Genomic DNA, 115343 nt, shown 5'->3' on the forward strand with positions numbered 1-115343 from the left:
CTGGGGTACGACGCATTACGACAGCATACTTACGCACTACCCATCTGCAGGTGTTCACGAACAAGGACTGGCTTATGCGAGAAATGCCGGTAGCTGGAGCTGGACGACAACACCGCAGCCCGACCGAGCCAACCTGATAACACTGCCAATCGAACCGGTGACGGAATGTCCGGCAAGTAAGTACCGAAATCCCGATACGGGCCGCTGTCGCTCCGTCGAGGAAGCGGTGAACGAGCTTGCGACCTGCCCTGAAGGTCAAATGCGTAACCCCGATACCAATCGCTGTCGCGCTACGGCGAGCGCAAAGCTAAGCGTGACACCATGTGGTGAAGGGCAAGAACGTAACCCGCTCACCAATCGCTGTCGCAGTATCGCCAGTGCCGTCGCCGAGCTGCTACCCTGCGATGAAGGCTATGAGCGAAATCCGGCCACTAATCGCTGCCGCAAACAGCAGACGTCGGCCATGCCACTCGCACCTTTCCCAGTTCAGCCGGTTGCAACTAGCAGTTCGTCATCGACAATGTGGTGGACAGCAGGTGCAGTTGCGGCGGTGGCACTAGGCTATGCGGCGTGGGAGTGGCGTCGAGAATTTCAGGCGATGGGCTTAAAGGCCATCCGCGTGGTGACACGCCGCTGGTAACTCGCTATACTGATAGCATGAAGCTGCACCCCGCTACCGTCGACTCGCTTTGTGTAAAAGCAAAGCCATACTACAACCCATCACAGCCGTATCACAACTGGTCGCATGCCGAAGCAGTCATGCGTGATAGCCTTGTTTTGCTCAATAGCGGCGGTCGCTGGACGCGACACGTCAATCGCGGGCTTCTGCAGATTGCGGCCGCTTGGCATGATGCCGGGCACGACCATCAAGACGCGGCCCATTTTGAAACGAAAGAGCACTATGCAGTACACCTCACCATGGAAGCGCTAAAGCGCGATCTACCTTTACGCCAGCGTAAAGAAATAGCCGGAATGATTTTAGGTACCCGCTACAAGGCTCACCGTGCAAGTATGGGTGCAATTGCGCTACACTATGGTGACGTCTACAACATGGGGTTGCCGTATGATAAATTTTGTTCCCATACCGATAGGCTTTGGCAGGAATACGGTTCACCACCTTGGCATGAGTTTTGGCAATCGGCAGCTGCCGTGATCACCCAGACGATTACAGAAGGCGATAGGGAGTTGCCGCGGATTGGGGTTGATGACGGAAAATGGCTCTCGCAGGCCCAGCAGAACCTTATTCGTATGCAGCAAGAAAGAGCAGGTGAAGGCAGGTGAGAATTATTGGCATAGATCCAGGTACCGGCATATTGGGCTTTGGCGTGATAGACGCGGTGAAGGGGAGAACGACGCTTGTAACCGCAGGAGTCATCCGAACACCGGCGCATACTCCCCTGCCCGTTCGACTTGAGGAAATCTACCAGGGTCTTAGCGAAATTATCAGTGAAACTAAGCCGACTGTTATGGCGATTGAAAAACTATTTTTTAATCAAAATATCACAACTGCCATGAGTGTCTCACATGCTCGTGGCGTCGCAATGCTGACTGGCCAACAGGCGGGACTACACATTGAAGAATATACACCGCTTCAAATTAAACAAACGATGACGGGTTACGGGCGCGCCGATAAAAAGCAGATGCAAGAAATGGTGCGCATGCAGCTTGGCCTCAAGGAAGTTCCGAAGCCCGATGACTGTGCCGATGCTTTGGCGGCGGCGATTATGTGTGCGTTCTCACTCCGTGGCGCACAGGGAGTATAATAAAGAGGTATGAAAAAGCATCAACCGGCTCGGATGAACCGTTATAGCAATCTGGCCAGCAAGTCGAAACCTCACAGTTCATCGCGTCGTCACCGTACTCGCCAACCAAGAATGATTGCATGGTTTGTGGAGCTAAGTCTGAAGCGCAAGGTATTGGTGTTGGCGATGCCAATATTACTTTTTCTGATTGTCACGCCCGTTATCACCTATCTACTGCTTGCCAATGACATTCGTGACCAAGAGCGCTTGATGAACCGTAATAATACCGGACTCGTATTGCTCGATAAAGACGGTAAATCATTTTACAGCATAGGTAAGGCCGAACATCGCACGCTCGTACAGCTCGACCAAATGGCTCCTGACGCAAAGAACGCCCTGATAGCAACCGAAGATAAGGATTTTTATAAGCACGCTGGCTTTAACTTAGGCAGTATTATCCGTTCATTATGGACTAATCTCGTTTTGCGACGCGCAGCCTATGGCGGCTCGACAATTACACAGCAACTAGTGAAGAATACCTTGCTGACTGATGACAAAAACGTCTTGCGCAAGTATCAGGAACTGGTAATGGCAATCGCAATTGAGCAGAATTATACAAAAGACCAGATACTCATGATGTATCTAAACTCAGTCTATTATGGGGAAAACGCCTTTGGGATTGAAGAAGCGGCCAAAACCTACTACGGAAAAACACCGAAGGATCTGACATTGGCTGAAAGTGCAATGCTTATCGGCATACTCCCCGCCCCGAGCGCCTACTCGCCAATTAGTGGCAATGCGGACTATGCTAAGCAGCGTCAAGAAAAAGTGTTAACCAGAATGGTGGCTGAAAAATATATTACCGAAGATCAAAAAGCAGCTGCACTCGCTGAACAACTGACGTACGCAAAATCGGCCGATACACCTGACTCAATTGCACCGCATTTTGTTGAAATGGTGATTGGTGAGCTGAGCGAAAAGTATGGCTATGAGCAGGTAATGCGCTCAGGGTTTCAAGTGACCACAACGCTTGATACTAATGCGCAGGGCATCCTCAACCAAAGTGTTGCCGGTCAACTTGGCTATGTGAACCGCAATGGTGGGAGCAACATCAGCGCAGTAATTATCGACCCAAAGTCTGGCGAAATTAGGAGCCTTGTTGGTAGTGCCGACTACAACAATGACAAATGGGGCAAGGTGAATATGGTAACGACTGCAAGGCAGCCGGGCAGTAGCTTCAAGCCAATCTACTACTCGCAGGCGCTCGCCGACGGTGTTATTACGCCGGCTACAATCTACCATGATGAGCTAACCGACTTTGGTGGTGGCTACAAACCAATGAACGCTAGTCGTCAGTGGTATGGCGATGTCACTGTTCGCAAGGCACTAAACTGGTCACTCAACATACCGAGTATCAAAGTGATGCAGGATTACACGATTGATAAATCAGTGGCTGGCGCGAAGAAGCTCGGCATACAGCTCGATCAAAATCGTGATCACAACTTGACTCTTGCACTTGGCTCCGAAGAAGTGCCGCTACTTACTATGACCAATGCCTATGCCGCGTTTGCCAACCAGGGTCAGCAGTATAAGACCGCTGTCATTAAGAAAGTTGACGATAAGTTTGGGAAGCGTATCTTGATGAACAGCCAGACAAGGAACCAGGCAATTAACAAAGAAGGCGCGTACCTTATATCGAATATTTTGTCTGATAATCAAGCGAGGTCGGGTATTTTTGGAAGCTCATTAAATATACCGGGACACACAGCTGCAGTAAAAACGGGCACTACCAACGATAGTCGTGACGCCTGGACGATCGGATACACGCCCGACTATGTAATTGGAGTTTGGGTTGGCAATAACGACAATTCACCGATGAACAACGGTGGTTCTGGAATGGCGGGGCCAGTGTGGCGTAACACACTTATCAAGTTGCTTGTCGGTGTGCCAGATAAAAAGTTTGATATGCCTAGCGGCATAGTTCAGCGAAATATCTGTACGGCAAATGGCGGCCTGGCAAGCAAAACTGGCAGTGGAACGTACAGTGAGTATTTTATGGCCGGTGCGCTACCGACAAAATCCTGTACACCAGATCCGGTGATTATCACAGTGTGTAATCTTGATACGAAGAAGACTGAGTCAATTGACGAAGAGACGTTTGATTCCGTACGTTACTCAAAAAATCTTGACGACTGTAAACCAGTTACTATCGCTGTTTGCGATCTTGCCACTGGCCAGATAAAGATAATAGAAGAGATTGACTATGACACTGACCTACAATCGAAAGATACTGGAGACTGCGTTGCTCATGTCAAGGCATGTGACACGACAAACGGCACTGTTGTTTGGGTGAGGACAGCCGAGTTTGTGCTACCTCGCTATACCAATGACATTGAAAATTGTGTCGCATCGCCTTAATCGACAAACATCGGCATTGCAACTGACGATAAGTGGTATGAATTTTCGTAAAGCCATGCGGCGACGTCGTCGGGTGCTCGTAGACGTACGAGCCCTCCGTGTTGTATAGCATGGGCTATTGCGTCAACACTTACGAATAATTCTGTGCCAAAGTGAAGTATCGGATACCGCGTATGCCACTGCTTTTCTAATTTGCCTATAGGAGAAATTTCGACACAGTATTGAAGTGTGAGCCGGCCATGGGGGAGGACTGTCACGGGGTACTGTAGGTCGGGAGCATCAATTGGCGAACTGATGATTTTGCCAGCTAACGGTGCATTGCCTACATAGAGCTCAATCGCAGCCTCTTTGTATGCATTGGCGGCATCCTCTGCCGGTACAGTTAGCATACTAAGCAGTGTTGCGCTACGTGCCATATCAATGAAGTAGCGAGGGGTGGGCATGTCGAACAAATCTTCGTTGATGTATCTCACCATTTGCTCTAGTTGCTCTTGGTGTGTAATGCCGCTCATGACGTCATTGTACGGTTCGCACAGTATTCGTGCAACAGCCCGAGGTGTGACATAATAGTAAGTATGATTGCGCATGTTGACGGCACGGTTGCAGAAAAATTCGCAGGGGCGCTCATTGTTGATGTAGCAGGTATTGGCTACGAAGTAGCGGTTGCGGCTGGTGAGTATGATGCTGCGCAGCTAGGACAGGGTATTAAACTGTATACCTATCATCATATTCGCGAACAGAGCCAGGAGCTATTTGGCTTTAGTAGTTTGGCTGCGAAGAAACTATTTGAATTACTTATTACAGTGCAAGGTGTAGGGCCCAAGGCTGCGCTGGCAATTCTCAGCATTGGTGAGGCTGAGCATGTGCGTAATGCGATTGCCAATGCCGATAGTGCGTTCATCGTGCAGGCGAGCGGCGTGGGCAAAAAGACCGCCGAAAGTGTCATCGTGAAATTATTTGACAAAGTCGGCATGCCGATTATTTACAAAAAACAGAGCGGCGTGCAGACAGAATTAAATACCAGCGATGAAGCACTCGAGGCGCTGATTGCCCTTGGGTACACATTGAGTGACGCCACGAAGGCACTCGAAACAGTCGATCCAAAGCTTTCGACAAGCGAGCGCGTGCGCGAGGCACTGAGGGGCTAACTATGGCAATTGAGCGCATTGTTGATACCAGCACGCATAATGATGATGCGGATGAGCAGCAGATTGAAGTGACGCTGCGGCCGCAGAGTTTTAAAGAATATGTCGGGCAGGAAAGGCTAAAGAAAAACCTAAAACTTAGTATTGATGCCGCCAAAAAACGCAGCGAACCAATCGACCACGTGCTCTTATACGGCCCGCCAGGCCTCGGCAAAACTACCATGGCGACTGTGATTGCGAACGAAATGAGTGCGAGTATTCGTGTCACAGCGGGGCCAGCCATTGAGCGGGCAGGCGATCTAGCTTCAATTCTGACGAATCTCCAAGACGGCGACATACTATTTATCGATGAGATCCATCGTCTGAGCCGCACAGTTGAAGAGGTGTTGTATGCGGCGATGGAGGACTACAAACTAGACATTGTCATCGGCAAGGGTCCGGCAGCTCGCAGCGTTCGGCTCGATCTTCCTCGTTTCACAGTTATCGGTGCCACTACTCGTACCGGTGCACTTGCGGCACCATTGCGAGACCGTTTCGGTCATATCTACCGACTTGAATTCTATACGCCCGATGAAATTGCGCGTATTATCACGCGCTCGGCGGGGATTCTTGGAAGTAAGCTTGAACAATCGGCAGCCGGTATGTTGTCCACGCGCGCTCGGTTGACACCGCGTATTGCGAATCGTTTACTAAAACGCGTACGTGATTACGCTGATGTTAATGGCGATGGGATTATTGACACAACAACGACTGCTAAGGCGCTCGAGATGCTCGAAATCGATAGTATGGGGCTTGATCCGGCCGATCGCAACATGCTTAGCCTCATGATCGATACGTATGGAGACAATCCGGTAGGGCTAGCGACTATTGCCGCACTGACTGGAGATGAAGCAACAACTATTGAAGACTTTTATGAACCATTTTTGCTACAAATTGGTTTCATTGAGCGAACACCTAGGGGTCGCCGAGCGACGACGCGCGCCTACTTACATTTAGGTAAAAATCCTTCGCAACAACCCTAAGCCATAGCGTATAATAATAGCATGGGCCACATGATGGAACGATGGGTTCACCGGGACACATTAAAAGAAGATAATATCGAGTCGAGTTTGATGTCAAACGAGCAAGAATCTGAACTAATACAAAAGCCAGTTGCCTACGATGTTGATGGTAGGCCTCTGTATGCTGCACCGGTCATGCCGTCACCACAGCCTCGAGTAGTACATGTTGCACGCTCGACCGAGCCAATACCGGTTGAAGTTTCTGAGACAACAAAGCAACGACACCAAGAATCAATGCGTGCATTTCCTTGGCTTAATCTTAGTGATCACGAGTATATTATTAGCGCTGTGCGCCGTCACCCCATAGGCATGTGGGGTCCATTGCTCGCAACCTCTATCGCGGTCTCGACAGTGTTTATTATGCTTATGAACTATCCGTATATCAGTGAATTACTCGGCTTGCCAGTGGCATCGTATGGCACTGTACTGCTAATAGGTGTGCTGATGGCGATACTATTTCTTATTGGTGGCTACCTGGCGATATGGGTATACACCAATAATCGTTTTTTTCTTACCAACGAAAGTGTTATTCAGGAAATACAAGCCAGTATATTTTCTAAGAAGGAACAAACTGTCAGCTTGATGAATATAGAAGACGCCAGTTTTAGTCAGCGCGGACCAATGCAAACGTTACTCAACTATGGCTCAATTCGTCTCAGTACCGAGGGCGAAGAGACAACCTATCGGTTTGATTATGTGTCGAACCCAAAAGTTCAAATCGCTATTTTGAATAACGCTGTCGAGGCATTCAAAAACGGTCGTCCCGTTGAGGGTCCCGCTAGCACGAACGAAAACGACTAGTTACTTATTGCGATTGGTTTTTATAAAGTCGTCTTCGCGCTCCATGGCGCTCCGTAGACTGTAGCCGCTGCACTTTCCAGCGGTGTCACAACCGGTGCCTTCATAGCGATAATCGCTTGCTGAGTCACCCAGCTTGACGCCATCTGGGTCGGTAAAGAGCGCTGGGTCGACGGATCGGAGCACCTTACTATCAATGCTTGCAGGGTAGCTTTTGTTTTTTTCGTAGTACACCTCTTCAAGACTATAGTACATAGCATTGATAGCGACCTTACGCTGTGAGTCGCGAACGACCGCGCTGACCGTGCCTTTTTCGCTGTAGAACACCCAACCACCAACGACGAGGATGACAATAACGACCATGAGCTCAAGAACAGTAAAGCCGCGATGTTTCATGGTGCTTATTATAGCAAAACAACGCTCTGCTGCGATATACTAAATACAGTAATAAAGTGAGGAATGTATGGCAAAGAAGTCTGAAAGCAAAACACTGGCCGAGAAACCGACTGCCGACGAAGGTAAACTAAAGGCACTTGGTCTCGCGATGGACCAGATTACCAAGCAGTTTGGTGATGGTTCAATTATGAAGCTCGGTGAGTCGAAGAAAGTTGATGTTGAGCTATTGTCCAGCGGCAGTTTGAGTCTTGATATAGCATTGGGCGGCGGGTACCCGAAAGGACGCATTATCGAAATTTATGGTCCAGAGAGCTCGGGTAAAACCACGCTGACGCTCCATGCTATCGCCGAAATTCAAAAACAAGGCGGCACCGCAGCGTTTATTGATGCCGAGCATGCGCTTGATCCGGCCTACGCTAAGCGGCTCGGTGTCGATACAGAGAATCTTTTGGTTAGCCAGCCCGATAACGGCGAACAGGCGCTTGAAATTGTCGAAACGCTGGTACGCAGCAACGCCGTCGACCTGATTGTTATTGACAGTGTTGCGGCACTCGTCCCACAAGCTGAAATAGATGGTGACATGGGCGATAGCCATATGGGTCTCCAGGCACGACTGATGAGTCAGGCACTCCGCAAGCTCACGGGTATCATCAACAAAAGTCACGCTACTGTGGTCTTCATCAACCAAATTCGCATGAAAATCGGCGTCATGTTTGGTAACCCTGAAACCACCACTGGTGGTAATGCATTGAAATTCTATGCTAGTGTACGCGCTGACATTCGCCGTATCGGTCAGATCAAAGAGGGCGAAGAAATCATCGGCAACCGTACCAAGGTAAAAATTGTCAAAAACAAGATCGCGCCGCCATTCAGAACTGCTGAATTCGACATCATGTATAACGAAGGTATCAGCAAGACAGGCGATGTACTCGACCTCGGTGTACAGCACGGTATTGTCGGTAAGAGCGGTGCATGGTTTGACTATAATGATGCAAAGATCGGCCAGGGCCGTGAAGCCACCAAGAAGTACCTCAAGGAGAACCCTAAGGTGTTGGCTGAAATCGAGCAAAAGGTCCGAGCAAAAGTAGCTGCCGAAGTGGAATAGTGAAAAAACGCGCTGTTATTTTACACGGCACCGACGGCAGCCCAACTCAGCTTGCCTGGCAAGTATGGCTGAAGGAACAGCTTGAAGCTAATGGCTACGAAGTTTATTTTCCGCAGCTTCCCGAGTGCCATACGCCGAACTTGGCTACGTATGATAGGTTCTTAAAAGATTCGGGGTGGGATTTCGCTGACAATATTGTCATTAGCCACTCATCTGGGGCAACGACTGCACTCCATCTCTTGCAGCAGGACTGGTTCCCTCACGTGAGGGCTACGGTGCTCGTCGGTACATTCTTAAATGAGAGGCTCTTGGACGCAGCTAGCTGGTATGTAAAAGGCCAATTCGATCATCTGTTTGTTGACGAGCTTAGCGTTGACACCATCAAGGCGCGCTCTACATCATTTTATTTTGTTCACGGGGATGATGATCCGTATTGCGACTATGGCGAGGCGGGGCAGTTATGTAAGCGGCTTGGTGGGGAATTCATTACTCTTCACGGAGCTGGCCATATTGGTAAATATGCTAATATCCAATCTATCCCATCTCTTATGAAGGCGCTAAAAGATAGTAGAGTGTTATAGCGTATTTGAAACTACTATGAAAATTACCAGCATCTCAGCGCAAGTTCGTAACCCCGATCGGGTGAATATTAGTATCGACGGCATGTATCGTTTGAGTTTGGATATCTTACAGGTCACTGATCTAGGAGTGAGGGTTGGCAGGGAACTGGGGGAGCAGGAATTGGCCGAACTCGAAACTGAGAGTCAGTTTGGCAAGCTCTATACTCGTGCTCTGGAATATTGTCTGATGCGGCCACATTCAGTACGCGAGGTTCGCGACTATTTGTATAAAAAAACGCTTGCAAAAAAGTATAAAGACAGGCAAGGCCAGCTTCATGAAAAAAATGGCTACCTCCCCGCTCTCACCGAGCGTGTATTGACAACATTACAACAAAAGAAATACGTTGACGACGAGCAATTTGCACGCTGGTGGGTTGAAAACAGGAATCTTACAAAAGGTACTTCCCTGCGCAAACTAACCGCTGAGCTGAGGGCAAAAGGAGTGAGTGGTGAAATAATCGATCAGGTGATGCGGCAATCAGATCGCGATGATAAAAGTGAGCTAGCAAAAATCATTGCGAAGAAACGATCAAAATACCCTGATGATCAAAAAATGCTTCAATACTTAGCGCGCCAGGGTTTTTCATATGATCAAGCGAAAGAAGCATTGGCCGAGTAATAACGATACTATTCTTGCGGTTGTATAGAATCCGCCGCTGGTTCAGATTTGCGGAATGGATTAACATAGCTTGCTGCGGCTTGGTTGCGCTCAGGCTCGGGCGCTTTCGCTTCGGAATGAACAACAATTGCATCATTGTTGATTTCGATAATTTGGCTGCGATGAATAAGTAGTTCAGTATCAGTAAAGCTTTTTAGAAATGGCCGCTTAACGGTCAACTGTTGTACAAAAAATCCATTTGTCTCAAGTGTGAAGTCGGTTACCTTACCGAGTCGCTGTCGTTTTTCATCCGCTATAGTCATTCCGACAAGATTAAACTTAAGTTTGTAAATCTCATGTAATTTAATGACATCCCCGGGCGCAACAAATTCGTCACTCGAGTCGACTATCATACCAACATCACTGAGCTCGCGCACGTCAGCGATGCGTACTAATGTTGGATGGCTTTCTAACATAGCACCATCTAGTTCATAGGCGACGATTGATAAGTTGCCAGGATCGATAATAGGGCGGCCGAGCTTTGCTAGTTCACTACCGGTTTGTAGTCCCATAACGGGCATATGAAGCAGTGTTGAGCCAATAAGTATCATGAGCCGGTAAACGGGTTTGTCCTTCCTGCCGGTACCTCAAGCGGCTTAGCTTCACTCGTCGTTTTGCTGAGTTTTTTAACACGTTCCATTGTTTTCTGGTCAAAGACTGCAGTTGATTGGGAGTTGGGGATATCGGTGTTTGAGCTAAGCGTTTGATTAAGCATAAAGGTGGCGACCGATAAACCACCGACGACAGTGAGCACAAACACTAGTACATGGAAGCGATGTAGAAAATGTGTGAGCAGAGCGCCAATTTGACTGATAGAAATAGATGATTTCATTAGCGGATATAGACCTCTATTGTTAGAATGTCGCTTGAAACGAGAGCGCCATCTTTTGCATCGGCAGTTTTCGATAACCCTACCTGTTTAATATGCATGATGAAGAGACTTTGTTCAATATAGTGCAGGAAATTAAGCATACGAGTGTATTCCACGGGGTTCTTTAGGGCGACGGTGATCGTCATTGATTTAACTCCTGATGGAGCTGTCATAACAGCGGCTGTGGTGGCTGTTCCAGACGGTGTAGTCGCCGATGTTTGTTGTGAGTTTGTAAAACTGATACTTGTAATGGTCAGGCCGGCCTGGGCGGCATACGATGGCAAGATGGTATTGGCAATATCTTGATACTCATAGCTTCGACTTTGCGCTACAATGCGCGAAGCACGATCAACGACGTCGGCGTTCTCCTCGAGTTCTTTCTTTGTCGTTATTAGGTCTTGTAAGCTTGAGTTACTTGCCTGTGCCTGTGACGCAAGTGAGCGTGATGACTGTGAAAAATCTGTTAATATGCCGTAGCCAATTGTAAACACTCCAACTCCAGCTCCTGTCAGCATAACCAGTAGGATGGCGAGGATTAGCCGTAGTTTTGTGGGGGTAAGGCTCGCCGGCTTCATGACTTTAGTAGGTCCTTAGAAAAGATAACATTATAAATGACGGAAAAGTTATAGCCTCCGTTGCCGTTTTCGACTTGCGTAGTTGACTGAATACTCACATCGGAAAATGCCCCTGATTCTTGTAGTTTTTGTTTGCCTTTCGTTGCACCGACAAACGACGTGGTGTGGGCGTTAAGCGTTGATGCGGTACCAAATGTGTCTGGGTTGATTGTGAGCGAGTCAAGGACGACATCGGCGGGAAGTGTCGTGGCGATCTTCATAAAAATTGAAGTGTAAGGCACTTGTTTATCGAGGATATATTTTGCCGTTGCGAGGTCAGACTGGAACTGAGAAGCGCTCACTTTTATTGGCGCATAGTCAGATGTCTTTGCGGCGTTTTCGGCGATGATCTGATTGTTACGATCATTTTCGGCGCTGATTGCAGCATGGAATGCTGTCATTTCAAGCACAATGATAACGATAAAGACGATTAGTAGAAAAATGTATCGCCGTAGAATAGTGTTAGTGCGAGCTGCGGCCAATTGCCTACGGTCATTTGGAGGAAGTAGATTGATCATTTCCAGATTTTCTCCCTGGGTATGTTTGCGAGCCCAGCGACAGCGATGTAGCGCGGACGGAACTGTTTGTTTGGTTCTTGGAGTGCGCCAAAATCTAATTTTTGCCATGGACTACCAACGCGCGCAGGCATGACCAGCTCATTGGTGAAGTACTCGCCTATACCTGGTACATTGGCTCCTCCGCCAACTACGAGCACTTGTTCAATTTTGCGATCGTCGTTTAGTCGTTCATTGTAATACCGAATCACCTTACGCACTTCGGTCGTAATGCGCTGTAGGCTTGGGCGAAGTGCGGCGGTGATATTCGCCTGCTTTGGTCCTGCGCTAAGACCATTTAGCACCTTTAGCTGGTGGGCATTTTCGAGTGCGACGTCGAGTTTCTTGGCGATATCCAGAGTAAAGGTGTTGCCACCTATACCAACCCCGCCCGATACACGGATTGCGCCTTTATCAAGGACGGCGATATCGGTGTTTGCGGGACCAATATCGACGATCAACGTTGATAAATGGCCTTCTTCGGTTGCCTCAATTACGCGCGCAACGGCATTGATACTCGGCTCAGCCATGACAGGAGTCAATCCAACGGCACGGACGGCGCTGAGACAGGCATCAACTAACGTCGCTGGTACTGCCGCCATAACAACAGTGAGGGTATCTTTCGTGCGTTCGATAATCTCGTAATCAAGATAGAGTGAACCAAGGGGGATGGGGATGTATTGATCCACTTCGACCTCTACTGCTCCTGCTAGCTGCCTTTCTTGGGAGGCTGGCAGGGTAAACGTACGAGAGAAAGTGCGTCCGGTCGGTAGTCCTACAACTACATGGTCGGAGTCAAGTGACCCAACAATATTTTCTTTGAGTAGAGTAGCAATACTCTCCTTGAGGTAGGCGTCTTCTTGGTTATCCATTGATACCTGAACTTTTGCAGGGTCGAGATCGAGTGACCCATAACCAAGAACCAACCACTTTTTTGGGTCGATAGACATGACTTTAATGCCAGTTTGGCTGATGTCAAGTCCGATGACTGGTTTGTCTTTGTAGAAAAGTTTTGACATTGGTGCCCACTAATAGAATTTCTCTCCTGTATAGTATAGCATGAGCAGGATAGAAATACTCTAGCTTTTGATGCTTTGTGCCAAGCCGGCAATCGGCCCCATAACACTCGCAGCAATCAGTCCAACCATTGACCCCATAACGACAATCATGACCGGTTCAATAATGGAGCTAAGACCATCAATTGCAACGTCAACCTCTTCTTCATAAAAATCAGCAACTTTTACTAATACAGTATCAGTTTGACCCGTTTCTTCTCCTACGGCTAACATTTGCGAAACAATGGGCGGGAAGAGGTCGCCTTGCGCCATCACCGCAGAGAGCTGTTTGCCATTTTTGACCTGATCGGCCGCATCAATAAGTGCTTTTTCGTAAACAACATTTCCTACCGCATGAGCGGTGACATTGAGTGCCTCGAGTACCGCCACTCCCGCTCCCATGAGTGCAGAAAAAGTGCGGGCGAATCGCGCGACGGCAACTTTCTTAATAAGACTTTTGATAACCGGGACTTTTAAAACGAACCTATGGAATATCGCGCGCCCATTGGGTGATTTTAAGTAACGAATGAAAAGGATGATTAGGACGACAAAAACCGGTAAGAGAAAAAGTCCATATTTGATGAGAAAATCACTAATGCCAAGCATAAACTGGGTGAGCGGCGGCAGCTGCGCGTCGGGACCGCCCAGGTCTTTTAATATGCCACCAATTTTCGGAATAACAAAAAGCATCAGTCCAAAGAAGGCACCAATAGTGATGACAATCAGTACAGCCGGGTATGTCATAGCACTTTTGATTTTTTTACGCATCGTGGCGTTTTTTTCTTGCTGAATGGCTAGGCGTTTTAAAATGTCATCAAGAATACCTGCCGCCTCACCAGCGCGCACCATATTGACATAGACGTCATTAAAGGTGTTCGGATATTTTGCTAACGCATCGGCAAGAGTTGAACCCCCTTCGACATTTTTAACGATACCCTCGACAACAGTTTTCAGTGCTTTGCTATCGGTGTGATCATGAAGTGAGGTAAGGGCACGGAGGATCGGTACCCCGGCACTCACCATTGCGCTGAGCTGTCTGGTAAACATAACGAGATCATCATTTTTGACTCGATTTGCGCCAAGAAAATCAAAAAAACTGAATGACGATTTATGCGTCGAACCCTCTTTAAGACTGATTGGTTTTAGGTCCTGTTTTGCAAGCATAGCAAGCGCACTTGTGCGATCCTGTGCATCGAAAGCTCCTGTGGCTACTTTGCCCTGTGAATTTGTCGCCGTATATAGGTAGTTGGGCATGGTGGGCTATTCCCTTGTCACTCTCAGGACTTCTTCAAGTGTTGTATTGCCACGTAGTGACTTCACAAGCCCATCAGTTTGCATTGTGATCATACCTTCAGAAATTGCTTGGTCTTGCAGCTGATTGCTTGTGGCATTGGCTACGATCATTTGTTGTACCGGTATGCTGACGCCTAATACCTCATAAATTCCGATGCGCCCCTTATAGCCCGTGTGGCTACATTCATCACACCCTTCAGGGTTGGCCTTCCAGAGGGCAACTACTGTTTGTTCACTGGTACCCATGGGGGTGTCGCCACCCACTTTTTGATCAACAGCTTGCTGTTCAAGCTCATGAATATGAGCGAACGTTTCACCTTGGCGGAGATTGAATAGCTTGACTAGTTCATCGATTTCTGTTTGCGTAGGCGTGTGCTGCTGGCGACATACCATGCATAGTCGGCGCACTAAGCGCTGACCAACGACTGCTTTTACGGTACTGGCAATTAGGAAAGGTTCGACGCCCATATCGAGGAGGCGCGGCAAGCATGTTGCGGCATTGTTGGTGTGAAGGGTGCTAAAAACCAAGTGACCAGTGAGCGCTGCCTGTACACCAAGATTAGCCGTTTCGCCATCGCGGATCTCTCCCACCATGATAATATTTGGGTCTTGGCGTAAGAGGGCACGTAGACCGTTTGCAAAAGTCATACCAGCTTTGGGGTTGGTCTGTGTCTGGTTCACACCGGGAATTTTATATTCAACTGGGTCCTCGATGGTCGATATATTCACATTGGGACGATTGAGCATCGTTAAGATACTAAAGAGTGAAGTCGATTTACCACTTCCGGTCGGTCCAGTAACGAGTACCATACCATTTGGTTCGGAGATAGCTTCCGAAACTATTGCCAGCGAGTGTCCCCAATAACCGAGGTCGCTTAGCGTTACTGCTTGGTTGGATTCATCGAGAATACGCAGCACAACTTTTTCACCATCCGCGATAGGGAGTGTACTGACGCGAAGCGCGTACTGTTTGCCCGCGACTTTAATTTTGAAGCGACCATCCTGTGGTACGCGGCGTTCGTCAATTTTTAGATTGGACAAGATTTTAATGCGGCTGACGAGCGCACCCAGCACATTGCGCGGTAGCTGGTTGACTTCGTTTAATACACCGTCAATACGGTAGCGGATCTGTACAAAGCTTTCGCGTGGCTCGATATGAATGTCGGATGCCTGAGAGCGTATAGCATATTCGAGCAGTAGGTTGACTGTCTGTGCGATAGGCGAATCCTCTGCGACTTCAGCTTCAGTAACCTGTTGAGCTGTACCGTCATCTTCGCGTTGAATATCGATAACTTCGTTAAGTTCTTCGTTGACATCACCACGGTAATTCTCAAGACACTGCAAAATATTCTCTTGAGATGCGATGTAGATGCGAGTATTTTCACCGATTTCCTTCTGGATGAAGCTTACTGCTTGTACATCATCTGGGTCGTCCATGGCCAGATGAATAAGTCCATCATCATCGATCTGAAAAATAATGGCGTTGTATTGCCTGGCGATGCGCTCAGGAATGCGGTTAAGAACATCTTGAGGAATGTCACGGGGGTCAATTTCGACGTAGGGGATATCGGCATAATTTGCGAATAGCTTTTTTAGGGCGGGTTCATCGATGATTTGCTTCTCGATGACCTCGTCTTGCAAAGCTTTATTCAAACGAGTGCTCTCTTGCTTGAGAGCATCTAATTGCTCATTGGTTGCGATGCCACCGTTTTTGAGCAGCTTCACTAATGTATCATCTGAAATGCGCATACTGCTTGTGCCTATTGTATCTGATTATTGGTTACCGCACCAGCCCTTAGATTTTCCCGACTTCTAACGCTTGACACCAACCGTCTTGGATTATGTTATACTGATACCGTATGGAATTCGTGATATCATCAGTCGAAGCAATGATGACCTTCGGCAACAAACTTGGTGCAGTCTTAAGGGGTGGCGAAGTAATCGAACTGATTGGTGATATCGGCGCTGGCAAAACGACTCTCACAAAAGGAATAGCGCAAGGACTGGGTGTAAAAGACGACGTACAAAGCCCGACGTTTACAATCAGTCGTACGTATACCGCCGGGAATGATCTCGTACTTGCTCATTATGACTTCTATCGTCTTGTCGATGCGGGAATTATGACGATGGAGCTGCACGAATCAGTTAGTGATCCGCATATTGTCACAGTGCTTGAGTGGGCCGGCATTGTCGCAGGGGTCCTGCCTAAAGACACGCTTACGATCCGGATTGAATCCATGACCGAATTGTCACGACGTGTCACGCTGACAGCAGGCGGCGCCAAGGCACGACGTCTCATGGAGGTAGTTAAATGATTGTGTTATGGAATAGTGCTGCCGCCGCAGTGCACTGTACACTTGTTGACGGACAAAATCATCATGACTATGTATGGCAGGCCGATCGAACGTTGGCGCGAGACATCTTCAGTTTGCTGGAGGATGCATTGAAGGATCAAGGTAAAAAGCTCGGTGACATTGATTATATTGCCGTTTTTCGCGGGCCAGGGAGTTACACGGGTTTACGAATTGGTTTGACGGTCATGAACACTCTTGCTACTACACTGGGCGTGCCAATTGTGGGAGAAACCGGTGATAATTGGCAAGCTCGCTGTAGAGAGCGTTTGGCCAGCGGTGATAATGATCAGATTGTTCTGCCCGACTATGGCGGTGATGCGCATATTACAAAACCGCGAAAATAAGCTTGCGACACACACCGTAAGAGCGCTACAATAGATACATCTGACAGTTGTCAGTTTCCCAATCATCTTAAACTATTGAAATTTCCGATTCAGCCTGCATCATTACCACTTTGATCACATTTCCCAGTCGGTAGCTGTACGCATGAGTCAGAAGAAAGGACAGATATGATAGAGTATATTGCCGCTGCAGTGGGCCTTCTTGCTGGCGTAGGGGGAAAAGTTGTCTACGATAAACAACGAGTTACGAGTAGTAAGCATACTGCTGAGAAAGAAATTGCCCGAGCTGAACGAAAAGCTAGCGACATCGTCTTAAAAGCAAAGGACGATGCTTTGCGTATTGAGCAAGAACGCCGGAAAGAAATGCAGAAGGTTGAAGCCCGGCTTGCAGATCGCGAAACCGCGCTCGACAAGAAGCTTGACGAGCTTGACCGGCGGAGCGAAAAGCTTAGAAGTGCTGAAGATGAAGTCGAGGTTCTCAAGAATGATGTCCGTGACATTCGCACCAAGCAACAAGAGAAGCTTGAAAAGATTGCGGGGCTGAAGAAAAAAGAAGCGGCCGAGAAACTCATGCAAATGACTGAACGCGACATTAAAGAAGATCTGCTCGGACTTGTTGCCAAGCTGCAAAAAGATGCTGTCGACGACGCTGAAGAAAAGGCTCAGCTGGTGATTGTCAGTGCGATGGAACGCATGGCAAGTGAGGTGACAGCTGAGAGAACCGTCACCGCCATCAAGCTAGCCGATGAAGAAATGAAGGGGCGTATTATCGGCAAAGAGGGTCGCAATATTCAGACCTTACAGCGCGCAACTGGTGTAGACATATTGGTTGACGACACACCGGGAATGATTGTACTTTCGAGTTTTGATCCCATTCGTCGTCAGGTTGCGCGAATTGCACTGGAAATGCTGATGAAAGACGGCAGAATTCATCCGGGTCGAATCGAAGAGGTAGTTGCGAAAGCTGAGAAGCAAATTGAAAAAGAAGTCGTAATGGCCGGTGAGGATGCGGCACGCGAAGTTGGCGTTACTGGTATTCCAAAAGAACTGCTACGCCTTGTTGGTGAGCTTAAATTTCGTACAAGCTATGGTCAAAATGTCTTGATGCATAGTGTCGAGATGGCACACATGGCGGGGCTGATTGCTGAAGAGATTGGTGCTAATGTCCGCGTAACAAAGGTAGCCGCGCTACTACACGACATGGGCAAAGCAGTTACACACAAGGTTGAAGGCAAGCATCATCATATTGGTGCAGAACTTGCCCAAAAGGCCGGTCTTGCTCCCGAGATATGTCATGCAATCGAAGCACATCACGATGATATCGATGCAACCACGCCTGAAGCTATGGTGATCCGAGTTGTCGACGCCGTCAGTGCCGCTCGGCCGGGTGCACGCAACATTAGCGCCGAAAACTTTGCTGAGCGTATGCGTGATCTCGAAAATATTGCACTTGGCTTTAAGGGTATCGATAAGGCCTATGCGATTAGTGCTGGTCGCGAAGTGCGTGTCATGGTGCGCCCTGAATCAATTGATGACCTGAGCGCTATTAAAATCGCCCGCGACATCGCCAACAAGATCGAAAGTACTATGCAGTATCCTGGGACGATCAAAGTGAATGTGATTCGCGAAACTCGTGCGATCGAATTTGCGAAATAGCATGCAGGAGTTTAGTAAAGAAGAAACACTCAACTGGATGAGTGGAGTTGAAAAACGTATGTCCAGTGGGGCTGTCGCCTTGGTAACGAGCGACAATAAGGTGGTTGTTGTTAAGGCGCACTATAAAAAATACTGGTCATTTCCAGGAGGTGTCGTGGATGCGGGTGAAACACCGCGTGTGGCTGCAGCACGGGAAGTCGATGAAGAAGTGGGTATCGTTCTTGATCCTGGCCAGCTTGAATATAAATTTGTTGTCGATCGTGTCAGTGACATAGCTCAGACGTATCAATTTGTGTTTGAGGCGACTATCGATGCGGCCCAATTCGGTCATCTGCGACCAGCGGAAGATGAAATCGAAGAAATAGCGGTTGTATCACGGCAACAAATACAACATAATGACCGCTACTACTCGCAGTCCGCTCGCTTCTGGGCTTCGGGAGGTTCGGGATATATAGAGCAGCAGTTTGGAGCTGGAGCGCAGAGCGACATCTAGGTTCTATTAAGGGCAACCTGGCCAAGTGGTTTTGCAACCACAACTACTCTCCCCGCTTCGGGACCGCTAAGCTCGCAGCTATAAAGTGTCAACTTGGCGTCTGATGTGCGTGCTTCTATCTCGGTGTGCTCTGGAGTAACTGTAAACAACTGATCGATTTCGTAACCAAAGCGCGTACCGTTGTAGTCGACAACGATTTTGTCACCAACCACTAGTTTATCAATTGAAAAAAATGGCGACTTCGTAACTGTTTCTCCAGGCGTTGGGGCGAGGGTGAAACGGTGAGCGGCAATGATAAAATTTCCACCCGATTCAGGATCCCCACGTTCAGGGTATCGCCACTGAGCGCCATGTTCAAGTGCTGATATGCCTTTTCCATAGACAACATTCACGCCAATTTTTGGGATAATAATCCTGTTTTCTGTCTTTTTTGGTGACGGCAGTGTATTGACGTCGATAGGCTTCGTGAATACAAGTGGCGCGATTGCGGGTGCGCCAACTAGCGATAGTAAGTAGCCACCTCCGCATAGTAATACAACAGCCAGAAGTGTTGCTATGCGTCGAACCACGATTAAGTTACGTTCTCTCTTTATTTTAAGCATATTACCCCTATGGTTACCCATAGTATATCCGATTACAAGATAGCTGGCAACTTTATTTCGAAAACAATATATATGAAGGTGATAGTCGAGAGCCCTGCATAGCACGTACCGACCACTCACCATTCTGCAGCAGAGAACCCGACCACTGCCATCCTGTCATTCCGCCGCTGTCGCTAAGCGAATAGGGGAGGAAGCGTTCGAAACCCTGGCTGTTTGTAAAGCGTATCGTACAGTAGCTGCTAGCAGTCACAGTGCAGCCACTACTCATTGCGGCACCAGTCGAGAAGCTATGTTCAGAACGGTAGTCTCCGGTTTGCAGCAGTGTTGGTGAGATACCGGCCGTACTGTTAAGTGACGCGGCAATCGTCATACCGGTATTGCCATTGACTAGACCGTGGCCATACTCATTGGTATATGTAGCACTATTCATTCCAGCTACTTTTACGGCGCTTCCATCGATAAGTGCGGTAATTTCGTCAGCTGTTGCAGAAGGGCGAAACGACAGAATTAGTGATGCCAGACTAGCCACAAGTGGTGTCGAGAATGAAGTACCATAAAGGCTACCGGAGTAAGCGCTCGTGTAGTTGAAGGTTGCGGGATCATTTGGCGTTGCTCCTCGACTAATGAGGGGTGAAACAATAGCCCCAGAACCTGGAGCAACAACATCAAGTCCGGGGCCATAACTACTGAATGTTGCTCGTACATCATTGGCATCTGATGCGCCTACTGCGATAACGTGACTATAAAGGGCAGGATAGCTCATTGCACCGGGCTTCGAAGGGTTGCAGCCGTTTTCACTACCAGTGCCGCAATTACCGGCTGCGGCGACAATGACAACTCCGTGGCTATAGGCATAATTAATGGCCGCTTCCATTGCGCTATCTTTCGTATCTCCGCCAAGACTCATACTAATAATCTTTGCACCATTATCGACCGCATAGTAAATTGCTGCCACGATGGTACTTGTCCAGCCGCTGCCGTCATCGCCAAGTACTTGCAGTGGCATAATTTTAGTGTTCCAGTTGAGACTAGCAATTCCCTTGCCGTTGTTGGTGGTAGCCCCAACGAGTCCTGCAGTAGAAGTCCCATGAGAAACAGCGACGAATGGATCTCCAAGGTTACTCCCAGAACAGGTCTGCTGTTCTTGATAGTAGATGTCATCACCAGACTGTCCGGCTTGGGGATTATTATTTGTAGCATAGCTACCCACACCATCTGGGGCACATGGATTGCCGGTGGTCTGGTACCGACCATAGAAGTTCCAGCCTCTCCAATCATCACTATAGCCATTATTGTCATCATCACAGCTGTTCGATGATTTGCTGACACTCACGCCAGTCCAGCAGTGATCACTAATTTGTGTCATGCCCGATTCGCCAGGGTTAATGTACCACTGTGAAGCCAGGTCCTCATGCTGCAACGCAAACCCGGTATCAATAACCGCTACTACAACGGGCTCTCCAGTTGTGTTTGACCAAACACCCGGGGAACCCATATGGGTCAAGGCCCATGGTGGGTAGAGAGTGCTAGTATAAAAAGGATCGTTTGGGGTTGTAAGTGCTCTATAGGGGTATTCAGTAGTAATATCAGATACAATGGCAGCTTGCTTTGGCGCTTCAGCGTAAGTGGTGTCAGGTGAGCTGTATCGTGTGGATGTAGCAGGCTCTGTAGTATGAGAAGAAGGCGAAGCGGGTAAGTCTGGTGTGGCCTGTCCACTGGTTGTACCTACAACACCACCGATGCGTTGCGAAACACTGATGGGAGATGTTGGAATAACCGGTGACTCTGACTTACTGGTATGTACCAAAGTAGTATAAATAACAAGTCCCGCCATAAGTGCGATACAGAACGACGTTATTACTATGAGCGAAGTGTTGGTTTTCATGACAGATGTCAGCTACTAGTATAGTATGTCGCAAGCTGAGAGGCAAGAGATGTCTACCAGACACTATCAAGATCAACACGCAGCAGTTTTACCGCCAGCAGTTGCGTCCCAAACCAGACGATAGTCCAAATGAGGCAAAACCATGCGACTGCCCAAATAGCAGCTGGGTCAAGTTGGGGTATTGATGGGGCTGCAACTAGCACAATACATCCCGCTACTGCCACAATGAGCTTAATAATTGTCATCGATTTATACGTGAGTCGGACGAGTTGTCTACGAGGAGTTTTCTTACTATGGGCCAGGGAGAGTGCAACTACTTGCGCTGTGGCGCGAGTGATTCTTGCGCCGCCCCTGCCGATTTGCCGTGGAAGACGTATCACGTATATGGCGGTAAAACCCAGGATGATAAGGCTAATCGCGGTAGCAATGACAAACACAATCGGAGAGAAGGCACCAAAACCAATCGTCTGTGTTTGTGGTACGGCACGGGGTGCATCGGTAGGAAATAATATTGAATGATCACCACTAATAAATGGGTAGCCTAGAACGACGAGCGCCCAGCCCCATTGCGAGAGCAAAGATAAATAGCCGAGAGTTCCAAGTGAGTTCACGACCCAAAGGCGTCTTGAAGCGGTTTTCATACTTCTATCATAGCAAATTAAAATAACCACCATAAAGGTGGATAAATTAATTGGTCGGGGTGAAAGGACTTAAACCTTCGACCTCTCGGTCCCAAACCGAGCGCGCTATCAACTGCGCCACACCCCGATATATTGGTATCAATCTACCCCAGTATTATACCTTAGTTGGACAAAATGTCTATATGCGACCTTCGTTGGTAGTAAAATTTAGTACAATAATGACATGAAGCGATTTCTCAAACGAACTATGCGCCATGTGAATACAAAGAACCTTCCTTACATGATCGGTTGCGTTGCGGCGGTTGCGATGGTAGCGAGCTTGTTTATTGGAATGAAGCAAAGTGTTTGGTTCGACGAAGCATATTCAATACTCGTGGCCCGCCACTCGCCATCGGAAATCATCTCACTCACTGCCGTTGATACTCATCCCCCTGCTTACTACTTACTCCTTCATGTATGGGGTGCTATGGTGGGATGGAACGAATTTGCACTGCGCAGTCTGAGTGTTCTCGCTTACGGAGGCTCAATCTTTGTCGCTGGGCTCTTGGCGAAACGACTGTTTGGTACGCGCGCAGCAGTGATAACAAGCATCTTTCTGCTCATGGCGCCCCTGTTGATGCGCTATGGATTCGAAATAAGAATGTACGCACTTGCGTCGCTAATAGGGGTACTCGCAACGCTATGTCTAGTTGCAGCTCACGAGTCGCCAAGGAAGTGGTGGCTCTGGGTACTATATGGCGTTCTAGTTGCAGTGGGAGTTTATACACTCTACTACCTCGCCCTACTCTGGATTGCCCATCTCGTATGGCTGCTATATATTGACCGCAAGCAACGTCAAACATTTTGGCGACAGTCTTGGTTGTGGTCCTACGCAATAGGAATCGTGCTCTTTCTTCCTTGGCTGCCAACATTCCTTAAGCAGGTCAATAACGGTGCTCTTGCGAGCATTGGCCAACCGATGAATTTCGAACAGCTTATCGGTATCGTATCGTTTAACGCACTTTATAAGCCATTATGGCAGATCTCGGTGCTTGAAACACCGCTAATGCTATACGTACTGGTGGTAGGGTGTTGGTTTGTTGCTCGTGCTTACAAAATGCAGCGTAGTACGAAGTATCTAACGCTTCTTTTGCTTTATATCGGTGTTCCCGTGCTTGTGCTGGGTGTTGTATCGCTGTTTCGACCGATGTATGTTGAACGCTATTTGTCGCATGTTGCCGTAGGTCTTGTCATGTTGGTAGCGTGTTCGGTTGCAATTGTGTGGTCATATGATCAATCGCGACGTGTCGCTGCCATGAGCGTGTCTTTCTTTCTGATTATGGCACTTGGCACACTTCAGCTTATGAATGTCGGCAACTTCAATTTTCAGCGCATGGAGCACCCGAAGGTAGACGAAGTCACTGTTTCGATACCGTCATGTCGGTCTACCGATACCGTGGTTGCTGCTGATCCCTATGTAGCAACCGAGCTGTCATACTATTTACCGGCATCATGTCGTATGTTGTTCTATAGCGATACCGCCGAACTTGGCGGTGGTTACGCACCCTTTTCTTATAGTGATAGGCGGCTGGCTTCGAAAAACTTGCCTTTAGTAGGGCAAAACATGTGGTATGTGTACTATGGACAGCCGCAACTGGTGCCAGACACTTCGTATCGACGCACAAACATTAGTACTCTTGGCACACTGACGGTCACTCGCTATGAAAAATAATCGGCGCTCATTGACAAAGCTTGATATTGCTCTACTAGGTTCTGGACTCGCGGTGACATCGGTGCTCAGCATTGGTAACATGACGCGCTGGTCAGTATGGTTCGATGAAGCATTTAGTGCGATGATTGTTCGCCATAGCTTCATCGATATCGCTCGCTACACGGCAAATGATGTTCATCCGCCACTTTACTACTGGTTACTAAAGCTTTGGACGATGGTGTGGGGTCATTCACCACTAGCACTTCGGTCGCTTAGCCTCGTGTTACTGTTGGTTGCAATGACAGTCGTTTTTGTGTTTGTTCGGCGTGTATTTGGGCGCCTGGCTGCAGTGGTTAGCTTGCTGCTCATTTCTATCGCACCCATGCTTATTCGCTATAGCGAAGAGGCGCGCATGTATACGATGACGTTGGCAATCGTTGTTGCCGCAACATCTGTTCTTTACGAAGCCACTCGTCGTCCTACTCGACGCAAATGGTTGCTCTACGGGATACTGGTCGGGGTGGGGACTGTCACTCATTATATGACGCTTATCATGTGGGCATCACATTGGTTGTGGCGTTGGTATGAGGTACGGCAGGTGAGCTTACGCGGTCAACTAAAAGCGTTCTTTTCGCCCGAGTGGCGCCGGGCGCTGCTCGTCACACTAGGGGTGGTTGCACTTTGGTTACCACTGCTACTGTGGCAGGTTATCAACATACAGGGTGGAGGATTTTGGATTGGTCCGGTATCGGTGGATACGCTGTCGAACTATTTGACGAATCTTTACCTGTACTACGATCACCACCAGGTCTTTAGTTGGCTGGCTGTTGTGCTACTGGCGCTCATTGCGCTGACTGGCGCGCTTGCTCCTGTCGCCTACCGTCAACTCGCCAGTGAGGAGCAGCGAGGCTATCGACTGATTATCTCTATGGCATTTTTGCCACCAGTCATTCTGATGTTAGGCTCTCTCCCTCCTCTTAGGCCCGCATTTGTTGATCGCTACATTCTCGCAGCAATCTTATTCTGGTCGGTATGGGTTGGTATAACCTATGCTATATTGCTACGCAAAAGTGGCCGACAACAAAAACTAGTTGCGGGTATGCTAGCCGCAACAATGGTGATGAGTGTTATGGGTATTGAGCATGTCTATGCGATTGGCAACTATAACAAAGATAACAATAGTCCGCACACTGTCCGAACGATTATGGAGCTGGTAGATCGCGAGACAATGGGCGTAGAGCCGGTCGTTGCAGAGTCCTCCTGGCTGTTCTTTGAGGTGGCATACTATGAAACGGCAAAGAATCCAACATTCTTCCGCTCTGAAGACAGCACGAAAATTGGTGCATATGCAATGCTTCGTGATGATGCCAAACGTAAGATTGTGAACACTGAATTATTCACCAAGGATTACGATAAATTGTGGCTTGTCGTCCGTAAAGACTCTATTCCGACGATGTCGGCAAGTTTCAATGGCTGGCGCATCACGAGAATATTGCAGACTAACACAAAATCATCAGAACTACGCGCGGTAGAAATGCGACGCTCTGGTGTTTAGCGGGGAATGATTTTTCTTATAAGCGGCAGTCGGATGACTCCACAGGTAAGCAAGACGGTTGCGAGCCCGAGCACAGTATTGAGCAGCCAATCATTCGACTTCACAAACAAAATGGTTGCTATGCAAAGGATAAGCCCATGGACAATATACGCAGTGAGCGAGTGCGTACCGAAATACTCTACAATGCCGAACGTATAGCGCGACAAGTAGGATGTAATACGGTTAAAAAGTAGGATCAGAGAAGTAAACCAAATACCAGTTAGCAGTAACCGAGCTGGCATAAACGGTTCGGCCGAGAAGATGCCGTTGACTTCTGATGAATGGGGGACGATTGTCGGAAAAAATATATAGATTACGGAACAGACTAGAAAAAACGCGCCAATGACGAGGGTGCCTATTTCGGCGAACTGGCGCCTCTGCACTGTAAGGTTGGCCCACCAGTGCCGTATCTTATCGAGGTAAAAACCAGCGATAGCCGGTATGAAGAAGAGAATTTGCCACTGCATCCACTCGCTACCAAGCCCAAAGCCACAAATGTAGAGTAGTACCGATATGACACCAAGGAGCCGTACGTAGTTATTGCGTAGCAACCATACGGCGCCAATGGCAACAAATAGGAAGATGGCATAGAGCGCTAAAAAGTGGATCCACACGTGGGGCATTTGGAGTGTAATAAGTCGATGCCACATATACGGCCAGTTACCGACTGGACTGTCAAACCATGGCAGCGGACCAATGCCAGAGTACCAGGTGATAGTGGCATAGACAAGCGTCATAATGACTGTCCATATATAGAGAACTGCTGAGCGTGCAAGTAGTTTTTTCGCGATGACAGGGAATGGGGTTGCCAGACCCTTATATCCCCGTACATAGCCGACGAGTAGGCCAGATATCATGACGAAGCCTTCGGCAGCGGTCACCCATAGACGACCGGTGCCAGTAATCAGCGCCCAAAAACTCGGGAACCGGTCGAGATGATCAATAATAATAACCAGTACAAAATATCCACGCAAGTAATCGAGTGCTAGGAGGCGACTGGCGCTGGAATGGGCCTTCTGAAGCATGGTGTCCATTATAGCAAAGGATACTTGTAGCAGCGGGAGAGTATAATAGTACTATGAACAACACCCCTCCATACCCAGCACCATCCTTTACTCTTAAAGACGTAGATGGCAGACTTCACTCACTCGAAGATTATCGTGGCCAGTGGATCGTGCTATATTTTTACCCCAAGGATGATACCCCGGGCTGTACTATCGAGGCCTGTGGTTTCCGTGATATGAGCAAAGCGCTTCTTGCAAAGAAAGCGTCTATAATCGGCGTGTCACGTGATGAACCGGCGTCTCATGCAAAGTTCCAAGCTAAGTACTCGCTCGGCTTCACACTCCTTTCTGATCCGGATCATAGCGTGATGGATCGATATGGCGCTTGGGGGAAGAAGATGTTTGGGCAAGATGGTGTATTACGCAAGACGTTTATCATTAATCCTTTAGGCGAGGTCGTAAAAGTCTATGGGCGCGTTACCCCAGTCGGTCATGCCGAAAAAGTTGTGGCTGAGCTCGAGCGTCTCCAGTCTATTTAGCGAGGTCGTTTTGCTGCAGCTTGTCGAGCCGCTTCTGCCAAGTGATCATCGATAACTTGGGGGTGATAGGTGCCAAACTTCCTTAAAATAGCTTTTTCGATCAGATAATCAGCCACTGCTGGGTTTTTGGGTAGTAGTGAACCATGCAAGTAAGTTCCAATTACGTTTCTATACCACGCCCCCTCAGTCCCATCGCTGCCGTTATTGCCTGCTCCTTTCACTACTCGGCCGAATGGTTTGGCACGCGCGCCAAGTGTTGTTTTGCCGCTATGGTTTTCGTAGCCTATGATTGACCCAAAGATTTCGTTTTCAGTGACAATATTGCCGATCATACGCTCGTCGCTCCCATGCGTTTCAACATCGAGCAGACCGATACCCCGTAGTGTGACGCCGTCTTTGGTTTTGAAAAAGTGTCCGAACTGCTGGTAAAGGCCGCAGATGACGAGTATTGGTACATCATCTTCGGCAAGATCAACTAGCTTTGGGCCAATTTTCAGTAAGTCTTCACTAATCTTTGTCTGGCCGCTGTCCTGCCCGCCACCACCAATCACCAGGTCAACTACTTCAGGAAATTCATCACCGGGATTGTAGGTCATTACGTTTACGTTATAGCCGTGCCATTCGAGCCGGCGCCTAAGTGTGAGGGTATTGCCCCAATCGCCATAGATATTCATATCACGCGGGTAGAGCTGTAGAAGGTTGATGGTATTGTCGCTACTCATAGCACCGCCTCAACTTTTGTGCGCTTTCCGAGCTCGCGCCGGATAGCAAGCATTGCCGTGTACGTACAGTAAATTCGTTTCGGTTTGTCCATGTAACTATCGATCAAAAAGGCTAGTCCAGTGGCCAAATTCTCATCGACCTGGCGAAAATCCACCTCATCATATTGGAGCCGAAGGGCCATGTCGTAGGCGCGCACTCCACTAACCACACTGACACCTGTTTCTTTCAAGCTCGTGAAGTCAACATCCCACAGCCAGCTCATGTCACGGCCATCAGCATAGTTGTCGTTAATTGCGATCATTGTTGCGTACCCATCTGGGTCAAATGATTTGAGGCTAAGACGAAAGCCAGCAGGGTTTTTTACGAGTACTAGTTCACAAGCATTGCCGTTTATCGTCACTGATTCTCCACGACCAAATGCTGGCGTGACTGACTTTAGGGCAGCCAGCATGGCTGGTTCATCAAGATTATCAGCCATAATCATTCGGGTAAGAGCCACGGCGCCGACGGCGTTTTGGACATTATATATTCCATTGAGCGCTAAGTCGATCGCATGATGTTTGCCATCGTAACTAATAACTGCATGAGTGCCGTCTATCGAGTCAAGGTTGACATCATCAATTTTTGAGCCTGTCATGCCGGTTGGGGAAGACGCCTCGTGAAGTTGATCGTCAGAAGGGAAATGTGTGAGCAGGTCGGCGTGTACTCCATATGTACGCACTGGGACAGAGATCGCTTTTGTAAATGACGGATTACCGAGCCGGGGGTCATCACGATTAATTACTACGCCGCCCTTTGTATGCAAGGCGACGGTGCGTAAGAGCTCTGCTGTCTTGTCAATTTCTCCAAAGCGATCGAGTTGGTCGCGCATGACATTGAGGAAGAGGCAGTAGGTTGGAGCTATCGACTGAGCAAAAAGTACGGCATAGGCTTCGTCAAGCTCGAGAACGGCAATATCAGCATGGAGTTTGCCTCCTGCGTCGACTTCACCAAGCAGGGCTGCTGCAACGCCTCGGGTAAAGTTGCTACCAGTTCGGTTGGTGAATACGCAGAGGCCTTGGCTTTCGAGAAGTTCAACAACCATTTTAGTTGTTGTCGTTTTGCCATTGGTACCGCTAATGACGATAATACCACGAGGGAGTTGCATGAGTGTGCGGCGAATATAGCCTGGGTCAATTTTTTCAACGAAAAGCCCAGGTAGCGCTGAGCCCCCACCGCGCAGCTGCGCCAGTGAGCGTACCCCTTTGCCGAGAACAGTCGTAAATGCTTGCTGCATATACTTAGTATAGCGCACCCATGGTGTATTGAAGCAGGCTAGCGTACAATAGGGCTATGGTTATTGTGGGCCTGGTCTGTTGGTGGTATAGCGCAGGATGGAAGCGTCGTATTGAGGTAGCCAAGGAGCAATTTGTTAGTCTGTACGATTACTTCTCAATTGATTTACTGGTGCGCACGTGGTTTTCGCCCTTTCGTCAAATTTCAGCTGGTACGGTGCGGGGTCCGCTCGGCATTCAGTTGAGAGCATGGTTTGACCGACTGATCTCACGGGCTGTTGGTGGTGTTATACGTACTATCGTCATCATTTTTGGCGTTGTTACACTAGCACTCTCATTTCTGGTTGGTATTCTGACGGTTATTATATGGGCGCTTATACCCATGTGCCCTATTATTGGTGTTGGTCTGATGTTGGCGGGATGGATTCCATGGCACATTTAGACTACGATTATCACTTGCTAAGGGCTCAAAAGGCTAGGCTTTTGATAAGGCTTGGCGCTGGCATGGTTACCATGCTCGCCTGGTTGTGTGGGGTAATGGTAGTTGGCGGCATAGGCCTGCTAGTCATAGCACAGCCTGTTGGTTGGCTCGTACTCGGGTTTGCCGCACTGCCATATATGGTGGTTACATGGTTTTATCATGACCTCCGTCATTTACCAACCGGGAAGGGCGATACAGTGACAGACATTTTGTCTGGCGATATTCTTGGACAACTGCCAGCAAAGCCAACACCGCTTGATATCGCCAATGCGACGGGGCGTACGGTGAGTGGTCAGTTTATGACGATACGATTTGGTATTACACCAACAATGCTCCAGTCACTCGCTAGTAATGATCCGGCCGCTATGCAACAATTTTGGCAGGTGGCTGATCTGGTGCGAGCGAAAAATGGTTTGCAACATATCACGGGTAGCGTGCTCGCGGTTGCCCTAATGCGAAGCTTTGCGGACTATGAAAGTCTGATCGCTCAAATTCATCTTGACGACAACGACCTAGACAGGGGTATACAGTGGCAGGATCACCTTCGTCAGCTAATTGCAAAACATACTTCCCCAAGGCGTACGGGCGGAATTGCACGAGACTGGTCATTTGGCTACATCCCGCTCTTGACACGATTTGGTCATAATATCAGCGAACAGATCGGTCGAGGGAGTGGCATTTTAACGGTTGACGTGGCTTCTCACACGCAAGCGATCGATCTGCTGATCGACACTTTTAGTACAGGGGGGCGCCAGAACGCAGTACTTGTCGGTAGCGAAGGCGCTGGTAAAACAACAATCATCCATGCCTTTGCTGAGCGCTTGCTCGATGCGAATGCTGATCTACCCGACACACTCAAGTTTCGCCAAGTGTTCATTCTTGATTCAGCGGCTCTTATTGGCGCGGCACCTGGGCGTGGTGAATTGGAAGAGTTGGTGATGCGCGTGCTAGGCGAGGCTTATAGCGCAAAAAATATTATCATTTGTCTCGACAATGCTCAGTTGTTTTTTGAAGAAGGTATTGGAGCGGTAGATCTATCAAATGTATTGCAGCCGATCCTGGATGCTGGTAACCTGAGGGTCATTTTATCCATGGATGAACAGCGCTATCTACAGATTAGTCAGCGAAATGCTACGCTTGTTAATTCGCTTAATCGTATCAATGTGGCACCCGCCGATCAGACCGAAACGATGGTCGTGATGCAGGAGCAGTTGATTTACACTGAAATCCAAAGACACGTTACCTACATGTACCAAGCGCTCAAAGAAGCTTACCGGCTTGGTGAGCGTTATGTTTATGATCTTGCGATGCCCGGTCGAGCGATTCGTCTACTTGAAAGTGCGGCTGCGTACCACGAAAATGGGATCGTCACTATGAACTCGGTGCAGCAAGCAATCGAAAAAACACTTGACGTAAAGGTGAGTGTGGCAAGTGCGGCCGAAGATCGTGAGAAGTTACTTAATTTGGAAGAGCTAATTCATAAACGCATGGTCAATCAGTCGCGAGCGGTTAGTGTAGTTAGTGATGCACTGCGACGAGCGAGAGCGGGTGTGCGTAATCAAGATCGCCCAATAGGCACCTTTCTTTTTCTAGGTCCAACGGGTGTTGGTAAGACGGAACTTTCAAAAGCACTCGCCGATGTCTATTTTGGCGGTGAAAATCGCATTGTACGGCTTGATCTCAACGAATTTGTGCGTGCCAGCGATGTGGCGAGGCTAATCGCTGATGGCGCAACAGATGCATCTAGCCTAACGGCACAAATGATGAAGCAACCATTTAGTGTTGTTTTGCTCGATGAAATCGAAAAAGCGGCGCCAGAAGTTCTAGCCACGCTACTACAGATGCTCGACGAGGGCATACTTCGTGACGAGAAAAACCGTGAGATCAGCTTTAGAGATGCAATCGTTATTGCTACTAGTAATGCGGGTGCGGATCGAATTCGTGAGTATATTGAACGGGGCTATGAGGTTGCGCAATTTGAGACAGATTTTGTGAATGAGCTTATTTCTACCAACCAGTTCCGTCCTGAATTTCTTAATCGCTTCGACGAGATTGTTGTGTTTCGACCCTTCACCAAGGAGGAGCTGGTGCAAGTGCTCGATCTTATCCTCGCCGGTGTTAATAAAACACTGGCCGCACAAAAAGTCTCGGTCAGTGTAGCGGCTGAAGCCAAGCAATTGCTTGTTGAAAAAGGATATGATCCACGATTGGGTGCTAGGCCTATGCGCAGGGTTGTGCAAAAGGCGGTTGAGAATACTGTTGCAAAGCAAATGCTCAGCGGTCAGGTAAAGCCTGGAGATACTGTCAACGTTACTTTGGCGCAGGTGAAGGAAATCTTTGACAAAGACAAAACCATAAAGCAGATAGTAGAGTCATCGAAGAATACATAGCTCACGCAAACGTTGTAGTACCAATGTTATAATCAGTGTACATAAGGAGCGGATAATATGGCGAATTGGGATACGATTTCAGGTAATGGGGATGTTGAAGATAGGCGCGGTACAACGCCAGCTATTGCTTTTGCGGGTGGCGGTGGGCTAGTCGTGCTACTTTTGACACTTGGATTAAATTTTCTTGGCCTCAATATCCCTCAATCAACAGTAGAGGATGTTTTAAGCGGCGTACAAGCACTTGGCACTACTCAAGCTACGCCTCAGGAGCAAGCAACTGAATTCCGCGGCGTCGACTCTTACGAATTATTCACGAAGAAAGTACTAGGAAGCACGAACACACTTTGGGATGGGGTTTTTGCGCAAAACAATTTGTCGTACATTCATCCAAAACTTGTGCTATTTCGCCAGGCTACGCAGTCGGGCTGCGGCGTTGCCACAACACAGGTTGGACCGCATTTTTGCCCGAATGACAGCACGATCTACCTAGACGAAACATTCTTTGATGAACTTCATACTCGGTTTGGAGCTGACACTGGTGAAGTCGCTCAAGCTTACGTGATTGCTCACGAGGTTGGACATAATGTTCAGAATCAACTCGGAGCTTTTGATAATCGTGTCGCCCAGACTCAGCAGGGTTCAGTGGCTATCGAACTACAAGCAGACTGTTATGCGGGGGTATGGGCGTATTCGATTGCAAAACAGGGTGTGTTTCAGGGTAATGAAATTGAGCAGGCACTCGGCGCGGCTGCTGCTGTTGGTGATGATCATATCCAGCAAGTCGAAACGGGATATACCAACCCAGAAACTTGGACACATGGAAGTAGCGCTGAGCGCGTAGCTGCTTTCACAAAAGGCTATACAACGGGCAAGCCTTCAACGTGTCAGGGCTTTTAGCGGCTACTCATTGTTATCATCAAGATTGACTTTGATTGTGACGTAGACAGGTGAAGCGCTTGATGGATTTTCAAGAGTTGCTGGCATGTCATTTGGTGTCGCGGTACCATAGATAATCGTATCTTGCCAGTCCTTAGGGACTACCGAAACGCGCACGTATTCGTTCTGTGTATTTTTAAAGTGAAGCTGGCGAGCCATCCCACCATAGATATCTTCAAATTGGCTAAAACCTGCTGCCTTAAGCTTGGTCGTAAGGTCGGCAAAGGTATTGGCGGTCGTATCATTATGCCCATATTCAACGGTCGAAGCGTAGGTTCGTGACTCGTCCCAACTATAAATACGCTTGTCACCAAATACATCAGACTTTGCGACACGATATTCATCGCCCAGCTTTAGACTGTTATATATGCGCTCAATCCTATCTAGTCGAGACTTGTTGGTGTATGCGACCGATATGTTATGTATTGTGTAGGCACTGAGGCTAACAAGAATGAATAAAATAAATACGATAAATGCATAAACGACAACACTTTTTCTTAATAAAATGTGAGTATCGTTTGCCGAAAAGTGTTTTTTGCGGGTTAATTTTTTCTTTGCCATGTAGCTATTTGCCCCCTTACTATTACCATAGTCGTTATGAAGGTAATATGCAACTGGTAGTTGTGCACAATGGGGCAATACCTCCACTTGTACCAATTTAGTGCAACGCACCAAGGACATTATGCACCACTATGGTATGATAGGGTGATATAACAGATTGGATGAAAATGGCTAAACACCGCAACTGGCATAGTGCCGATATCAAGCGCAAATTGAAAAAGAAACTCAGAGCAATTAAGAAGAAACGAGCCTAGCTGCTCATTTCTTATATGGCTACCAACGCACGTCGTCGGCCTAGACGTTTGGCGGAGAGGCTTCAAGGCTCCCGACTGGTAAAGTCGACATGTGTCGCAAGTGACATGCAAAACAGATGGAACCTGCTATGATTGAACTATGGATAACAAAACTTTAACTGCCCTGAATGGTGTTCGTGTTGGACATGCAACACACCTAGACAAACTGACAGGCTGTACTGTAATTCTTTTTGATAAGCCATACCAAGTCGCTTACAAAGCCTACGGAGGAGCTGTCGGCGCATATGGAACAGAGGCAGTTAGGGCAGAGAAGACGAACTACGGTCAAGATGGCATTTTCATTGCTGGCGGCAGCAACACCGGCCTAATGTCGGCAAGCGAAATTATGGAGTGCCTACGCCGCGATCAAAAAGGCTCGCGCTCCGGCAAGGACAAGCAGATCTTCAACCCGTCGATAACAGGCGCAATTGTCTATGATCAGGGTATGAATGTAGCGCTATACGACCCCGTGTACGGACGCGAGGCATATGAAAACGCCGGCAAAGATCCAGTGCTAAGCGGTAATGTTGGTGCAGGTACTGGCACTTCGGTTGGTAAGTTTCGCTGGGTTGAGAATGGAACAAAAACTGGTGCTATGAAAGCAGGTGTTGGCTCGGCTCGTGTAGATCTGGGCAATGGCATAATTGTTGTCGCACTATCGGTCGTTAATGCACTCGGCAATGTAATTGCGCCTAACGGCGAGGTTATTGCCGGTAATAGGGACGAAAACACCAGGTTTAAGCCATATGAGGATTTGATTGAGGTTGTAACTGGGGACATATCAAACACAACAATATCTGTCGTTGGCATAAATATAGACCTAGGCAGTAAATTACATTTGGAAAAAGTCGCACACCTTGCCTCTCACGGACAAGTTCGTGCCATAAATCCTGTACACACTTCGTCTGACGGCGACACTGTTTTTGTATTTAGTACTGGCGAATTGAAAAATCCATTTAATGGTAAGTTGCAATATTTCCAAGAAACAGACGACAGCTTATATACTCAAGCTGATATTATTGGACACGCTGCTGCGCGTGCGGTGCAGGAAAGTATTTATGACGCTTGCCGTTCGGCGGAAACTGTACAGTTTGAGCAGGCGTATAAAGGCGTAATACCAGCGGCGAAAGATTATGACGGAAATGACTAATTATACTGGTACAGATTTTTACTGTGATGTCGCTATTGCGGGCAAGCTTGAACTAGCTAAAGAATACGAGAGTAATAACGTACTTGCCTTTCATCATACAAGACCATTTTGGCCTGTTCATATCGTAGTTGTACCGAAAAAACATATCGGTTCATTTACGACACTTTCGGAGCAAGATGAGGCAATTCTGCAAGAAATAATCTCTGCGTTGAAGTCTGTTGCCTCAAAAGTTGAACAAGAGTATCGCTCAGCAAGAATACTCACAAATCTAGGTAACTACCAAGACTCAAAGCATCTACATTTTCATATCAGCAGCGGTGAACAACTCCGCTAGTTTGGTACCCCGGGCAGGGGTTGAACCTGCGACCTTAGGCTTAGAAGTCCTCTGCTCTATCCAACTGAGCTACCGGGGCAAAAAAACGCTCAATACTCGATTTTACTTCAATTTCCATCAGTTGGATAGAGCAAGCTGCGCTATTTTTCGCTGACGGCTCCCCAACTGAGCTACCGGGGCATACCATCAGTATAACTGACCCATAGTAAAAATTCCTAGCTAAACTAGGAATTTTTACTATGGGGCGAATGATGGGGGTTGAACCCACGGCCTCCGGTGCCACAAACCAGCGCTCTAACCAACTGAGCTACATCCGCCATACCCCGAGTACCGGGTGATGACTAAGGTATTGTATCAGATATGTCCCTAGTTGTCAGCTACCAACTAGTCATAGGGATTGTAGTGTCGTGGGGTTGGCTCTTTGAATCGTGTTGGCACCGCAAGTCGGGTACTGCCTCGCGCATTAAGGCTCTGGCGTGTTGAACCTGTATCAACATGCCCTAGCGACGCCCGATTACCCGATCGTAATGGCGCGGTGTCCGCGCCATATGTCAGGTTCGCACCTTGGCGATTCACCGGCATTGCGGCTTTTGCTTCCATGCGGTAGCCGTGCAATACGCCAGCATTCCCGAAGCTTTGTATATGCTGGCGGTTATGTTCAGTATGGAGCCGTTGGCTGAATGTTTCAGTACTCGACGCACCAAAACTTGCCGTGTTGCCATCGGCAACTTTGGCAAACCCGCTCGAGTGGATGATGCCAGACTGTACGGCATTAAACTTGCTGCGCAAATCGCCCATGCTTATAGTATATCATCTGTCCATGGTTGATTGCCTTGGACATTCGGTGCTACAATACGTGATGGTAACGCGGGTGTAGTACAACGGTTAGTATACAAGTTTTCCAAACTTGGGACGGGAGTTCGATTCTCCCCACCCGCACCAAACTAAATAGCCGGCTTTATGTCGGCTCTTTAGTATACGGCGTTTCATTACTCCCAGGTTGTTTCGATATCTGCACCAATTGAATTTAGGCGATTTGCGAAATCTTCGTACCCACGGTTAATGGAATACACATCGCGCAGCACCGACTTTCCTGGTGCAGCAAGCATAGCAAGCAGGACGACGACAGAAGGCCGTAGGGCAGGCGGGGCTACAACTTCGGCCGCTTTCCAACGGGTCGGGCCGTCGATGTATACGCGGTGAGGGTCAACCATCTCTATGCTCGCATTGAGCTTCGTTAGCTCGGTGAAATAGATGGCCCGGTTTTCGTAGCTCCAGTCGTGCACCAAAGTTCTTCCTTCGGCGACAGTGGCGATCAGCCCCAAAAAAGGCAGGTTGTCCATATTGACGCCAGGGAAGGGCATGCTATGCAATTTATCTTTTGGCGCGCGCAGTTTTGATTTTTTCAGTGTGATATCGACAAGCCTCGTGCGGCCGTTTCGCGCCGGGTATTCGTCGGTCATGTCGAACTTTAGTTTCATGCCGGCTAGAATTGCCATCTCTAGCTCCATAAATTCTATAGGTACGCGGCTAATTGTAATTTCGGAATTAGTAACAACACCAGCTGCAACTAAACTCATGGCTTCGATCGGATCTTCGCTAGGGTAGTATTCAACCGTTTTGTTGATCGACTTCACTCCACGAATTTTGAGTGTAGTACTGCCAATCCCTTCTATTTTCACCCCGAGCTTTTGCAAAAAAAAGCATACATCCTGCACCATATAGTTCGGACTGGCATTACGAATTATTACGTCGCCGTCATATAGTGCCGCCGCCATGATGACATTTTCTGTTACCGTGTCGCCGCGCTCAGTCAGCACAATGGCTTTTTCGACGCTCTTTTTATGACTAGTGGCGACGTAGTTATTGCCGGTGGCAACAACGTGCAGCCCAAATGGCGCGAGGCCGGTCATGTGAGGCTCCACTGTGCGACTGCCGAGGCTACAGCCACCCGCGAAGGGTAGTGTAAAGTGATGGTATTGGTGAAGCAGGGGGCCGAGGAACATGATGACGGTGCGCGTTTTCATCGCGGCTTCGATATCCATTTCTTCCAGCTTCAGTCGTTTTGGTGGTGTCAACTCTAGGTCATTATCTTCGAGCCAGCGGCATTTCACCCCTATACTTTCGAGCACTTCGACAATCCGGTTCACTTCTTCTATGCGAGCAACTCGTCGGAAGGTGGTTTTACCTTTATTTAAAAGCGCCGCACACAGTAGTCCCACGGCTGCATTTTTACTCGTTTTGACTTCAATAGTGCCCTTTAACTCGTGACCGCCATTGACGACAAAATTAGTTTTGCCACTTCTGTTTATACGTACAATTTCACTTGACAATACTTCACTAATACGGGCTATCATCTCAAGACTGATATTTTGGCCACCCTTCTCAATACGATTGACTGCACTTTGACTTGTGCCAAGCTCGGCGGCAAGTTCCGCCTGCGTTAAACCTCTCGCCTGGCGTGTTTCTTGGATAAGTGTGCCGATATTGCGTAAGTATTTTGCCGTACTCATGTCATCATCGTATATCTAGTATGATATATTGTCAATGCATGGTATATGGTATAATCATCGTATGATTTAACACCACTGCAACACCAGAAATTCACAGACAAATAAGCATGGAGATATGATTATGAAAGATGATAGTGTTGCAGCACTTATAACAGCTGAAGAGCAGCGTCAAAAAGAAGGCTTGGAGCTTATCCCAAGCGAAAATTATGTGAGTGACGATGTGCGAGCGGCACTCGGTAGTGTGTTTACAAATAAATACTCCGAAGGCTACCCCGGCAAGCGCTACTATGGTGGGCAGCAAAATACCGACCCACTAGAACAGCTGGCAATCGACCGTGCCAAGCAGCTGTTTCATGCAGACCATGCTAATGTGCAGCCACATAGTGGAGCGCCTGCCAATGAGGCCGTGTACAGCGCGTGGTGTGAACCTGGTGATAAGATACTAGCCATGGATCTAACGCACGGTGGTCACCTTACGCATGGTGCACCGGTGACTCGCAGCGCGCAGCTCTACAATTTTGTGCGCTATAAAATGAAAAACATTGCAACGGGTGAGCTAGACTACGGCGAAATCCGTCGACTTGCCCATGAGCACAAACCAAAAATTATTCTTGTTGGGTATAGCGCCTACCCGCGTGAGCCAGACTTTGAAGCATTTGCTGCAATTGGCCGCGAAGTCGGCGCGCTTCTAATGGCAGACATGGCGCATGTTGCAGGGCTCATTGCGGGTGGCGTGGCTAAAAACCCGCTTGACTACGGATTTCATGTTATGACAACTACTACTCACAAAACGCTTCGCGGCCCTCGTGGCGGTTTGATACTCAGCATGGGAGTAGTCGGTAGTCCTCTTAAAGCTCCGGAAAAGACGATCGAAAACATCCCCACGCTCATCGATAGAGCAGTCTTTCCGGGTATGCAAGGTGGGCCACATATGAACACGATTGCCGCAAAAGCAGTAGCATTTGGTGAAGCACTTCGTCCGGAATTTGCCGACTATGCAAAGCAAGTAGTTGCAAATGCCAAAGTACTAGCCGAAGAAATGAAAAAGCAAGGTTTCGATCTTGTCACCGGTGGCACAAGTAATCATCTTATTTTGGCCGATGTCTACAAAAGCTTTGGTATTGATGGTAAAACCGCTGAAGAAGCGATTGATAAAATTGGCCTCACACTCAATGCAAACGCCGTTCCGGACGAGCCGCTTACTATGTTCCGCCCAAGCGGTATTCGCCTCGGCACCCCCGCGCTTACGACCCGTGGCCTGAAAGAAGAGCATATGGCAAAAATTGCCAAGTGGCTACGACAGGCGATTGAATTACACGCAGAACAGTTGGAACTTATGTCAATAAAAGAAAATGTTTCGAACTTTTTGCGCAACATAGATCGCTAATGCTTTGAATATGCATCATTTAGTAATACACTGCGAATGACTATCTGTTAAGTGGAGATCATTCATGAAACTCGCACGAGTATTTACTGCGATATTATTGGTTCTAGTGGTCGGCTTTGATTTCACCGCAAATGCGACAGTTACTACGCCCCCTATGGTAGATTGGAATGGCGATGTTTTCTATAAAAAAAGTGATGGGTCACCGAAGCCTGTCGAGTGCGAACAAAGAAAGGTTCGTATACGCCCACTGAAGAATAGGGTATATGCTGATATACCGATAACATCGGTACAAGATGTATGTGTTTATACTGCCGATGGTTACGAGTACGCCTGGTATATGAGATGTTACTACGAAGACCCACATCATCCAGCCATAGGGTGTCTGGGTGAGGACGGAATAGCGTTCTCGGTGGCGGGTAATGACTTTGTCCCTGCACCCAACCTTACAGTGCGTGGTTCAAGTGATATATATTATCTCGGTCACACGAAGTCTTTCGTACATGTTAGGGGCAGGAACAGCCAGCTTATATTTTATAGAGATATACTCTCACATATGAGTGATCTTGGACAGGAGGGGTTGTATTTAGATGATAATGTCGATTTTGTGCTGACCGACGAAAGCAATACGCCTGTTAGCACAAATGGTTTAGGAATATCAACGAATAAACAATGGATTTCATTTGCTGTACCGAATAGCGGTGTCATGGTAATGGATTTGGCAACACTTAAACCGCAGCGGCTAACTAATGACTACTCGGTCGATAGCATTATTAGTCCATCGGTATATTATGAAACTTCAGTTAGTAGTGATGGTAGCCATGTGCTAGTCAGTGGTAGTGGGCTCTCGACTATAATCATACGGCATTTCGATGGGTGCGGGGAGTATATATCAACAGTACAATATTCCGATGGGGGGAAGAATGCGCCAATCATAGGTAGTGAATGTCAGAAAGTGTATCTTGATAGCCAATTGCGACAGCACGATTTTGTATTGAGGATGCCTGGAATGGCAATCAGTAATGCCAAGATATCAGGAAAAGGGGATTCCTTTTATTATTTTAATAATTACTACTGGTCAAATGTGTACGCGGCAAACTATAATCCAAGCACCTTAACCTATCTGGCCCTTGGTGATTCCTACGCGAGCGGCGAAGGGGATTTGACGGACGATTATTTACCCTATACGAATATTTATGGGGACTATCGCATTGGGGTACCGCGCGAGATGTGTCATATAAGTCGAGGCTCATATCCGCTTCTCCTTGCTAAGGATATGGACTTGCAACAAGGCCTTGATATGCACTCAGTCGCATGCTCTGGGGCTGTATTGCGCGACGTCTTTTCCGCCGACAAACCAATATATTTTATTGATACACAGTATGTTGGCCAGCCAACACAACTTCAGAAAGGTGTGGGCGATAGACTGGGCGGTCTCAGCAATCAGTTGGAGCTGCAGCAGGCAGCGCGTAGCAGCTTTATACCTGGCCGAGTGCAACAAATTGAATTTGTGCATGCTACCCAGCCGAGCACAGTCACCCTAATGATGGGCGGTAATGACCTAGGTTTTGGTGGTATAATGGCGAGCTGCGCAAAAACCATTAAGCTCACCAATCTTGATCAAACATGCGACGAGTTGACTCCAGAAGGCAGGCTAGCGAATGTACAAAAAATATATAGCATGTACCCAAGGCTTAGAGAGTTATACAAAGCGATAAAAGACCAGTACCTCATGCCAAACCCACGCATTTTTGTGATAGGCTACCCAAAGTTTTTTGACGGCTCGCTCTACTGTCCTGATATGTTGGCGCTGTATTCGCAGACCGAGCAACAATCAATTGTCGAACTGATCGACTATGCCAATGCTATGATACGTCAGGCTGCGCTCGATGAGGGGCTAAAGTTCATAGAAGTTGGTGATGCATTGACCGATATGTCTATGTGTGGGAAGAGCAACGGCATGACATCCATTGATGATTTGTTCGTGAAGGGAATTTATACAGAACTCATGAAGTATCGTGAGGCAGCAGATGATAATATTCGCGGCTACGGTGCTATTATGGGAACGGCCGTAAACCAAAACCCTCTTTTTATCACTGTGTATCTTGGGTACAGAGTCGTAGATAATGGTATGAATTTCGCCTATAGCCCATCGGCTGCTATTGATGGCACGTTTCAGCAATTAGCGCATCCGAATAAAGTCGGGCACACTGCAATGAAGCAGGTGATGGCCGGTGGGCTTGGCTCCGACCTATTGTATAGTGATGCATGCAACGAAATCGTGGTGTGCCCAAGTGGTGTGGTGCTTGGCCACGCACCCGACCCGAGTACCTTTGTACAGGGGGTCGGTCTCGACGAGGCGGGTGAGAAAATTGTTCTAGAGGGCGACGGAATCGTATCGATTGCGAGTGGCGTGGATACGGCACTGCGCGATGATTCACTCCCCGTACTTCGCAAAGCGGCAAAACAAATCGTAGTAACACTCAGTAAAAATTACCTAGAAAAGTACACAAAAGCCACACTCTCACCGCGAATGTCGCTCCTTCTCCATTCTGATCCAGTTGATCTGGGCACGTTCACTTACAATGCAAACACCGATAACTTTGAAGTTGTGTTCGACATGCCCAATGTTATGCCTGGCTACCACAGATTACATATTGCTGGGTCCACCGAAGCGGGGCAACCGCTTGAAGTGGTCAAAAGGATATTCGTACTTGGGTTTGAGGGTGATATCGACGATGATGGTATAGACGATAGTCGCGATACTTGCGCATTTGGTAGCGCCAGTAATCGTGATATCGATCAAGATGGTATTGATGACGTGTGTGATCTATATGTCTCGTACAACCAGCGTGGTAGCACAACTTATACGGCGACCGGTTCTCGGCTTTCCCTCATGGACGCACTTAATCAACAATTAGATGAGCAGTTTACTAACGAGCCTGTCGTACAAAGTGGCTTGATCGGCAAGGCTAATTTGGAAAAACCCGAGCAAGTCAAAACAGCTACGACCCGCAGTCAAAATCAAACCTTGTGGCCACTAGATATTGTGGTCGCGGCTGCTTTGGGTATACTTATAGCAATGTATATAAAGAGGCGTAGGACTTAGCGCTAACTACACGGGCTACCCGTAGCGCTGGCAATGTTTATATACTGGACCGCCTTGAGTGCGGGGCTATACCATTCAACTTGGGCGCCGATAGTACACTTGCGATATCCTACCTTTTTTTCGTTGCTCGGATCGGAGAGTGAACCATCAAGTAGGATAGTCGCTGCGTCGACAATTCTCGCTTCGGCTGGTCCGGTTTGTGTCAAATCTCCAGCGTTTACTTTGCCACTAGAAAGTTGGGCGTAGGTCGGGGTGTCGCCAAGCGCTGATTTCCAGGCCTCTGCTTTTTTTGCAACCATTTTTGCAGTATTACTTGCTTGCGAGTCGCGGGAACGCGTGTTGATACTAGTAGATAACGTTAGTGTAATGGAAGTAATTATACCGATGATAGCAATCACTATGATTAGCTCAACTAGGCTGAACCCCGAAAACTTTCGATCAACTGATCTATCTTTTAGTCTTTTAATCATGGCCCCCTTACTATTTATAAATGGCGTGATACTGGATGACAGTATCACGCCATGAAAATGCTAGAGCATTTAAACGATATCTAACAGCCAGCACCAGCTTTAATGACAGCCTGAGCTGGAGTTGCTATAGAGTAATCCCAATACCAAACGTTAGCACCTGCAGCACATGCCCATACCGCAACAACTGAACCATTCGAAGCGGTTGTGCCCGAGAGGCCACTGACAGTTGCACTTGTTGCCGCGACTACAGAGGCGGCGTTATCAACATTTGCTTCAGTTGATACAGGTGCCGCAGCAGCATAGGTATTAATGTTGGCCCCAGTCACACCCGCTGCGCTAGAATAATATGCGCCCTTAATCGCATTGAGCGCTTCAAACTTCTTTACAATACTATTTGCCGTTTGTTGACCAGCGGAGGTCTTTGCGCGGTTCTGGATACCATTGTACGCAACAATGGTAATTGCTGCCAAGATAGCAATAATCACAACGACGATCAAAAGTTCGACGATCGTGAAGCCGCGTGTTTTAGTTTGTGTTAGAGTCATTTAAATGCCCCCTAGTTAATTTATTACTTTATACTTGTATGTTAGCAAAGTACTTATGTATATGCAATAGGATTTTGCTATTGTTCGGCGAGGAATTTTATATTGTCCAGCGCAGTCCATCCATAGTTATTATTGACACAGATGATGTTGCCGTTAGGCTGCACATCAATTCGGCCAAAATTGGCGTACGAGTCGAGCAAGTATATCTGAGTTTCTTTTGGTCGATATCCAACGGGTAGAGTAGTGATTACTTCTCCGAGCGTACAGATACCCACCGTATTTCGTGTTATTAGTCCCTTTACCTGTACAATACCGTCGGATGCTTTTGTGTACTGCGGAGTTGCGTATGCGCCGCCATAGTGCACCCATGAATTCTGAAGTGTGAGGTTGAGCCATCCAGAGTATGAGCTGGGGTGCCACATGGTTTGGTTAGTTTCGTATGTGCCACCTAACGTTCCTTTTGCATGTAAGTTGCCGTCAGAAGCCTGGATGCCGTAACTATTGAATTCGTAGGTGCCACCGCCCTGCAGAGGGAACGTAACTGTAGAGTTAGCATACGCAGGGAAGTGCAAGTCTTGGCCGGGTCGATACGCAGCGGGGACAAACCATATATTACAGCCAGTACACTGGTTACCTGGTGTAAGGAGTCCCTGTACCTGCGTACGACCAGACGCATCGGTAGCATATTGAACGGGTGCGAACGGACCACCATAAGTGGCAACATAGTTTGTCCAGCCATTATTTAAGGTTGCATTTGTCCATGTGACCGCACCAGCGGCAACAAATTTTACTGCGTCGAGCGACACCCAGTTGACTGTGGGGTGGTAGATAATATCAACCCCTCCGGCAACTCCCACGTCGACACGCGCAGGAACGCCATATGTTCCCGATGCATCCATCGTAGAAGTATGAATAAGGTGTGCACTAGGCCTCAATCCTTCTGGCAGAGTACAGACTCCGTAGGTTGGTGTACCGCTAGCCCCACCGGTCACTAGTCCTTTCATGACAACGATATTTGCACTAGTTATGGTGTATGCCGCTGTTGCGTATCCGTTTCCGGCTGGGCTGTAATTGACCCAAGGGCTTTTAAGCTCACAGTTGGTCCATAGAGGCCTTTGGTAGAGAAATTGCGCTTCTGCCGAATCACCGATATCATTCGAAGATATTACACCAACAGTGATAGTATCGAGGGGCCTCCCCGCAGACACGGTAAGCACATTGGTAAGAACATTCGAATAGCTTGACCATGCACCACTATTTATTTTATATCGCGTCTTGTAGTAGCGCGCATTCTTAGCTTTATTCCAGGTAAAGCTGGATTTTAGCGGCTGGTTGTAAATGGATAGCGCGGCATTGTAGATTCGTATGTTTGCAGGGGTGTCGGGCGTATCATCGTAGGAAGTGTTTGTCCGCGTAGCGCGGGCGACACCAGAGTTTGTGATAGTCTCACCGGCCACAGTTTTGCTCTGGGTAACGACTGTACGAATTGATTTGGCGACTACGGGATTGGTGGTGGTTGAGCTACCTGTAGTGTAATAGGTTGTGGTAATACTACTAACGTTATCTAAGATTAGCTCATCACGTGACTGGCAGTATGCGTTAAATGTGGCCGATAGAGAACACGAATTACGCTGCCAAGGTGTATCGCAAACGGCTGTTTGATCGCTAGCACTCAGCGACCAGGCTGGCACTATGGTACGTCGCCAGAGTGAACCACTTTTCAAGAAGTAGATTATTTTTACGGTAAGTGCAGGGTTAAGTATCGTGTTTGCTGCACCACAAGCATTGGGCTGACTTTTATAATAGACCACCTGTCTATTCACATTGAGTGGGCTGCTGGTTGTTGCGTACTGATTAACAATGAGGTCATTATTTGGGCTAGACGCGCTAAACGCTCCAGTCGTATCGTCACGCCCTTGTGGAGTATTGAGCATTGAGTAGCTGCTAAGAAAAACTGTCGCAAGACGAGCGTCTTGTTCGATCCTGTCGAGTGCGCTTTGGAGGTTGTATGCACTAATACTACGGTCGCGTGAAATAGTAGAATCACCAACCAAGTTGATCATGAGCGCGATGATACCGGCGATTACAAGCACGGCCACAGGAGCAATAACAAGTAGTTCAACTAGGGTAAACCCAGGTTCTTTTATTTGGCGGTTATGGTGTGACAGAAATCGCACGGATAACCTGCTTCGTATTAGGACTATCATAGGAAACAGTAACTGTGATGAGTGTTGCGCTCGATGCCCGTAGGAGTACGCTATTTGCACCATATTCATTAAGAGGACAGGTTGCAACTACCGTAGCAGTAGCATTGGGCATGCTCGATGAAATTGAGGGCGTGAGTGTCCAGTTACTACAGGGCTTTGTGGCGTTTGCAGTATATTGTCGAAGCAGGTCGTAGGCGACATTCGATGCTTTTGCCTTGAGTTGCGTATTACCAGAGTTATTGAGGATAACACTATACAACTGGTACGCCGACCCGAGCAAAAGTACTCCCACTACAATGGCGACAAGTAATTCTACGGCAGTAAATGCAAGATGGCGCCTGGTTGTCATTGGTGTTCACTCCGGATAGTCTGTAATGTCCCGTCTTTCTCGAGGCGATAGTAGAGATTGAAGCGGATGCAGCTTGTATTGATGCATATATTTCCACCAGTGTCGATTGGTTCGTAATAGTATGTGTCTTTTGTGGTGGTGGCCGTAACCGCTCCTGTTTCTGCCGGCTGGCAAGATGCTGAGCAGAGTGGTGCAAATGCTGTTGTCGAAAGGCCGGGTGCAAGAAAGTTGTTTTTGCCCGTACCAGGTAGGCCGTCGGTGAGGTAGCCACCTGTCACCTGTGAGGGGGCAAACGTAGCTACAGACTGACCAAGCATATGCTGGATTTCATTTACACTTGGGTAGGAGCCGGGTGCGACATACGATGGTGAAGTTACCATGCCATTACCCTGACGATAGCGTGCCTCGATGCCACGAGCGATCGCGTCTGCGTCGGCCTTGCGCTCGGCGTCTCGTCCGTTCACTTGGTTACCCGTGAGGTTGATAACAGTCAGTGTTAGTAGGATTGCCATGATTACCATGACTATCACTACTTCAACAACAGTAAAACCCCTTGACCTAGGCATAGTATTAGCATAAGTTTTTTTGCTTAACTACGCAAGTAGCTAAATGGGCATTTCAAGTGGCTCTTGTTCGATCTGAATACGGAATTTGTCGCGTACTGCCCCGATGATTTCGTCGCGAGCCGCCGCAAGATCGGCATAGCCCGTTGCCGATTGATTAATCAGTACTAATGCATTTTTGTCATGCACTTTTATGCCGTGGAGCACCTGGCCCTTGAGGCCTGTTTGCTCGATCAACCACCCGGTTGGTACTTTGTAGGTGTCATTCGGCATATCGTAGGTAGGCATATCGGGATAGTCTTTACGGAGGTCTTTGAGCTGCCAGTCCTCAATAATCGCATTTTTAAAGAATGAACCAGTGTTGGGCAGTAGGGCGGGGTCGGGGAGCTTATCGGTACGGATAGCAACAACGGCATCGCGGATGACCCGTGGAGTATAGATCGTGATATGATTGGCATCAAGATAATCTTGCACGGCTTTGTAAAAAGGCGGCTGCGGCGCGCTACGGTAAAGTCGCAGGGTAATCGTGAGTATGATATAGCGTCCTGCCTCGGTGTCGCGAAATATACTATTGCGATACGAAAAATGACACTGATCATTTGTGAGAGTGACTATTTCGTTTGCTTTCCGATCGTATGCCTGCAGTTCGACAAGCGTTTCAGATACCTCCTGGCCGTATGCACCGATATTCTGTACGGGCGCAGCGCCGGCAGTCCCGGGAATTGCTGATAGCGCTTCAATGCCTGTCAGGTTCATTTCTACACAGCGCTTCACGACGTCGTCCCAGTCTTCGCCGGCACCAATTTGTATGGTAGCGTCGCTTGCTGTCTGTGCAATCACGTGGAAGCCTGGTATACGGTTGCGGATGGCTAGCCCACTATAGCCTTCGTCTCTGACGAGCGTATTACTACCCCCGCCAAGCACATAGAGTGGTAGATTTTGCGTTTTAGCACGCTGACAAATGTCTGCCACTTCGGCTGGGCTATGAACATCTACCATGAACCTGGCATTTCCACCAATGCGCATGGTTACATAATTTTTCAAGGGAATGTCGGTATGAATTTCCATAAGTACCTTGTTTTAGTATAGCATTTGGTACCCCGCACAGGAGTTGAACCTGCAACCTTTGGTACCGGAAACCAACGCTCTATCCAATTGAGCTAACGGGGCATAGCTATATTGTACGCTATATAGGACAATAAATTGCAGGTATGATAGGCAGGATATCGCTCATTTCACTCGCTCTTCCGCTCAGTCGCAAAAGAAAAGAACTTTTTTTGGCTTCCTTCGCTGCACCGAACTTACGACTACGATATTTTCCTACGGAAAATCTCTAGTCGTAGAACCGGACCCTGCGGAACGTAACCAATTCAAAAACCCCTCTTGAGGGGCTCATGAATTGGTACACCCGGCAGGATTCGAACCTGCGACCACTTGGTTCGAAGCCAAGTACTCTAATCCGCTGAGCTACGGGTGCCTACTACCAGTTTATTATACCACTGTTAGTCCTGGGCTATAACTTTAGTTGAGCGATAGGGCAGCAACAAGCAGCTGAAGTCCGAGTGATAGCCCATTCCCGACCATGTTGACACACCATAAAATTGCGGCAATCAGCCACGCATTCTTTTTGCTCCGCGCGAAGTCGCGCAGCGGCTTGCCTTCGGCATCGGGCATGCTACCGGTCAAGATCATGATTTGATCGTATAGCGCCCAAATACCAAGACCGCCAAACGTCAGTAACTTCACGACACCTTGCCATGTATACCCCAGGTAAAAACGGTCAACACCTAACCAGCCTAGAAATACACTTAACATAGCGCTTACCATGTAGTCTCGGCTGCTTTCCTGGGTCAGGTAGTTCGATGGCGGAGCGGGCTGAGTTTGGGGAGCTACGGTACTCACTAGTTAGCTCCTTTTGTCGTAGAGTCGTACTCAGATTTTTCGGCTAATCGGTCATTTTCGAAGGTAAGGTAAATCGTCGATGAATTGTAAAAAATTGCATAGCGAGTGTAGCTACAATCTTCAAATTTACCTGTCCTATCAGCGCGTTTCGTACAGGTAGGACTTTCATAGCCAGAACCGTCGAAAGCTTGTGCTACCTCGGCCTTTGTCATGCCGACCGTTAATTTGTCGTATACATTAACATCGGGTGTGCGGGGTTTGGAATGTGAAGTAGAGTTTTTGAAAAAGTCCGGGTTTGTAGCAGCTTGATAAGCAACAAAGCCGAGAAATGCCCCTACGGTCAGTAGGTTTAGCGTGCTGACGATATACACCACAATGACGGCGATGGTCATTGGTTTTTTATCGATCTGACGATCGGTGAGCTTACTACCATCGGCTGGCCCGAGCTTGCCGGTGAGAATAAGTATGCAGTCGATGAACGCCCAAATACCCAGCCCGCCAAACGTTAGAATTTTGGTTACGCCTAGCCCGGTATAGCCTAGGTAAAATCGGTCAAATCCAAATCCACCAAGGAAAAGGCTTAGTAGTACGGCTGTTGAAAATCGTTTTGGTTGTGTGGTGGTTTGCACTAAGCCTGGAGAGAGGGTGACCCTTGGTACTTCTGGCTGCTTGTGCTCCGTGTGGTGAGGGGTATGCTTATCGGCGCTCATAGTATTCCTTTGTCATAAGTATAGATGCAATCGGGGCAAAAGCACAACTAGATACACGAATAATCATAGTCAAGATTGTTGGCAACAAATTGGACAAGTTCGATCTTTCCGGTAGTGCCAGCTAATGGTTGGTAGTCAGGGCTGTTATTGACACAAACCTTGTAGGCATTGTCAATAGTAAAGCCAGTTCCTATGGCATACCAGGTGGGAACGTTTTTGAGTGGACTGGTAACTGAAATATTTCCGGTTCCGACGATAGTTTTCCACTGGGGGTTGGTAGAATATATGCCAACCCGTGGGATGGCTGCACGCTGCGTGAAGTAGCTGGCATAGCCTTCAAGTGTTGCCACATTCTTCTTGTAACCGTCTTTTTCACGGCCGCTATGCCATGTATTGAGCGTTTCAACATCCAGCCACCACATGTAGCCACTCGCGAGCGGACTTAGTCCGTCAATTGTTGTCGCAGTTTGCGTGAAATAACCGACCACCTCCTGAGCACGCTCCCATCCGTACTGGCGAGCACACGCGATACTGTTGTTACCGGTACAGCCAAACCCAGTGTTATAGCCGCTTGGGTCTATGCTGTCTTTGGGCCAATTGGCAACAAGCTTGGTATTCTTATAGTAATTTCCGGGGCTGGCAGTATTCACGTACAGCTGTACCTTAGGCTGGCTAGCAACGACACCACTAGATTGCGCAGCCCATACGAGCTGATCCTTTAAACACAGATTTATATTGCTTGCCTTGCCGCCATTGACATTCACAATACCAAATGCCGGAGCCGATGGCAGTGTACTACCACACTGAGGATAGCCGACATCAATACCGAGAGTGTTTTGATCAAGTGCGTGGGCAGTATTACCTGCTAACGTGAGGGCTACCCATACTATGGTTCCACCCATAATTTTTTTCATACTAATCATAAGTTTCTATTGTATCAGATTTGACTCATCTTTACATGCTGGCCCCTGTTTGCTACAATGTACCGGTACTTTATAGGTATGGGCCAATAGCTAGAGCTGGTTAGAGTGAGAACTGCCAGTTGGCAGTTCGCAAGGCGATGTCACAAATGAACTATGTTCATTTGCCTGACTCGCGGGGTCGCGCTGGTGTGACCCTGCCTCTTCCGAGCTTTGCTCGGCTGCGTGCACGCGTACCTTCCGGTATACTACAACTCATGGGCCAGTAGCTCAGCTGGTTAGAGCACCTGCCTCTTAAGCAGGGTGTCGAGAGTTCAAGTCTCTCCTGGCCCTCCAAGTAAAAATAGTCTCGTTGCAAAATGAGGCTATTTTTACTTGGCCAAGGTTAGAGATGAGACTTGTACTCTCGACTTTTTGCGAAGCAAAAATAGTCGAGAGGTCGCAAAGCGCAGCGAAATTCTGGAAAAGCTTGCTTTTGGCAGAATGAGCAAGCGGAGGAGCGAAGCGATAGTCTCTCTTAGCCCTTCCCACAATAAAATGCCGACTTGCGACAGTCGGCATTTTGCACAATGCGTATTGAACCTACATACTATTCAATTCTTGCTCGAGTGCGGTGAGGTCAGCATCACTGAGGCTATCGACACTGGCGGTATCGAGGGCACTGAGCGCGGCATCAAGGTCTTTTGCTGTTTTTACGTCAGCAACGGTCGAGTTCTCGGCGGCAATAGATTTTCCGGCGCTCGGGTTGTTAACCGCCACTTCGGCCTTCGAGGTGATGAGATACGTGTACCCCAGCGCTCCGACGAGCACCACGAATACAACAACCACTAGTCCAAATATAGCTGCATGTCCTTGGTTATAATTCTTCATTACCGCACTTCCTCACTCGTATTAGTTGTTGATGAGGCGCCTGCTGCTTTTTTGACCAGCACAATGAGTGCGCGCACTTTGTCTTTGTAGGCTTTCAGTTGGGCAATTTCATTCTTTTTTGCAGCTTTGAAATCGGTCATCGCTTGCTTTGGATTCTCACCATTACAGGTCCAGGAGTTGCCAGTTGTGGTTGTCGAGCTTACGGCACTCGAAGCGCTGGTATAGGCGGCATCTACTTCACCAACAAGCGCAGCGTAGCCTGGGTCACTCAATTTTTTATCAGTGTAGAATTGCTTAGTTTTGTCGGCAATTTTTTTAAACACCTCAAGCTGCTTGGTACCGCGACTACTTACTTTTTCGATCATGCTCTTTATCTGTTCCTGTCGTTTTTCACAGACCCGAAGCTTGTTGGCCTCAAAGCGCTCTTTACGCACTTCCACGGTGACTTTTTCGCGATTGTCAGCAGTGCTATGCTCAGTTTCATTCTCTGTTTCATTTTCCATCTCGTTCTCTTGCTCACGAGCAATGTTTTCTTGACTATCGCGCGCATACGCAACAGACGAAGCAAAAGTTATCGGTACCGCCACGAGTAGCGCGGCCAGGACCAACGGTACAAGTATTCGTTTTGACATAAATGCTATACTCCTCATGTTAATAGCTAATGGTTAGTATAGCTTATGCCTATAGTCGATGGAAAGAATTGATTGATGAATCATACCTATCTCATCTGGTGTGTATGTTGTATAATACGCGTCAGTTATGAAACGGGAACTAAATGGCCGCGAGCTTCAGGATTTTATAAAAGTACGCCAGCTACGGCAAGTGCGTCATTTGCGCCAGGGTTTCGGTCTTATTCCTAAACTGTTGATTATCCAAAGTGCCACCGCTTCACCCATAATCGCTACCTATGTTCGAATGAAGCAAGCTTACGCAGGTGATGTTTTGATAGAGGTTGAAGTAGCAGCTATGACTCAAAATCGTATGCCTGATGCTATTCGCGCAGCCAATGCTGATGCATCGGTACATGGTATTATTGTGCAACTACCGCTTGATGATCCAGGTGAAACCGATGCTATTTGCAATCAAATTGCCGCTGAAAAAGATGTCGATGGGCTTGGTAAAGACGCTGTATTCCCCAGCGCTACTGCCGAAGCAATCGATTGGCTGTTGGCCGGCTACAATATTGAACTTTCCGACAAGCGGGTGACACTATTGGGGAATGGCAAATTGGTTGGCGCGCCGCTCGCTAAATTATGGGGCGACCATGGTTACCACGTTACGGTGATTGATGAAACATCGACGGCGATTGACGAAACGCTGCTTGACAGTGATGTTATTGTCAGCGCAACTGGTGTACCTCGATTGCTGACGAGCGACCGTGTGCCTACGGGTTCGGTAGTCGTCGATGCGGGCACGGCAAGTGAAAATGGCCAGATTGTTGGTGATGTTGACCCGTTTGTTCGTACCCGCGAAGATGTGACAATAACACCCATAAAAGGTGGCGTGGGACCACTGACGATTGCGGTACTATTTGACCACGTTATACAGGCCGCACTCAAACAAGCCGGCCAACTTTGATTTATTTCGATAAGCCAAGCGCGTCTTTAACGCGGCCGACAACCTGACTTGGGGTGAGCTCTGCCTTGACGATATAGCTATGAATACCAAGCTGACGCAAAGTCTTAGGTGCCTCTTCTTCACCCAGATTGGTCAGAATGATAACTGGTGTATGAGCACCCCAGTCGGATTTACGAATGAGTTCGAGTGCCTCAGCACCACCCATTCGGGGCATCTGAAGATCGAGCAATATGATATCTGGCCTGAACTTGGCTGCCGCGGCAACACCAGATTCGCCGTCGCTGGCGGTGGCGACTACAAAGCCAGCCGCTTCAAATTTCATACGATACATCTGATTGATGACTTGATCGTCTTCGATAATAGCAATTTTGGTCATTTCCCTTATAATAGCAAGCGTAAGCATAAAAATAAATGGGCCTCTACTGGTGGGAAATACCAAACCAAAACGTTATCGCCTCACAATTGTTTCCACGCGCCGAGTAGCTGGTGTGCCGGTGACGCGTGTCTTGACGCAGGATCAGTATTACCACGGCCGCCGTTACCGACTTGAGCGAACGCTGGTACGAACGTTTACGAATTTTTTACAGTGGTACCTCGAGCGACACCCTGGTATGCCGTTTACGGCTCGTGGCAATTTGGCTCGTCACCTAGTTTACATGCCGGCCGGTATGCGGGCTTGGAGAGCGTATATGCCCGGTGGTTTTGCGACCTATCACGTGCATGATCCGCGGCGCGCACACATGCAAAACGGCAAAAAGCTCGATGCTATTACGCGTGCATTCTTCCGCCACACCTATGACGCCGTCAATTTGCGCTCTCGTGCCTACATTATGGACTGGCTAGCGAGCACGCCACTCATGGCAGCGCACGGGTCTCGGTGTCGGTGGGTGAGCTTGGCGGGCGGCAGTGGCCAGCCGGTATTCGATGTTTTTAATGAATTGCCTAAACATATTCGCGATTCAAGTTCTCTTATCATCACCGACAGCGATTCGGAAGTGCTACGGTTTGCGAAAATGGTTTATGAAAAGCACAATCTTCCAATTCACCATGTTGGTTATGAACAACTTGATGTGCTAGAAACTTCAGTGCTCAGCACTTTTTTCAAACGTCACCACCCCGACATTATTGATGCGATGGGATTGTTTGAATACCTGAGTGACGAGCAAAGTGTGCGGCTACTAAATGATGTGTATCAATCGCTTCCAAAGGGCGGGGTATTTATATTTTCAAATATGTGGTCGAAGCGGCCACACCTCGATGTTCACCAGCGCGCCCTTGGCTGGCCGGGAGTAATTCAGCGCACAATTCATGAAGTAGTGGCACTGCTTGCTAAGGCAGACGTTCCTTTAGAAGCACAGTCAGTTTACCATGATGACGACAATGTGTACTGTGTGTATAGGGTAGTCAAACAATGAACAGTATTCTTGCTACAGTTCTACTCGTTGTCGGTATGGTCAATATTATTACCGCCGTTAGTGTGTTTGCCCATGCCTCACGCGATCGAGGTCGTTGGGCATTCCTGGTTCTTATCGTATGCACGGCGCTATGGGCGTGGGGTGTTGGGCTGTTTTTGGTGGCTGGCACTGTACCGCACGGGCAATTCTATGTCAACACATACTACTGTGCAGCAATGGCTATCGCGGGAGGGCTCATAGCATTTGGCGCTGCCAGCCGTGGGCAGTTATGGTGGCGACGTATCGCAGTAGGGTTCGTGCCGACCATTGGCCTGATTGTCGCCATGCTATATGACCCACGCTGGCTCGTAGAAGTTGTGAGTGTTACTGGTGCGCTGAGTGATCGTGTTCATATCCACGTATGGCGTTACTCAGCGTACGCGTTAGTATTTGTAGTGGTGTTCGCTTATGCGTGGTGGTGCATGAAGACGGACGCTCACCAGCAACAGCGGCGTCTTCGCCAGCGCAAAATTGTCAATGCGGGCGTACTAGTATCTGGTGGGATGGGTATACTTTTCAACCTTATATTACCCTGGATCGGTAACTACGAACTTATTGCAATTGGCCCGATATTCACCCTGTTATTCACCTTTAGCATCGCTTATGCCAGTGTTAAATACAGTATGTTTGATTTACGCCGTACCTTTGCTGTGTCACTGGCCTATATTTTCGCTAGCTCAATAGCCGCACTTATCTATATTGGAGCGGTTTGGACGGTAAGCAATATGATTGCTGAAGGTGTGACGAGTCGGCTAGTACTCGGTGTTGTTTATACTATGTTGGCGCTATTGGTAGCGACAACTATAACTCCACTCAAAACATCATTTGACAAGCTAACAGCAAGTTTATTCCTGCGCGAGCGATACAATCCCGAGGAAGCCCTTGATAGTTTCGGTGATGCGATTCTTGATGACATCGAGGTATCATCGATTGCAACTAAAGCCGGAGAAGTGATGGCAAATGTCATGCATCCGGAATATTCTGCGATTGTACTACTCGAAAGGGGTTCGCTGGTAAAAGCGCATGCTGTCTACGGTGCTTCATCAAAGGGTGATAAGATTGCTGAATGTACCGACGAGCTGGACACAGTAACACGAATGAATCAAGTAATAACTATTGACGGAGTTAACACTGTCCCGCAGACGACAGTTCGACCTTTGTTACGGCTGGGTATTGCGGTTGTAGCACGCATGCAGGTGAAAGACCAGACGGTTGGGTACATCGTCGTCGGCGAAAAACGCAGCGGTGATATATATAGTTCGTCAGAGCGGTTGATGATTGCGACCATGGCTAATGAAATGGCACTTGCAATCCTCAACACTCAGCGCTTTGACGAAATCCAGTCATTTAATGCCAGGCTCAAAAGAGAAATCGACAGCGCCACTAGGGAACTGCGGGCATCGAACAAAAAGCTACTCGACATGGATGCCACAAAAGACGAATTTGTCAGTATGGCAAGCCATCAACTGCGAACGCCACTCACTAGCGTGAAAGGTTACATAAGCATGGTGCTAGAAGGCGACGCAGGCAAAATCTCTCCTTCCCAGCGTCAGCTACTAGAAGAAGCCTACACCAGTAGTGAGCGGATGGTGCACCTTATTGGTGACTTTTTAAACGTGTCTCGCCTACAAACAGGGAAGTTTATGATTGATCGGCGGCAGGTTGATATTGCAAAAATTGTTGAGCAAGAAGTCGACTCTATTCGGCAAATCGCAGCAACACACAATATGTCTATTATCTACAAGAAGCCCCAGCGAATACCGCAGCTATACTTGGATGAAGGAAAGTTGCGCCAAGTCATTATGAATTTTATTGACAATGCTATCTATTATTCACCTGAAAGCACATCAATTGTTGTAAAGCTTGGGTGTGAAGAGGGCAATGTGGTACTGCGAGTCATCGACAAAGGCATGGGAGTCCCCGATGACGTGAAAGACCGATTATTTAGCCGCTTCTTTAGGGCGGACAATGCCCGCAAACAGCGACCCGATGGTACCGGGATTGGCCTGTACCTCGCTAAAAAGATCATTGATGGCCATCATGGGACGCTGGTGTTTGAATCGACGCTGGGCAAGGGGAGCACCTTTGGGTTTCGTTTGCCCATCAAGCGCCTATCGGCAGCTCCGCCTCCGAGCGATGACCTGCAACCAAAAACCACTCCCTAGAGAGTGGTTTTGGTATGGGTTCTGAAACTGACGCTTCAGATAATCATCGGCACTTGCGCGCCATCCCTCCCTCTTTAGGGGGAGGAAGATTGCATTCGAATTCACTTCGAATCAAGCTGGAGGGTGAGGGCTGCCCGTCGGCAGGCCGCAAGGAAGTCTGCCGGATAAGCTATGCTTATCACGAGCAGCTTCGGGGCCGCGGGACGTGGCGTGGTCCCTCCTATAAAGGAGCGGTCAGTCTCGATTAGTTTTGCGTGAGCTTGCGGCTTGCTATGTAATAGCTTACTGCAGCTGCTAGTGAGCTAAGTCCAAGGATGTTCATAACACCATCTACAATACCGGTGTGCGGAAGCTCATTCGGAGTAGTTGTAGTGGTCTTACAGTCAGGACTATTTTTTGGCAGAGATTCTTTACCAGGAACCGTACAGTATTCGACTGGTTTGTCACACTTGCTCTTGTCGAGCGTGTAGTGGACATTGTCAATCTTTGACTTCTCAACTGTCTCGATTTTCTTTGTATCAAGGTTACAAGCCTCTACCATTTCTGGCTTTGCTGCACACTTTGACAAATCTTTCGAGTACTTGGTGCTGTCAAATGTTGTTTCATCGATACGAACAATCTTTTTGTCGCTCAGGCGGCAAACGTCGATCATAACTACTGGTGGATGGCAGTTAGCGGTATCTTTCGAGTACTTGCTAGTGTCAAAATCTTTTTCGTCAATACGAACTATTTTCCAGTCGCTGAGTCGACAAACGTCGATGAGCTTTGGCTCAACACAGGTTTTGGTCGCTACTACATTGGCAGTATCAGACTTGTTACCAGAGTTGGTCGTTGCAGTCGCAGTGTTGACAAGGGTGTTTTCACCACATTTGTCGAGCTGGTCGTTGGCTTTTACCTTGGCGGCAAATTTGATGTACACGTCACCCTGTGGCAGGTAGCTGCCCATGGTCATACCACCAACAGTTACGCCGTCGGCAACCTTGCGGGTGCCAAGTGAATCGTGGACGTAGGTAGTGCCAGGAACGTATTCCATGTCGGCAGGGAGTACGTCTTTGATGGTGACATTGGTTTGGTTGGTACCACCAGTATTTTTGAAGTACAGTTGGTACTCAACAGTGTCGCCAGGGTTAGCAGCGACACTTTCGGTGAATGCACCGGTGCTGCCTTTGCGAACTGTTTTGACAAGGTTGAAGTCAGTTGTGGTGGCTTTGACCTTGAGGTAGACGACACCACTGTACTGGAAACAACCAGGGATGTTGCCATCCATTGCGTTGTAGCCAAGCTTTGCACCGCCGCTGACAATACTATCAGCTACGGGCGTGCCACTGGTGAATACTGCATTTTTGTAGAATGCAGAACCGGCGACGTAGCTTAGGTTAAATTTGGTACCGTTGGCACCATGGAATACGGCCTGGTCCCACACGCTGGTAGGGTTGGCGTTGCTTGCATTTACATAGCCGTCGATCTGAATACGATCAGCGGTTTGGGTTGGTACGTTTAGCTTTGCTACCACGTCCCGAGCCACAAGGTTCAGGTTGCTAGCAGCATTGTTGTGTACATAAATGCGCACACTGTATTCTTTTCCGTTTTCTACGGTTACGTCGTCGGTATATTTGCCGTCGGCTCCCTGGATCATAACGAAGTTTCGTTCGTCACCATAGTTGGTAGCATCGGTAATACTGTTGAATGTTATGTATGGCGCAGGATTGGCCATGGTAAATGTTGGGCGACTAGGTCCCCATGCGAGCAAGCCCGCGGGTACAGCGACTACAGCGAATGCCAGGGCGGCAACGGCTGCAGCGCGTGTGTTGACCTTGCGCACTAGTTGTGCAAATGTCATATTGCGTATCTCCTTCCATATAAATGGATTGGTTAGTTAGGGGTATCTGCTTCATGAATGTTCGTACGGCTCGTCCCCGGTTGCGGGGGCGAGTAATGTTACACGCAAAACTAATTGTGAATGTACGGTCATACATGGAGCGTATGCCAATCAGACTATGCCTTATGGTGCTAAAGTGTGTGCCCGGGGGCACCCATCCGCCAGTTGGCGGACAGGTGCCCCACGGTGGTAGTAGGAACTTATTAGTTGCCGCCCCAGATGTCGTCGCCACCCTGGTTGCCACCGTCGCCGGTGGGTGAGCCAGAGGATTGGCCGCCAGAGTTTCCACCCTGGCCACTGTCGGTGCTAGCACCGCCAGTGGACTGGTTGGCTTGCTCCTCGGCGGCCTTGGCGTCAGCCGCGGCCTTGTCGGCAGCGGCCTTGGCATCGGCAGCTGGGTCATTCTGCAGACCCCGGCTGTCGGTGGCGCCATTGTTGCCATTGACGCCTCCGCTGCCGCCTTCACCCGGGTTGAGACCCAGGTCGCTGCCCATCTTGGAGCAGTTGCCTGCCGAGTTCGGCTTCGGGTACTTGCCGGCTTCGGTGGGCAGGACCCAGATGATCTTGGTCCCGTCGAGGGTGCACACGGGCACCTTCTTCGGCAGCGGGTGCTTGTTCCAGCACCCGTTGGCAATCGGCTGACTGGCACGGTCACTTCCCACGGGGCACACCTTGGGGGTGTGGCCCACCGGGTAGGGCGTCACGCTGGTGTGCGGGTTTCGACACGCCGCACGGGTGGACGCCGCCATGTAAACGGTACCGTCCGGGCCAACCGGGGTCCACCAGACGTCACCGACGTCGTGGCACACCTCGTGGTCAACTTGGACAGACTTGCCGTCCACCAGCGACCAGTTGCCGATCGTACACGACTTCTCCATCGCCTGCCAGGGGACAAGCCCCTTGCCACTCAGGAAGCGGTCGTGTAGCTCGGTCGGCGTGCGGTCGAGCAGGTTTTGCCGTGCCGCAGCCCCAGCGGGCGAGTTGATGTACTCGACCCACATGGTCTGCGAGCGCAGCGTCTGCTGTCCGAACGCACCCGCGTAGCGCTGGTTGGCACCTGGAAGTGTCCAATCGACGTTGTTGCCGATGCGGACGTTGGTGTAGCCCGCCTTCGCGAAGGCGTCCGCCAGGGCCTTGGCCATGGCGTCGGTGTCCGCGTCAGCAGGGATAGCCACCACACCAGCCTTGAGCATTGCTGCCCACTGCTTGGTGTCGGAGCTCTGCAGGGCCGTGATGGTCTTGTCCTGCTCGGCGTTTTTCTGCTCAAGGGCGTCGATCTTCGCGCAGGGCAGCGAGTTGGCCGGGATGGCGCAATACGCAGCCCAGCTGTCCGGGTTGAGCTTCATCCCGTCCAGCTCGGTCTTGATCTTCGCCTCGAGCGCATCCGTGTAGGCCTTCGCCTGAGCGTTGGCCTGCTCGATGGCAGCGGTCACGCCGAGTCGATCTTGGATGGTTCGACCATCGATCGTGTTGACGGCGACCGTCGCGCCTGCGAGCAGGGCGACGAGCGTGCCGGCAGCGAACCATCGGTAGCCTCGCACTCGGTTGACCTGCAACCGCCGCTGCTGGGCACTGAACATCAGCGCCAGCAGGACACCCACCGCGACAAGCGCGAGGGCAGTCCAGCTGAAGCCGAGCAGCAGCCAGAGCAGCCACGTGAAGCTGAGCACTCCGAGTGCCGACCAGCGACTCGAGCCGGTGCTGATGCCTGCACCGATGAAGGCGAAGGTCAGCACCGCGGCCACGAGCGGCCAGTTGGCGCTCAGCGTGATCGGCGGCAGGACGAACCCAGTCACCTGGGCCCATCCCACGAAGCCGATGCCCGCTGCGCCGAGCAGCGCAAAGATCACGCGCTCGGGGGTAGACGATGTTGCACGAATAGCGGCGACCAACAGGCCAACCGCCATGAGCAGGATGATGACGTTGGTCATCTTTGTCTCCTTTTTGGCTGGTAGTTGTTGGTCAGCGGCCGTTCATGAACCGAACGAACCGCTTCACGGCACCGTCGCCGCGGGAGCGGCTGGGGGCCTTGAGCTGGTCGACGTCGGCGCGCAGTTCTCCGAGCGCCGTCCCGAGCGACCTGACCATTCCCACGTTTGCGGGAGCGGAGAGATCCGGGGGCGCGTCGAATGGACTGCCGGTCGACGAGGTTGCCGGCGGCGGAGTGGTGCCGAACGCGGCCTCGTACTCGTCGTAGGACGGGAAGTCCGGCGACAAGGCCGGCGCCAAGCAAGTGCTGGCGCTGTGGCGCGCGACGCTGTCCACCTTGGCTGCCAGCAAGTCCTTCTCGGGACTGGCCGGCAGGCCGGCGAGGTCGTCGTACACCTGCTTGAGCAGGCGCGTTCCGCGCCCGGCCCAAGCGATGGTGGTACCATCGGGGTAGAGTTGCTGCCCGCCATGCGAGAGCATAGCGTTCCAGCTGTCGAGGCTGGTGATGGACTGGGTCATGGTTCTTCCCTTCATAGTTGCTGGGCGCGCACGATGCGCGCTCCATGGATGGAGCGCGCGAACGCGCCTGCCGTACGACTATTTCTGCAGTTGATAGTCGGCCGGTTGCACACGTAAATACGCGTACTCCTTGCCAACTACCAACACCGAGAAGCCGCACGGGTGAAGGGGATTCAAATAGTTCCATACTACCTATGCTGCAAATGCAGCTATAGAGCCTTGACTGTCGCCGCTTCAAGACTCTGTAGCTACACTTGCAGATTTAGCAATAAGGTATAGCCTGATTGTCAATGATCCCATTTCGGATGAGTGGCTTCCACCTCACTCACCGTGACTTACACAGTTTATCACAAAACACTAAAAAAGTCAATATATATCACCATAAAAAACATAAACATTACAATAGTTGCCAACAGGGGTAGCATGTGAATTATATTACTGTTTTTGTACAATTTGTGTTAATCTAGCATAGTATCGTACTTTTCACTACCCAATTTCTGCAATCAGGAGGCGGCTTTGGCATCACGGAAGCTCCACCTTGATCCATGGGTGTACGGTGACGACGAAACGCGGCGCGTAGGGGTGGTACCAAGTCGAATACTTCGAGAGCGCATCCTGATGCGTCAGGTTACGCTGGAAGAACTGTTTGTGAATGGCCGTAATGAGCACATACCGGGTGAGTATCTGGAGCGGATGCGGGCCAGAGCACGCTACCGGATTGTACGAGCGTTTGCCGACGCAGTTGATGAGCGGCAGCGCCCCACTGACAACTTCATCACAGGGAGCTTTAGCGCTGGCTATCCTCGTCGCTGGGCGCCAGTAGGCGACAGTCTGGACGAGCTATGGCGAGCGGTGTGCCGGATTACGCGGCGAATGCGTCCCGTGGTGCAGCCCGATCACTTGCCGGAGCCCTACCGGTCGCTTGAAGATCACTGGCGAGACGCCGTGTGTCAGCAGGCAAGTTACATGCTGGGCACACAGGAACTCACGGAGCTTTTGGCACACGAGCGACGCACGGAGGATGGTCGGCAAGATCATGCCGAGCGCACCCTGTGGTACCACGCAGGTGATGGCACCTGGCAGGCCAGCCAGTCGCTGATTGACCAGACTGACGAACTGCGACGGCGGAGCGCCAACCGCTCCCAGCCGCGCCCACGCCAGTCTGGCAAGCAAGACCAGCGCAATTGGCATGGTCGTCCCTCGAAGCAGGGTCGACGCCGTGCCAAGCAGGCAGGTAACCCCGGATCATCGATTGGTGGTGTGCGGTAGTGAAGTAATGGGGGTGGAGTGTGACGTAAGTTACACTCCACCCCTTTTCAAATGCCAACAATATTGGTATAATCGGCGAAGCTCTTTTAATTTATACGGTCCCATCGTCTAACGTGAGAGCCGCCAGTGGCGGGTCGCAAGGGAGTCCACTCTTGAAAGCTATGCTTTCAAAGATGTGGCGACGGGGTCGCGGAACGTGACTAGGATACCAGGCTGTCCGTCGCTCTTGCTCTACAAATACACGCACCTTTCGTTTACACTAATCTATATGGTCCCATCGTCTAACGGTTAGGACACCAGGTTTTCATCCTGGCAATCCGGGTTCGATTCCCGGTGGGATCACCACGTAAGCGCCCCTGTTTTTACAGGGGTGTTTGCGTGGTGATACTTTCTGGTAATTGCCCGGATTGCCCAATCCGGGTGAGAAGTGACGGGCGTCACTTCGCAAGGCGATGCCGCACGTGAGCTATGCTCACGAGACCGGCTCGCGGGGTCGCCAGAGGTGACCGATTCCCGGTGGTTTATAAAATCAGATTTTTCGCCTCTGTTAAGGATCAGATCTTTCGTTTTTGTGCATACGGTGGGAGTGGAGCACAGATGATTACTTAAAGTTATAAATTTGACAAAGTAAAATAAAAGTTTATAATTATGACTAATGAAGCCTAAAAAAATTGCCAAAAGGGCCGCTAAAAAAGCTGCTCACAAAATAAAGCGCGGTATGGAAACAGCCGCTGACGTGGTGTTACTGCCAGTAGTTCCTTTTAAGCTGACGCGCTCACTTGCTGCGGCGGCGCTTGATATGGCTGCATTTGGCTCAGAGACGGTTATACGCGTGCTTCCAAACGGCCTTCGCGAAACGATTGTAGAAGCATTCCCAACCGTCGATGCCAACGAACTATATGTTAGGGTGCTGGACCGAATACAGAGTTACGCAAGGCGGGGTGATACCGAAAGTAGCACCGACCCTTATGAGCGTATTAAGACGTCTGTCCAAACATTTGAACTCGAAACAGGGAAAACAGTGACAATGCGAGCGCCGCAAGAATCTGACCGATTGGCACTTGAATCGCTGTACTTAACTATGAGCGATGATGACAGGTACACTCGATTTTTTGGCGGTATGTCACCACAGTCGGCACGTGATAGCGGTATGAAATGCTCATCGCTGACGGATCCAAACTGTGCGAGCGATATTGTGATTGTCGATGGAGATGGAACGGTAGGCGGTCATGCCGGGTATGTAATTTATGATGACGGACTAGCATCGCTACATATTGTGGTTCGTCCCGAATACCGTAAAGCCACGCAGACGGGCGGCAGGATGCCACAGATTATGTTCGAACAGGTAATCGCAACTGCTATGCTCGATGAGCGTACATGCAAAATTGTTGCCGAAACCTTATTCCAAAATAATGGCATCAATAAACTTGTTGGCGCGACGATGGGTACGCATGAAGGCTTTCAGCGCTCAAGTGAGTACGGCTATCTGGAAAACGAGCTTCCTGTTCGATAGATTTCAAAAAAAATCGCACCCTATTTATAGATAGGGTGCGAGCGGGCAAAAGCCTGGAGTTCTAGTCGCCTTGCTTGCGTGGCTGTGCAAAGTAGACAGCGCCATAGGTGGCAATAGCCGCAATGAGTGCGACGAGCAGGCCGCTGCCAGTGCTACCGGTGTGGGGTAGTTCTACGGGTGTTGGCAGAATTGTTACAGGTGGTACGTAGCCGCCGCAGCCATTGGCAGCGCTGATGGTTTTTGATTCCTCAAATGACGGGACCGACCAGTAGAGGGAGCCCATTTCGGCATCGAAGTACCAGTATTCATAGGCGCGGATAGTGTAGGTACCGATTGCAAGAACGGTTGTACGACTTTCGAGTGGGGTTTCTTCACCACCATCTTTGCTAATGGTATACATATACTTCTCGCTATCGTAAATGACTGTAACTGACTGGGTTTGATCGAGACAGGTCGGAAGCTTCCAGGTAACGGTAGGCATCTCACAAGGCTCGGTAGACTCTTCAAATGTCCATGTAATCTCAGACGCTTGATCTTCTCCGAAACTATATCCTTCATCAGCAATCGCCGAAACAGTATAGCTGACAGTGCCGTCATCATGGTATGTTGTATCGACGTATCCATAGTGGAAGTGGGCATTTGATGGGTCTTTAATAGTAGGAATTTCGATTGTATCGTTTGGTGCGAGTCCGCAGACTGGATTAATAGTCGGTGCTTCTGGCGCACAGAGAACTCTACTGTCGGGAGCGGTACCGTAGTTGTGGGTCGCCTTGCCATCAGTAAATAGGCTTCCATGAGCAGTTGCGATGAGCTCGCCGTTGACGATTTCCCAGGTAATTTCCGAAGAGTCTTGCGGCATAATCCAGCTGGCGTTATCTGCACCACATGGGTCGGTAACCTTAGGAGTTTGTGGAATGTCGATACACGAGAGAAGTGGTATTTCGTACGTCATGGAAGAAATGAGCGTATCGTTGACAATGCCACTACGATACAGTTTTACAACCACGGTCGAGCCCTGAAGAATACCACCTGCGGTTTCACCCATTTCATAGGTAGTAGTTTGGGCGCCAATCGTGACTGTGTAGTAGTAGCTGAAGCCGTCGTTTGGATCACTGATCGTTACGCTGCCCGGCGTGCTACAAGATGGTTGCGTAAGGTTTGGCGCAGGGCAGGTAACTCCGCTATCTTCGGCAAGACCAAAGTCATGTTCGCGCTCATTGTTAGGGAATGTGTAGTTCACTGTCGTAACCGCAAAAAGATGTACTCCGTCATTCATGGTACGAAGTTCCCATGTATACTCACTTGTGTCTGTAGGAAGCGGTGTTCCCCAGTAGGCATTTGCTGTGCCACAGGGGTCGACCGGTGCCGGTGGAGTAGGGAGGGTAGCATTACATAGCGTTCCGGAGTCGGCAGGTAAATCATAAGTAATCGACGAAACTTTCTGGTTATCGACGAGGAAGAAATAACCTGGCTTTGCAGTGTAAACAAGCTGATTTGACGAGTTGATCACCCATGTGTATTCAGTAGTCGATCCGGAAGCAGCTATGTTCCACGAAATGTTACCTATGCCACAGGGGTCGGTGGTAGGAGCTGGAGGAGTGGGTGCCTGGGCTTCCACAGGGCAACTTCCGATCATCACATCCATTGAGGTAGTGTACGTAATTCCTTCATTATGGGCGTCCCCGCTCATTGTGACAGATACCGTATAGGTGCCGGCAGCAAGGCCTGTAAATACAAAGTCATAAGCGCCGTCGTCAGCGATTGTCTGTGTTTTTGTTTGGCCAGCAACTGTAACGGTATAGGTAATCGAGTCGTCATACACGTCGTTGGTATTTTCAATATGAACAGTCACAGTGTCGGTTGCGCCTGAGAAGCGAACACAAGGTTGTGCTGTTACGGCCACAGTAGATGGTGCGGTAGGGATTTTGCTAATGTCACAGCCGTATTGCCAGAAAATCTGCGCATCCTTATCCCAGTTCATGCCAGCGAAATAGAAGGTTTGTCCATTGTAAGCATAGTAGAATGGAGGAATAATATCACCCCAAGTTATATGCAGTTTTTTGAGAGTCGGATCCCATACAGGACCAGTGTGATCGCCATGACCGGCTGTCGGATCAGCCGAGCTTACAGAAATGGTATTTGCATTGTAGGGGTTAGCATCACTAGTAGTAGCATGACACACTTGTACGCTTGTGATTGGATCAGTACCAGGTAAGGGTGTCGGGTAAGTATCAGTGGCATGTGCTACTGGCATAAGTGGAGAAGCAATTTGTACCAGTTGTGCCACTATCAGCAGCCCGGCTGCAGCACCAATGCGAACCCTTTTTGTTAAATTGTGTAACATGTAGTATATCTCCCCGTGTACAACACGAAATGTTAATTGCTACATATTTTACATTAAGTCAATAATATTGCAATCATAAGCGTTATGATTTTCTGAAGATAAAGAGTTATACTGGTAACATGGCAGAATTTGATAACACAAAGTATGATTTACCGTCTGATCAGGCGGATAGTAGTAAATTAAACAAATTGCGTGCTGCGGTGCTCGGCGCAAACGATGGTATCGTTAGCATTAGCAGCGTAGTGATGGGTGTTGCGGGTGCAACGAGTGATAGTAAAGCTATCAGCCTGGCTGGTCTAGCGGCACTAGTCGCAGGCGCGCTCAGTATGGCTGTCGGCGAGTATGTCAGCGTCAGTAGCCAGAGCGATGCGGAGAAGGCGTATATACGTGAGGAAAAGAAGGACCTCAAAGAAAACGCGGAGTACGAGCTCGACGAGTTGGCGCGCGAATACATGAAGCATGGTGTTAGTAGTAAGCTTGCTCATCAAGTCGCGAGTGAGTTGACGGCGCGCGATGCGCTCAGGGCGCACCTACGGATGCATTTCAACATGGATCCAGATGAGATTAATAACCCGTGGCACGCTGCGGTTGCATCATTGATTGCGTTTACCGTGGGGGGGCTAGTGCCATTTTTGACGATTGTATTCATCCCTGAGTCTTGGCGGATTGGTGCAACTGTTATTGCAGTGGTCGTGTCGTTGTTTTGTGTCGGGTATCTTAGTGCGACTGCCGGTAATGCCTCAAAAAAGCGAGCAATTACTCGGGTGATGTTCGGTGGGCTACTGGCAATGGCTGTTACCTATGCAGTTGGCGTTGTATTTGGAACGACTGTTGCCTAGGCACTATATCAGTGGCATACTGTAAACAAGATTACGAAAAGTGGGTGACGAAGGAGGGGTGGTGGATAAACAACAAAAAATTGAAGAGCTACTAGAGGCATTTGGTGGCAATGCGTCTGAGGCTGCACTTGCGGTCAGAGGCTATGCTGCCGAACGGTTGCGTCAGCGCGCACACAAACCTCGCCGTAATGTATCAGAAGAGGTGGTGATTCGGATTGACAAGCTCGTCAAAACGTACAAACTTGGCAAAAACGAAGTGAACGCGCTAAAGGGGGTGTCACTCGATATTCATAAGGGAGAATTTTTAGCACTCACTGGTGCAAGCGGAAGCGGCAAGAGCACCCTTTTGCAGATGATTGGTGGGCTTGACAAGCCAACTTCTGGTTTGATCGCGATAGACAACACCGAGCTGCAGCGCATGAGCGACCGTGATTTGTCACGCTTTCGTAATCAGACAATCGGTTTTGTTTTTCAGTTTTTTTACCTACAACCATTTCTCAAACTAGACAAAAACCTTGAGGTAGCCGGCATGCCGATGGGAACACCAAAGTCGGCTCGAATTGCTCGCGTCAAAGAGCTGGCTGCCGAGGTGGGCTTGGCGGATAGGTTGAAGCACTACCCCAAAGAGCTATCTGGTGGTCAAATGCAGCGTGCTGCGATTGCCCGCGCACTGCTCAACAACCCTAAAGTGATTCTGGCCGACGAGCCAACAGGAAACCTCGATAGTGAAAATGGCAAAGCAATTATTGAATTGTTTGAGAAAATCCGTGATCAGTTTGGGACGACTATCGTCATAGTGACGCACGACAAAGCGATTGCCGCACGGGCTGATCGCGAAATACGCCTGCAGGACGGAGTGATCGTATGATTGCGATTAATGATGCGACGCTTCTCGCGCTCACAAAGCTCAAAACGCGAAAGGTTCGTACCCTGTTCACGATCATTGTGGCCGGGCTGCTGTTTAGTGGGGTTTTTGCGGTATTGCTCATAAGTCAGGGATTTTTCCAAAGTGCCGATGCGTTTTCAAAACAGGCGATGGTTGGTCGCTATATTGTATCTGCGCAGGATGCGAGCCAGTTCTCGTCTAGCGCGGGTTCTAAGGATTCATCGACAAACCAAGAGCTTGTTGCAAAGGTAAGAGTAACGTATGAAAAACGTATTGCCGATAAGAAGCGTGAGAGCAAGCGTCTTGGTGTGGAGTATGACCCCGTAACCGAGCGGTCGCCGCTTATGGATAATCCCGAAAAACCAGGCGAAAAAATGCTTGATCTTGGTAGTAATCTTGCCGTAGAAGCACTGAATGAATTTAACACGATCAACTCACCGGGTGTGACGATTGATACGCTCAAATCTGTAGCCAAAAGCTATTCTCCTAAGGCAGTCTATGAAACACACACGCTTGCCCCAAAAGACGGTTCGCTGGTTGAGATGAAGCAGGGCAAGGAAGTGTTTGATACTGATTCCAGGGCATCAAACACGTCACGATATGGCATGGTAAGTGATACAGAACAGATGACGCTTGCAGCACAACCGCTTATTGATCTTTACATGCTAAAAAATAATAGCTGGGAACCAGACAGTGGGCATATACCTGTGGTGGTGACAGAAAAACGTGCATCGACACTACTTGGCTATGCTGCGCCAAAAGCAGACGCTCCTGCGTCTGATCGACTCAACTATGCGCGCGAGCTCAAAAAACGTGCCGTTGGACTGACATTTGCCATGTGTTATCGTAACTCAGCGAGCCAAATGCAAATTTCACAGGCCGTATCGACAGCAAAAGAAATTTCCGCCAACAAGAACAACAAAAACTATGTCAAACCATCACTCATTTACGGCACCCCAGACCCTGCAAGCTGTGCGCCCGCTCCGGTCGTTGCCGATACGCGCAGTGCGGATGAGAAATCCTATACAAACAAAGAAAACGAATTCAAGCGTCTGTTTAACGAGCCGGTGGATCCGATGCAGCGCAAAGTTACGTTTGAAGTGGTTGGTGTTGCGCCAAATAGCTTTGCTGATACGATGAGCGACGGAAACTTTTCGATCGGAGTGGGGCAAATGCTTTCGAGCATGCTGGCATCAGAGACATTTCGTTTCGCAATTCCGCAGGAACTTTATAACACGATGAGCGACAAGGATACATACGCTGATATTCTGTCGCAGCAAAATCAATCTGATTTCGGGATGGTCCCGCAATTGTATGCGGAGTTTAGTAGCCCGGATAATGCGAAAGCCTTTATGAATAAAGAAGGGTGTAGCTTTGGGATGACCGGTCAGTGTGAACCAGCGGATAAAAAATTTATGCTGGCACCATTTGGCAGCAACAGTCTTGCCATTGATGATGCGAAGCGAGTTATTGATAACGTGATTGTGGTCTTTACGCTCATTGTGATGGCGATTGCCGGCCTAATTGCGGGCCTTACGATTGGCCGTACGATTGCCGATGGGCGTCGTGAGACGGCGGTGTTCCGAGCCATAGGTTTCAAGCGTCTCGACATTTCGCAGGTGTACATCACCTATACCTTGCTGCTATGTATGGGCATCATACTGATATCGTTTGGTATAGGATATGGTGTTGCGCTACTTGTTGATAGTCTCAACTGGGTCGGCGCCACAGTGACTGCGCAAATATCACTTGGTGCCACCGATAGCCAGCAGCAGTTCCGATTTGTTGGTATGTCGAGCAAGCTGCTATGGGTAGTGGCTGCGATAGTTGCTTCTGGGCTGCTTGGGATGATGCTCCCCTTGATTCGTAATGTGCGACGTAGTCCCATTCGCGACATGCGCGACGAATAAGCTACAATGAGCATATGACGAGGGCGTTATGCGGTGTGAATTTGGGTGGCTGGCTGGTGCTTGAGCGCTGGATGACGCCAAGCTTGTTTGAAGGTACCAGCGCAGTTGATGAATATACCTTTATGCAAACTCCTGGCGCACGCGAAAAAATACGCCATCATCAGAAAACATTCATTACCGAAGCAGATTGGCACTGGATGGCGGCAAACGGTATAGAGGCGGTACGAATCCCTGTTGGCTACTGGATTTTAGAAGGCGAAGCGCCCTATGTATCGAGTATTGGTAGGCTTGACTGGGCGTTTACGATGGCCGCCAAATATCGCATCAAACTCCTGCTTTGTCTGCACGGTGCGCCAGGTGGTCAAAATGGTCGCGACCACAGCGGGCGGATTGGGCGAGTTGACTGGTACCGTACCAGGCAGCTTCGTATGCAGACAATCGACATCCTTGAAGAGCTAGCTCATCGCTACAGGGATGAACCGGAATTTTGGGGCTTAGAACTACTGAACGAGCCTCGTCCGGGACTACTACAATGGAAGTTACGACTGTTCTATAACCAGGCGTATCGACGACTGCGTAGCATACTTCGCCCAACAACCCAGATTGTTTTCCACGACGCTTTCACGCCGCGGTTACTTAGCGGTGCAATTATTGGTGCACTACGAAATCGAGTGACAATGGATATTCACTGGTACCATTTCACGTTTTGGGCACACAAGTGGCTACCGCTGCGCTACTACTATCCACTGGTACATTGGCATGGTCGATTAATCATTGCCCTACGGTGCTGGCAGAATGTGATTGTTGGCGAGTGGAACGGCATTATAGCTGGAGAGATTCTTGATAAAGTCCCAACGTCTGGACATGCTGCAGTTGTGCGCGAACATGTACGACGACAGCTGCAAGCATATGCGACAGCCGATGCTTGGTTTTATTGGAGTTACAAAACTGATGATCGAGGTGTTTATCATTTTCGTTCAATGATTGAAGACGGTGAAATTGTTATTGGTAACTAGTGGCTGTTCGCTGTATCTGTTATAATACATAAAATGCATATTCTCAAACGAACCAAAATATTAGCCGGAGTTGGTCCGGCGACTAACTCAAAAGAAAAAATTGAACAGATGCTTCACGCTGGCGTCAATGGCTACCGCATGAATTTTTCTCATGGTACCTACGAAGAGCGTGAACAGCAGCTTCGCTGGATACGTGAAGCGAGCGTCGCCCACGGTCGGCCAGTTGCAGTTGTCCAAGACCTACAAGGACCAAAAGTCCGGCTTGGCAATCTCAACGATAATCATCAAGACGTGGTTGCTGACGATATATTAATACTCGATAGCGCAGCCGAGCACGATGGCTTAGTATTGCCAATGCAGTACAACCTTGCCGAGAAGGTCAAGGTAGGTGAGCGGATCTATCTGTTTGATGGCAAAATCCGTACCAAAGTTATCGAGATTGCGAGCCCAACGGCTGTAAAAGTACGGGCCGAGAACGGCGGCGTACTAATGAGTCGCAAGGGTGTGAATCTACCCGATACCGACTTTGGCGGTGATATCATTACCCCCAAAGATGTGCAAGATATTGAATACGCTGCCGATAAAGATTATGACTATGTTGCTCTAAGCTTCATTCAATCTGCTGATGACATTCATGCTCTTCGGCAAATGCTGGTAAGTCTCGGTAGTGAAGCGCATGTGATTGCGAAGATTGAAACGCGAGCCGCTATCCAAGATGGTGTGCTTGAGGCGATTGTGCGCGCGAGTGATGGTGTTATGGTTGCGCGCGGTGATCTGGCTCCGGAAGTAGGGCTTGAAATGGTGCCGATTATTCAGCGTAAAGTCGTCTCACTCTGTCGTAAACACGGTAAGCTTAGCATTATTGCGACGCAAATGATGAGCAGTATGGTAGATAACCCCGAACCAACTCGCGCCGAAGTGAGCGATGTTGCAACTGCCGTCATCCAAGGTGCCGATGCGGTCATGTTGTCTGATGAAACGGCAAATGGCAACTACCCGATCGAAACAATTGAAGCCATGCGCAACACCATTCTTTATACTCAAGAACATTGTCGTGTTGAAATACTTGACGATGAATTTACTAATTCCAAGATGCGCGTTCGCCATGCCATTTCACACGCCGCAGTCGAGGTTGCTGAGGAAATTAGTGCCACGGCCATCATCGCCGAAACAAAATCTGGGGCTACGGCAGCAAATATCGGTGCGTGGCGGCCCAATTTACCGATTATTAGCGTGACAAGCAGTACACGTGCAGCCCAACAGCTTGCGCTTAGCTTTGCAAACCGTAGCTTTATTCGCGAAGATGACGACGAAGCCGGCTATAAGCTTGCTCAAGAACTGGCTCGCAATAATTTCTTCCAAGTGGAAGTTCCTATTACTGTGGTGATAGTCAGTGGTCGTCAGCCGGGCAAGATTGGCGCAACCGATACGATAAAAGTACGGATAATTGAGTAAAGAAAAGGGGTGGGATGGCTTTTACTAAACGAACCATAAAATCGTTGCCGCTAAGAGGCAAGACGATTTTGCTTCGAGCCGACTATAACGTACCGCTAACACATAAGGGCGCAGTGGCTGACGATTACCGCATTCGAAGTAGTGTACCAACAGTAAGGTTACTGCTAGAAGAAGGCTGTAAAGTTGTTATTATTAGTCACCTAGGTCGACCCGATGGTAAGCGTGACCCAGCATTTAGCCTTGAACCGGCAGCCAGAAAGCTGGCTGCGCTTTTAGGAGAGTCGGTACGGTTTGTTGACGACTGTGTAGGCCCTAAAGTTGCAATGGCAATTAAACGGGCTCCAGTGAAAAGCGTAATTGTGCTGGAAAATCTTCGTTTTCACCCCGAAGAGGAAGCGAATGACAAGGCGTTTGCCAAGCGATTAGCGGCTGACAGTAACGCAGACTATTTTGTACAAGATGGATTTGGGGTAGTTCACCGCGCGCATGCGTCAACAGCGGCAATTACTGAATTTTTACCAAGTGTCGCTGGCTTGTTGCTGGAACGCGAGGTAACGACAATTACAAACGCCATGAAACATCCAGCAAAGCCACTAGTAGCAGTGCTGGGCGGTGCTAAAGTGAGTGATAAAATCAAAGTGATTGAAGCGCTTGAACATGTCGCAGATACGATTATTATCGGTGGCGCAATGGCTAATACGCTTTTAGCTCACAAAGGTTACCATGTGGGTAAAAGTAAGATCGAGGATGGCCAAGCTGAAATCATCGAACATCTCTACCAGGCTGCTGGCCGTAAAGTCGGCGCCGAGCATGTCGATCGATATATTGTCCTTCCCACCGATGTGGGAATTGGGCGATCAACTTCGCCACATGCAACCCGTACCGAGGCACCCGTGGCGCATGTACCAGCCGACGGCCTAGCGCTCGACATTGGACCTCAATCAACCCAGCGAATGATCGACATCGTGACCAAAGCGAGAACGGTGATATGGAATGGACCGCTTGGTCTCTTTGAAATTCCAGCTTTTGCAACAGCGTCCGAAGCGCTTGCTGCACGGCTAGCAGATAACGACAAGATAGAGTCAATAATCGGCGGTGGTGATACGGCGGATTTTGCTATCCATTGGAGCCGTAAACACAACAAGACATTTAGCCATATTTCAACTGGTGGTGGTGCGAGCCTCGAGCTTATGAGTGGGCTTAAGCTGCCAGGTGTGGAAAGCTTGCTAGACGCACACTAAAAAATAGAGTACACTAACAATAGTAAAAGCATAAGTAGTAGCACATATAGTGGGCAAAAAACTCATCATCGGTAATTGGAAAATGAACCTCAGCGTCGGTGAGTCCAGTTTGCTTGTGCATGCTTTGGCAAAACTAGTGGCAAATCACCGAGATGTCGAAGTGGTAGTTGCACCATCGATGCTCGCCCTCCAGTCCGTTTCTCTACAAGCTCATTCGCATCATTTCCAGCTCGCTGCCCAGAATCTATATTGGCGAGATGACGGCACCTTTACCGGAGAAGTTTCGGCCAATCAATTACGAGGTCTTGTGCGCTATGCAATTGTCGGGCATTCCGAGCGCCGACACATATTCAACGAATCTGGCAAAGATATTCGCAATAAAGTGCAAGCAGCCTATCGTCACAGTATCACTCCAGTCTTGTGTGTTGGGGAGACTGCTGGCGAGCGTGCGGTGGGTGAAACCAGCGACGTTATCCATGATCAATTAGTTGGCGGTCTTAGTAACATTACGAGTGAAGAAGCTGCCTCACTTGTCATCGCCTATGAACCAGTATGGGCGCTTAGTAATGGCAAAGATTTTGAATCACATGAAACTCCTACGCCTGCCGAGATTGAGAGGATTGTCAAAGCTATTCGTTCGCAGGTCAAACACCTATTTGGCGAAAATGTTGCTAGCTCAGTCCGTGTACTTTATGGTGGGAGTGTCAATACCGACAACGCTGCCAGCTTTTTAAATACGAAAGGTATCGATGGAGTATTAGTGGGGGGCGCGAGTCTTGACGCACATGCATTTGCTACTATTGTTGATGCTGCGCATACCACTCAACTAAAGGAGAAAAAGAAATGACCGAACTCGACTTTGAAGAGCTAGACAAAGCAGTCAACAGTCTAATGTCGGGTGTTGATACCACAAAGCGCAGTGTGGTTGCAGACGATCCAGAAGACAAGGTTGTGACGCTTGATGACCCAACACCGGTCGCGTCACCAACCAGTGACGAGATTTCAACATCTACCAGTTCTCCCGTGGGCCAGCCCAACCCCTCTTTAGCAGTTAAGCGCCGTGGTCAATTTATGGACGTCATGCATCCATCCTCAGACATGAAGTCAACCACTGTGGCTACACCTGCTCACCGTCAGGGAATTACAATCACTCCAGCAAACTCATCCCTAAAAGCCGAATCAACACCCCCTGGTGAACAATCGGCAATTTCTATCGATGATCCTGTAACCAACGAAAACCGACAGTCCGAGCTAGTCGAAACGAAACCCGTGCTTAAGGTGGACGATAACGCTAAAGATGAGGTCGACACAACGAGTATGGAGGCTGTGAAAAATGAATGGCCCGACCCGATTGATGTGGCGTCAATGAGTCAGTCAAGTGGTAGTATCACACCGGAAATTTCTGCTAAGGTTGATCAATCGTACAACGAACAGGTAAGTACTGAAGCTACCACCAATGATACCGAGCCACTTTCTTCGCCATTTCTCCCGGACGCAAAAGTTGAAAAGCGCCCTCTCGGTGCACTGTCTGATACGGCTGACGCTTCTTTCCTTGATCGATCAAATCCTGATAAAGCGGATACTGTGTCCCAGGATTCAGTGGCCGACGTAGTCGATGCCGATCTCCAGTCGCCACCTCCTGTGCAACTTCCTGATGAGTTGAAAAGCGAGGTTATTGCTCTTGAGTCATCAAATACCAAAGAGGAGACTCTAGAAGCGGGGCTTGGCACGGAAAATAACACTTCTCATGGGCAAACCCCTCAGCAATACAGCGAGCAACCACCTACCGAAGATCAGCCGAGCACACCAATTTATGACACTTCCACTCATGCTCAACCGCTCGAAAAACCGAGAAAGAAGTCATCTGCTTGGAAATGGGTTATTTGGTTCCTTGCCCTTGTCATACTGAGCATACTGGGCGGTGCAGCATATTTCTATTTCACAACATAACCTTAGTGTTGAATTAGCTATAATAACAAGATGGATATTCTTGAGGGGCTTAATGATGCGCAGACGTCGGCCGTACTTCATGCGAACGGGCCACTGCTTCTTTTGGCGGGTGCCGGCAGCGGCAAAACTAAGACGCTAACGCATAAGATAGCTCATCTCTTGGCGCATGCAGGCGTGTGGCCTGATCAAATTCTGGCGGTTACCTTTACCAATAAAGCTGCTCGTGAAATGCGCGAACGGCTTGCGGTGCTGACCGGTCAGGAAAACACTCGTCATTTCATGCCCTGGATGGGCACGTTTCACGGAATATGTGTTCGCCTACTGCGTACTGATGGCAAAGCCATTGGAATATCACCACAATTCGTTATTTATGATGAAGACGACCGTCAGGGATTAATCAAGCAGGCCATGAAAGAATTATCGATTAGCGCAGAGCAAGTGAAGCCTCGCGCGGTGAGCGCAGCCATTAGTAGTGCGAAAAACGATCTACTTTCGCCGGAAGAATATGCCCAGTCGGTCGAATACCCATTTCAACGCCTGGTTGCACAACTGTACGCACACTATGAAGTGCTTCGTAGGGCCGCCCGCGCCCTTGACTTCGACGATCTGCTTATCGAAACAGTCCGGTTGCTGCGTAAATCGCCGGCGACGCGTGAAAAATATCGCTCACAGTTTGCTCATATATTTATCGATGAGTATCAAGACACCAATGCTGCACAATATGCGATTGTGAAGGCGCTAGTAAATCGTGAGAATAATATTTGTGTGGTAGGTGATGATTGGCAATCCATTTACAGTTGGCGTGGGGCGGATTTTAAAAATATTTTGCGGTTTGAAACCGACTTTCCTGGTGCGACGGTAATTAAACTAGAGCAAAACTACCGTTCGACAACTTCGATACTTGAGGCAGCACACAGTGTGATTACAAAAAACATCGAACGTACCGATAAGCGACTGTGGACACAAGTCGGCAAGGGCTCACCGGTGCAGGTTCAAGCGGTCTATGACGAAGTCGAAGAAGCGTATGCCGTCGCCAGTCGCATTGGTGTGCAGGTGAGTATGGGTACGCGTAACTACGGTGACTTCGTGGTGTTGTATCGAGTGAATGCGCAGAGTTTTGCTATTGAGCGTGCGCTTTTGCAACACCATATACCTTATCAATTAGTTGGAGGCACGCGTTTTTATGATCGTAAAGAAATTAAAGACATCATTGCCTACCTTCGTCTACTATACCAGCCCAATGACCGCATGAGTTTTAGCCGTATCGTGAACACGCCCGCAAGGGGTATTGGTATGGTTAGTTTTGAAAAGTTTATAAAATGGCAGAATGAGAGTGGAATGGATATCATTGCGGCGCTTGTTAATGCAGAGCAAATATCGCAACTGATCCCGAAGGCAAAGCGTGCATTTATGCTTCTTGGCGAAAAATTACGCGAGCTGCAAGGGCTGGTTATTGCCGAGACCAACCCGAGTGACATAATAGATAGGGTAATTTCTTCAACAGGGTATCTTGAATATATACTCGATGGCAGTCCGGGCGGCGAGGACCGCGAAGCAAACCTGAGCGTACTGGTGAGTGACGCGAAATCATTTGTATCGCTTGTCGATTTCCTTCAAGAAGTTGCGCTTATGAGTAGTGTCGATGTAGAAAGTAACGATGAAAAAGTTAGTCTCATGACACTGCATGCCGCGAAGGGGCTCGAATTTCCAGTGGTATTTATGGTTGGTATGGAAGAAGGTCTCTTCCCGAGTATGCGGGCGCTCGAGGAAGGTCCAAAGCAGCTGGAAGAAGAGCGTCGCCTTTGCTATGTTGGCATGACTCGGGCGCGCGAAGAACTTCATATGCTCTACGCCCAGAGTCGGTTACAGTTTGGCCAGCGTAGCTATGCGCGGCCATCCCGATTTCTAGACGATATCGGCCAGCATGCCGTGCTGGCGGTGCCGAACAGCACCACACAATCGTACGAATATACCGACGCGATCAATGATTTCGTCGTAGGTGACCAGGTGCGTTCTCTACAGTTTGGCGATGGCGAGATAGTGGATATTGATGGCCTGGCAGTGACCGTTCTGTTCGTGGGCGGTGGGCGCAAAAAACTCAACATCGAATATGCACGTTTAGAAAAGCGATAAGCTTTTACCCACTGGGAATTCTTGCTATAATCAGACATACGTACTCGCGAGAAAGAGTTCGGAGTTTATGGCAGAAATCTCAATTACACCACACAGAAAACACATGATAGTCATTAGCGCACTTATTTTTGGTGCGGCTGCCGTTATTGCGGGAACTTCGGTCAGAAATGCCTATGCGGTCGGTGCGGGTGCACCAGCTGTAGCGAGCCACATTATCACGCTTCATGACGACGGTAAGGAAAAGGGCTTTATAACAAAAGCATCGACACTCCGCCAGGCACTCACTGAAGCAAAAGTTCGACTTGATAAAAACGATCGTACTGAGCCAGGGCTCGACGAAAAACTTGTCGCCAGCTCATACGAAGTCAACATTTACCGGGCACGGCCAGTAATTGTTCGTGACGGTAAAAACGAAATTCGCATTGTTACTTCGTATCGTACTGCTAGGCAGATTGCCGAGCAGGTAGGCATAACACTTCATGATGAAGATACACTCACGCTCAGTCGAGCGACCGATATTATGAGCGATGGACTATTTGAGATATTGACAATTCGCTATGCGACACCCATAACGTTTGTGTTTTATGGCAAGACGATTAAAACATATACTCAAGAGCAAACAGTAGGGGCGATGCTTAAATCAAAAAATATTGTACCAGAGCGTGACGATACTGTCTTGCCTGCCGCTACCACACCAATTACAGCTGGCATGGAAATACAGTTATGGAAAAACGGTGAGCAAATGTTGACAGTCGAAGAAGATATCGCTTATGATTCTCAAGAAATTTATGATATGGACCAAGACAAATCCTACCGGAAGGTTCAGACCGAGGGGAGTGTGGGAAAACGGACAGTGACATATCGAATCGTTATGCATAATGGCGTGCAGGTTGAGAAAAAGGAGTATAGCGCGATTACCACCAAACAACCCATAAAAGAAGTCGTGGTGATTGGGGGTAAAAACAATTACAGTGGCAGTCTGAACGAATGGCTCTATGCGCTTAGGATGTGTGAAACCCATGGCAGGTACGACACGAATACGGGGAATGGTTTCTACGGTGCCTATCAGTTCATGATTTCCACATGGAATAGTGTTGCCAGTAAAACAGGTCGTGGCGATCTGGTCGGCATTTTACCATCCAATGCTGCTCCGGCCGATCAAGATGCTATGATTATTGCTAATACGAATATGACAGCCGGACTCGTAACACAAAACCCAGGCTGCTATCGCTCAACTGGCATATCAAATAAACCACCTGCGCAGTAATGCCGAATAAATCTCTTGGCCAACACTGGCTCAAAGATCGTACTATTTTGCAACAAATTGTTGCCAGCGGTGCTTTACAGTCGACCGACACCGTACTCGAAATCGGTTCTGGTCTTGGAACCTTGACGAGCGAATTACTACGGCATGCACATGATGTCGTAGCAGTAGAGTATGACAGTGAGCTAGCGCGCAAATTACCCGGTCAGTTTCCGGGTAAGCGATTGACCGTGATTCACGAAAATATTCTTGATTTTGATCTAGATCAGCTACCATATGGCTATAAAGTAGTAGCCAATGTGCCCTACTACATCACCAGTAAGATTGTTGAGAAGCTTATGACTGCCGCCAACAAGCCCTCGGTCGCAGTACTGTTGGTGCAGAAAGAAGTCGCCGAAAGGATCGCTGCAAAGCCTGGAAATATGAGCATTCTCGCCGTGAGCGCACAGCTGTATGCGAAGGCAGAGCTAGGTATTGTCGTGCCTGCGGCGTATTTCACGCCACCGCCAAAAGTTGACTCTCAGGTGGTAATATTGACAACCCGCCTTGCACCACTAGTGGCCACAGAAGACGAACGTGCGCTCTTTCGTGTGGTGAAAGCCGGCTTTGCGGCGAAGCGTAAAAAATTGCGCTCTTCAATTAGCGCTGGACTGGCCATCACAAAACTCGAGGCCGAAGAATTACTGCGTCATGCGGGGATTGATCCAGACCTTCGTGCTGAAGAGTTATCGCTCGATGATTGGCATCGGTTGGCAAAGGATGCACTGTAATTATGATTACTGCGGATCAGCCTCAATGTTTCGGCGATCACCTCATAGCGGCACTTTCGTCAAAAAGCGACGGTACTGTCCTTGATAAAACGCTAGGTATTCATCACCCGGCAATTATTGCAAATCGTAAGCGATTCTGTGCGCTTGCTGGGAGTGATTATGCGCACGTTGTATATCAGCGTATCCTGTATAATCACGAACAAACCTACGATGTGCTCCGCGAAGTTACGTACAGAGACACGACGCGCTACATGCCGGAAATAAAAGCGGATGGGCTTATTACGCGTGAGCGGGGGGTCGGCTTGCTGCTTCCGGTGGCAGACTGCGCAGCAACTATCGTATACGACCCCAAACTTCATATTGTCGCTCTCCTTCATCTTGGTAGACACTCGTCACTCACCTCACTGATTGCTAAAACGATTCGTGCTTTTGCGGGTTTCGGCAGTCACCGGACTGATCTGATTGTTTGGATGGCACCTAGTGTCCAGCAGTCGCACTACCAGCTTGATTACTTTGATCCAGCGGATGGCGAAGAGTGGTACGAATTTGTTGATAAGCGCGACGGGAAGTACTTTGTCGATTTACAAGGGCATAATGCGGCCGTGTTTGAGCGCGAAGGGCTAAGTCCTCATAACATCCATCGCTCTTCAATCAATACCGCAGCGCGTGGTGAATATTTCTCTCATTCTCAAGGTGATACATCACAGCGATTTGCAGTACTAGTGCAACTTATCTGACAACTATTTTACTGATCGATAGTACGCCGTGCCGTAGCCCGAACCAAGCTCGTTGCTTGCGCAAGAACCATCGGTGAATGTAGGCTGTGCTTGTTCCGATTCGAGACGATATAGCAACAAATACATCTGTCCTGGCGCTGAGCCGCAGTAGTTCAGCTTATTAACGTAGAGTGCGTAGCTGTAGTTGCCGGTGCCAAATGAAACACCGGTATTGGCCGCTCCCGATGACGGCACATTAAGCGGATCCACAGGAAGTGAGGTGATCGCGTTTGAGTTAACAAGCGCAGTATTAAATGTCGACCAGCTCGCATCGTTCGATGAGAACCAGTTAATTGTCATCGCAGTCGAACCTGATGTAGTAGGGTAACTACCATTGTCATTGTAATAAAGCTCGAGGGCCTTGACGATATTGGCGACATCAGTTCGGCGCCTGGCATCGCGAGCACGAGCCTGTGAGCCGTTATAGGAAACGACGACAATCGTTGCGAGAATACTGACGACAATCACAACCACCACGAGTTCGATAATCGTAAAACCGGTTCTGCTTTTTTGCATACTATCAGTATAGCGGGCATTATCACTCCAAACAAGGTGTGGAACTTAAGGAGTTGCACCTGCTATAATGACAGTCAATGGGAAAGAAGCTATATATTTGTACTGCGATTCCGTACGTCAATGGCGTGCCACATATTGGTCATGCCCTCGACTACACTCTCGCCGATATTTGGACACGCTACCAAAAACAAAACGGCCACGAAGTTCGCTATCAGGTTGGAACCGACGAGCATGGTAATAAAATTGCTGCCAAGGCAAAAGAGGCAGGGCTAGAGCCACAGGTGTACGTCGACAGTATGTATGGTAATTTTCAGCAGCTCATTAGCGCACTTGGTGTCGAGTACACCGACTTTATCCGTACAACTGACGGTCATCATAAAGGTGCTGTGCAGTATGTTTGGCAGCAACTTGTAAAAGCTGGTCTTATCTACAAAGGGTCCTATGAGGGGTGGTACTGCCAGGGTTGTGAGAATTTTGTTACCGATAAAGAGGCAACTGAAAACAATGGCACCTGTCCTGATCATCAATCGCCCTACCAGCGCCTCAGCGAAGACAACTATTACTTTAAGGCAAGTCAATTTAGTGAACAAATACGTGAAGCAATCGAAAAAGATCGAATGAAAATCGTACCGGAGTTTAGAAAACGTGAGTTTTTGGAACTCATAAAAGACGGTATCAAGGATGTATCGGTATCGCGTCCGCGCAAAAATTTGGCATGGGGCGTGAGTGTACCAGGCGATGAATCCCAAGTGATGTATGTTTGGCTCGACGCACTGAGCAACTACATTACAGTGCTTGGGTATCCTGACAACGAATCGTGGAGAGATTACTGGCCGGCAGACGTTCAAGTGGTAGGCAAAGATATCTTGCGGTTTCATGCAGGTATATGGCCGGCGATGCTCATGGGGCTTGATCTACCGCTTCCCAAAGTATTGCTGGTGCATGGTCACGTGAATGTTGGTGGCACAAAAATGAGCAAATCATTGGGCAACGGTGTCGAACCAAATGACGTTATAAAAAATTATGGCACCGATGCCTTTCGTTACTACTTCAGCCGACACGTGCCAACTCAGGACGATGGTGATTTCACCTGGGAAAAGTTTGAAACAGCTTACAACAGCGAGCTCGGTAATGACCTTGGCAACCTAGTGCAGCGCGTGGCAGCGATGCTCATGCGCTACCAAGCCGGAGTAATTGGTGATGCGCCACAAGCCGAACACGATATGGGGCCATACCGCGAAGCAATGCGTGCATTTGAATTTAACCGAGCCCTCGACGAAGTGTGGGGAACGGTACGCTCACTTAATCAATATCTCGAACATGTAAAACCCTGGGAGATTGCCAAGAACCGAGACAAAGACACCGAGGCAAATGAACATTTAGCAGAAGTGTTGGCGTATGCTGCCAGTACCCTGATTCAAATCGCTGACCTTCTGACGCCTTTTATGCCGTCAACTGCGGCCACCATTCACCATATGTTTGATACTGGTGTAGTGCCGAGTGATATGCAACCGCTATTTCCAAAAATTTACCTTCATACCGTAGACCCGCGAACAACAGGGAAGTAGTATGCTTATTGATTCACACTGTCACATTCACGATAGTGAGTTTTACCCAGAGTCTAGGGAACAAGCCTACTTTCAGTCACGCGAGGCAGGTGTTGTTATGATCGCTGTCGGAACCGATGAACGTAGCTCGCGTGAAGCAGTAGAGTTTGCCGAGTCGAACGACGGCGTGTATGCGGTTGTAGGTGTGCACCCTCACGAAGTCAAGCGGGGGTGGGATGGTATTGCTAGGTTGCTTGCTGAGGGGCATGATAAAATAGTTGGCATTGGTGAAATCGGACTCGACTACTACTATTCCCATAGTCCAGTGGCGACCCAGCAGCGGGCGCTTAAAGAACAACTAACACTTGCCAAGCACTACAATTTGCCGGTGAGCTTTCATGTTCGCGAAGCGTTTGACGATTTTTGGCCGATCTTCGATGCCATTCCGGGCGTTAGGGGCGTTTTACATAGTTTTACCGATACAGCGGTTAATATGCAGAAGGGAATAGACCGAGGACTTTTTATTGGCATAAACGGTATCAGCACCTTTACGAAAGATCCAGCCCAGCAGCAGCTGTATAAAGAGGTGCCATTACACAACATTCTCCTCGAAACAGATGCGCCATTCTTGACTCCAGTGCCATTTCGTGGTAAAATCAATATACCGGCGTATGTGGAGAGGGTTGCAGCGCATCAGGCAATGTTAAAAGGCGTGCCTGTTGAAGATGTGACTAGTACCACTACAGTAAACGCCACGAAACTATTTGGGATATCACTATGACAACTACAATAGGCATCGATGATTACCGTATACCCTCTGATCAAGAGGTAGTTTCGTATCCTTTCGAAGCGACGACTCGCCCGTCTACTGTCGGTGAGCGACTCTCGGAGGCTGCGCTTGCCGAAGCTTTGCTGCACGCAGCACCAAGGCATGATGTTGATCCAACGGTAGTCGACCATAGTCGTATTGAAATTGGTTCAGGTGTGTTGCGCTCTGCGGCTACAGTACCAACACCAGAACGGTTCGTCGATCCGACCAATCCTCAAACACTTTATGCATTTAGCTTTTATACCACTAGTTTTCGTCGCCAAGCGATTGATGAATTGCAACAATGAGACGCTGCCTAGGTACTAATAAACGTTATGAATAGTCTTATCAACAAAGCGCTGAAGCTGCTTATCGGGGATGATGTAAATTTTGATCTGACTCGTATTCCTAAAAATCGTCCACTTAAACCACTCACCGAGCGTGAACTACTAAAACTCGAAAGCGCTATCGGAGCTGAACTTTTTGGCCCAGTACCCCAGGGACATCGCCGTGAATTTTTTTGTCTTGACCACACAACATGGATTTGGCACGAAGAATGGATTGGCGATGATCGCAAACTACAGACCAGTACGGTAAAGTATGAGATCAACCAGCACGGTGTGCTTAAAACGCAAGAAGGTGCACGCTATAGTTATCTCGATGGTGATGAGTTACAAAACTTTGCGGTCGCTATTCGCATGTACTATGAACGTGTTGCTCGCGAAGTATATGGGCGTGATCCGGCAACCGGACAAAAATTGGTATAATATTCCATAGTGACGAAACCTATGTACTATCTGGATCATGCTGCGGCGACACCGATGGACGGTCGTGTGGCTGCTGTCATGCAGCCTTACCTTAGCGAGCTGTTTTTTAACCCGTCGAGTCCCTATGCACCAGCGGTAGCTGTGCGACGTGACTATGAAGCTGCGAAGCATCGAATTGCTGTTTGTATAGGTGGGAAGTCAGACGAAGTCATTGTGACTGCCGGTGCCACTGAGTCGATAAATCTCATGGTTCACAGTACGAGCGGGCATGTGGTGACAACAGCTATTGAGCACCACGCTGTCCTCGCTGCGACGCGTGATCGAGATTGTACGATTGTACCTGTCGGGTCGAGCGGCATTGTGCAGCCGACTACGATCGGTGTAGCAATTAAAGCCACGACGCAGCTTGTCACTGTAGCACTCGCCAATAATGAACTTGGCACTATTCAACCCATTCGTGAGATCAGCGAGATTGTGCGAGCCGAGCGTCGCCGCCGTCTCGAAGCAGGTGAGTTAACACCGATTTATTTTCACTGCGACGCTTCTCAGGGCGTCAACCAGCTCGATGTTCATGTCGCTCGACTCGGTGTCGACGCGCTGACACTAAACGCTGGTAAGTTGTATGGTCCCAAGCAAGTTGGGTTGCTGTGGACGGCGAGCCATGTTGTAGTAAGGCCACTTATCGCCGGTGGTGGTCAAGAACGAGGAGTGCGCAGCGGTACAGAAAACGTCGCTGGTGTCATTGGGTTTGCGACAGCGCTTGAACTTGCATCACAACATCGAAAATCAGAGACGGTGCGATTAGCAACACTACGCAATCAGCTTGAATCCCGACTAATAACGGAATTTCCGGCCGCAGTCATAACTGGCAGCACCAAGAAGCGTCTTGCTGGTCATTTGCATATTTCATTCCCTGGCATCGATGCCGAGCGACTTGTTTTTGCGCTCGAGACAAAAGGTGTTTTAGTCGCAACTGGCAGTGCTTGTGCTGCCAATTATGGCACTCGTTCTCATGTATTAACAGCAATCGGGGTTACACCCGAAATTGCTGACGGCAGTTTACGTATTTCACTTGGCCGACTGAACGACACTACTTCGATTGCAATGGCAACGAAGCTGCTTATCGAGGCGCTGCGCACTGAGTATGCGAGGCTATCTCGATGAAATTGGTCAAGATTTTTGCGGTACTTGGCATTATAGTTTTGCTAAGCGCCTGGCTCATTGGTAGGTACCTCGGTCCTGATGATTTAAGCGGCTGTGCCGAACTTAAACCGTCAGCTGATACAAATTGTGGGCCTGCAGATGTGATTGTAGCGGTGAGTGGGGGCGATACCAATGCACGTGTTGATGAAGCAATCCGACTGTATAAGCTTGGGTGGGCACCAACACTTATTTTTTCTGGTGCGGCTGCCGATAAGTCCGGGCCAAGCAATGCGGCAGTGATGAAGCAGCGGGCGATTAATGCTGGTGTTGTCGCTTCGGCAATTATTGTCGAGGAGCTCAGTGAGAGCACTGATCAGAATGCCAAGCAAACAACATCAATTTTCATCGAGCGCGGTCTCAAAAATGCAATTATCGTCACGTCACCTTATCATCAACGTAGGGCGATGCTCGAATTTGAACGTCGAGCACCAAGTGTTACTATTCGCGCTCACCCCACCACTTCCGACACACAGTGGAGCGCTTGGTGGTGGCTAACGCCGAACGGCTGGTGGGTGGCGATAGCTGAACTTGGTGCATCACTAGCCTTGTCTATGGGGGTGGTTGGTCGCTAATGCGTGTATTTGTTGGTATGAGCGGTGGCGTCGATAGCTCCCTCGCAGCGGCCTTACTAGTAGAGCAAGGCCACGACGTCACTGGTATTTATATGAAAAATTGGAGCCAAGACCTACCTGGTATGCGCTGCCCATGGGCCGAAGATTTAGCCGATGCGAAGCGTGTTGCAGTCCAGCTTGGTATTGATTTTAAAGTCTATGATTTCGAAGCCGAGTACAAGCAGCGAGTCGTCGATTATATGATCGCAGAGTACCAAGCTGGCAGGACCCCAAACCCTGATATTATGTGTAACCAGGAAGTAAAATTCAAATTATTTCTCGAAACCGCGCTTGACGATGGCGCCGATATGATTGCCACGGGGCATTATGCGAGGGTCGAAAATGGTATGTTAAAATGTGCGAAAGATACGGACAAAGACCAAACCTATTTTCTCGGTCGAGTGTCTGGAGACGCGCTCAAGAAAGTGCTATTTCCGCTTGGTAACATTTTGAAGTCTGATGTACGAAACATGGCGGCCCAGAGGGGTCTTTGGACGGCAAAAAAAGCCGAAAGTATGGGGGTATGTTTTGTGGGTAATGTCGGTATGCGAGAGTTTTTGGGGCAGTATGTAGAGACATGCACTGGGCCGATCATTGACGAACACTCAAAGAAAGTGGTTGGACAGCATGATGGAGCAATTCTTTACACATTGGGACAGCGTCATGGACTCGATGTTGGCGGCGGACTACCATACTATGTTGTGGGAAAAAATATGGAAAAAAATGAGGTGTATGTCACTACTAATCTTAATGACAAAGGAATGTGGCGCCGTCGTATTGAGGTTGAACAGATTCATTGGATTGTTAATATCCCTACCGGAAATAGCTATCTCACCCGCATTCGTCACAGAGCAGCTCTTGTTGAGGCGGAACTCTCACTAGGAGAAACTGCCCACAAGGGAGTGCTTGAGTTCGTAGAGCCCCAACGAGCAACAACACCTGGCCAGTCAGTAGTTTTTTATCGAGATGATGTATGTTTAGGCAGCGCTGTTGTCAGGTAAGATCATCCATCGTTGGCCAAATACAACCTCATTTTCAGTGAGATAACACGTGAATTGCTACAAGCAGACAGCTTGTTGGCAACCCAATGCCTCTAGTGATGGCTCTGTCGGTGCGCGTTGCGCCAGCGAGAAGCTTTCGTCTTATCGGGCATTCGTTGGAACACGGCATGTGTGTCTTGGCAGCCATCGCAGTTATTACTATTAACAGCGATATGCTAAGCACAAGGTTGTTTGAAGAAACAGTAGCTCTATTGGCAAAATCGCTTATGGATGCTATACTTACAAACACAGTACGCACAGACACAAAAAGAGGAAACGAGATGACGGGATACAAGGGGTATATCATTACACTAGTAGCATGCGTGGTCGTAGTAGCTGGTAGCGCGTCCACTGCTGTTCGCGCCGCCATAGGTCCGATGAACTTTACCTCAGTTGGCGTTCACCCCCAGGCAGCAGCACAACCAACATCTTTTGGCAAGCAAATCCATACACTCGGTGTTGACGGTACGAAAATGATCATGGGCTACGGAGATTGGGATACAAATACCGGACCAATGGCTATTAATCCGTTTGAGCTTTCGACGGAAACATTTGATGGCGTGGCGCTGTCAATTCCTGCGGAGTCTATAGACACAATCCGCACAATAAATGGAAAACTCTACATTCCGAGCGCCGATCCCCAAGGGGGTGATCCACTCGGCTACACCACCAATCAGTCGGGTTCTTGGACGTATCAAAACACTGGTATTACAGGTATTCATAGCTTTGATATCGTTTCTCGAGACGGGAGCGATTTATGGTTGCTGGGTTCCAAAGCTCATCCTACCTACGGTAATAGCTCAATAGCTACCGCTTGGCTTTCGACAGACAACGGCGTGACATGGAACGAAGCATATACCGACGATAGTGTTCCGGCGCAAAACAACCAGGCAGCCCGCTATTACTGGGGAGCAACAATGAATTCGCGTATATATATGCAAGCTCGCGATGCAGCACCTCAGCCGCCCCTGCGTGTCTATGATGGAGTTTCATGGTCGAATGGAATTGCCGAGCCGGCGTGTCCCTACCAAGACGCCGAAGGGACAGTGGTATTTGCTGGGAACATTGTCTGCATTGGCATGATGTACAACCAGCAATTGATTCGGTTTGATGGCACAAATAGCTACCCGATCACTATTAAAAACAACGATACGGTTGTCGATATGTACGCAGCGAGCGACGGTTATCTCTACGTACTCAGTCTCAATAGCAATACGGCAGACACTAATATTTATCGGTCGAATGACCTATCAAGTTGGCAGCAAGTAACATCGACAACAATCCCAACATCAAATCTGCCAAGATCACTCGCCGTCTATAATGATCGTCTCTATCTGGGTATGTCCGACGGCCAACTCTTCAAGTCAGATCGTACTATTAGCCAGGCTCTCAACCAAATTGGTCAGCTAACCCCTGATGATAATTGTTTCAATGTGCAGAGCGGTTATATCCTTGCGTACTACCGGACGATTGGTGATATTATTGGAGCACCAGCCTGTCCAGGGGGTAACATAGTTATTCCGCAGGTGATAGCTTCTCAGACAATTATCGGGATTGGTGGAAATGCATTTGGCAGCCGTAACCTCACCTCGGTTACTATCCCACAAACAGTTACATCAATTGGTGGTTCGGCATTTAGCGCGAATCAGCTAACGTCTATTTCGTTGCCGCCAGGATTGACCTACCTTGGCTTTGGTGCATTCAGCGACAACCTTCTTACAAGCGTTGATATTCCCCCCGGTATTTCCCAGGTCAATGGCTATACGTTTTATCATAATCATCTCACGTCAGTAACACTACATGAAGGTGTGACCCAAATTGACTTGAATGCGTTTGGCTACAACGCAATAACAGATGTGGTAATTCCCACTAGCGTTGTTGCTATCGACCCTACAGCGTTTGAGGCTCAATCATCAATGGCTAATTTGCAAGATGAATTATATTCTAACGATGTTGCACGAACCGCTGACGCAATTAATTCAATATGGTATGTACAGCTGTACACTGCAGATCCCACTAATCCCAGGGGATTAGCTAGCGGGGCGACGTTTACGTACGAAGGCTATACTAACTATGACCAAAATAACGACGGAGATACAGTGGACTTTTTCCCATTCTCTGGCTTTATCATTAACCCTGCCTATGCAACGACACAGTTTCAGACTCAAGAGTCAGTGAACCTACGAACTACTATAGTCGCGGTGGGGCCAGGGCGAACCGATTTTGTTTTTCAGCGCGGGCCAGCAGTTCCGATACCCGAAGACCCATCATTTCCTACTCCTGCTGAAGATCAGGCAGTTAGAGAAGCAATTGATGCCGGTTATTACAAAGCCGGTCAAACCTACGATTTTATTGCGCCAGATATTTCGGATTATCGCTTGCTTGGCACAAGCCCCGTGACGGCCGTGTTGGGTATAGGCAACAATAATCATATTTTCTGCTACCAGCCTACGGGCCTTGCGTCAACAGGAAACCCAGTGGTGGGCTGGATAGTCTTGGGACTGACCGCAATACTGCTTGGGACGGTAATGGTACTCAAATTGCCTCGACGTGCTAGCGGGTTTAAGCTAGGCGTTCGGACAAAAGTGTAGTACAATAACAGAGATGAACGCTCAACAAATCCGTGATGCCTATTTGAAATTTTATGCCGACCGTGGACACGAGATTGTACCACGTGCGCAGTTGGTATTAAGCGGCGACCCGACCACGCTATTTACCGGCAGTGGTATGCAGCCGATGATTCCCTATCTATTAGGCGAGTCTCATCCAAAAGGCGTGCGAATTACCGATAGCCAGACTTGCCTCCGCGCACAGGACATTGACGATATTGGCGACAACCGTCACACTACATTTTTCGAAATGCTAGGCAACTGGAGCCTAGGTGATTATGGCAAAGTACAGCAGATTGAATGGATGTTTGAGTTTATTAGCACAACCGTAAAACTCGATCTTACTAAATTATACTTTACGTGCTACATCGGCAACGACGAGTATGGTATTTCCAAAGATACGGAAGCAGCCGATACCTGGAAGCGCCTTTTAGAGCAGCAAGGTATAAAAGCCGAAGCAGCTGATATTGGTTCAGAAGCCAATGGCTATGCGCGTGGCATCAAAACGGGTGAGCGAATTTTCTATTACGATGGTAGCAAGAACTGGTGGAGTCGTAATGGCAACGAAGCAAACACGCCAGTCGGAGATCCGTGTGGTCCCGACAGTGAGATGTTTTATGAATTCGATTTTGTCGAACACGACACCAGCTATGGTGAACATTGTCATCCAAACTGTGATTGTGGTCGGTTCATCGAAATTGGCAACAATGTGTTCATGGTATACAAAAAAATAGCCGAGGGTGAATTTGAGTTACTCGACAAACCAAATATTGACCATGGCTCTGGGCTTGAGCGCTTCGCGGCGGCTGCCCTTAATAACCCTGACATGTTCCGTATAAGTGTAATCTGGCCTATTATTGAAAAGCTTCAAGTACTCAGCGGCAAAAATTACGAGTCACATACCGAAAGTATGCGGGTGATTGCCGATCACCTTCGCTCAGCAACGTTTTTGGCAGTTGACGGCTGTGTACCGAGTAACAAAGAGCAGGGCTACGTGATGCGTCGGCTACTGCGCCGGGCGATTCGTCATTCCTTTGACCTCGGCATCGAGCAAAATTTCTTGCAAGAAGTAGTACCAGTAATTGCCGACCTGTATCATAACGATTTTCCCGAGGTCGCCGAACGTCGTGACGAAGTGGTAGCGGTACTCGTAAAGGAAGAAAAGGTATTCCGACAAACACTTCGTAAAGGACTGAAGGAGCTCGAGCGTATGGCAGAGGCCAACAAAACGTTTGAACATAATTCGCCTCACGAAACGCAGCCTATGGCAAAATGGATAGGCGGTGAGCAACTGTTTACACTCTACGATACCTATGGGTTTCCAGTTGAGCTTTCTGTTGAGGAAGCGTTTAAGCAGGGAATCTCGCTGCCCGAAGATTGGCGCCAGCAATTTGACGGCAAAATGCAAGAGCAGCGCCAGCGTAGTCAGACCGCACAGAAGGGCACGTTTAAGGGTGGGCTCGAAGGCCACGACGATATTCATTTGAAGTACCATACGGCGACTCATCTTATGTACAAAGCGCTGCGCACAGTACTTGGAGAACACGTGGTGCAACGCGGCAGCAATATTACGGCCGATCGACTACGCTTTGATTTTAGTCATGGTGAAAAAATGACGCCAGAGCAGATTGCCGAAGTTGAAACAATCGTCAACGACGCAATTGCGGCTGATTACCCGATGACCTGGAAAGAATACCCAACGAGCGAAGCGTTTGCGAAGGGCGCTCTTGGTGCGTTTGGCGACAAATACGGTGACACGGTAAAGGTATATCAGGCTGGCGAAGGCGATACCCCATTTAGTTTTGAAATTTGTGGTGGTCCGCATGTCGAACATACCGGCCAGCTTGCTGAGGGTGGCAAAACCTTCAAAATCATCAAAGAAGAAGCCAGCTCAGCCGGCATCCGCCGCATAAAGGCGGTGTTGCGCTAAAAGCGGATAATCAAAACAATACTACACTACCTTTTGATTTGTCTCGAGGTATGGTTCGCGCTTTTCTTTGACCAGTTTATAGAGCATACTCATCAGCTCATGCACCACGAGCTCCAGGTTGTCTGGTTCAATGCGTTCATTAATGCCATCACCATGAATGCGGAGCTCTACGAATGGCTCGCCATATTCATCGTCGTTATACAAACACTCTAGGGTGCAAGGAACTTCATCGCGGGTAATGGCGCTTACCAAGCGTGCTTGTACAACCTCCTCGCCATTATCAATAATTCGGTAAATCGAGAATTCCACTTGTGATGTGGTGGTACCGTTTAGGCGCACGTCCGTATAGTCGTAGCGCTTCAGGCGACGGACGGCACGCGACTGGGGCGCAAACACAACACTGGCCGCATCGAACACATCACGGTCAGTTGGGTTGCCTTGTTGGCCAAGCATGTGTAGAAGGCGGGCAGCATCATCAGGAAGTTTGCTATTGCCGAAGCCGACGCCGGTAAGGATCGCAAGCGAATCCGCATTGCTAGCCGGATTACCGGTCGACACATCTTCCCAGCTCTCGCGGCTTTGTGTACGGCGATAGTATCTATCGTAGGTTTCTCCGTTGTTATGCGTCGTACCGATAAACCCAATAACACGATCTTCTTCGTAGCCGAGTGAGAACTGTAACGTAGGATCTGAGGGTTCATCACCGACAAACTTACCGATACTTACTTCCTCACCGTCTGGCTGAATTGGCTCAAGTAGCTCAAACGCATCATGGAGCATTGCCGCGTAGTCGCGGAGCAGGGTCTTATCGCGTTCAATCGATACTTGCTTTTCCATACGATGAGTTGACATAGCTTGTATTATAGCATAAGTATTATAAAAATGCAATACCCATCCAGTTTTACCATGAGCTGTTCTGTTGTATAATGATAGGATCTATGGTTTTTGATAAATTCTTCAAAAAGTCTCATACCACCGATCCTGATTATATTGTTGGGCTTGATATCGGTACAGAGTATGTCAAGGCGCTGATCGCCCGTGTACAGGGGGGGACGATTGAGATCAAAGGTGTGGGACGTGCTCACCAGGATTTAGCAGATATGCACATGGGTGCAATTGCCGACATTGCCGGTGTGGTGCGCAACTGCGAGGCGGCACTCAGTGAGGCTGAAGAGCAAGCTGGCGTACAAGGAAAGCGCTGCGTTATTGGTATTGCTGGAGAGTTGGTGAAAGGTGTTACAAACACTATTCGTTATCGTCGTCCTCAACCTGATCGTCCGCTTGATGAGGCTGAGATGGAATTTATTATTGAGAAAGTTCAAGACCGCGCAGCAAGTAGGGCTCAGAAGCAGATTGCATTAGAAACAGGCAACGAAGACGTAGAAGTTAAGCTGGTTAATAGCGCACTAGTGAGCATACACATTGATGGCTATAAAGTCAGTAATCCAATTGGTTTTCAAGGCAAAGATATTGCAGTTCAGATCTACACCGCTTTTGCACCTATGGTTCATATTGGAGCACTAGAGCGTGTCGCTGACGAGCTCGCACTTGAACTGATTGCGGTCGCAGCTGAGCCATTTGCCGTCAGTCGTACCCTACTCGGTACCGATGCCAATAGTAATTTCACAGCGATTCTCGCCGATGTCGGTGGCGGAACAACCGATATTGCCGTCGTCAACGACGGCGGTGTTGAAGGTACAAAAATGTTTGGTATCGGGGGACGGAGCTTTACTAATACTATCGCAAGTGAGATGAACATTTCCTATCAGTCGGCCGAGAAGCTTAAAGTCAACATTGATCATGATCAAGTAAAGCTAACAGTGAAAAAGGACGTTGAAGCAGCAGTTGATAAGACGCTCGAAGTGTGGCTCGCCGGCGTAGAATTAGCGCTTAGTGAATTTGATTCTGTCGACCACCTACCACCTCGAATACTACTCTGTGGTGGCGGTGCCAGCCTCACGCAGTTAGTGCAGGCACTTGAAAAGCGCGAATGGTACAAGACGCTACCATTTACAAAACGACCAAGCGTAACGTACATTAAGCCTAGTGATGTTGTGGGTATTCATGATGCATCAGGTAAAGCCGACGATCACACCTATATCACTGCTATGGGCCTGCTAAGAGTGGGCTATGATACAATGATAGGTACGAGTGATAGCGATACAATTCGCGATAAATTAAACAGAATGCTACGGATATAACATGCAAAAAGACGTTATATACATTGATGTAGATGACGACATCACGGCAATTATTGGCAAAGTAAAAGCTGCCAAAGCACATATTGTCGCACTGGTTCCTCCAAAACGGATTGGGGCAATTCAGAGTGCTGTTAATCTGAAACTTGTTCATCGGGCAGCCGAGCAGGCCGACAAACGCCTTGTAATTATTAGTAATAATGTATCGCTAATGGCGCTGGCGGGATCTGCTGGTATACCAGTTGCCAGGAATCTTCAGAGCAAGCCTGAGCTTGCTGAAGTTCCGGTGCTCGAGGTAGACGACGATGATGTGATCGACGGTGCTGACTTGCCGGTCGGTGATCACCAAGCGGTGGCCGAAAAAGTGGCCAATGACAGCGTCGTACCAGAAGTTGGTGCCGCAGCCGTGGCAGCAAGCGCTGATTCAGTTGCAGTGTCGCACCGCGATAAACCCGTAACGCGCGGCAGTAAAGTAGCGGTGCCAAATTTCGATGTATTTCGTAAAAAACTACTACTCGGCATTGTTGGGGGGGTAACACTGATATCGCTTCTTGTGTGGGCATTCGTTTTTGCTCCGTCAGCACGGATTATCATAACGGCACGCACGACTGACGCCGCGCTCAATAGCCGCGTTTCCTTGTCGCCCACAGCAACAACCGATCTCAAAGCAGGTACCATCGCCTCAGTACTTAAATCAACAAAAAAAGATGTCTCTATTCCCTTTACAGCAACAGGCAAAAAAGATGTTGGCGACAAGGCTACCGGCGCCGTGAAACTTTATAATGACTCGTTTGACCCGGTAACAGTTTCGGGTAGTGTCACGGCTGGTGGGTTTACCTTTTATCTATCGTCAGCCGTTACAGTACCCAAAGGTTCATGTACGAGGCCTAGCAGCTGCTCATCCGGAACGGCAACTGGCACAATTGTGGCTGCTGCCCCAGGCAGTAACTACAACGGCATTAGCGGCGAACTAGGTGATTTGCCGGGAACTATTACCGGTGCGATCACGGGCGCTACCGCTAACGGTACTGATAAAACTGTCACGGTGGTATCACAAGAAGATGTCGATAAAGTCAGCGGTGATGCGAGTAAACAAGACGTCGCAGAAGCCGCCAAAAAAGAACTGCTTGCGAGCCTTAGGGGCGATTACATAATTCTTGACAGTACCTTTAAAGCAGACACATCGGCTGTAAAGTCAGCGCCAGCCGTGGGTTCAGAAGCCACCGACAGCAAAGCGACCCTTGCTGGCAGCGTAACATACACCATCGTAGCCACCGTAAAGTCAGAAGTTTCCAAATATCTCGATGCATATTTTGCTCAGCAGATTGATGGTAAAACAGACCAGAAAGTCTATAGTAATGGACTAACCGATGTGTCATTTACAAATATTTCTCAGGCCGATACTATCACCACCGTGAATATATCAACAAATGGTAAAATTGGACCAAAAGTCGACGAAAAAGCCCTCAAGGAATTTGCTAAAGGCAAACGCTATGGTGAAATTCAGGACTACGTGAAACAGGTGAGCGGTATAGATAATGTTGACGTAAAGTTCTCGCCGTTTTGGGTATCAAGTTCTCCAGGCGACCCTAATCGTATAAAGGTAGAGTTTAAAGTTAATGGTGCATAACGGTTCACTCCTCGCACTCGATGTGGGTGAGAAGCGTATTGGTGTCGCACTTGCAGACCCAAGTATCCGCATCGCGGTTGCCCATAGCACGATCAGTGTGGACGGCACCGAACACTCACGTATAAAAGAGTTGGTGGCTTCCGAGAAAGTGGAAACAATTGTTATTGGTTACCCGCGCAATCAGTCTGGTGAGCCGACGGCGCAAACGCACTACGTAGAAGTATTCGCTAATCAACTCCAAGATATACATGCGCACATCGTTTTTCAGGATGAATCGGTCACAAGCATACAGGCTGAAAAACTATTGCAAGCACAGAAGCGTCCCTACGCCAAAGCCGATATTGATGCACTTGCCGCAAGTTTAATTTTGCAAGACTATTTGGAGCGGCACTAATGGATGGTTTTAAGCGCCCTCAAAAACGGCCAGTCCAAAAAACCATGCCACCAAAACCGACTAATATGTCAGTATCGCCGTCGCTTCCTATTGTACTGCCACCATCGATAAAATCCCCCGAGCCACCAGTGGTTGCTGGCAGACTTCGCGATTTGGGTCGCCCGGCTAGTCGCCCTAAAAAATCAAAACGATGGCTAATTGTAGCATTCGTTGTTGGTATCGTTGTAGCTGTTGCCATTGCTATTGGAAGTTGGTATACCTCTCAGCTGAAACCGGTTGCTATTGCCAACACTGAGACGCAGAGAGTTGTGATCGAAAAAAGTACTTCATTTGGCTATGTAGTGAAAAGGTTAAAAGAACGCGGCCTTATACGAAGCGAACTTGCAGCAACGGTGTATGGCCTGCTGTCTGGAACCAGAACCAAACTCAAAGAAGGAAGCTGTGATCTCGCTCCGTCACAATCTACGCAGCAGATTCTCGAAAAATTAACCACTGGCTGCCACGACTTTAAGGTTATTACTTTTTTTCCTGGGGCGACCATCGAGCGTCCCCTCTATAAGCCTTCTCACGCTGAGCTCGATGATACAATGTATGTTAAATATCGTCTACAAAGTTTTGGATTTAGTGATGATCAGATCAGTGCCGCACTAACCAAACAGTACTCTGGGCCGTTATTTGCCGATAAACCGGCGGGCACATCACTAGAGGGCTACATTTATGGTCAGACCTATTTCGTAGAACCGGGTGTATCGGCCGAGAAAGTACTTCAGACGACATTTGATCAAATGTACAAAGAACTAAATGCCGAGGGACTGCCAGCAAAATTTCAATCCGAGGGTCTGTCGCTCTACCAGGCAATTACTCTCGCTTCGATTGTGCAGCGCGAGCTTAATTGTGAGGGCAAACCGACCGAAGGCGGCCGTCAGGAACGCTGCTATACGTACCAGAGGACTATTGCTCAGATTTTTCTCAAACGACTACGCGAGAATATATCGCTCGGGTCTGATGTTACATTTATTTATGCGGCGGATATAATGGGCGTAGCGCCGTCGGTAACAATCGACTCACCCTACAATACCCGTATTCATACGGGGTTACCGCCCGGTCCTATTGGTGCGCCAGGTATCTTGGCACTCAGAGCTGTGGCTAATCCGACATCGACAGACTACCTGTTCTTTATTGCTGGTGATGACGGCCTCATTTATTTTGCCAGCGACCAAGCTGGACATGAGGCGAATATTGCCGCTCACTGCCAAAAACTCTGTAATGAATTATAAGCTTTTGCCTCCGTTGGGCAAGCCAAAATATGTCTGAAACAGTTGCAAAATACAACTCTTTTTGCTATCATAGCAGGAGCACATTGACACGTGAATCGACAATCGTGACAAGCGAAACGTCGATTTGGGTGGGAAATAAACGTATCAACAGTGCCTACCTTTAAATGTCGTACGAGCACCGAAATAAGCACTTTTTAGTAATATAAATTAATAAAATCGGTCGACACGCGTGCTCTTTCCGCAACCTATGGCGGAGTAAGACAAAGTGAGGTAGTGAGATGTCAGTAATGACACCTTAGGAGTACGATTATTCGTAATCAACCACTCGCTACTGATATATTTGTGGCGAACCAACTTGAAACTTCATCTCATGCCCTCACTGGCAATGCTTCGCGTCCCAAAGCGACCCGCGGAGCAGTATCGGGCGCATCGATTGCGTCGTATTTTGGTATTTTTCTTCTTGTCGTATCTATGATTGCCATTGGCTACCATCCACCTGTGAAAGCATCGCTTGCTAATGTCGGTAGTGGAGTAGCTGACGCATCGACGACCGCTCTTTCGACTGAAGCGACCGTGGATCAGCTTATGGCCACCAATATCGCCGCGACACTTGCCGAAAGCACTGACCTCCCTGTCACCAACAACGTTGCCAACCTGTCGCAATCGCTTGCTATCGAAAGCACTTTGGCGCAAACTGACACCAATGTCATATCAAAACCGCAAATTGTTCAGCCCGCAGCCGATAGTCGTGTTACCCAGAAGTACGTAACGACTTCCGGTGACACGGTTCAGGCTGTTTCGCAGCGGTATGGTGTATCGACAACGACTATTAAATGGGCGAATAAGTTGACGTCTGACACCTTAGAGCCAGGACGTGAACTCACCATTCCGCCTGTCGACGGTATTATCTACACTGTGAAATCGGGTGACACAATCGCCAGTATTGCTGCTAAATATAAGGCTGATGCCAACATTATTCGTAGCTTCAATGACCTTGAGCTTTCGGGTGATCCTGCAGCGGGTGTTCAAGTCGTCATCCCTGGCGGCGCTTTGCCAACCGAAGAACAGCCGGGCTATGTAGCGCCACGCCGCGTGACCATATCGTATTCTAATTATTCTGGTGGTTATGGTACGAGCTGGAACGGGGGCTGGTCTGCTGGTAATAAGTATGCGTGGGGCAACTGTACGTGGTATGCTTACGAACGACGCATGCAGTTAGGTAATCCTGTGGGTAGCTTCTGGGGCAATGCTAGCACTTGGGCATATAGTGCTGGTGTGGCCGGCTACCTTGTTGATGGTAATCCAACTCCTGGCGCCGTGATGCAAAATGGCGGTGGCTGGGGGCATGTGGCAATTGTGGAAGCTATTAACCCAGGTATATCAGTCACAATTAGTGAAATGAATGGTTATAGATTTGGCGGTGGCTTTGGCCGCGTCGGGCACGGTGACATTTCGTGGGGTGAGGCCACAAGTGGCATGTTCCGATATATTCACTAAATGTTATAAACATATAAACACCTCTGTAAAACAAGAGGTGTTTTTGGTATACTAGACACGAGATGTTTGTTGATACAGCCACTGTGACAGTTCGGGCGGGTAGGGGCGGCGATGGAGCCGTCAGTTTTCGTCATGAGATTTATGTCGATAAGGGCGGACCTGATGGTGGCGATGGCGGTAAGGGCGGCGATGTCGTATTTGTCGCTACCGAGAATCTTAATACACTTTTAGATTTTCGCTATAGGCCCGAACTAAAAGCTGAAGATGGGATAGCAGGTAGTAAGCGCAAGCGAGCTGGCCGTATGGGTCAGAGTTTATATGTGAAAGTCCCGGTTGGTACAGTTGTCAAACAGGACGGTAAGGTGATTACCGATCTCACGACACATGGTGAACAAGTCGTGATTGCGAAGGGTGGTGACGGCGGCTTTGGTAACGCACATTTTAAATCAAGCACACGCCAGACACCGCGCATGGCTGAGTTGGGTGAACCTGGTGACGCTTTTGAAGCTGAGCTCGAGCTTAAGTTGCTCGCAGATGTTGGACTTGTTGGTTTTCCTAACGCCGGTAAATCAACATTTCTCTCTGTTGTCTCAAATGCTAGGCCGGAAATTGCGGAGTATGCCTTTACGACACTTACTCCCAACCTTGGTGTGGCCGATATCGATAATGGTAGTTTGCTGATTGCGGATATCCCAGGTCTTATCGAGGGAGCCAGTGCGGGCAAGGGTCTTGGAGACGCGTTTTTACGTCACATTGAACGCACTGCAGTCCTGCTCCATCTTGTTGACGCCTATAGCAACGATGTGGCAACAACATACCAAACGATCCGCAAAGAGCTCGCGAACTATAGTTCTGAACTCGTAGGGCGACCCGAGGTGGTTGTACTAAGTAAGTGTGATGGTTTGGACCAAGATATTGTTGCTATGCAGATTGTCGAGCTGAAACATGTGGTTCCAGATGGTACGCCGGTCTATGCGATGTCATCGGCTGCCCATCAGGGCGTCAAAGAAGTACTGCGCGAACTGTACAAACAGGTTCAGGCTGCACGGGGACGAAGACCCGTTGTCGATGAACCCCAGGGCGAGCAGGTGGTTATTACTCTTTCCCGCGGTGCGTTCGACAAGCACTGGCAGGTTGCCTATGATGAGTCAGATCAGCGCTACCACGTCCAGGGCGATAAAATCGAGAAGTTTGCGCGACGCACTAACTACGATCAGTTTGAAAGTGTGAACCGTCTTCGTGATATCATGAAGCGCCTTGGCATTACACACGAACTAACTAGGCAAGGAGCAACAGGTGATAGTATGGTGCAGATCGGTGACAGTCGACCATTCAGTGTTGTAGAGCAATAATGCCGAAATCTTTTTTCTTCTATGACCTTGAAACAAGCGGTCTATCACCACAAAACGACCGTATTATGCAGTTTGCTGGTCAAAGGACTGATCTGGAGCTTAACCCTATCGGAGATCCCTACAATGTACTAGTTGCACTCTCAGATGACACGCTGCCGAGTCCTGATGCCCTCATGGTGACAGGCATTACTCCGCAGAAAACAGTCGAAGAAGGTTATAGCGAAGCCCAGTTCAGTCGCCTGCTGATGGAAGGTGTGTTTACAGAAGATACGATCGCAGTTGGGTTTAACAATGTGCGATTTGATGACGAGTTTATTCGTCATCTTTTTTGGCGTAATTTTTACGACCCCTATGAATGGAGCTGGAAAGATGGTCGCTCACGCTGGGATCTGCTCGATGTAGTGCGGATGACAAGGGCCCTTCGTCCAGGCGGTATTAATTGGCCAGTGTCTAGTGAAGGCAAGCCCGTCAATAAGCTTGAAGCTATCACCAAAGAAAATGGTATAGCACATGATAATGCTCACGATGCCTACGCCGATGTTGTAGCGCTCATTGAGGTTGCTAGTTTGATTAGGCAGAAGCAGCCGCAATTGTTCGATTACTTACTCAAACTCCGCGACAAGCGTGAAGTGCAACAGCTTGTAAACCTTGATACGAAACAGGCTTTTGTGTATACGAGTGGTCGTTATGATGGTAAGTATGGTTGCACCACTGTCGCTTTCCCGCTGACATTGGGGCGCAATGGTAATATTGTTGTCTACGATCTTCGGGTTGACCCGACGCCATTTATCGAGCTATCCACAGCTGAGCTCCAAGATCGATTATTTGCACCCTACGACACGCGTAGGAAAAGCGGTTTCGTACCTGTTCCAGTGAAAGAACTACAATATAATCGCGCTCCGGCGGTCGCACCCCTTAGTGTGCTTGGCATCGACAGTGGCTGGGAGAAGATTGGACTCGATCAACATACGGTCAAAAACCATACGCAATCATTGCTAGCAAACCCTGCATTTGCCGAACGTCTTAGAACTGCATATGAGACGAGGCCAACATTTGCGGCCGCAATCGATCCCGAAGCGCGGCTCTATGAGACATTTTTGTCTGATAGCGATAAGCTGAGGGTTGAAACGGTACGTAATGCCACAGAGCAATCGCTTGCTGACTATCATCCGGAATTTTATGACGATCGTTTGTCTCCGCTTCTACTCCACTATAAGGCTCGCAATTTCCCCCGCACGTTAAGTGAACAGGAAGTGGTCAAATGGGAAGAATGGCGCACCGAACGACTACGCGCTGCGCTACCTAGATTTATGGGCGGCTTGGCACAATACGCCACTACTGCAACTACTGAACAACAATTTGTTTTGCAAGAATTGCAGCTCTGGGCTGAGTCGATTTTGCCGGCCTATACCGACTAGATGTGGCTATAGCGCCGTTTCGGCATACGAGGTTTATGAGTTGCTAACTCGTGTCGACGTGCGTTGTGGTGAATGAGTGCGCGCTCAATATAATGTGCGATCACCAGAGCAATAACAGTACAGTAGACAGCCATCATAAGCCAGTAAGGAACGACGTAGTCAGTCCCGGGCACATGTCCTGCGATAATGAGATCGAGGATAGCTGACATACCATCGCCTTTCATAAAAGCGAGGAAGCTAAGACAAGCGATACTGATGATTAATACTTTTTTCACAAGGTGATTCCTTTAACGTTATTTCATTATATCACAAAATTGATAATAAAGCAATAGTATTTCTCTCAATTTAATTTCTGTTCAAGAGACTGGAAAAACAAAGTAAATTTAGGTATAATACTAAGCCATGTCTGAGATGATTCGTGTTAGAGGAGCGAGAGAGCATAATCTTAAGGATGTCAATGTCGATATTCCACGTGACAAATTCGTGGTCGTTACTGGACTAAGCGGTAGTGGCAAATCGAGTCTAGTGTTTGATACGATTTATGCTGAAGGCCAGCGCCGCTATGTCGAAAGTCTCAGTAGTTACGCTCGGCAATTTCTAGGGATTATGGACAAACCCGATGTCGACAGTATTGACGGCCTTAGCCCGGCGATCAGTATCGATCAAAAATCAACCAGTCGCAACCCACGCAGTACCGTCGCCACTGTCACTGAAATCTACGACTATCTTCGTTTGTTATTCGCGCGTATTGGCGTGCCTCATTGTCCGGTTTGTGGTAAGGCAGTCCACCGCCGCACACCTCAGGCAATTATTGATGAAATTATGAAACTTCCCGCCGAGACAAAGGCGCTGATACTAGCACCAATTGTTTCTCAGAAGAAGGGTGAGTTCGCCCATATTCCCGAGCAGTACTCGCGTCTTGGGTTTGCGCGCGTGCGAGTTGACGGGGTGGTGTACGCTCTCGACGAGTTCCCCGAACTGCAAAAAAGTTTCAAGCATGACATCGAACTCGTCGTCGACCGTCTAGTCATTAAGCCCGATGCCGTCAGCCGGATCACTCAGTCGGTGGAGCAGGCGCTGGAAATCGCTGGTGGAGTTGTCGAAGTGCTTAACGCAGACAACGGTGAAGCGCACGTATTCAGTCAACGGTATGCATGTGTCGATCACCCGAGTGAAGACATCCCCGAGCTCGAGCCGCGTCTTTTTAGCTTTAATGCGCCCCAAGGTGCATGTCCGGTGTGCACTGGCCTTGGCAGCCGACTCGAAGTCGATCCTGACCTAGTATTTAATCCTAATCTAACAATTGCCGAAGGTGCAATCCGGCCCTATAATCGCGTCAACAGTGACGCTTGGTATATGAAACGACTTGCAGTTGTGGCCGACGCACATGGATTTAGTATTCATGTGCCAGTAAAGAAGCTCAGCGACGAAGATTTACAAAAAGTTCTCTACGGTACTGGCGCACAGAAATACCGGGTACGCCTGAATGGTGGTCGGTTTTACGACTCCACCTACGAAGGTGTTATCCCAAACTTGGAGCGACGCCATAAAGAGACTGATAGTGAGTTTATGCGCAAAGACATAGAGCGATTTATGCGTGAACGCCGCTGCACCGCTTGCCAGGGCGCGCGGCTCAAGCCGGCAGTGCTTGCCGTTAAGGTGCACGGGCTGAATATTATGGAAATATGCAACCTCGGTGTAGATGAAGCAATTGAACTGATTGACGGACTACACCTCAGCGAAGACGAGGAGTTTATTGCTAAGCCAATCAGGAAAGAAGTTCGAGCTCGTCTTGGGTTTATGAGCAATGTCGGCCTGAGTTACCTGGAACTTTCGCGGGCTGCCAACACGCTTAGTGGTGGTGAAGCGCAGCGTATTCGACTCGCTACACAGATTGGTAGTGGGCTACAGGGTGTACTGTATGTGCTTGATGAGCCTAGTATTGGCCTCCATCAGCGCGATAACGATCGGCTCATAGCCACACTCAAGCACCTGCGCGATCTCGGTAACTCGGTGCTGGTTGTTGAGCATGACGAGGACACTATCCAGCATGCAGACTACTTGATTGATGTTGGTCCCGGTGCCGGGGTGCATGGCGGTCAGATTGTGGCGTACGGTACGCCCGAGGAAGTAGCCGCTCACCCCAACAGTATCACCGGTAAGTACCTTGCGGGCGTCGAAAAAATCCCCGTACCGAAGCGTCGTCGTCCGATAGAATTTGATCGTAAACTGACAGTGCTTGGTGCGCGCGAGAATAATCTAAAAGGCATCAATGTCGCCTTTCCGCTCGGTGTGCTGACCGTCGTGAGCGGTGTTAGTGGTAGCGGTAAATCAACGCTCGTCAACGATATTCTTGCCAAAGAACTTTCCGCTAGGCTACACCGCGCTCAGGAAGTGCCCGGTGCGCACGATAATATTGAAGGTATTGACCAGCTCGACAAAGCGATTGTGATTGATCAGTCGGCAATCGGTCGCACACCACGCTCTAACCCAGCTACCTATACCGGCGTGTTCACACCAATTCGCGAACTGTTTGCCGGTACTCCCGAAGCTAACATCCGTGGCTACAAAGCAGGGCGATTTAGTTTCAATGTCAAAGGTGGTCGCTGCGAAAATTGCCAAGGCGACGGCGTGATCAAAATTGAAATGCACTTCTTGCCCGATGTCTATGTGACCTGCGACGAATGTAAAGGCAAACGCTATAACCGAGAAGCATTGGAAATAAAGTATAAAGACAAAACCATCAGCGATGTGCTCGACATGACGGTCGAACAGGCTTGTGAGTTTTTTGCTAACATCCCTAGTATTGCCCGCAAACTCGACACCCTGAATGAAGTTGGGCTCGGTTATATTAAGCTTGGCCAGCCGGCAACCACATTCAGCGGCGGTGAAGCACAGCGTATCAAACTCGCCACCGAACTAAGCCGGCGCAGTACTGGTAAAACTCTTTATATTCTCGACGAACCCACCACTGGCTTGCACACCGCAGACGTCAAAAAGTTACTCGAAATACTCGACAAACTAGTCGATGGTGGCAATACTATGATTATCATCGAGCACAATCTCGAAGTCATCAAATGCGCCGACTATATTATCGACATGGGGCCCGAAGGTGGTCAGGGCGGCGGCACCATTGTCGCCGAAGGTACGCCCGAAGCCATAACAAAAGTTCCCGTATCATTTACGGGGAAATACCTCAAAAGTCTATTGTAAAACGTATGATAAATCCCCCTCGTATCGTTCGCGATATATGACGAAATTGAGGGGGGCTGAACGGGCAGGTCGCGAGGCTGCAATTGTATTGTAAAATAGATTGTTCTTTTTTGCAATCAACCTTAACGTCTTTCTCTGCCAAAAACAATGCCTAGTTCACGTTTTGTGCCAGCCCATAAATTGGCGCGCTTTTCTCTGGTGTGCAGCGTATGCCAAAGCATCGGAGAAATACTAAGGAAAATAATGATAAGCGCGGCAACTTCGACATTGATTCCCATGTCATGCAGCACTTTGCCGGCGTAGTAGCCGAGGTAAGTAAAGCTATAGGTCCAAAGGAACGCTCCGATAATGTTATACGGCAAAAATTGACGATAGGTCATTTTGCTGACGCCAGCAACAATAGGCACGAAGGTGCGGATGATTGGCACGAAACAGGCAAGTACAATAGCGATGGGGCCATACTTTTCGTAGAATGCTTCAGTGCGTACTAAGTTTTCTTTGCGGAAAAAGCGGCTATTAGGGCGGTCAAATAGCTTGCGTCCCACTTTTTTACCAAACAGATAGCCGGTTTGTTGGCCTAGAAGAGCGCACAAAAATAACAAAAAGGCGAAGAGGTGGATGCTGATAGCACCAAATGAACCGATGCTTTGCTGGACGAGAAAGCCAGCAGTAAATAGTAGGCTGTCGCCCGGGAACAAAAAGCCAATCAGCAGGCCTGATTCGGCATAGATTACGAACAAAACAGCGAGCACGCCGAGGCCAGTAATAAAATTGAGTAATACTTCCATTCCTCATTAGTGTAACATATCTCACACCCTGAGTGGCCGTCGTGTGCTATAATAATAAGCACTATTATGTAACTCCGAAAAGGTACCAGACGAAAGGAAGGGAAGTATGGGAGATAAGATTAGTCTTAAAATTGAGGCACGCGAACTGCGTGGTAAAAAAGTTGTCAAACTTCGCAAGCAAGGCATGACGCCTGCGGTGGTATACGGACAAGACACGGAGCCACAGGCCATTCAGGCGGACAGCAGTGAGCTTCGCAAGGTAGTGGTACGTGCTGGCATGCACACACCGATCAACTTAACGGGCAGTAAGCGGCGAATTGCCATGATCAAAAGTGTTGACTACGATCCAACAAAACGTGGCAGTATACGTCATGTCGCGTTTCATGCGGTCAATGCTAACGAGCCTGTCAATGCCGAAGTGCCAATTAGGTTGGTCGGCGAAGGGGAGTCTGTCGCTGAGCGGTCTGGCTTGATTGTCTTGCAGGCGCTAGAGAAGATTGAAGTTAAGGCACTGCCTATGGACCTACCAGAGGCACTTGAAGTGTCAATTTTGGCTCTCGCAGCCGAGGGTGATCGCGTGACGGTCGGTGATATTGTGTTGCCGGCTGGAGTGGAAATTGTCGAGCATGATGACGGACGTGCCGATGAGGAAGATGAAGAAAAGCAAAGCGTCCTTGACCTTGTGGTCGCCAACGTCTACGAGCCAAGCTCGCTGGCAGCAGCTAACGAAGCCGCTGCAGGTGACGCAGAAGACGAAAGCCAAGTTGCAAGCGAAGGCGGCGAACAGCCTGTCGATCAACCCGCCGAGCCTGAAAGCGCTGAAACGAAGAGCGAGTAGTAAGGAAGTTCCATCAATAACCGCGGCCAAAGGCCGCGGTTATTTAATATTCAGTGTCATTGTAGAAAAAATCTTGAGCGTGATAGCTGACACCATTGTCCATGTGCACCACAAAGTCATGTGCGCTGGTAAATATTTTTTCTTGCGCTGTGAATTCTTCTTCAGTCATCCAGAAGTTTTTGCCGCCTTCGAACTGGTCCACGAGCTCACCTGTCGCGCTATCTGTATGCATAACAATAAATAATTTGTCTTCAAGTAACGTGCGATCGGATTTTTTAAAATCTCGTTTATGAAACAATAATTTGTAAGTAAACGATGCCGTAAGCCCAGCTTCTTCTTCCAGTTCACGTGCAGCTGCATCTTCAAACGACTCGCCCCAGCGCACCTTGCCGCCAAGTCGACCATAAAATCCGTAATAAGGGTGTTTGAGCCGTTGTTGAACCAAGAACTCGCGCCGATTGCCGACCCGGCGTTCTACCAGCAGAGCGACCGATACTTTTGGTTGTTTTTCAATTTCATTTTGGTCAGTATCCATGCGATTGGCATATTCTTTGCCGCGCTGCGTGAGCGTGTAGCGGCCATCGTTTTTTGCAATTAGCCCAGCTTCGGAAAGCTTTTTGATATGAAAATTGAAGTGGTCACTACTAAGGCTTGTTGTTTTTTGCAGCTCGGCGAACCCAGCCTCTTTCGCAAACAACAGTGCGCGTAGAATGCTTGTTTGTGCTTCGTGAACTTCAGGTTCGTAACTCATTATGCCTCCTTTATGTTATCACCGGCTACTCTAGCAGACGAGCAAGGGCAATTCTAGTGAAGTCAACTTTACTATTCCTCAATGAATCCGCCACTTTGGTGTGCCCACAACTTGGCATATATTCCCTTATGTGCGAGCAAATCGGCATGACTCCCATCTTCAACCACTCTGCCGTTGTCGAGGACGACAATTCTATCAAGTTTTGCGATTGTCGACAACCGGTGTGCGACAACCAGGCTCGTTCTGTTTTCCATCAATTTAGCTAATGAGCGTTGAATGAACTGCTCGCTTTTGCTATCAAGTGCACTGGTGGCTTCGTCTAGGACAAGAATTGGCGCGTTTTTTAGAATTGCCCGCGCGATCGCAATTCGCTGACGCTGTCCGCCCGATAATTTTACGCCTCGCTCACCAACAATCGTGTCAAATCCGTTTGGCAAACGCTCAATAAATTCTAGGGCATTCGCTTCACTTGCAGCTTGCCTGATTTGCTGTATATCGGCATATGGGTGTGCATACGCAATGTTTTCTGCAAGTGATCGATGGAAAAGAAGTGGCTCTTGGGCTACGTAAGCGATTGATTGTCGAAGACTGGCTTGTGTCACGTCTGCTATATTTTGACCGTCAATCAACACTGAGCCATTATCTAGATCATCAAATCTGAGAAGCAGTTTGGTGACCGTTGTCTTTCCTGCGCCAGAACTACCGACTAGTCCGACTTTCTGACCGGCCTTAATATGGAGTGTAAAATCGTGGAGGACATCAATCGACTTTGTATCCTGGTAGGCGTAGTACACATTAGTAAAATCGATCGCACCAGCCGTTACATGAAGCTTTTTGTGGCTTCTGTCGCGCACTAGTGGAGGCTCTTGGAGTATTTCTGTCATAGGTGACGCTTGCAGTAAGATTTTGTCATACCCGTTGATTAGTTCGCCAAGTGAAAATAGAGTGGCCGCGAGTCGCTGCAAATACGCAATGGTAAAAATCGCAATCGAAAGTGGTATGGAATGGTTTAGTAGCATACTGCCAATCGCAATAATGGCAATAATTTGGAACGTCTGCATAAACAATATCCGTCCAGATCCTTCAAGCGACATAAGCGAGAAATCTTTACGATGCGCTTTTTCATATTCGGCACTAACTTTCAGTACGCGGTTGACTTCTTCTTTTTCACCTGCAAATGTTTTGACGGTAAGATTATTCGTGATCGAGTCTGCAGCCGTACCGTTTACTTCTGATACCAGTCGTTTACGTTCGGCGCGAATCGCATCGCGCATTTGGCGAAACAACCGTATTTGCACGAGAAGCCCGACGATAAGAATTGCAATGATTCCAGCAAGAAGCGGCGTTTGTAGAAAAATAATCGTTAGCCCAACAACAAGATTAATGAGAAACGATAGTGTCCGAAGAACAAACAAATCCTGTATGCCAACATGACCGTTAATGAAATCAATAAATTTCCCAGTTAGGGCACCAATTTTTTGGTTTGCAAAGAAATCTTGCTCGCGGCGGAGCAGGTTGTCTAGGGAACTAACTACGAGCCGCGTGCGAACAGCAGCTTCATGCCGCACAGCTGTTTGAAAGCCTATGAGGTTGAGTACGACGCCAACTAGTACAAATACTCCGGCAGTAAATAAGTAGGTTTGCATTTGCTCCGTATCGTTGGTTGAAAAAGTGCCGATTGCCTTTGCGAGATAGTAGGGCACCGCAGTGTCAAGCATTAGTGCAGCGAGTGGTATAAACAAAGTCATGACCCAAAACTTCAATTTATCGAGACGAATTTGCTCCCAGTACAGCTTGAGTGTACCTTTAACTAGAATAGTAGGCTTTTGTTTTTTCATCGAATATTTGCTCCGCGCGAAAACCAATTGATATCTCCTTTCATCATATATCGTTGGCGTGTATTTCGCTAGCGGTCGGTCGCGTCCTGACATTTGGGCGAGTAGAGGTCCGTTTTGCGGACATAGTTTTTTTCGTATACGGTATAATGAAGTTATATGCAAAAAATTCTGCTTTACTATAAATTCACTCCTATAGCCGACCCAGAGCTATTAAAGCTATGGCAAAAAACGCTCTGCGATAGTCTCAATTTACATGGTCGGATACTGGTAAGTAAGCAAGGGATTAATGGAACGGTTGGCGGAGACATAGAAGACCTCAAGGCATACATAAAAGCCACCAAGCAACACCCGGGATTCAAAGATATACTGTGGAAATGGAGCGATGGCTCACGTGACAACTTCCCGCGTATGAGCGTAAAAGTAAAAAAAGAATTAGTTGCTTTTGAAACCTGGGACGAAATTGAAGTTGATGAGCAAGGTGTCGTTGGTACCGGCCCCCACCTGAAGCCCGAAGAAGTGAATGCCATGGTCGAAAAATACGGTGACGACGTAGTGTTTTTTGACGGGCGCAACCAGTATGAGGCTAAAGTTGGTCGTTTTAAAAACGCTGTTGTGCCCGACACGCGGACTAGCCGTGACTTCAAACGCGAGCTCGATAGCGGTAAATACGACGAACTAAAAAACAAAAAAGTCATTAGCTATTGTACGGGTGGTGTGCGCTGTGAACTGCTGAGTGCCATGATGAAGCAACGTGGCTTTAAAGACGTTTACCAAATTGACGGTGGCATTGTAAAATACGGAGAAACGTATGGTGATGATGGACTATGGGAGGGGCAACTTTACGTGTTCGATGGCCGTATGGGGATGGATTTTAGTGATCATGCAAAAGTGATTGGCGAGTGCATTCATTGTGGCGGCAGTACGAGTAACTACGAGAACTGTGCGCTGCCTAGCTGCAACGACCTAGTACTTATTTGTGAACACTGTAAGCTTGATGAAAAGAATTTGTATCATACAGAAATGTGTCGCACAGCGCGCCAGCAACAGCTGCAAAATGCGTAGGTATTCAAAGAAAACTTATTGAAATAATAAGGTAAATAATTTACAGTAGTATCCATGCAGCAAAGACGATCAACTAGGTATACCCGTGAAATCCAGGATATTTTACAGCGCATGGGACACGCAACCAATTCGCAAATAGCGAAAGAACTTCGTAAAAAATTTCCTACAGTCAGTGACACAACAGTTCATCGCGTAACGCAGCGCTTGTATAAAGACGGTGTGTTTGCTCTTGCGCCGCAGGCCCGTGACGGTTCGGTGCGCTATGACCATACCCTAAAACAGCACGATCACTTTGGCTGTTCGCGCTGTGATGGGCTGACAAATATGGATATCCCAGAAAAATATTACGAAGCATTACGCAGCAAACTCGGTGCCTGTAATATCACAGGCCCACTTACCGTTTATGGCGATTGCCAGAAATGTAGCGCCCATGCTACATCTACATCACAATAAGGAGTATATGATGAGCCTGTATAATACACTAACAAAAGAAGAATTCGATAAAAAAGTTCTTCACAACAACAAGGTAGTAGTCGTAGATTTCTGGGCTGAGTGGTGTCCGCCATGCCGCGCGATGGCGCCAATTCTTGCCGCTATCGCTGAAAAAATGAGTGATGACGTGGAGGTCGTAAAAGTCGACATAGAGGCATCGGGTGACAACAGTCAGCTTGCTACTACCTATGGCATCCAAAGTATCCCAAATCTTCACATTTTCAAGGCGGGTACACATGTGGGTCAGTTGGTTGGGCTCGTGCCCGAGGCCCATCTAAAAGATGAGCTCAAAAAGTATATCGACACCGACTAATCGCTCATGATTTCGCGCTATACTAGGTAGTGTGAATAAAGCACTAGAAGATAAGCTACGCACGTTACCTGACTCTCCAGGGGTATACTTCCATCGCTCAAAACACGGCGAAGTGATTTATGTTGGTAAAGCTGCCGTTCTCAAAAATCGTGTACGCCACTATTTCCAAAACCAAAACGATAGGGACGCAAAAACCAAAGCGCTGATCGGTGAAATCTATGATACTGATTGGATAGAAACCGAAAGCGAAATCGACGCACTATTTCTCGAAAGTGAAATGGTCAAGCGTTACATGCCAAGATATAATATTTTGCTGCGCGACGATAAATCTCAGCTCTATGTTAGAATCGACATGAAAAGCGAGTGGCCATTTGTAACAACAACACGCAATCCAGCAGACGATCGCGCAACCTATATCGGTCCGTTCTACAACGGCTTCGCAGTTAAGAAAGCACTCCGGTATTTGCGCAAAGTGTTTCCTTACTATACCAAGCCTCCAGCCGGTGGTCGACCCGACCTAGATGTTCACTTAGGGTTGAGTCCTAGCTCTGACACAACAAGTATTGAATACAAAACAAATCTTAAAAAACTTATTAAATATATTAAGGGTGGGCGAGTTGATATCGTAAAAGGTATCGAACGTGACATGAAGCGCGCAGCGCGTGCGCATCAATTTGAAACGGCAGCCGATCTACGCAATAAGTTAGGCTACCTGAAAGAATTACAGCGCCGTATTATGTTCGGCGACAAAGAGTTTCTCGATATCAGTAAAGACCAGGCGCTGACAAAACTGTCAGAGCTGTTGGGCCTGTCGCGCCAGCCGCGACGGATAGAGGCAATCGATGTGAGTCACATGAGCGGAGCAGATGTGGTGGCATCGCTCGTCGTATTTATCAACGGCGTCAGTAGTCGTCAGGACTACCGCAAATTCAAAATGACTCAGCAACGTAACGATGATTATGAGCATATTTACGAAACCGTGTTTCGTCGCTTTAGTGAAAAAAACATAAAGTCTTGGGGTATGCCCGATTTGCTATTGATTGATGGCGGCAAGGGGCAGCTGGGCTCGGCACTCGATGCACTTGAAGCACGCCAGGTACAGGTACCCTGCATCGGTATCGCAAAGCGCGAGGAAGAGCTGGTGATTCATAAATCCCGATCACACATCGACGTATCCTATCTTGCTTGCTCGCGTATTAAACCGATACCAGGGCTATTCGTACAGGAAACAAAATATCATTTCGAAGTAAATCTTCATCCGGAACAGCGCAACGCAGGCTCACATTCCCGCAATCTACGTGGCAACAGTGGTGTGACGCCCTATCGCGACATTACTCTCTTGATTCAACGTATCCGTGACGAAGCTCACCGCTTTGCAGTTAGTTACCATACTGTATTGCGACGGAATGGTCACGCCAAAAGTCAGCTCGACGGCATAGCGGGTATTGGCCCGGTACTCAAAAAGCGACTGTTAACACGATTTGGTAGCGTGAGAGGTGTTCGCAGTGCATCGTTTGAGCAGCTAGCCGAAGTAGTTGGCGCGACACGTGCTCGACGCATTGCTAGCCATATTGCATCAACTACAATTAGCTAGTATCATAAGGCCATGAAGCATAAGTATCGTGGGTTTACAGTAGTAGAGCTTATTGTAGTTATCGTACTGCTTGTGATGTTGGCGACGATCACTATTTTTGCAATAGGTAGTTGGAGGACGCGTGTTGCTGAGAGCGAAGCAAAGAACGATGCTATTCAGGTTGCGTCAGCTATGAAGAATGCCAAAACTTGGGCAAATGGCTATCCCATATTCACAGAAGGTACTGTCTTTGATGGTGCCAATGCCACTAAGGCTGTATATGTGCCCGGTCAGGGCGTATTGGTGACGTATCAGTCTGGCGATGCGAACAACTACTGTATAGAGGTACGGAGCAAGATTATTTCGAACGTGTACTACTATATCGACACGTCGACTGGCGGGACAAGTCCGCAAAAGGGCACCTGTGCCGGGGGGTTAAATAGTATTCCGGTGCCAACCGATCCTGGCCAGACGTTGTTTGTGTTCGATACTAGGCTAAGCGGTTGTGTCGGAACGGTTCAGCTTCCGATTGCGTCGCCGGCCTCAGCTGCAGGGAGTACTATCAACTGGGGTGATGGTACTACCGGTTCGCTGACATCTACATATCCAAGTCATACCTACACCAAGGCTGGGCGGTATGTTGTCTCTTATGACGGTGCACTGGCTAGTATTTCTGGCTCTAGCGTGGCCGCCGGTAACCGTGGCTGTCTCACTGCTATACAGCAATGGTCGAACACTATTTCACCGACCAGTATTGATTTCAGATATTCTACCAATCTTAGCTATGTTGCAGAGCCGCCACATACGGTTACATCGATGGCATATATGTTTTACGGAGCCCCAACATTTAATCAGGACATATCGGGGTGGGATGTTTCTAATGTCATCACCATGGGATATATGTTCAATAATGCAACTGCCTTTAACCAACCAATCGGCTCTTGGAATACTGCTAACGTGACCAGTATGACCTATATGTTTGCAGGTGCAACTGCCTTTAACCAACCAATCGGCTCTTGGAATACAAGTAAAGTAAGTAGTATGTTTGCCATGTTCACAAATGCAGATGCCTTTAACCAACCAATCGGCACCTGGAATACCGGCAACGTTCTTGATATGACCGCCATGTTTCAGGGTGCTGACGTTTTTAACCAACCAATCGGCACCTGGAACACTAGTAAAGTAACCAGTATGGCGACTTTATTTAATGGTGCCACAAACTTCAACCAGAACATATCTGGCTGGAATGTGGCGGCTGTAACCAGTATGCACATGATGTTTGCAGGTGCAACCGCCTTTAATCAACCAATCGGCACCTGGAATACTAGCAATGTAACCAGTATGGCTTATATGTTCCAGACCGCATACGCCTTTAATCAACCAATCGGCACCTGGAACACTAGTAAAGTAACCAATATGACATATATGTTCTACTATGCTACACAGTTTAACCAACCAATCAGTTCCTGGGATACCAGCAAAGTGACCAACATGGCCTATATGTTTGCTTTCTCTTCTCTTTTCAACCAGAACATATCTGGCTGGAACGTGGCGGCAGTGACGAATCATACGAGCTTTCGCACTAATAGTGCGCTCACCGCCATCAATGCTCCTCCAGGCTGGTAGCTATATGGCTTTGTGTCGGTGGTAGCCATGAATGATATAATCTTGGTATGCGCCCCAGTCCTCTTCCACCGGATGTAGTACGACTCATCGAAGCACTTGATGGCGGCTTGGTGGTTGTCACTGCCTATGCTCAGCAGCAACTATCGGGTGATATGGCTGCACCTTTTGTGCAAGAAGCGAGTTTTTGGTGGTTGTCGCGTATCGAGCAGCCCGGATGGAAGCTAGTAATCGATGGCTCACGACGGAAAACCACCCTTATACGTCCCAGGTTGACGAAATCTCAGATAGTATTTGACGGTGGGCTAGATGACAGTCGGGCTCTTGAGCTTTCGGGTGCGCATGATGTAATAGGCGCAGACGAGTTTGAGGCTTTTTTGAGACAGGCGCGTCGTGCGCATAGCATGGTGTATACGATAAAGCCGAATATCGAGGAATATGACTTTGAAACTAACCCGGCGCAGCATGAGCTATGCGTAGTGCTCGAGCGCATATTTACCACGGTGCAGGACTGCACGCCTGCACTCGCACAGCTCCGCGCCATTAAGACACCATTCGAAATTATGTCAATGAAAAAGGCGATTAAGCTGACGACAACTGCTTTCGCAGAGGTTCGAGCCAGACTCGGTGATTACTCGTACGAATATGAAATTGAGGCAGATATTACACGCTGTTTTCGACGTCATAATGCCAAACATGCCTACGAGCCAATTGTTGCAAGTGGCAAAAACGCACTAACACTTCACTATACTGCCAATCGGCATAAACTTGCTAAAAATCAGTTTGTGTTGATTGATGTCGGTGCACGGGCTGACGGGTACTGTGCCGACATTACGCGCACGTACTGCATAAATCCTACAAAACGTCAGCGTCAAGTCCATGAGGCAGTTGAACATGCACACCATGCCATTATTTCACTCATAAAGCCAGGCCTTCCTGTGGCTGAGTATCTGAGCCAAGTTGATGAGATCATGAAAGATGCGATGATACGCCTGGGCCTTTTAAAGGACCGGTCGGACGAAGTTCTCTACCATACGTACTTTCCGCACGCGGTGAGCCACGGTCTTGGTGTCGACGTCCACGATAGCCTGGGTGCGCCACGCTACCTTGCTGAAGGTATGGTGCTTACCGTAGAGCCCGGCATCTATATACCAGAAGAAGGAATTGGTGTCCGCATTGAAGATGATGTCCTTGTGACAAAGACTGGCTATAAAAACTTGAGCGGTTCGCTGTCGACAAATCTCTAGTAAGACGCTATACTGAAATCAATAATGAAACGCCAGTTACTTACGTTTGTGATCCGATGGATGCTCAATTCATTTGGCCTATGGGTGGCGGTCAGGATTTTTGGGACTGGATACAGCAACGCGCAAATTGATCAAGGAGCAGCAGTCTTTTTGCTGGCAGGGCTTATTTTCTCAGTAGTTAACGCGGTATTAAAGCCAGCTGCCATTATATTGGCTTTGCCGGCAATTCTCGTCACGCTCGGGCTCTTCACGATTATTGTTAATGGTCTTATGGTGTATATTTCTCTCAAGCTTGCCCCGGGGCTAACGATGACATTTTGGCACTCGGTTCTTACTGGTTTGGTGCTAAGTTTGGTAAACTATATAGTTAGTAGCGCGCTTGAATTAGAGTATGTGCGCGTGCGAGAGGAGAAATCGTGAATATAGACAGTATACTTCAGACAATTACTGTTGGATCGGCTCTTTTGATGATAATTGCCATCCTGTTACAGCAACGTGGAGCAAGCCTTGGTGCTGGATTTGGTGGCTCAAGCGAGCTATACACCACACGGCGTGGACTCGATAAGAATTTATTTGAACTAACGATTTTTCTTGCGATTACGTTTGTGCTCTCTATTCTCGCCGGGCTAGTACTACCCAACTTAAAATAGGATACATGTGTGGAAGAAAAACGTGGGTGGAACCAATTTAGACATATAAGGCTGAATCACAAACAGCTTGCGCGGCGTATGAAAAAAGCCGAAGGTGCCACACAGCGCCACGCACATCGTTTTATCGTGCGTCGTATCGATAACATTCGGCTCGTCACAAGAGAGATTACAACATGGCTGCTAGTAGTCGGAGTAATTATTGCAACCACAGGTTTTCAGCTCATTTGGGGCCAGACTCATTTTATGCGCAGCACGCCTGTCGCGGGTGGTACGTATGTTGAAGGTGTTTTGGGGCAGATCGATACCATGAACCCCCTTTTTGTAAGTACACCTTCGGAAGCATCAGTGGCGCGCCTTGTTTTTTCGTCGCTCTACAACTATGACGAAACTGGGAGTATTCACCAAGATCTCGCTAAGACTCTCACCGCTGATCAAAGCGGCAAAGTCTACACCAT

The 115343-nt window shown here is 48.6% G+C and carries 108 protein-coding genes and 8 tRNA genes (2 of these 116 cut by a window edge); 71 read left to right on the forward strand and 45 right to left on the reverse strand.

What is annotated here, in order from left to right; all coding sequences use genetic code 11:
• The 4 genes in view from IPM09_00345 to IPM09_00360 are tightly spaced (at most 17 nt apart) and all read left to right on the forward strand, a layout consistent with a single transcriptional unit that may run on beyond the window.
• Positions 1 to 640 carry the final stretch of a hypothetical protein gene (locus IPM09_00345; protein ID QQS21995.1) on the forward strand. It extends 842 nt beyond the left edge of the window, so only the last 640 of its 1482 coding nucleotides appear in the window; the start codon falls outside the window, past its left edge; its stop codon occupies positions 638 to 640.
• A 17-nt stretch (positions 641 to 657) separates the two neighbouring features.
• On the forward strand, positions 658 to 1281 hold the full coding sequence (locus tag IPM09_00350) for a hypothetical protein (protein ID QQS21996.1): 624 nt from the start codon (positions 658 to 660) through the stop codon (positions 1279 to 1281).
• A complete protein-coding gene (gene ruvC, locus IPM09_00355; GenBank protein ID QQS21997.1) occupies positions 1278 to 1763 on the forward strand; it encodes a crossover junction endodeoxyribonuclease RuvC in 486 nt (161 codons plus the stop codon). Before IPM09_00350 ends, ruvC begins: the two co-directional genes overlap by 4 nt.
• A 9-nt stretch (positions 1764 to 1772) precedes the next feature.
• A complete protein-coding gene (locus IPM09_00360) occupies positions 1773 to 4160 on the forward strand; it encodes a PBP1A family penicillin-binding protein (GenBank protein ID QQS21998.1) in 2388 nt (795 codons plus the stop codon).
• Here the strand turns inward: IPM09_00360 and IPM09_00365 are convergent.
• Positions 4157 to 4672: a hypothetical protein gene (locus IPM09_00365; protein ID QQS21999.1), complete on the reverse strand. Its 516-nt coding sequence runs from the start codon at positions 4670 to 4672 to the stop codon at positions 4157 to 4159. The genes IPM09_00360 and IPM09_00365 overlap by 4 nt on opposite strands.
• A gap of 63 nt (positions 4673 to 4735) precedes the next feature.
• Here IPM09_00365 and ruvA point away from each other — a divergent pair, with 63 nt between their 5' ends.
• From ruvA to IPM09_00380, 3 genes are read left to right on the forward strand one after another with little or no spacing between them, the layout of a single operon-like run.
• On the forward strand, positions 4736 to 5308 hold the full coding sequence (ruvA, locus tag IPM09_00370; GenBank protein ID QQS22000.1) for a Holliday junction branch migration protein RuvA: 573 nt from the start codon (positions 4736 to 4738) through the stop codon (positions 5306 to 5308).
• Positions 5309 to 5310: 2 nt separating this feature from the next.
• The gene (gene ruvB / locus IPM09_00375) at positions 5311 to 6327 is read left to right on the forward strand and encodes a Holliday junction branch migration DNA helicase RuvB (GenBank protein ID QQS22001.1); all 1017 of its coding nucleotides are present in this window, start codon (positions 5311 to 5313) and stop codon (positions 6325 to 6327) included.
• A 21-nt stretch (positions 6328 to 6348) separates the two neighbouring features.
• A complete protein-coding gene (locus tag IPM09_00380) occupies positions 6349 to 7167 on the forward strand; it encodes a PH domain-containing protein (GenBank protein QQS22002.1) in 819 nt (272 codons plus the stop codon).
• On the opposite strand, the gene IPM09_00385 is transcribed toward IPM09_00380, so the two are convergent.
• Complete coding sequence (locus IPM09_00385) at positions 7168 to 7560, reverse strand: prepilin-type N-terminal cleavage/methylation domain-containing protein (protein ID QQS22003.1); 393 nt, start codon at positions 7558 to 7560, stop codon at positions 7168 to 7170.
• A 67-nt stretch (positions 7561 to 7627) separates the two neighbouring features.
• On the opposite strand from IPM09_00385, the gene recA reads away from it, so the two are divergent.
• From recA to IPM09_00400, 3 genes are read left to right on the forward strand one after another with little or no spacing between them, the layout of a single operon-like run.
• Positions 7628 to 8665, forward strand: coding sequence for a recombinase RecA (gene recA / locus IPM09_00390; GenBank protein QQS22004.1), 1038 nt, complete (start codon positions 7628 to 7630; stop codon positions 8663 to 8665).
• Positions 8665 to 9246, forward strand: a complete 582-nt coding sequence (locus tag IPM09_00395) for an alpha/beta hydrolase (protein QQS22005.1) — start codon at positions 8665 to 8667, stop codon at positions 9244 to 9246. Before recA ends, IPM09_00395 begins: the two co-directional genes overlap by 1 nt.
• A gap of 16 nt (positions 9247 to 9262) precedes the next feature.
• Positions 9263 to 9904: a RecX family transcriptional regulator gene (locus tag IPM09_00400; GenBank protein QQS22006.1), complete on the forward strand. Its 642-nt coding sequence runs from the start codon at positions 9263 to 9265 to the stop codon at positions 9902 to 9904.
• Between the two features lie 8 nt (positions 9905 to 9912).
• Here IPM09_00400 and IPM09_00405 read toward each other — a convergent pair whose 3' ends face one another.
• From IPM09_00405 to IPM09_00435, 7 genes are read right to left on the reverse strand one after another with little or no spacing between them, the layout of a single operon-like run.
• Positions 9913 to 10464 (reverse strand): PRC-barrel domain-containing protein, encoded by a 552-nt coding sequence (locus tag IPM09_00405; protein QQS22007.1) that lies wholly within the window; start codon positions 10462 to 10464, stop codon positions 9913 to 9915.
• 26 nt (positions 10465 to 10490) lie between these two features.
• Positions 10491 to 10775, reverse strand: coding sequence for a hypothetical protein (locus IPM09_00410; protein ID QQS22008.1), 285 nt, complete (start codon positions 10773 to 10775; stop codon positions 10491 to 10493).
• On the reverse strand, positions 10775 to 11389 hold the full coding sequence (locus IPM09_00415; GenBank protein QQS22009.1) for a hypothetical protein: 615 nt from the start codon (positions 11387 to 11389) through the stop codon (positions 10775 to 10777). Before IPM09_00415 ends, IPM09_00410 begins: the two co-directional genes overlap by 1 nt.
• A complete protein-coding gene (locus tag IPM09_00420) occupies positions 11386 to 11946 on the reverse strand; it encodes a PilN domain-containing protein (protein QQS22010.1) in 561 nt (186 codons plus the stop codon). Before IPM09_00420 ends, IPM09_00415 begins: the two co-directional genes overlap by 4 nt.
• The gene (gene pilM, locus IPM09_00425; protein QQS22011.1) at positions 11943 to 13001 is read right to left on the reverse strand and encodes a pilus assembly protein PilM; all 1059 of its coding nucleotides are present in this window, start codon (positions 12999 to 13001) and stop codon (positions 11943 to 11945) included. Before pilM ends, IPM09_00420 begins: the two co-directional genes overlap by 4 nt.
• 60 nt (positions 13002 to 13061) lie before the next feature.
• Positions 13062 to 14291 carry a type II secretion system F family protein gene (locus IPM09_00430; GenBank protein ID QQS22012.1) on the reverse strand — a complete coding sequence of 410 codons (1230 nt, stop codon included), beginning with the start codon at positions 14289 to 14291 and terminating at the stop codon, positions 13062 to 13064.
• Between the two features lie 6 nt (positions 14292 to 14297).
• Positions 14298 to 16079 (reverse strand): type II/IV secretion system protein, encoded by a 1782-nt coding sequence (locus IPM09_00435; protein QQS22013.1) that lies wholly within the window; start codon positions 16077 to 16079, stop codon positions 14298 to 14300.
• Between the two features lie 110 nt (positions 16080 to 16189).
• Here IPM09_00435 and tsaE point away from each other — a divergent pair, with 110 nt between their 5' ends.
• From tsaE to IPM09_00455, 4 genes are all read left to right on the forward strand, one after another.
• A complete protein-coding gene (gene tsaE / locus IPM09_00440; GenBank protein ID QQS22014.1) occupies positions 16190 to 16645 on the forward strand; it encodes a tRNA (adenosine(37)-N6)-threonylcarbamoyltransferase complex ATPase subunit type 1 TsaE in 456 nt (151 codons plus the stop codon).
• The gene (tsaB, locus tag IPM09_00445; protein QQS22015.1) at positions 16642 to 17028 is read left to right on the forward strand and encodes a tRNA (adenosine(37)-N6)-threonylcarbamoyltransferase complex dimerization subunit type 1 TsaB; all 387 of its coding nucleotides are present in this window, start codon (positions 16642 to 16644) and stop codon (positions 17026 to 17028) included. Before tsaE ends, tsaB begins: the two co-directional genes overlap by 4 nt.
• Positions 17029 to 17193: 165 nt before the next feature.
• Entirely contained in the window at positions 17194 to 18681 is a 1488-nt protein-coding gene (gene rny / locus IPM09_00450) for a ribonuclease Y (GenBank protein QQS22016.1), read from the forward strand.
• Position 18682: 1 nt separating this feature from the next.
• Entirely contained in the window at positions 18683 to 19174 is a 492-nt protein-coding gene (locus tag IPM09_00455) for an NUDIX hydrolase (GenBank protein QQS22017.1), read from the forward strand.
• Here IPM09_00455 and IPM09_00460 read toward each other — a convergent pair.
• From IPM09_00460 to IPM09_00475, 4 genes are all read right to left on the reverse strand, one after another.
• Positions 19171 to 19776: a class E sortase gene (locus IPM09_00460; GenBank protein ID QQS22018.1), complete on the reverse strand. Its 606-nt coding sequence runs from the start codon at positions 19774 to 19776 to the stop codon at positions 19171 to 19173. The genes IPM09_00455 and IPM09_00460 overlap by 4 nt on opposite strands.
• A 52-nt stretch (positions 19777 to 19828) precedes the next feature.
• Positions 19829 to 21661 (reverse strand): S8 family serine peptidase, encoded by a 1833-nt coding sequence (locus tag IPM09_00465; protein ID QQS22019.1) that lies wholly within the window; start codon positions 21659 to 21661, stop codon positions 19829 to 19831.
• 53 nt (positions 21662 to 21714) lie between these two features.
• Positions 21715 to 22302 carry a hypothetical protein gene (locus IPM09_00470; protein ID QQS22020.1) on the reverse strand — a complete coding sequence of 196 codons (588 nt, stop codon included), beginning with the start codon at positions 22300 to 22302 and terminating at the stop codon, positions 21715 to 21717.
• 51 nt (positions 22303 to 22353) lie between these two features.
• A tRNA-Pro gene (locus IPM09_00475) sits at positions 22354 to 22429 on the reverse strand.
• Between the two features lie 96 nt (positions 22430 to 22525).
• Between IPM09_00475 and IPM09_00480 the strand changes: the two genes are divergently transcribed.
• Positions 22526 to 24013: a glycosyltransferase family 39 protein gene (locus tag IPM09_00480; protein ID QQS22021.1), complete on the forward strand. Its 1488-nt coding sequence runs from the start codon at positions 22526 to 22528 to the stop codon at positions 24011 to 24013.
• Positions 24003 to 25547 (forward strand): glycosyltransferase family 39 protein, encoded by a 1545-nt coding sequence (locus IPM09_00485; protein QQS22022.1) that lies wholly within the window; start codon positions 24003 to 24005, stop codon positions 25545 to 25547. Before IPM09_00480 ends, IPM09_00485 begins: the two co-directional genes overlap by 11 nt.
• On the opposite strand, the gene opgC is transcribed toward IPM09_00485, so the two are convergent.
• The gene (gene opgC, locus IPM09_00490) at positions 25544 to 26611 is read right to left on the reverse strand and encodes an OpgC domain-containing protein (GenBank protein QQS22023.1); all 1068 of its coding nucleotides are present in this window, start codon (positions 26609 to 26611) and stop codon (positions 25544 to 25546) included. The two genes, IPM09_00485 and opgC, sit on opposite strands and share 4 nt — an antisense overlap.
• Before the next feature lie 53 nt (positions 26612 to 26664).
• Here opgC and IPM09_00495 point away from each other — a divergent pair, with 53 nt between their 5' ends.
• A complete protein-coding gene (locus IPM09_00495; GenBank protein QQS22024.1) occupies positions 26665 to 27129 on the forward strand; it encodes a peroxiredoxin in 465 nt (154 codons plus the stop codon).
• Here IPM09_00495 and IPM09_00500 read toward each other — a convergent pair.
• Both IPM09_00500 and IPM09_00505 read right to left on the reverse strand, forming a co-directional pair.
• Complete coding sequence (locus IPM09_00500) at positions 27126 to 27851, reverse strand: glutamine amidotransferase (protein ID QQS22025.1); 726 nt, start codon at positions 27849 to 27851, stop codon at positions 27126 to 27128. The two genes, IPM09_00495 and IPM09_00500, sit on opposite strands and share 4 nt — an antisense overlap.
• The gene (locus IPM09_00505) at positions 27848 to 29128 is read right to left on the reverse strand and encodes a DUF1727 domain-containing protein (protein ID QQS22026.1); all 1281 of its coding nucleotides are present in this window, start codon (positions 29126 to 29128) and stop codon (positions 27848 to 27850) included. Before IPM09_00505 ends, IPM09_00500 begins: the two co-directional genes overlap by 4 nt.
• Positions 29129 to 29184: 56 nt before the next feature.
• Between IPM09_00505 and IPM09_00510 the strand changes: the two genes are divergently transcribed.
• From IPM09_00510 to IPM09_00520, 3 genes are read left to right on the forward strand one after another with little or no spacing between them, the layout of a single operon-like run.
• Positions 29185 to 29568, forward strand: coding sequence for a hypothetical protein (locus IPM09_00510; GenBank protein QQS22027.1), 384 nt, complete (start codon positions 29185 to 29187; stop codon positions 29566 to 29568).
• Complete coding sequence (locus IPM09_00515; GenBank protein QQS22028.1) at positions 29556 to 31997, forward strand: ATP-dependent Clp protease ATP-binding subunit; 2442 nt, start codon at positions 29556 to 29558, stop codon at positions 31995 to 31997. Before IPM09_00510 ends, IPM09_00515 begins: the two co-directional genes overlap by 13 nt.
• Before the next feature lie 57 nt (positions 31998 to 32054).
• Positions 32055 to 32894, forward strand: a complete 840-nt coding sequence (locus IPM09_00520; GenBank protein QQS22029.1) for a neutral zinc metallopeptidase — start codon at positions 32055 to 32057, stop codon at positions 32892 to 32894.
• A gap of 3 nt (positions 32895 to 32897) precedes the next feature.
• Here the strand turns inward: IPM09_00520 and IPM09_00525 are convergent, their stop codons facing one another.
• Positions 32898 to 33494, reverse strand: a complete 597-nt coding sequence (locus IPM09_00525; GenBank protein ID QQS22030.1) for a hypothetical protein — start codon at positions 33492 to 33494, stop codon at positions 32898 to 32900.
• A 393-nt stretch (positions 33495 to 33887) separates the two neighbouring features.
• Between IPM09_00525 and IPM09_00530 the strand changes: the two genes are divergently transcribed.
• Both IPM09_00530 and IPM09_00535 read left to right on the forward strand, forming a co-directional pair.
• Positions 33888 to 34937, forward strand: a complete 1050-nt coding sequence (locus tag IPM09_00530) for a P1 family peptidase (protein ID QQS22031.1) — start codon at positions 33888 to 33890, stop codon at positions 34935 to 34937.
• Entirely contained in the window at positions 34921 to 35271 is a 351-nt protein-coding gene (locus IPM09_00535) for an HIT domain-containing protein (GenBank protein QQS22032.1), read from the forward strand. Before IPM09_00530 ends, IPM09_00535 begins: the two co-directional genes overlap by 17 nt.
• A 2-nt stretch (positions 35272 to 35273) precedes the next feature.
• On the opposite strand, the gene IPM09_00540 is transcribed toward IPM09_00535, so the two are convergent.
• The 3 genes from IPM09_00540 to IPM09_00550 all read right to left on the reverse strand — a co-directional run bounded on the left by IPM09_00540 (position 35274) and on the right by IPM09_00550 (position 36069).
• Positions 35274 to 35350 (reverse strand) — tRNA-Arg (locus IPM09_00540).
• A gap of 161 nt (positions 35351 to 35511) precedes the next feature.
• Positions 35512 to 35588 (reverse strand) — tRNA-His (locus tag IPM09_00545).
• Positions 35589 to 35655: 67 nt separating this feature from the next.
• Complete coding sequence (locus IPM09_00550) at positions 35656 to 36069, reverse strand: hypothetical protein (protein ID QQS22033.1); 414 nt, start codon at positions 36067 to 36069, stop codon at positions 35656 to 35658.
• A gap of 69 nt (positions 36070 to 36138) precedes the next feature.
• On the opposite strand from IPM09_00550, the gene IPM09_00555 reads away from it, so the two are divergent.
• Positions 36139 to 36213: transfer RNA gene (locus IPM09_00555), tRNA-Gly, on the forward strand.
• A gap of 47 nt (positions 36214 to 36260) precedes the next feature.
• Here the strand turns inward: IPM09_00555 and IPM09_00560 are convergent.
• Positions 36261 to 37784, reverse strand: coding sequence for a UDP-N-acetylglucosamine 1-carboxyvinyltransferase (locus IPM09_00560; GenBank protein QQS22034.1), 1524 nt, complete (start codon positions 37782 to 37784; stop codon positions 36261 to 36263).
• 121 nt (positions 37785 to 37905) lie between these two features.
• On the opposite strand from IPM09_00560, the gene IPM09_00565 reads away from it, so the two are divergent.
• Positions 37906 to 39171 carry a serine hydroxymethyltransferase gene (locus tag IPM09_00565; GenBank protein QQS22449.1) on the forward strand — a complete coding sequence of 422 codons (1266 nt, stop codon included), beginning with the start codon at positions 37906 to 37908 and terminating at the stop codon, positions 39169 to 39171.
• Positions 39172 to 39724: 553 nt separating this feature from the next.
• The gene (locus tag IPM09_00570; GenBank protein QQS22035.1) at positions 39725 to 42277 is read left to right on the forward strand and encodes a hypothetical protein; all 2553 of its coding nucleotides are present in this window, start codon (positions 39725 to 39727) and stop codon (positions 42275 to 42277) included.
• A gap of 2 nt (positions 42278 to 42279) precedes the next feature.
• On the opposite strand, the gene IPM09_00575 is transcribed toward IPM09_00570, so the two are convergent.
• From IPM09_00575 to IPM09_00625, 11 genes are all read right to left on the reverse strand, one after another.
• Entirely contained in the window at positions 42280 to 42747 is a 468-nt protein-coding gene (locus IPM09_00575; GenBank protein ID QQS22036.1) for a prepilin-type N-terminal cleavage/methylation domain-containing protein, read from the reverse strand.
• A gap of 80 nt (positions 42748 to 42827) precedes the next feature.
• On the reverse strand, positions 42828 to 43292 hold the full coding sequence (locus tag IPM09_00580) for a prepilin-type N-terminal cleavage/methylation domain-containing protein (protein ID QQS22037.1): 465 nt from the start codon (positions 43290 to 43292) through the stop codon (positions 42828 to 42830).
• A gap of 77 nt (positions 43293 to 43369) precedes the next feature.
• Positions 43370 to 45469 (reverse strand): type II secretion system protein, encoded by a 2100-nt coding sequence (locus IPM09_00585; GenBank protein QQS22038.1) that lies wholly within the window; start codon positions 45467 to 45469, stop codon positions 43370 to 43372.
• Positions 45447 to 45848 carry a prepilin-type N-terminal cleavage/methylation domain-containing protein gene (locus tag IPM09_00590; protein ID QQS22039.1) on the reverse strand — a complete coding sequence of 134 codons (402 nt, stop codon included), beginning with the start codon at positions 45846 to 45848 and terminating at the stop codon, positions 45447 to 45449. The genes IPM09_00585 and IPM09_00590 overlap by 23 nt, the downstream gene beginning before the upstream one ends.
• Positions 45845 to 46414 (reverse strand): prepilin-type N-terminal cleavage/methylation domain-containing protein, encoded by a 570-nt coding sequence (locus IPM09_00595; GenBank protein ID QQS22040.1) that lies wholly within the window; start codon positions 46412 to 46414, stop codon positions 45845 to 45847. The genes IPM09_00590 and IPM09_00595 overlap by 4 nt, the downstream gene beginning before the upstream one ends.
• Before the next feature lie 39 nt (positions 46415 to 46453).
• On the reverse strand, positions 46454 to 47479 hold the full coding sequence (gene murB / locus IPM09_00600; protein QQS22041.1) for a UDP-N-acetylmuramate dehydrogenase: 1026 nt from the start codon (positions 47477 to 47479) through the stop codon (positions 46454 to 46456).
• Positions 47480 to 47504: 25 nt separating this feature from the next.
• Positions 47505 to 47581, reverse strand: a tRNA-Arg gene (locus IPM09_00605).
• Between the two features lie 230 nt (positions 47582 to 47811).
• Positions 47812 to 47888 (reverse strand) — tRNA-Arg (locus IPM09_00610).
• A 44-nt stretch (positions 47889 to 47932) separates the two neighbouring features.
• A complete protein-coding gene (locus tag IPM09_00615) occupies positions 47933 to 48238 on the reverse strand; it encodes a TM2 domain-containing protein (GenBank protein ID QQS22450.1) in 306 nt (101 codons plus the stop codon).
• A gap of 74 nt (positions 48239 to 48312) precedes the next feature.
• Positions 48313 to 49023 (reverse strand): TM2 domain-containing protein, encoded by a 711-nt coding sequence (locus IPM09_00620; GenBank protein QQS22042.1) that lies wholly within the window; start codon positions 49021 to 49023, stop codon positions 48313 to 48315.
• 47 nt (positions 49024 to 49070) lie between these two features.
• Complete coding sequence (locus IPM09_00625; protein QQS22043.1) at positions 49071 to 49946, reverse strand: hypothetical protein; 876 nt, start codon at positions 49944 to 49946, stop codon at positions 49071 to 49073.
• 256 nt (positions 49947 to 50202) lie between these two features.
• Between IPM09_00625 and IPM09_00630 the strand changes: the two genes are divergently transcribed.
• Positions 50203 to 50279 (forward strand) — tRNA-Lys (locus IPM09_00630).
• Between the two features lie 246 nt (positions 50280 to 50525).
• Here the strand turns inward: IPM09_00630 and IPM09_00635 are convergent.
• The gene (locus tag IPM09_00635) at positions 50526 to 50813 is read right to left on the reverse strand and encodes a hypothetical protein (protein ID QQS22044.1); all 288 of its coding nucleotides are present in this window, start codon (positions 50811 to 50813) and stop codon (positions 50526 to 50528) included.
• Positions 50813 to 51445: a hypothetical protein gene (locus IPM09_00640; protein QQS22045.1), complete on the reverse strand. Its 633-nt coding sequence runs from the start codon at positions 51443 to 51445 to the stop codon at positions 50813 to 50815. The genes IPM09_00635 and IPM09_00640 overlap by 1 nt, the downstream gene beginning before the upstream one ends.
• A gap of 127 nt (positions 51446 to 51572) precedes the next feature.
• Here IPM09_00640 and IPM09_00645 point away from each other — a divergent pair, with 127 nt between their 5' ends.
• The gene (locus tag IPM09_00645) at positions 51573 to 52391 is read left to right on the forward strand and encodes a bifunctional 5,10-methylenetetrahydrofolate dehydrogenase/5,10-methenyltetrahydrofolate cyclohydrolase (GenBank protein QQS22046.1); all 819 of its coding nucleotides are present in this window, start codon (positions 51573 to 51575) and stop codon (positions 52389 to 52391) included.
• 1 nt (position 52392) lies between these two features.
• Here IPM09_00645 and IPM09_00650 read toward each other — a convergent pair whose 3' ends face one another.
• The gene (locus tag IPM09_00650) at positions 52393 to 52767 is read right to left on the reverse strand and encodes a response regulator (GenBank protein ID QQS22047.1); all 375 of its coding nucleotides are present in this window, start codon (positions 52765 to 52767) and stop codon (positions 52393 to 52395) included.
• 49 nt (positions 52768 to 52816) lie between these two features.
• Between IPM09_00650 and IPM09_00655 the strand changes: the two genes are divergently transcribed.
• Both IPM09_00655 and IPM09_00660 read left to right on the forward strand, forming a co-directional pair.
• Positions 52817 to 53806, forward strand: a complete 990-nt coding sequence (locus IPM09_00655) for a hypothetical protein (protein QQS22048.1) — start codon at positions 52817 to 52819, stop codon at positions 53804 to 53806.
• Positions 53803 to 56010 (forward strand): GAF domain-containing protein, encoded by a 2208-nt coding sequence (locus tag IPM09_00660; GenBank protein ID QQS22049.1) that lies wholly within the window; start codon positions 53803 to 53805, stop codon positions 56008 to 56010. Before IPM09_00655 ends, IPM09_00660 begins: the two co-directional genes overlap by 4 nt.
• Positions 56011 to 56254: 244 nt before the next feature.
• Here the strand turns inward: IPM09_00660 and IPM09_00665 are convergent, their stop codons facing one another.
• The 3 genes from IPM09_00665 to IPM09_00675 all read right to left on the reverse strand — a co-directional run bounded on the left by IPM09_00665 (position 56255) and on the right by IPM09_00675 (position 60337).
• Positions 56255 to 57850, reverse strand: coding sequence for a DUF11 domain-containing protein (locus IPM09_00665; GenBank protein ID QQS22050.1), 1596 nt, complete (start codon positions 57848 to 57850; stop codon positions 56255 to 56257).
• A gap of 242 nt (positions 57851 to 58092) precedes the next feature.
• Positions 58093 to 59820: a hypothetical protein gene (locus IPM09_00670; GenBank protein QQS22051.1), complete on the reverse strand. Its 1728-nt coding sequence runs from the start codon at positions 59818 to 59820 to the stop codon at positions 58093 to 58095.
• A gap of 31 nt (positions 59821 to 59851) precedes the next feature.
• Positions 59852 to 60337, reverse strand: a complete 486-nt coding sequence (locus IPM09_00675; protein ID QQS22052.1) for a hypothetical protein — start codon at positions 60335 to 60337, stop codon at positions 59852 to 59854.
• 516 nt (positions 60338 to 60853) lie between these two features.
• On the opposite strand from IPM09_00675, the gene IPM09_00680 reads away from it, so the two are divergent.
• From IPM09_00680 to IPM09_00690, 3 genes are all read left to right on the forward strand, one after another.
• The gene (locus IPM09_00680; protein ID QQS22053.1) at positions 60854 to 61606 is read left to right on the forward strand and encodes a hypothetical protein; all 753 of its coding nucleotides are present in this window, start codon (positions 60854 to 60856) and stop codon (positions 61604 to 61606) included.
• Positions 61607 to 61876: 270 nt separating this feature from the next.
• Positions 61877 to 61951, forward strand: a tRNA-Glu gene (locus IPM09_00685).
• Positions 61952 to 62261: 310 nt separating this feature from the next.
• Positions 62262 to 63119 (forward strand): hypothetical protein, encoded by an 858-nt coding sequence (locus IPM09_00690; GenBank protein QQS22054.1) that lies wholly within the window; start codon positions 62262 to 62264, stop codon positions 63117 to 63119.
• 61 nt (positions 63120 to 63180) lie between these two features.
• Here IPM09_00690 and IPM09_00695 read toward each other — a convergent pair whose 3' ends face one another.
• The gene (locus IPM09_00695) at positions 63181 to 65463 is read right to left on the reverse strand and encodes a hypothetical protein (protein QQS22055.1); all 2283 of its coding nucleotides are present in this window, start codon (positions 65461 to 65463) and stop codon (positions 63181 to 63183) included.
• Between the two features lie 119 nt (positions 65464 to 65582).
• On the opposite strand from IPM09_00695, the gene IPM09_00700 reads away from it, so the two are divergent.
• The 12 genes from IPM09_00700 to IPM09_00755 all read left to right on the forward strand — a co-directional run bounded on the left by IPM09_00700 (position 65583) and on the right by IPM09_00755 (position 79664).
• Entirely contained in the window at positions 65583 to 66302 is a 720-nt protein-coding gene (locus IPM09_00700; GenBank protein QQS22056.1) for a VIT family protein, read from the forward strand.
• 205 nt (positions 66303 to 66507) lie between these two features.
• A complete protein-coding gene (locus tag IPM09_00705) occupies positions 66508 to 67170 on the forward strand; it encodes an ABC transporter ATP-binding protein (protein ID QQS22451.1) in 663 nt (220 codons plus the stop codon).
• The gene (locus IPM09_00710; protein ID QQS22057.1) at positions 67167 to 69098 is read left to right on the forward strand and encodes an ABC transporter permease; all 1932 of its coding nucleotides are present in this window, start codon (positions 67167 to 67169) and stop codon (positions 69096 to 69098) included. Before IPM09_00705 ends, IPM09_00710 begins: the two co-directional genes overlap by 4 nt.
• Before the next feature lie 14 nt (positions 69099 to 69112).
• Complete coding sequence (locus IPM09_00715; GenBank protein ID QQS22058.1) at positions 69113 to 70114, forward strand: cellulase family glycosylhydrolase; 1002 nt, start codon at positions 69113 to 69115, stop codon at positions 70112 to 70114.
• Positions 70115 to 70147: 33 nt separating this feature from the next.
• Positions 70148 to 71569 (forward strand): pyruvate kinase, encoded by a 1422-nt coding sequence (gene pyk / locus IPM09_00720; GenBank protein QQS22059.1) that lies wholly within the window; start codon positions 70148 to 70150, stop codon positions 71567 to 71569.
• A 14-nt stretch (positions 71570 to 71583) separates the two neighbouring features.
• Complete coding sequence (locus tag IPM09_00725; protein ID QQS22060.1) at positions 71584 to 72810, forward strand: phosphoglycerate kinase; 1227 nt, start codon at positions 71584 to 71586, stop codon at positions 72808 to 72810.
• 49 nt (positions 72811 to 72859) lie between these two features.
• Positions 72860 to 73657: a triose-phosphate isomerase gene (locus IPM09_00730; GenBank protein QQS22061.1), complete on the forward strand. Its 798-nt coding sequence runs from the start codon at positions 72860 to 72862 to the stop codon at positions 73655 to 73657.
• Complete coding sequence (locus IPM09_00735; protein ID QQS22062.1) at positions 73654 to 74760, forward strand: hypothetical protein; 1107 nt, start codon at positions 73654 to 73656, stop codon at positions 74758 to 74760. Before IPM09_00730 ends, IPM09_00735 begins: the two co-directional genes overlap by 4 nt.
• 30 nt (positions 74761 to 74790) lie before the next feature.
• Positions 74791 to 76893: a UvrD-helicase domain-containing protein gene (locus IPM09_00740; protein ID QQS22063.1), complete on the forward strand. Its 2103-nt coding sequence runs from the start codon at positions 74791 to 74793 to the stop codon at positions 76891 to 76893.
• Positions 76894 to 76960: 67 nt separating this feature from the next.
• Complete coding sequence (locus IPM09_00745) at positions 76961 to 78160, forward strand: DUF348 domain-containing protein (protein ID QQS22064.1); 1200 nt, start codon at positions 76961 to 76963, stop codon at positions 78158 to 78160.
• Positions 78160 to 78927, forward strand: coding sequence for a ribosomal RNA small subunit methyltransferase A (rsmA, locus tag IPM09_00750; GenBank protein ID QQS22065.1), 768 nt, complete (start codon positions 78160 to 78162; stop codon positions 78925 to 78927). The genes IPM09_00745 and rsmA overlap by 1 nt, the downstream gene beginning before the upstream one ends.
• 2 nt (positions 78928 to 78929) lie before the next feature.
• Positions 78930 to 79664 (forward strand): polyphenol oxidase family protein, encoded by a 735-nt coding sequence (locus tag IPM09_00755; GenBank protein ID QQS22066.1) that lies wholly within the window; start codon positions 78930 to 78932, stop codon positions 79662 to 79664.
• 3 nt (positions 79665 to 79667) lie between these two features.
• On the opposite strand, the gene IPM09_00760 is transcribed toward IPM09_00755, so the two are convergent.
• A complete protein-coding gene (locus tag IPM09_00760; protein ID QQS22452.1) occupies positions 79668 to 80219 on the reverse strand; it encodes a prepilin-type N-terminal cleavage/methylation domain-containing protein in 552 nt (183 codons plus the stop codon).
• A 77-nt stretch (positions 80220 to 80296) separates the two neighbouring features.
• Between IPM09_00760 and IPM09_00765 the strand changes: the two genes are divergently transcribed.
• The 9 genes from IPM09_00765 (at position 80297) to IPM09_00805 (ending at position 90734) form a co-directional block, all read left to right on the forward strand.
• Positions 80297 to 81787, forward strand: a complete 1491-nt coding sequence (locus IPM09_00765; protein QQS22067.1) for a methionine--tRNA ligase — start codon at positions 80297 to 80299, stop codon at positions 81785 to 81787.
• Position 81788: 1 nt separating this feature from the next.
• Positions 81789 to 82547, forward strand: coding sequence for a TatD family hydrolase (locus tag IPM09_00770; GenBank protein QQS22068.1), 759 nt, complete (start codon positions 81789 to 81791; stop codon positions 82545 to 82547).
• Positions 82544 to 82882 carry a hypothetical protein gene (locus IPM09_00775; protein ID QQS22069.1) on the forward strand — a complete coding sequence of 113 codons (339 nt, stop codon included), beginning with the start codon at positions 82544 to 82546 and terminating at the stop codon, positions 82880 to 82882. Before IPM09_00770 ends, IPM09_00775 begins: the two co-directional genes overlap by 4 nt.
• A gap of 27 nt (positions 82883 to 82909) precedes the next feature.
• Positions 82910 to 83341 (forward strand): hypothetical protein, encoded by a 432-nt coding sequence (locus IPM09_00780; GenBank protein ID QQS22070.1) that lies wholly within the window; start codon positions 82910 to 82912, stop codon positions 83339 to 83341.
• A 21-nt stretch (positions 83342 to 83362) separates the two neighbouring features.
• Positions 83363 to 84505 (forward strand): cysteine desulfurase, encoded by a 1143-nt coding sequence (locus IPM09_00785; protein ID QQS22453.1) that lies wholly within the window; start codon positions 83363 to 83365, stop codon positions 84503 to 84505.
• A complete protein-coding gene (locus IPM09_00790; GenBank protein ID QQS22071.1) occupies positions 84502 to 85116 on the forward strand; it encodes a YdcF family protein in 615 nt (204 codons plus the stop codon). The genes IPM09_00785 and IPM09_00790 overlap by 4 nt, the downstream gene beginning before the upstream one ends.
• Positions 85116 to 86156: a tRNA 2-thiouridine(34) synthase MnmA gene (gene mnmA / locus IPM09_00795; GenBank protein ID QQS22072.1), complete on the forward strand. Its 1041-nt coding sequence runs from the start codon at positions 85116 to 85118 to the stop codon at positions 86154 to 86156. Before IPM09_00790 ends, mnmA begins: the two co-directional genes overlap by 1 nt.
• Before the next feature lie 86 nt (positions 86157 to 86242).
• The gene (locus IPM09_00800; protein ID QQS22073.1) at positions 86243 to 88786 is read left to right on the forward strand and encodes a leucine-rich repeat domain-containing protein; all 2544 of its coding nucleotides are present in this window, start codon (positions 86243 to 86245) and stop codon (positions 88784 to 88786) included.
• Positions 88787 to 88799: 13 nt separating this feature from the next.
• Positions 88800 to 90734, forward strand: coding sequence for an alanine--tRNA ligase (locus IPM09_00805; GenBank protein QQS22074.1), 1935 nt, complete (start codon positions 88800 to 88802; stop codon positions 90732 to 90734).
• A gap of 21 nt (positions 90735 to 90755) precedes the next feature.
• Here the strand turns inward: IPM09_00805 and IPM09_00810 are convergent, their stop codons facing one another.
• Positions 90756 to 91586: a hypothetical protein gene (locus tag IPM09_00810; GenBank protein QQS22075.1), complete on the reverse strand. Its 831-nt coding sequence runs from the start codon at positions 91584 to 91586 to the stop codon at positions 90756 to 90758.
• An 86-nt stretch (positions 91587 to 91672) separates the two neighbouring features.
• Between IPM09_00810 and IPM09_00815 the strand changes: the two genes are divergently transcribed.
• From IPM09_00815 to sbcB, 7 genes are all read left to right on the forward strand, one after another.
• The gene (locus tag IPM09_00815) at positions 91673 to 92935 is read left to right on the forward strand and encodes an ethanolamine ammonia-lyase reactivating factor EutA (GenBank protein ID QQS22076.1); all 1263 of its coding nucleotides are present in this window, start codon (positions 91673 to 91675) and stop codon (positions 92933 to 92935) included.
• A gap of 1 nt (position 92936) precedes the next feature.
• Positions 92937 to 94562, forward strand: coding sequence for a hypothetical protein (locus IPM09_00820; protein ID QQS22077.1), 1626 nt, complete (start codon positions 92937 to 92939; stop codon positions 94560 to 94562).
• A complete protein-coding gene (gene ruvX, locus IPM09_00825; protein QQS22078.1) occupies positions 94552 to 94956 on the forward strand; it encodes a Holliday junction resolvase RuvX in 405 nt (134 codons plus the stop codon). Before IPM09_00820 ends, ruvX begins: the two co-directional genes overlap by 11 nt.
• Positions 94956 to 96233 carry an endolytic transglycosylase MltG gene (gene mltG, locus IPM09_00830; GenBank protein QQS22079.1) on the forward strand — a complete coding sequence of 426 codons (1278 nt, stop codon included), beginning with the start codon at positions 94956 to 94958 and terminating at the stop codon, positions 96231 to 96233. The genes ruvX and mltG overlap by 1 nt, the downstream gene beginning before the upstream one ends.
• Positions 96234 to 96575: 342 nt before the next feature.
• On the forward strand, positions 96576 to 97730 hold the full coding sequence (locus IPM09_00835) for a LysM peptidoglycan-binding domain-containing protein (GenBank protein QQS22080.1): 1155 nt from the start codon (positions 96576 to 96578) through the stop codon (positions 97728 to 97730).
• Positions 97731 to 97792: 62 nt separating this feature from the next.
• Positions 97793 to 99082: a GTPase ObgE gene (obgE, locus tag IPM09_00840; GenBank protein ID QQS22081.1), complete on the forward strand. Its 1290-nt coding sequence runs from the start codon at positions 97793 to 97795 to the stop codon at positions 99080 to 99082.
• Positions 99082 to 100500 carry an exodeoxyribonuclease I gene (gene sbcB, locus IPM09_00845; GenBank protein ID QQS22082.1) on the forward strand — a complete coding sequence of 473 codons (1419 nt, stop codon included), beginning with the start codon at positions 99082 to 99084 and terminating at the stop codon, positions 100498 to 100500. Before obgE ends, sbcB begins: the two co-directional genes overlap by 1 nt.
• On the opposite strand, the gene IPM09_00850 is transcribed toward sbcB, so the two are convergent.
• The gene (locus IPM09_00850) at positions 100497 to 100775 is read right to left on the reverse strand and encodes a hypothetical protein (protein QQS22083.1); all 279 of its coding nucleotides are present in this window, start codon (positions 100773 to 100775) and stop codon (positions 100497 to 100499) included. The genes sbcB and IPM09_00850 overlap by 4 nt on opposite strands.
• A gap of 127 nt (positions 100776 to 100902) precedes the next feature.
• Here IPM09_00850 and uvrA point away from each other — a divergent pair, with 127 nt between their 5' ends.
• Positions 100903 to 103713 carry an excinuclease ABC subunit UvrA gene (uvrA, locus tag IPM09_00855; protein QQS22084.1) on the forward strand — a complete coding sequence of 937 codons (2811 nt, stop codon included), beginning with the start codon at positions 100903 to 100905 and terminating at the stop codon, positions 103711 to 103713.
• Between the two features lie 122 nt (positions 103714 to 103835).
• Here the strand turns inward: uvrA and IPM09_00860 are convergent, their stop codons facing one another.
• A complete protein-coding gene (locus IPM09_00860; GenBank protein ID QQS22085.1) occupies positions 103836 to 104501 on the reverse strand; it encodes a VTT domain-containing protein in 666 nt (221 codons plus the stop codon).
• Positions 104502 to 104607: 106 nt separating this feature from the next.
• On the opposite strand from IPM09_00860, the gene IPM09_00865 reads away from it, so the two are divergent.
• Positions 104608 to 105339 carry a 50S ribosomal protein L25 gene (locus tag IPM09_00865; GenBank protein ID QQS22086.1) on the forward strand — a complete coding sequence of 244 codons (732 nt, stop codon included), beginning with the start codon at positions 104608 to 104610 and terminating at the stop codon, positions 105337 to 105339.
• 43 nt (positions 105340 to 105382) lie between these two features.
• On the opposite strand, the gene IPM09_00870 is transcribed toward IPM09_00865, so the two are convergent.
• Together IPM09_00870 and IPM09_00875 are read right to left on the reverse strand one after the other, a co-directional pair.
• On the reverse strand, positions 105383 to 106090 hold the full coding sequence (locus IPM09_00870; GenBank protein QQS22087.1) for a helix-turn-helix transcriptional regulator: 708 nt from the start codon (positions 106088 to 106090) through the stop codon (positions 105383 to 105385).
• A 71-nt stretch (positions 106091 to 106161) separates the two neighbouring features.
• Positions 106162 to 107928 (reverse strand): ABC transporter ATP-binding protein, encoded by a 1767-nt coding sequence (locus tag IPM09_00875; GenBank protein ID QQS22088.1) that lies wholly within the window; start codon positions 107926 to 107928, stop codon positions 106162 to 106164.
• 156 nt (positions 107929 to 108084) lie between these two features.
• On the opposite strand from IPM09_00875, the gene IPM09_00880 reads away from it, so the two are divergent.
• The 9 genes from IPM09_00880 to IPM09_00920 all read left to right on the forward strand — a co-directional run.
• Positions 108085 to 108990 (forward strand): rhodanese-related sulfurtransferase, encoded by a 906-nt coding sequence (locus tag IPM09_00880; GenBank protein QQS22089.1) that lies wholly within the window; start codon positions 108085 to 108087, stop codon positions 108988 to 108990.
• A gap of 54 nt (positions 108991 to 109044) precedes the next feature.
• The gene (locus IPM09_00885; GenBank protein QQS22090.1) at positions 109045 to 109443 is read left to right on the forward strand and encodes a transcriptional repressor; all 399 of its coding nucleotides are present in this window, start codon (positions 109045 to 109047) and stop codon (positions 109441 to 109443) included.
• Positions 109444 to 109450: 7 nt separating this feature from the next.
• Positions 109451 to 109795: a thioredoxin gene (gene trxA, locus IPM09_00890; protein ID QQS22091.1), complete on the forward strand. Its 345-nt coding sequence runs from the start codon at positions 109451 to 109453 to the stop codon at positions 109793 to 109795.
• A 31-nt stretch (positions 109796 to 109826) separates the two neighbouring features.
• Positions 109827 to 111389 carry a GIY-YIG nuclease family protein gene (locus IPM09_00895; GenBank protein ID QQS22092.1) on the forward strand — a complete coding sequence of 521 codons (1563 nt, stop codon included), beginning with the start codon at positions 109827 to 109829 and terminating at the stop codon, positions 111387 to 111389.
• Between the two features lie 12 nt (positions 111390 to 111401).
• Positions 111402 to 112994: a DUF285 domain-containing protein gene (locus IPM09_00900; GenBank protein QQS22093.1), complete on the forward strand. Its 1593-nt coding sequence runs from the start codon at positions 111402 to 111404 to the stop codon at positions 112992 to 112994.
• A gap of 47 nt (positions 112995 to 113041) precedes the next feature.
• A complete protein-coding gene (locus IPM09_00905; protein QQS22094.1) occupies positions 113042 to 114238 on the forward strand; it encodes an aminopeptidase P N-terminal domain-containing protein in 1197 nt (398 codons plus the stop codon).
• 24 nt (positions 114239 to 114262) lie between these two features.
• The gene (locus tag IPM09_00910) at positions 114263 to 114658 is read left to right on the forward strand and encodes a phage holin family protein (GenBank protein ID QQS22095.1); all 396 of its coding nucleotides are present in this window, start codon (positions 114263 to 114265) and stop codon (positions 114656 to 114658) included.
• Positions 114655 to 114888, forward strand: coding sequence for a preprotein translocase subunit SecG (secG, locus tag IPM09_00915; GenBank protein QQS22096.1), 234 nt, complete (start codon positions 114655 to 114657; stop codon positions 114886 to 114888). The genes IPM09_00910 and secG overlap by 4 nt, the downstream gene beginning before the upstream one ends.
• A 78-nt stretch (positions 114889 to 114966) precedes the next feature.
• Positions 114967 to 115343 carry the 5' end (the start) of a peptide ABC transporter substrate-binding protein gene (locus IPM09_00920; GenBank protein QQS22097.1) on the forward strand. 1348 nt of this gene lie beyond the right edge of the window, so only the first 377 of its 1725 coding nucleotides appear in the window; the start codon lies at positions 114967 to 114969; its stop codon lies off the right edge, out of view.

Source organism: Candidatus Saccharibacteria bacterium (assembly GCA_016700015.1).
Taxonomy (GTDB): Bacteria; Patescibacteriota; Saccharimonadia; order Saccharimonadales; family Saccharimonadaceae; genus Saccharimonas.

Bases quoted from the DNA above. Each gene is read 5' to 3' on its own strand.
- IPM09_00350 (QQS21996.1), top strand. From the start codon at position 658: ATGAAGCTGCACCCCGCTACCGTCGACTCGCTTTGTGTAAAAGCAAAG.
- IPM09_00360 (QQS21998.1), top strand. From the start codon at position 1,773: ATGAAAAAGCATCAACCGGCTCGGATGAACCGTTATAGCAATCTGGCC.
- IPM09_00365 (QQS21999.1), bottom strand. From the start codon at position 4,672: ATGAGCGGCATTACACACCAAGAGCAACTAGAGCAAATGGTGAGATAC.
- ruvA (QQS22000.1), top strand. From the start codon at position 4,736: ATGATTGCGCATGTTGACGGCACGGTTGCAGAAAAATTCGCAGGGGCG.
- ruvB (QQS22001.1), top strand. From the start codon at position 5,311: ATGGCAATTGAGCGCATTGTTGATACCAGCACGCATAATGATGATGCG.
- IPM09_00380 (QQS22002.1), top strand. From the start codon at position 6,349: ATGGGCCACATGATGGAACGATGGGTTCACCGGGACACATTAAAAGAA.
- IPM09_00385 (QQS22003.1), bottom strand. From the start codon at position 7,560: ATGAAACATCGCGGCTTTACTGTTCTTGAGCTCATGGTCGTTATTGTC.
- recA (QQS22004.1), top strand. From the start codon at position 7,628: ATGGCAAAGAAGTCTGAAAGCAAAACACTGGCCGAGAAACCGACTGCC.
- IPM09_00400 (QQS22006.1), top strand. From the start codon at position 9,263: ATGAAAATTACCAGCATCTCAGCGCAAGTTCGTAACCCCGATCGGGTG.
- IPM09_00405 (QQS22007.1), bottom strand. From the start codon at position 10,464: ATGCCCGTTATGGGACTACAAACCGGTAGTGAACTAGCAAAGCTCGGC.
- IPM09_00410 (QQS22008.1), bottom strand. From the start codon at position 10,775: ATGAAATCATCTATTTCTATCAGTCAAATTGGCGCTCTGCTCACACAT.
- IPM09_00415 (QQS22009.1), bottom strand. From the start codon at position 11,389: ATGAAGCCGGCGAGCCTTACCCCCACAAAACTACGGCTAATCCTCGCC.
- IPM09_00420 (QQS22010.1), bottom strand. From the start codon at position 11,946: ATGATCAATCTACTTCCTCCAAATGACCGTAGGCAATTGGCCGCAGCT.
- pilM (QQS22011.1), bottom strand. From the start codon at position 13,001: ATGTCAAAACTTTTCTACAAAGACAAACCAGTCATCGGACTTGACATC.
- IPM09_00430 (QQS22012.1), bottom strand. From the start codon at position 14,291: ATGCCCAACTACCTATATACGGCGACAAATTCACAGGGCAAAGTAGCC.
- IPM09_00435 (QQS22013.1), bottom strand. From the start codon at position 16,079: ATGCGCATTTCAGATGATACATTAGTGAAGCTGCTCAAAAACGGTGGC.
- tsaE (QQS22014.1), top strand. From the start codon at position 16,190: ATGGAATTCGTGATATCATCAGTCGAAGCAATGATGACCTTCGGCAAC.
- tsaB (QQS22015.1), top strand. From the start codon at position 16,642: ATGATTGTGTTATGGAATAGTGCTGCCGCCGCAGTGCACTGTACACTT.
- rny (QQS22016.1), top strand. From the start codon at position 17,194: ATGATAGAGTATATTGCCGCTGCAGTGGGCCTTCTTGCTGGCGTAGGG.
- IPM09_00455 (QQS22017.1), top strand. From the start codon at position 18,683: ATGCAGGAGTTTAGTAAAGAAGAAACACTCAACTGGATGAGTGGAGTT.
- IPM09_00460 (QQS22018.1), bottom strand. From the start codon at position 19,776: ATGCTTAAAATAAAGAGAGAACGTAACTTAATCGTGGTTCGACGCATA.
- IPM09_00465 (QQS22019.1), bottom strand. From the start codon at position 21,661: ATGAAAACCAACACTTCGCTCATAGTAATAACGTCGTTCTGTATCGCA.
- IPM09_00470 (QQS22020.1), bottom strand. From the start codon at position 22,302: ATGAAAACCGCTTCAAGACGCCTTTGGGTCGTGAACTCACTTGGAACT.
- IPM09_00480 (QQS22021.1), top strand. From the start codon at position 22,526: ATGAAGCGATTTCTCAAACGAACTATGCGCCATGTGAATACAAAGAAC.
- IPM09_00485 (QQS22022.1), top strand. From the start codon at position 24,003: ATGAAAAATAATCGGCGCTCATTGACAAAGCTTGATATTGCTCTACTA.
- opgC (QQS22023.1), bottom strand. From the start codon at position 26,611: ATGCTTCAGAAGGCCCATTCCAGCGCCAGTCGCCTCCTAGCACTCGAT.
- IPM09_00495 (QQS22024.1), top strand. From the start codon at position 26,665: ATGAACAACACCCCTCCATACCCAGCACCATCCTTTACTCTTAAAGAC.
- IPM09_00500 (QQS22025.1), bottom strand. From the start codon at position 27,851: ATGAGTAGCGACAATACCATCAACCTTCTACAGCTCTACCCGCGTGAT.
- IPM09_00505 (QQS22026.1), bottom strand. From the start codon at position 29,128: ATGCAGCAAGCATTTACGACTGTTCTCGGCAAAGGGGTACGCTCACTG.
- IPM09_00510 (QQS22027.1), top strand. From the start codon at position 29,185: ATGGTTATTGTGGGCCTGGTCTGTTGGTGGTATAGCGCAGGATGGAAG.
- IPM09_00515 (QQS22028.1), top strand. From the start codon at position 29,556: ATGGCACATTTAGACTACGATTATCACTTGCTAAGGGCTCAAAAGGCT.
- IPM09_00520 (QQS22029.1), top strand. From the start codon at position 32,055: ATGGCGAATTGGGATACGATTTCAGGTAATGGGGATGTTGAAGATAGG.
- IPM09_00525 (QQS22030.1), bottom strand. From the start codon at position 33,494: ATGGCAAAGAAAAAATTAACCCGCAAAAAACACTTTTCGGCAAACGAT.
- IPM09_00530 (QQS22031.1), top strand. From the start codon at position 33,888: ATGGATAACAAAACTTTAACTGCCCTGAATGGTGTTCGTGTTGGACAT.
- IPM09_00535 (QQS22032.1), top strand. From the start codon at position 34,921: ATGACGGAAATGACTAATTATACTGGTACAGATTTTTACTGTGATGTC.
- IPM09_00550 (QQS22033.1), bottom strand. From the start codon at position 36,069: ATGGGCGATTTGCGCAGCAAGTTTAATGCCGTACAGTCTGGCATCATC.
- IPM09_00560 (QQS22034.1), bottom strand. From the start codon at position 37,784: ATGAGTACGGCAAAATACTTACGCAATATCGGCACACTTATCCAAGAA.
- IPM09_00565 (QQS22449.1), top strand. From the start codon at position 37,906: ATGAAAGATGATAGTGTTGCAGCACTTATAACAGCTGAAGAGCAGCGT.
- IPM09_00570 (QQS22035.1), top strand. From the start codon at position 39,725: ATGAGTGATCTTGGACAGGAGGGGTTGTATTTAGATGATAATGTCGAT.
- IPM09_00575 (QQS22036.1), bottom strand. From the start codon at position 42,747: ATGATTAAAAGACTAAAAGATAGATCAGTTGATCGAAAGTTTTCGGGG.
- IPM09_00580 (QQS22037.1), bottom strand. From the start codon at position 43,292: ATGACTCTAACACAAACTAAAACACGCGGCTTCACGATCGTCGAACTT.
- IPM09_00590 (QQS22039.1), bottom strand. From the start codon at position 45,848: ATGACAACCAGGCGCCATCTTGCATTTACTGCCGTAGAATTACTTGTC.
- IPM09_00595 (QQS22040.1), bottom strand. From the start codon at position 46,414: ATGCCTAGGTCAAGGGGTTTTACTGTTGTTGAAGTAGTGATAGTCATG.
- murB (QQS22041.1), bottom strand. From the start codon at position 47,479: ATGGAAATTCATACCGACATTCCCTTGAAAAATTATGTAACCATGCGC.
- IPM09_00615 (QQS22450.1), bottom strand. From the start codon at position 48,238: ATGGTAAGCGCTATGTTAAGTGTATTTCTAGGCTGGTTAGGTGTTGAC.
- IPM09_00620 (QQS22042.1), bottom strand. From the start codon at position 49,023: ATGAGCGCCGATAAGCATACCCCTCACCACACGGAGCACAAGCAGCCA.
- IPM09_00625 (QQS22043.1), bottom strand. From the start codon at position 49,946: ATGATTAGTATGAAAAAAATTATGGGTGGAACCATAGTATGGGTAGCC.
- IPM09_00635 (QQS22044.1), bottom strand. From the start codon at position 50,813: ATGAAGAATTATAACCAAGGACATGCAGCTATATTTGGACTAGTGGTT.
- IPM09_00640 (QQS22045.1), bottom strand. From the start codon at position 51,445: ATGTCAAAACGAATACTTGTACCGTTGGTCCTGGCCGCGCTACTCGTG.
- IPM09_00645 (QQS22046.1), top strand. From the start codon at position 51,573: ATGAAACGGGAACTAAATGGCCGCGAGCTTCAGGATTTTATAAAAGTA.
- IPM09_00650 (QQS22047.1), bottom strand. From the start codon at position 52,767: ATGACCAAAATTGCTATTATCGAAGACGATCAAGTCATCAATCAGATG.
- IPM09_00660 (QQS22049.1), top strand. From the start codon at position 53,803: ATGAACAGTATTCTTGCTACAGTTCTACTCGTTGTCGGTATGGTCAAT.
- IPM09_00665 (QQS22050.1), bottom strand. From the start codon at position 57,850: ATGACATTTGCACAACTAGTGCGCAAGGTCAACACACGCGCTGCAGCC.
- IPM09_00670 (QQS22051.1), bottom strand. From the start codon at position 59,820: ATGACCAACGTCATCATCCTGCTCATGGCGGTTGGCCTGTTGGTCGCC.
- IPM09_00675 (QQS22052.1), bottom strand. From the start codon at position 60,337: ATGACCCAGTCCATCACCAGCCTCGACAGCTGGAACGCTATGCTCTCG.
- IPM09_00690 (QQS22054.1), top strand. From the start codon at position 62,262: ATGAAGCCTAAAAAAATTGCCAAAAGGGCCGCTAAAAAAGCTGCTCAC.
- IPM09_00695 (QQS22055.1), bottom strand. From the start codon at position 65,463: ATGTTACACAATTTAACAAAAAGGGTTCGCATTGGTGCTGCAGCCGGG.
- IPM09_00700 (QQS22056.1), top strand. From the start codon at position 65,583: ATGGCAGAATTTGATAACACAAAGTATGATTTACCGTCTGATCAGGCG.
- IPM09_00710 (QQS22057.1), top strand. From the start codon at position 67,167: ATGATTGCGATTAATGATGCGACGCTTCTCGCGCTCACAAAGCTCAAA.
- IPM09_00715 (QQS22058.1), top strand. From the start codon at position 69,113: ATGACGAGGGCGTTATGCGGTGTGAATTTGGGTGGCTGGCTGGTGCTT.
- pyk (QQS22059.1), top strand. From the start codon at position 70,148: ATGCATATTCTCAAACGAACCAAAATATTAGCCGGAGTTGGTCCGGCG.
- IPM09_00725 (QQS22060.1), top strand. From the start codon at position 71,584: ATGGCTTTTACTAAACGAACCATAAAATCGTTGCCGCTAAGAGGCAAG.
- IPM09_00735 (QQS22062.1), top strand. From the start codon at position 73,654: ATGACCGAACTCGACTTTGAAGAGCTAGACAAAGCAGTCAACAGTCTA.
- IPM09_00740 (QQS22063.1), top strand. From the start codon at position 74,791: ATGGATATTCTTGAGGGGCTTAATGATGCGCAGACGTCGGCCGTACTT.
- IPM09_00745 (QQS22064.1), top strand. From the start codon at position 76,961: ATGGCAGAAATCTCAATTACACCACACAGAAAACACATGATAGTCATT.
- rsmA (QQS22065.1), top strand. From the start codon at position 78,160: ATGCCGAATAAATCTCTTGGCCAACACTGGCTCAAAGATCGTACTATT.
- IPM09_00755 (QQS22066.1), top strand. From the start codon at position 78,930: ATGATTACTGCGGATCAGCCTCAATGTTTCGGCGATCACCTCATAGCG.
- IPM09_00760 (QQS22452.1), bottom strand. From the start codon at position 80,219: ATGCAAAAAAGCAGAACCGGTTTTACGATTATCGAACTCGTGGTGGTT.
- IPM09_00765 (QQS22067.1), top strand. From the start codon at position 80,297: ATGGGAAAGAAGCTATATATTTGTACTGCGATTCCGTACGTCAATGGC.
- IPM09_00770 (QQS22068.1), top strand. From the start codon at position 81,789: ATGCTTATTGATTCACACTGTCACATTCACGATAGTGAGTTTTACCCA.
- IPM09_00775 (QQS22069.1), top strand. From the start codon at position 82,544: ATGACAACTACAATAGGCATCGATGATTACCGTATACCCTCTGATCAA.
- IPM09_00780 (QQS22070.1), top strand. From the start codon at position 82,910: ATGAATAGTCTTATCAACAAAGCGCTGAAGCTGCTTATCGGGGATGAT.
- IPM09_00785 (QQS22453.1), top strand. From the start codon at position 83,363: ATGTACTATCTGGATCATGCTGCGGCGACACCGATGGACGGTCGTGTG.
- IPM09_00790 (QQS22071.1), top strand. From the start codon at position 84,502: ATGAAATTGGTCAAGATTTTTGCGGTACTTGGCATTATAGTTTTGCTA.
- mnmA (QQS22072.1), top strand. From the start codon at position 85,116: ATGCGTGTATTTGTTGGTATGAGCGGTGGCGTCGATAGCTCCCTCGCA.
- IPM09_00800 (QQS22073.1), top strand. From the start codon at position 86,243: ATGCCTCTAGTGATGGCTCTGTCGGTGCGCGTTGCGCCAGCGAGAAGC.
- IPM09_00805 (QQS22074.1), top strand. From the start codon at position 88,800: ATGAACGCTCAACAAATCCGTGATGCCTATTTGAAATTTTATGCCGAC.
- IPM09_00810 (QQS22075.1), bottom strand. From the start codon at position 91,586: ATGTCAACTCATCGTATGGAAAAGCAAGTATCGATTGAACGCGATAAG.
- IPM09_00815 (QQS22076.1), top strand. From the start codon at position 91,673: ATGGTTTTTGATAAATTCTTCAAAAAGTCTCATACCACCGATCCTGAT.
- IPM09_00820 (QQS22077.1), top strand. From the start codon at position 92,937: ATGCAAAAAGACGTTATATACATTGATGTAGATGACGACATCACGGCA.
- ruvX (QQS22078.1), top strand. From the start codon at position 94,552: ATGGTGCATAACGGTTCACTCCTCGCACTCGATGTGGGTGAGAAGCGT.
- mltG (QQS22079.1), top strand. From the start codon at position 94,956: ATGGATGGTTTTAAGCGCCCTCAAAAACGGCCAGTCCAAAAAACCATG.
- obgE (QQS22081.1), top strand. From the start codon at position 97,793: ATGTTTGTTGATACAGCCACTGTGACAGTTCGGGCGGGTAGGGGCGGC.
- sbcB (QQS22082.1), top strand. From the start codon at position 99,082: ATGCCGAAATCTTTTTTCTTCTATGACCTTGAAACAAGCGGTCTATCA.
- uvrA (QQS22084.1), top strand. From the start codon at position 100,903: ATGTCTGAGATGATTCGTGTTAGAGGAGCGAGAGAGCATAATCTTAAG.
- IPM09_00860 (QQS22085.1), bottom strand. From the start codon at position 104,501: ATGGAAGTATTACTCAATTTTATTACTGGCCTCGGCGTGCTCGCTGTT.
- IPM09_00865 (QQS22086.1), top strand. From the start codon at position 104,608: ATGGGAGATAAGATTAGTCTTAAAATTGAGGCACGCGAACTGCGTGGT.
- IPM09_00870 (QQS22087.1), bottom strand. From the start codon at position 106,090: ATGAGTTACGAACCTGAAGTTCACGAAGCACAAACAAGCATTCTACGC.
- IPM09_00875 (QQS22088.1), bottom strand. From the start codon at position 107,928: ATGAAAAAACAAAAGCCTACTATTCTAGTTAAAGGTACACTCAAGCTG.
- IPM09_00880 (QQS22089.1), top strand. From the start codon at position 108,085: ATGCAAAAAATTCTGCTTTACTATAAATTCACTCCTATAGCCGACCCA.
- IPM09_00885 (QQS22090.1), top strand. From the start codon at position 109,045: ATGCAGCAAAGACGATCAACTAGGTATACCCGTGAAATCCAGGATATT.
- trxA (QQS22091.1), top strand. From the start codon at position 109,451: ATGATGAGCCTGTATAATACACTAACAAAAGAAGAATTCGATAAAAAA.
- IPM09_00900 (QQS22093.1), top strand. From the start codon at position 111,402: ATGAAGCATAAGTATCGTGGGTTTACAGTAGTAGAGCTTATTGTAGTT.
- IPM09_00905 (QQS22094.1), top strand. From the start codon at position 113,042: ATGCGCCCCAGTCCTCTTCCACCGGATGTAGTACGACTCATCGAAGCA.
- IPM09_00910 (QQS22095.1), top strand. From the start codon at position 114,263: ATGAAACGCCAGTTACTTACGTTTGTGATCCGATGGATGCTCAATTCA.